At 70.7% G+C, this 115,343-nt stretch carries 87 protein-coding genes, 3 rRNA genes and 2 pseudogenes (1 of these 92 only partly in view); 39 read left to right on the top strand and 53 right to left on the bottom strand.

Annotated features, from left to right (window positions below; translation table 11 throughout):
* Positions 1–44 precede the first annotated feature (44 nt).
* The gene (locus HJD23_RS25875) at positions 45–1,280 is read right to left on the bottom strand and encodes a serine/threonine-protein kinase (protein WP_171134079.1); all 1,236 of its coding nucleotides are present in this window, start codon (positions 1,278–1,280) and stop codon (positions 45–47) included.
* Between the two features lie 122 nt (positions 1,281–1,402).
* Entirely contained in the window at positions 1,403–3,115 is a 1,713-nt protein-coding gene (locus HJD23_RS25870; protein ID WP_171114160.1) for a serine/threonine-protein kinase, read from the bottom strand.
* A 356-nt stretch (positions 3,116–3,471) separates the two neighbouring features.
* On the opposite strand from HJD23_RS25870, the gene HJD23_RS25865 reads away from it, so the two are divergent.
* From HJD23_RS25865 to HJD23_RS25845, 5 genes and pseudogenes are all read left to right on the top strand, one after another.
* Positions 3,472–6,975 carry an FHA domain-containing protein gene (locus tag HJD23_RS25865; RefSeq protein WP_171114161.1) on the top strand — a complete coding sequence of 1,168 codons (3,504 nt, stop codon included), beginning with the start codon at positions 3,472–3,474 and terminating at the stop codon, positions 6,973–6,975.
* A gap of 193 nt (positions 6,976–7,168) precedes the next feature.
* Positions 7,169–8,551: an ABC transporter substrate-binding protein gene (locus tag HJD23_RS25860; protein WP_171114162.1), complete on the top strand. Its 1,383-nt coding sequence runs from the start codon at positions 7,169–7,171 to the stop codon at positions 8,549–8,551.
* 76 nt (positions 8,552–8,627) lie between these two features.
* The gene (locus tag HJD23_RS25855; RefSeq protein ID WP_171114163.1) at positions 8,628–9,908 is read left to right on the top strand and encodes a sugar ABC transporter permease; all 1,281 of its coding nucleotides are present in this window, start codon (positions 8,628–8,630) and stop codon (positions 9,906–9,908) included.
* On the top strand, positions 9,905–10,798 hold the full coding sequence (locus HJD23_RS25850; RefSeq protein WP_171114164.1) for a carbohydrate ABC transporter permease: 894 nt from the start codon (positions 9,905–9,907) through the stop codon (positions 10,796–10,798). The genes HJD23_RS25855 and HJD23_RS25850 overlap by 4 nt, the downstream gene beginning before the upstream one ends.
* A gap of 235 nt (positions 10,799–11,033) precedes the next feature.
* A pseudogene (locus tag HJD23_RS25845) lies at positions 11,034–11,981 on the top strand (glycosyltransferase family A protein); the annotation flags it as partial.
* A gap of 15 nt (positions 11,982–11,996) precedes the next feature.
* On the opposite strand, the gene HJD23_RS25840 reads toward HJD23_RS25845, so the two are convergent.
* On the bottom strand, positions 11,997–12,410 hold the full coding sequence (locus HJD23_RS25840; RefSeq protein ID WP_141314275.1) for an organic hydroperoxide resistance protein: 414 nt from the start codon (positions 12,408–12,410) through the stop codon (positions 11,997–11,999).
* 121 nt (positions 12,411–12,531) lie between these two features.
* On the opposite strand from HJD23_RS25840, the gene HJD23_RS25835 reads away from it, so the two are divergent.
* Positions 12,532–13,044 carry a MarR family transcriptional regulator gene (locus HJD23_RS25835; RefSeq protein ID WP_171114165.1) on the top strand — a complete coding sequence of 171 codons (513 nt, stop codon included), beginning with the start codon at positions 12,532–12,534 and terminating at the stop codon, positions 13,042–13,044.
* Here the strand turns inward: HJD23_RS25835 and HJD23_RS25830 are convergent.
* On the bottom strand, positions 12,953–14,758 hold the full coding sequence (locus HJD23_RS25830) for a glycosyltransferase family 39 protein (protein WP_346770315.1): 1,806 nt from the start codon (positions 14,756–14,758) through the stop codon (positions 12,953–12,955). The two genes, HJD23_RS25835 and HJD23_RS25830, sit on opposite strands and share 92 nt — an antisense overlap.
* A 92-nt stretch (positions 14,759–14,850) precedes the next feature.
* Here HJD23_RS25830 and HJD23_RS25825 point away from each other — a divergent pair, with 92 nt between their 5' ends.
* Both HJD23_RS25825 and galE read left to right on the top strand, forming a co-directional pair.
* Entirely contained in the window at positions 14,851–16,119 is a 1,269-nt protein-coding gene (locus HJD23_RS25825) for a glycosyltransferase family 87 protein (RefSeq protein WP_171114166.1), read from the top strand.
* 58 nt (positions 16,120–16,177) lie between these two features.
* A complete protein-coding gene (gene galE / locus HJD23_RS25820; RefSeq protein ID WP_171114167.1) occupies positions 16,178–17,158 on the top strand; it encodes a UDP-glucose 4-epimerase GalE in 981 nt (326 codons plus the stop codon).
* Between the two features lie 93 nt (positions 17,159–17,251).
* Here galE and HJD23_RS25815 read toward each other — a convergent pair whose 3' ends face one another.
* Positions 17,252–17,890, bottom strand: a complete 639-nt coding sequence (locus tag HJD23_RS25815) for a TetR/AcrR family transcriptional regulator (protein ID WP_171114168.1) — start codon at positions 17,888–17,890, stop codon at positions 17,252–17,254.
* A gap of 174 nt (positions 17,891–18,064) precedes the next feature.
* Between HJD23_RS25815 and HJD23_RS25810 the strand changes: the two genes are divergently transcribed.
* Both HJD23_RS25810 and HJD23_RS25805 read left to right on the top strand, forming a co-directional pair.
* Positions 18,065–18,994 carry an ABC transporter permease gene (locus tag HJD23_RS25810; RefSeq protein WP_171114169.1) on the top strand — a complete coding sequence of 310 codons (930 nt, stop codon included), beginning with the start codon at positions 18,065–18,067 and terminating at the stop codon, positions 18,992–18,994.
* On the top strand, positions 18,987–19,823 hold the full coding sequence (locus HJD23_RS25805; RefSeq protein WP_171114170.1) for an ABC transporter ATP-binding protein: 837 nt from the start codon (positions 18,987–18,989) through the stop codon (positions 19,821–19,823). Before HJD23_RS25810 ends, HJD23_RS25805 begins: the two co-directional genes overlap by 8 nt.
* Positions 19,824–19,918: 95 nt before the next feature.
* Here the strand turns inward: HJD23_RS25805 and HJD23_RS25800 are convergent, their stop codons facing one another.
* Positions 19,919–24,847: an NAD-glutamate dehydrogenase gene (locus HJD23_RS25800; RefSeq protein WP_171114171.1), complete on the bottom strand. Its 4,929-nt coding sequence runs from the start codon at positions 24,845–24,847 to the stop codon at positions 19,919–19,921.
* Positions 24,848–25,498: 651 nt separating this feature from the next.
* Here HJD23_RS25800 and HJD23_RS25795 point away from each other — a divergent pair.
* A complete protein-coding gene (locus HJD23_RS25795; protein WP_171114172.1) occupies positions 25,499–26,065 on the top strand; it encodes a DJ-1/PfpI family protein in 567 nt (188 codons plus the stop codon).
* Between the two features lie 105 nt (positions 26,066–26,170).
* Here HJD23_RS25795 and HJD23_RS25790 read toward each other — a convergent pair whose 3' ends face one another.
* Both HJD23_RS25790 and HJD23_RS25785 read right to left on the bottom strand, forming a co-directional pair.
* Positions 26,171–26,836, bottom strand: a complete 666-nt coding sequence (locus HJD23_RS25790) for an HAD hydrolase-like protein (RefSeq protein ID WP_171114173.1) — start codon at positions 26,834–26,836, stop codon at positions 26,171–26,173.
* 127 nt (positions 26,837–26,963) lie between these two features.
* A complete protein-coding gene (locus HJD23_RS25785) occupies positions 26,964–27,479 on the bottom strand; it encodes a hypothetical protein (RefSeq protein WP_171114174.1) in 516 nt (171 codons plus the stop codon).
* 331 nt (positions 27,480–27,810) lie between these two features.
* On the opposite strand from HJD23_RS25785, the gene HJD23_RS25780 reads away from it, so the two are divergent.
* Positions 27,811–28,308, top strand: a complete 498-nt coding sequence (locus HJD23_RS25780) for an Rv3235 family protein (protein ID WP_171114175.1) — start codon at positions 27,811–27,813, stop codon at positions 28,306–28,308.
* Positions 28,309–28,389: 81 nt separating this feature from the next.
* On the opposite strand, the gene secA is transcribed toward HJD23_RS25780, so the two are convergent.
* Positions 28,390–31,206, bottom strand: coding sequence for a preprotein translocase subunit SecA (gene secA, locus HJD23_RS25775; protein WP_171114176.1), 2,817 nt, complete (start codon positions 31,204–31,206; stop codon positions 28,390–28,392).
* Between the two features lie 279 nt (positions 31,207–31,485).
* Between secA and HJD23_RS25770 the strand changes: the two genes are divergently transcribed.
* Both HJD23_RS25770 and HJD23_RS25765 read left to right on the top strand, forming a co-directional pair.
* Complete coding sequence (locus HJD23_RS25770) at positions 31,486–32,055, top strand: GNAT family N-acetyltransferase (RefSeq protein WP_171114177.1); 570 nt, start codon at positions 31,486–31,488, stop codon at positions 32,053–32,055.
* Positions 32,056–32,108: 53 nt separating this feature from the next.
* On the top strand, positions 32,109–33,281 hold the full coding sequence (locus HJD23_RS25765; protein ID WP_171114178.1) for a crosslink repair DNA glycosylase YcaQ family protein: 1,173 nt from the start codon (positions 32,109–32,111) through the stop codon (positions 33,279–33,281).
* Between the two features lie 7 nt (positions 33,282–33,288).
* Here HJD23_RS25765 and HJD23_RS25760 read toward each other — a convergent pair whose 3' ends face one another.
* The 7 genes from HJD23_RS25760 to mtnA form a co-directional block, all read right to left on the bottom strand.
* Entirely contained in the window at positions 33,289–34,035 is a 747-nt protein-coding gene (locus HJD23_RS25760) for a response regulator transcription factor (RefSeq protein ID WP_171114179.1), read from the bottom strand.
* 206 nt (positions 34,036–34,241) lie between these two features.
* Positions 34,242–34,967 carry a ribosome-associated translation inhibitor RaiA gene (gene raiA, locus HJD23_RS25755; RefSeq protein WP_171114180.1) on the bottom strand — a complete coding sequence of 242 codons (726 nt, stop codon included), beginning with the start codon at positions 34,965–34,967 and terminating at the stop codon, positions 34,242–34,244.
* Positions 34,968–35,246: 279 nt separating this feature from the next.
* A complete protein-coding gene (locus HJD23_RS25750; protein ID WP_171114181.1) occupies positions 35,247–36,116 on the bottom strand; it encodes a ComF family protein in 870 nt (289 codons plus the stop codon).
* A gap of 132 nt (positions 36,117–36,248) precedes the next feature.
* Positions 36,249–38,087 (bottom strand): LpqB family beta-propeller domain-containing protein, encoded by a 1,839-nt coding sequence (locus HJD23_RS25745; protein WP_171114182.1) that lies wholly within the window; start codon positions 38,085–38,087, stop codon positions 36,249–36,251.
* Positions 38,077–40,152 carry an MtrAB system histidine kinase MtrB gene (mtrB, locus tag HJD23_RS25740; RefSeq protein ID WP_171114183.1) on the bottom strand — a complete coding sequence of 692 codons (2,076 nt, stop codon included), beginning with the start codon at positions 40,150–40,152 and terminating at the stop codon, positions 38,077–38,079. The genes HJD23_RS25745 and mtrB overlap by 11 nt, the downstream gene beginning before the upstream one ends.
* Before the next feature lies 1 nt (position 40,153).
* Positions 40,154–40,843 carry a two-component system response regulator MtrA gene (gene mtrA, locus HJD23_RS25735; RefSeq protein WP_015659998.1) on the bottom strand — a complete coding sequence of 230 codons (690 nt, stop codon included), beginning with the start codon at positions 40,841–40,843 and terminating at the stop codon, positions 40,154–40,156.
* Positions 40,844–41,011: 168 nt separating this feature from the next.
* Positions 41,012–42,151, bottom strand: a complete 1,140-nt coding sequence (gene mtnA / locus HJD23_RS25730; RefSeq protein WP_171114184.1) for an S-methyl-5-thioribose-1-phosphate isomerase — start codon at positions 42,149–42,151, stop codon at positions 41,012–41,014.
* A gap of 140 nt (positions 42,152–42,291) precedes the next feature.
* Between mtnA and HJD23_RS25725 the strand changes: the two genes are divergently transcribed.
* The 5 genes from HJD23_RS25725 to HJD23_RS25705 are packed head-to-tail and all read left to right on the top strand — an operon-like array spanning position 42,292 to position 47,941.
* Entirely contained in the window at positions 42,292–43,635 is a 1,344-nt protein-coding gene (locus HJD23_RS25725; RefSeq protein ID WP_171133948.1) for a glycerophosphoryl diester phosphodiesterase membrane domain-containing protein, read from the top strand.
* A 4-nt stretch (positions 43,636–43,639) separates the two neighbouring features.
* Positions 43,640–44,458, top strand: a complete 819-nt coding sequence (locus HJD23_RS25720; RefSeq protein WP_171114185.1) for a DUF4129 domain-containing protein — start codon at positions 43,640–43,642, stop codon at positions 44,456–44,458.
* The gene (locus tag HJD23_RS25715) at positions 44,455–45,642 is read left to right on the top strand and encodes a DUF4350 domain-containing protein (protein ID WP_171114186.1); all 1,188 of its coding nucleotides are present in this window, start codon (positions 44,455–44,457) and stop codon (positions 45,640–45,642) included. The genes HJD23_RS25720 and HJD23_RS25715 overlap by 4 nt, the downstream gene beginning before the upstream one ends.
* Positions 45,642–46,631 (top strand): MoxR family ATPase, encoded by a 990-nt coding sequence (locus HJD23_RS25710; RefSeq protein WP_171118769.1) that lies wholly within the window; start codon positions 45,642–45,644, stop codon positions 46,629–46,631. Before HJD23_RS25715 ends, HJD23_RS25710 begins: the two co-directional genes overlap by 1 nt.
* Positions 46,631–47,941, top strand: a complete 1,311-nt coding sequence (locus HJD23_RS25705; RefSeq protein ID WP_171114187.1) for a DUF58 domain-containing protein — start codon at positions 46,631–46,633, stop codon at positions 47,939–47,941. The genes HJD23_RS25710 and HJD23_RS25705 overlap by 1 nt, the downstream gene beginning before the upstream one ends.
* A gap of 92 nt (positions 47,942–48,033) precedes the next feature.
* On the opposite strand, the gene rrf is transcribed toward HJD23_RS25705, so the two are convergent.
* The 4 genes from rrf to HJD23_RS25685 form a co-directional block, all read right to left on the bottom strand.
* Positions 48,034–48,150 (bottom strand): 5S ribosomal RNA (gene rrf, locus HJD23_RS25700).
* Between the two features lie 85 nt (positions 48,151–48,235).
* Positions 48,236–51,353: ribosomal RNA gene (locus tag HJD23_RS25695) — 23S ribosomal RNA — on the bottom strand.
* A 292-nt stretch (positions 51,354–51,645) separates the two neighbouring features.
* Positions 51,646–53,165 (bottom strand): 16S ribosomal RNA (locus HJD23_RS25690).
* The 16S, 23S and 5S rRNA genes sit together here, the layout of an rRNA operon.
* Positions 53,166–53,703: 538 nt before the next feature.
* Positions 53,704–54,711 carry a stage II sporulation protein M gene (locus HJD23_RS25685; RefSeq protein ID WP_171108481.1) on the bottom strand — a complete coding sequence of 336 codons (1,008 nt, stop codon included), beginning with the start codon at positions 54,709–54,711 and terminating at the stop codon, positions 53,704–53,706.
* A gap of 130 nt (positions 54,712–54,841) precedes the next feature.
* Here HJD23_RS25685 and HJD23_RS25680 point away from each other — a divergent pair, with 130 nt between their 5' ends.
* Complete coding sequence (locus tag HJD23_RS25680; protein WP_171108479.1) at positions 54,842–55,843, top strand: RDD family protein; 1,002 nt, start codon at positions 54,842–54,844, stop codon at positions 55,841–55,843.
* Between the two features lie 130 nt (positions 55,844–55,973).
* Here the strand turns inward: HJD23_RS25680 and HJD23_RS25675 are convergent, their stop codons facing one another.
* From HJD23_RS25675 to HJD23_RS25635, 9 genes and pseudogenes are all read right to left on the bottom strand, one after another.
* Positions 55,974–56,588 carry a hypothetical protein gene (locus tag HJD23_RS25675; RefSeq protein WP_171108477.1) on the bottom strand — a complete coding sequence of 205 codons (615 nt, stop codon included), beginning with the start codon at positions 56,586–56,588 and terminating at the stop codon, positions 55,974–55,976.
* 189 nt (positions 56,589–56,777) lie between these two features.
* Positions 56,778–58,235, bottom strand: coding sequence for an adenosylhomocysteinase (gene ahcY / locus HJD23_RS25670; protein WP_171108476.1), 1,458 nt, complete (start codon positions 58,233–58,235; stop codon positions 56,778–56,780).
* 424 nt (positions 58,236–58,659) lie between these two features.
* The gene (locus tag HJD23_RS25665; protein WP_171108474.1) at positions 58,660–59,637 is read right to left on the bottom strand and encodes a cation diffusion facilitator family transporter; all 978 of its coding nucleotides are present in this window, start codon (positions 59,635–59,637) and stop codon (positions 58,660–58,662) included.
* A 132-nt stretch (positions 59,638–59,769) separates the two neighbouring features.
* Positions 59,770–60,921: a mannose-6-phosphate isomerase, class I gene (manA, locus tag HJD23_RS25660; RefSeq protein ID WP_171108472.1), complete on the bottom strand. Its 1,152-nt coding sequence runs from the start codon at positions 60,919–60,921 to the stop codon at positions 59,770–59,772.
* A 160-nt stretch (positions 60,922–61,081) separates the two neighbouring features.
* Positions 61,082–62,212, bottom strand: coding sequence for an SIS domain-containing protein (locus tag HJD23_RS25655; protein WP_171108470.1), 1,131 nt, complete (start codon positions 62,210–62,212; stop codon positions 61,082–61,084).
* A 232-nt stretch (positions 62,213–62,444) separates the two neighbouring features.
* On the bottom strand, positions 62,445–62,615 hold the full coding sequence (locus HJD23_RS25650; protein WP_086773532.1) for a Trm112 family protein: 171 nt from the start codon (positions 62,613–62,615) through the stop codon (positions 62,445–62,447).
* Between the two features lie 208 nt (positions 62,616–62,823).
* Positions 62,824–64,188 carry a phosphomannomutase/phosphoglucomutase gene (locus tag HJD23_RS25645; protein ID WP_171108468.1) on the bottom strand — a complete coding sequence of 455 codons (1,365 nt, stop codon included), beginning with the start codon at positions 64,186–64,188 and terminating at the stop codon, positions 62,824–62,826.
* A 256-nt stretch (positions 64,189–64,444) separates the two neighbouring features.
* Positions 64,445–64,960 (bottom strand): annotated as a pseudogene (locus tag HJD23_RS25640) (L-lactate permease); the annotation flags it as partial.
* Between the two features lie 135 nt (positions 64,961–65,095).
* Positions 65,096–65,518, bottom strand: a complete 423-nt coding sequence (locus tag HJD23_RS25635; protein WP_053760356.1) for a DUF3499 domain-containing protein — start codon at positions 65,516–65,518, stop codon at positions 65,096–65,098.
* Between the two features lie 294 nt (positions 65,519–65,812).
* On the opposite strand from HJD23_RS25635, the gene HJD23_RS25630 reads away from it, so the two are divergent.
* Positions 65,813–66,262, top strand: coding sequence for a metallopeptidase family protein (locus tag HJD23_RS25630; protein WP_171111420.1), 450 nt, complete (start codon positions 65,813–65,815; stop codon positions 66,260–66,262).
* A 61-nt stretch (positions 66,263–66,323) separates the two neighbouring features.
* Here HJD23_RS25630 and HJD23_RS25625 read toward each other — a convergent pair whose 3' ends face one another.
* From HJD23_RS25625 to HJD23_RS25615, 3 genes are all read right to left on the bottom strand, one after another.
* Positions 66,324–67,784 carry a DUF5719 family protein gene (locus HJD23_RS25625; protein WP_171108466.1) on the bottom strand — a complete coding sequence of 487 codons (1,461 nt, stop codon included), beginning with the start codon at positions 67,782–67,784 and terminating at the stop codon, positions 66,324–66,326.
* Entirely contained in the window at positions 67,781–71,488 is a 3,708-nt protein-coding gene (locus HJD23_RS25620; RefSeq protein WP_171108464.1) for a glycosyltransferase, read from the bottom strand. Before HJD23_RS25620 ends, HJD23_RS25625 begins: the two co-directional genes overlap by 4 nt.
* 163 nt (positions 71,489–71,651) lie before the next feature.
* Positions 71,652–71,915 (bottom strand): WhiB family transcriptional regulator, encoded by a 264-nt coding sequence (locus HJD23_RS25615; RefSeq protein WP_003975777.1) that lies wholly within the window; start codon positions 71,913–71,915, stop codon positions 71,652–71,654.
* Between the two features lie 675 nt (positions 71,916–72,590).
* On the opposite strand from HJD23_RS25615, the gene HJD23_RS25610 reads away from it, so the two are divergent.
* The 4 genes from HJD23_RS25610 to HJD23_RS25595 all read left to right on the top strand — a co-directional run bounded on the left by HJD23_RS25610 (position 72,591) and on the right by HJD23_RS25595 (position 76,492).
* Positions 72,591–73,085 carry a cysteine dioxygenase family protein gene (locus HJD23_RS25610; RefSeq protein ID WP_171108461.1) on the top strand — a complete coding sequence of 165 codons (495 nt, stop codon included), beginning with the start codon at positions 72,591–72,593 and terminating at the stop codon, positions 73,083–73,085.
* Positions 73,086–73,176: 91 nt separating this feature from the next.
* Positions 73,177–74,136 carry a 2-phospho-L-lactate transferase gene (gene cofD / locus HJD23_RS25605; RefSeq protein ID WP_171108459.1) on the top strand — a complete coding sequence of 320 codons (960 nt, stop codon included), beginning with the start codon at positions 73,177–73,179 and terminating at the stop codon, positions 74,134–74,136.
* Positions 74,133–75,428, top strand: coding sequence for a coenzyme F420-0:L-glutamate ligase (locus tag HJD23_RS25600; RefSeq protein ID WP_171108457.1), 1,296 nt, complete (start codon positions 74,133–74,135; stop codon positions 75,426–75,428). The genes cofD and HJD23_RS25600 overlap by 4 nt, the downstream gene beginning before the upstream one ends.
* A 59-nt stretch (positions 75,429–75,487) precedes the next feature.
* Entirely contained in the window at positions 75,488–76,492 is a 1,005-nt protein-coding gene (locus tag HJD23_RS25595) for a DNA-3-methyladenine glycosylase 2 family protein (protein ID WP_171108455.1), read from the top strand.
* A 469-nt stretch (positions 76,493–76,961) separates the two neighbouring features.
* On the opposite strand, the gene HJD23_RS25590 is transcribed toward HJD23_RS25595, so the two are convergent.
* Complete coding sequence (locus tag HJD23_RS25590; RefSeq protein WP_171108453.1) at positions 76,962–78,044, bottom strand: NDP-sugar synthase; 1,083 nt, start codon at positions 78,042–78,044, stop codon at positions 76,962–76,964.
* 163 nt (positions 78,045–78,207) lie between these two features.
* Complete coding sequence (locus HJD23_RS25585; RefSeq protein WP_232107550.1) at positions 78,208–79,596, bottom strand: peptidoglycan recognition protein; 1,389 nt, start codon at positions 79,594–79,596, stop codon at positions 78,208–78,210.
* A 129-nt stretch (positions 79,597–79,725) separates the two neighbouring features.
* Here HJD23_RS25585 and HJD23_RS25580 point away from each other — a divergent pair, with 129 nt between their 5' ends.
* The 4 genes from HJD23_RS25580 to HJD23_RS25565 all read left to right on the top strand — a co-directional run bounded on the left by HJD23_RS25580 (position 79,726) and on the right by HJD23_RS25565 (position 85,661).
* Entirely contained in the window at positions 79,726–80,481 is a 756-nt protein-coding gene (locus HJD23_RS25580; protein ID WP_171108449.1) for a TIGR03089 family protein, read from the top strand.
* A gap of 185 nt (positions 80,482–80,666) precedes the next feature.
* The gene (locus HJD23_RS25575) at positions 80,667–81,914 is read left to right on the top strand and encodes an LCP family protein (RefSeq protein ID WP_171111418.1); all 1,248 of its coding nucleotides are present in this window, start codon (positions 80,667–80,669) and stop codon (positions 81,912–81,914) included.
* Between the two features lie 246 nt (positions 81,915–82,160).
* Entirely contained in the window at positions 82,161–83,897 is a 1,737-nt protein-coding gene (locus HJD23_RS25570) for an LCP family protein (RefSeq protein WP_171108447.1), read from the top strand.
* A gap of 93 nt (positions 83,898–83,990) precedes the next feature.
* Positions 83,991–85,661, top strand: coding sequence for an LCP family protein (locus HJD23_RS25565; protein WP_171108445.1), 1,671 nt, complete (start codon positions 83,991–83,993; stop codon positions 85,659–85,661).
* 43 nt (positions 85,662–85,704) lie between these two features.
* Here HJD23_RS25565 and HJD23_RS25560 read toward each other — a convergent pair whose 3' ends face one another.
* Positions 85,705–86,739 carry a glycosyltransferase family 2 protein gene (locus tag HJD23_RS25560; protein WP_171108444.1) on the bottom strand — a complete coding sequence of 345 codons (1,035 nt, stop codon included), beginning with the start codon at positions 86,737–86,739 and terminating at the stop codon, positions 85,705–85,707.
* A 137-nt stretch (positions 86,740–86,876) separates the two neighbouring features.
* Here HJD23_RS25560 and HJD23_RS25555 point away from each other — a divergent pair, with 137 nt between their 5' ends.
* A complete protein-coding gene (locus HJD23_RS25555) occupies positions 86,877–88,340 on the top strand; it encodes an LCP family protein (protein ID WP_171108442.1) in 1,464 nt (487 codons plus the stop codon).
* A 140-nt stretch (positions 88,341–88,480) separates the two neighbouring features.
* On the opposite strand, the gene HJD23_RS25550 is transcribed toward HJD23_RS25555, so the two are convergent.
* Positions 88,481–89,038 (bottom strand): acyl-CoA thioesterase, encoded by a 558-nt coding sequence (locus HJD23_RS25550; RefSeq protein WP_171108440.1) that lies wholly within the window; start codon positions 89,036–89,038, stop codon positions 88,481–88,483.
* A 119-nt stretch (positions 89,039–89,157) separates the two neighbouring features.
* Here HJD23_RS25550 and HJD23_RS25545 point away from each other — a divergent pair, with 119 nt between their 5' ends.
* The gene (locus HJD23_RS25545; protein ID WP_171108438.1) at positions 89,158–90,456 is read left to right on the top strand and encodes an LCP family protein; all 1,299 of its coding nucleotides are present in this window, start codon (positions 89,158–89,160) and stop codon (positions 90,454–90,456) included.
* Positions 90,449–91,072 (top strand): HAD-IA family hydrolase, encoded by a 624-nt coding sequence (locus tag HJD23_RS25540; protein ID WP_171108436.1) that lies wholly within the window; start codon positions 90,449–90,451, stop codon positions 91,070–91,072. The genes HJD23_RS25545 and HJD23_RS25540 overlap by 8 nt, the downstream gene beginning before the upstream one ends.
* A 211-nt stretch (positions 91,073–91,283) precedes the next feature.
* Here the strand turns inward: HJD23_RS25540 and HJD23_RS25535 are convergent, their stop codons facing one another.
* Positions 91,284–92,441 carry an acyl-CoA dehydrogenase gene (locus HJD23_RS25535; RefSeq protein ID WP_260463482.1) on the bottom strand — a complete coding sequence of 386 codons (1,158 nt, stop codon included), beginning with the start codon at positions 92,439–92,441 and terminating at the stop codon, positions 91,284–91,286.
* 184 nt (positions 92,442–92,625) lie between these two features.
* Between HJD23_RS25535 and HJD23_RS25530 the strand changes: the two genes are divergently transcribed.
* The gene (locus HJD23_RS25530) at positions 92,626–93,969 is read left to right on the top strand and encodes a UDP-glucose/GDP-mannose dehydrogenase family protein (RefSeq protein WP_171108434.1); all 1,344 of its coding nucleotides are present in this window, start codon (positions 92,626–92,628) and stop codon (positions 93,967–93,969) included.
* A gap of 81 nt (positions 93,970–94,050) precedes the next feature.
* Here the strand turns inward: HJD23_RS25530 and HJD23_RS25525 are convergent, their stop codons facing one another.
* On the bottom strand, positions 94,051–94,557 hold the full coding sequence (locus HJD23_RS25525; RefSeq protein WP_171108432.1) for a CGNR zinc finger domain-containing protein: 507 nt from the start codon (positions 94,555–94,557) through the stop codon (positions 94,051–94,053).
* A gap of 100 nt (positions 94,558–94,657) precedes the next feature.
* On the opposite strand from HJD23_RS25525, the gene HJD23_RS25520 reads away from it, so the two are divergent.
* On the top strand, positions 94,658–95,017 hold the full coding sequence (locus HJD23_RS25520) for a VOC family protein (RefSeq protein ID WP_171108430.1): 360 nt from the start codon (positions 94,658–94,660) through the stop codon (positions 95,015–95,017).
* 16 nt (positions 95,018–95,033) lie between these two features.
* The gene (locus tag HJD23_RS25515) at positions 95,034–95,210 is read left to right on the top strand and encodes a hypothetical protein (protein ID WP_171108429.1); all 177 of its coding nucleotides are present in this window, start codon (positions 95,034–95,036) and stop codon (positions 95,208–95,210) included.
* Positions 95,211–95,241: 31 nt separating this feature from the next.
* Here the strand turns inward: HJD23_RS25515 and HJD23_RS25510 are convergent, their stop codons facing one another.
* From HJD23_RS25510 to HJD23_RS25495, 4 genes are all read right to left on the bottom strand, one after another.
* Positions 95,242–96,363 carry a dipeptidase gene (locus tag HJD23_RS25510; RefSeq protein WP_171108427.1) on the bottom strand — a complete coding sequence of 374 codons (1,122 nt, stop codon included), beginning with the start codon at positions 96,361–96,363 and terminating at the stop codon, positions 95,242–95,244.
* A gap of 151 nt (positions 96,364–96,514) precedes the next feature.
* On the bottom strand, positions 96,515–97,702 hold the full coding sequence (locus HJD23_RS25505; RefSeq protein WP_171108425.1) for a dipeptidase: 1,188 nt from the start codon (positions 97,700–97,702) through the stop codon (positions 96,515–96,517).
* Entirely contained in the window at positions 97,699–98,223 is a 525-nt protein-coding gene (gene purE / locus HJD23_RS25500; protein WP_171108423.1) for a 5-(carboxyamino)imidazole ribonucleotide mutase, read from the bottom strand. Before purE ends, HJD23_RS25505 begins: the two co-directional genes overlap by 4 nt.
* Entirely contained in the window at positions 98,220–99,359 is a 1,140-nt protein-coding gene (locus HJD23_RS25495) for a 5-(carboxyamino)imidazole ribonucleotide synthase (RefSeq protein ID WP_171108421.1), read from the bottom strand. Before HJD23_RS25495 ends, purE begins: the two co-directional genes overlap by 4 nt.
* 165 nt (positions 99,360–99,524) lie before the next feature.
* Here HJD23_RS25495 and HJD23_RS25490 point away from each other — a divergent pair, with 165 nt between their 5' ends.
* Positions 99,525–100,028, top strand: coding sequence for a GtrA family protein (locus HJD23_RS25490; RefSeq protein ID WP_171108419.1), 504 nt, complete (start codon positions 99,525–99,527; stop codon positions 100,026–100,028).
* Between the two features lie 27 nt (positions 100,029–100,055).
* Here HJD23_RS25490 and HJD23_RS25485 read toward each other — a convergent pair whose 3' ends face one another.
* Both HJD23_RS25485 and HJD23_RS25480 read right to left on the bottom strand, forming a co-directional pair.
* On the bottom strand, positions 100,056–101,324 hold the full coding sequence (locus HJD23_RS25485) for a HAMP domain-containing histidine kinase (RefSeq protein ID WP_171108418.1): 1,269 nt from the start codon (positions 101,322–101,324) through the stop codon (positions 100,056–100,058).
* Positions 101,325–101,463: 139 nt separating this feature from the next.
* Complete coding sequence (locus HJD23_RS25480) at positions 101,464–102,141, bottom strand: response regulator transcription factor (RefSeq protein WP_141311399.1); 678 nt, start codon at positions 102,139–102,141, stop codon at positions 101,464–101,466.
* A 327-nt stretch (positions 102,142–102,468) separates the two neighbouring features.
* Here HJD23_RS25480 and HJD23_RS25475 point away from each other — a divergent pair, with 327 nt between their 5' ends.
* Positions 102,469–103,962 (top strand): oligopeptide:H+ symporter, encoded by a 1,494-nt coding sequence (locus tag HJD23_RS25475; protein ID WP_171108416.1) that lies wholly within the window; start codon positions 102,469–102,471, stop codon positions 103,960–103,962.
* Positions 103,963–104,048: 86 nt separating this feature from the next.
* Here the strand turns inward: HJD23_RS25475 and HJD23_RS25470 are convergent, their stop codons facing one another.
* The 6 genes from HJD23_RS25470 to HJD23_RS25445 form a co-directional block, all read right to left on the bottom strand.
* On the bottom strand, positions 104,049–105,311 hold the full coding sequence (locus HJD23_RS25470) for a hypothetical protein (protein ID WP_171111413.1): 1,263 nt from the start codon (positions 105,309–105,311) through the stop codon (positions 104,049–104,051).
* Between the two features lie 38 nt (positions 105,312–105,349).
* Entirely contained in the window at positions 105,350–106,396 is a 1,047-nt protein-coding gene (locus HJD23_RS25465; RefSeq protein ID WP_171111411.1) for a hypothetical protein, read from the bottom strand.
* Between the two features lie 2 nt (positions 106,397–106,398).
* Positions 106,399–107,253, bottom strand: coding sequence for a hypothetical protein (locus HJD23_RS25460; RefSeq protein WP_171108414.1), 855 nt, complete (start codon positions 107,251–107,253; stop codon positions 106,399–106,401).
* 65 nt (positions 107,254–107,318) lie between these two features.
* Entirely contained in the window at positions 107,319–108,002 is a 684-nt protein-coding gene (locus HJD23_RS25455) for an LPXTG cell wall anchor domain-containing protein (protein WP_171108412.1), read from the bottom strand.
* Positions 108,003–108,276: 274 nt separating this feature from the next.
* Positions 108,277–108,813 carry an ATP-binding protein gene (locus HJD23_RS25450; protein WP_171108410.1) on the bottom strand — a complete coding sequence of 179 codons (537 nt, stop codon included), beginning with the start codon at positions 108,811–108,813 and terminating at the stop codon, positions 108,277–108,279.
* 193 nt (positions 108,814–109,006) lie between these two features.
* Positions 109,007–109,390 carry an STAS domain-containing protein gene (locus HJD23_RS25445; RefSeq protein ID WP_171108408.1) on the bottom strand — a complete coding sequence of 128 codons (384 nt, stop codon included), beginning with the start codon at positions 109,388–109,390 and terminating at the stop codon, positions 109,007–109,009.
* A 239-nt stretch (positions 109,391–109,629) separates the two neighbouring features.
* Between HJD23_RS25445 and HJD23_RS25440 the strand changes: the two genes are divergently transcribed.
* Positions 109,630–110,580 (top strand): RNA polymerase sigma factor SigF, encoded by a 951-nt coding sequence (locus HJD23_RS25440; RefSeq protein ID WP_171108405.1) that lies wholly within the window; start codon positions 109,630–109,632, stop codon positions 110,578–110,580.
* Between the two features lie 276 nt (positions 110,581–110,856).
* Entirely contained in the window at positions 110,857–112,578 is a 1,722-nt protein-coding gene (locus HJD23_RS25435) for an RICIN domain-containing protein (RefSeq protein ID WP_171108403.1), read from the top strand.
* Between the two features lie 7 nt (positions 112,579–112,585).
* Here HJD23_RS25435 and hutI read toward each other — a convergent pair whose 3' ends face one another.
* The 3 genes in view from hutI to HJD23_RS25420 are tightly spaced (at most 20 nt apart) and all read right to left on the bottom strand, a layout consistent with a single transcriptional unit that may run on beyond the window.
* Positions 112,586–113,761 carry an imidazolonepropionase gene (gene hutI / locus HJD23_RS25430; protein WP_171108401.1) on the bottom strand — a complete coding sequence of 392 codons (1,176 nt, stop codon included), beginning with the start codon at positions 113,759–113,761 and terminating at the stop codon, positions 112,586–112,588.
* 20 nt (positions 113,762–113,781) lie between these two features.
* Complete coding sequence (locus HJD23_RS25425) at positions 113,782–115,122, bottom strand: formimidoylglutamate deiminase (RefSeq protein WP_171111410.1); 1,341 nt, start codon at positions 115,120–115,122, stop codon at positions 113,782–113,784.
* Positions 115,113–115,343, bottom strand: partial view of an allantoate amidohydrolase gene (locus HJD23_RS25420; RefSeq protein WP_171111408.1) — the 3' end only. It continues 972 nt past the right edge of the window; only the last 231 of its 1,203 coding nucleotides appear in the window; its start codon lies beyond the right edge, outside the window; the stop codon is at positions 115,113–115,115. Before HJD23_RS25420 ends, HJD23_RS25425 begins: the two co-directional genes overlap by 10 nt.

Below are 115,343 nucleotides of genomic sequence, written 5' to 3'. Positions count from 1 at the left end.
TGGGTATAGGCCCGGGCGTCCAGGGGGCGGGGCTCCCTGAGTCGTCAGGGTGACGCCGGGGCCGTGTTTTTCGTGTCCTGCGGATTCGCGCCCGTGCCGTCGGCCGACGTGGCCAGCCAGGCGCCGGTGCCCGCGGCCGCGGCGACCGCCACTGCCGCCGCCGCCCGGATCAGGCGGCGGCGTCGAGTGGTCGCCCGGTGCCGGGCGGAGCCGGGGCGGGGGGCTCCCGCGGCCCTGGGTGCCCGTGCCGTCCCCCGCGCACCCCCCGCCAGCTCGTCAGGCGCCGGGACCCTCATCGACGTATGGGTGTCGCGGTTGGAGTCGGGCTTCGCGCCGGGGACCAGCGGCACCGCGCCCCGGCGTTCCCGTGCCGGCGGCTCCGGCTGCCCGGCGGGCGGCGTCTCGGAGGGTTCCTCCGGCTCCGCGTCCGGTTCGTCCACGTCCAGCGGCGGCATTCCCCGCAGTGCCGGAAGCTGTTCCCGCAGCCGCGTCGCCAGCTCGGACGCCCTGAGCCGGGACGCCGGCGCCTTCGCCAGGCACTGCACCAGCAGCTGCCACAGCTCCTCGGGGATACCGGGGAGGGGGACGACCGTCTCCGTGACGTGGCGGCGCAGCACGGCGCCGGGGTGGCCGCCGCCGAACGGGGTGAAGCCGGCGAGCAGCTCGTAGAGCACCGTCGCGAGCGCGTAGATGTCCACCGCGGCCCGGGGCGGGAGACCCTCCACGATCTCCGGCGCGAGGTAGTCCGGCGTACCGATGATCTTCGTGGCGCGGGTGCGGCGCGGGGAGTCGATCAGCTTGGCGATGCCGAAGTCCGTCAGCAGCGCGCGGTGCGAGCCGCCCGGTCCGAGCGGGCCCTGCATGTCCAGCAGGACGTTCTCCGGCTTCACGTCCCGGTGCACCACGCCCGCCGCATGCGCCGCCGCGAGCCCCTCCGCGACGTCCGCCGCGATCGCGACCGCCGCCTCGGGCGCCAGCCGCCGCTCCCGGTCCAGCCGGGTGCGCAGGTCGGTGCCCCGGACCAGGTCCATGACGAGGGCGAGGTCGTTGCCGTCCACGACCAGGTCGCGGACGGAGACGATGTTCGGGTGTTCGAGCCCGAGCAGAGCCGTCCGCTCCTGCACGAAGCGTCCGACGAGCTCCTGGTCGGATGCGAGATCCTCGCGCAGCAGCTTGATGGCGACGGGTCCCTCGGGGCCCTCGCCCAGCCACACCGTGCCGGCGCTGCCCCGCCCCAGGATCTGGTTCGCGGTGTACCGGCTGCCGATCTTCCGTGCCAAGACTGCTCCTACAGACGCGTGTTGTCGCTAAAACTACGCGTCCGGAGAGCCCACGTTCACCGCGGAGGCGGAAATCACCCGCCAGGTGTCGACAAATCAACACACCCGCTCCTGCGGACCGGCTACTGCGTGGACGTACCCGTGCCCCCGGAACCGCCGGAGTCCCCGCCCAGCTCCCCGATCCATCCGGTCACCGTGCCGAGCCAGTCCGTGAGCTGTTCCCAGTAGCCCTTGCCCGTGCCGATCCACTCCTGAAGCGGGCTCAGCTCCCAGATCAGCCACCCGGCCACGAACAGGATGACGATCGTGAACAGGCATCCCTTCAGACAGCCCAGCCCCGGGATCCGCATCGGATTGGCGTTGCGCTGTCGCGGCTGCCGTGGCTCCCGCATCGGCCGCTGCGGCTCGGGCGTGGGCGGCGGGGCGTACCGCTGGGGCTGCTGCTGGCGCTGCGGGGCGTACTGCTGGGGCTGCTGACGCTGTGGGGCGTACTGCTGCGGCTGTTGCTGCGGCGGATAGCCGTACCCCGGCGGCGGTCCCTGCGGCGGTCCCTGCTGAGGACGCTGCTGGGGCCCCGGCTGCTGCTGCGGGCGCGCGACCTGCCGCTGCGGGCGGCGGCGCAGCGGGTCCTGGCTGGGGTCGAGGTACTGGACCTGCGTCTGCTCGTTGCGGTCGCGCGCGGCACGGAGCTGGGTCTGCCAGGGGTGCGGCTGCTCGGGCTGCTGCCCCTGCGGCAGCACCTGGGTCGGGTCGGCACCACCGGGTCCGGTGTTCGGCAGTACGGCGGTGGGGTCGGCGGCACCGGCCGGGCCGCCGGTGTGCGGCAGCACGCTGGTCGCCGCGTTCGGGTCGTACCCGGGGGCGCCGTGCGGCAGCACCTGCGTCGGGTCGGCCGCGCCGGGCGTCCCGGGTACGGGGGCGGGGGCCGGGTCGGGTGCGAGGAGCGCGGCGACGCCCTCGGCGGCGGCGATCTGCGCGGAGTTCGCGTGCACGCCGATGCCCTCGGCGACGACCCGCAGCCCGCGCGCGAGGTTCTCGGCGCTGGGCCGTTCCTCGGGGTTCTTGCGCAGACAGCGCTCTATGACCGTCCACAGCGGTTCGGGGACGGTGGAGGGGCGGCGCGGCTCGGCGCTCAGGTGCTGGTGCAGGACCTCCAGGGCGGAGCCCCCGGAGAACGGCGGACGGCCGGTGACCAGCTCGTACAGCAGGATTCCGGCGCCGTAGATGTCGACGGCGGAGGTCTGCGGGCGGCCCTCGGCGGACTCCGGCGCTACGTACGCGGGCGTGCCGACGAATTCCTGGGTACGCGTGAGGCCGGGTGAGTCGGCGAGGCGGGCGATGCCGAAGTCGGTCAGCAGCGGGTGCATCTGGCCGCCGTGCTGCTGGAGCAGGACGTTCGCGGGCTTCAGGTCGCGGTGGACGACGCCGTCGGCGTGGCTGGCGGCCAGCGCGTCGGCGATCTGCGCGGTGAGCAGGGCGGCGGCGACGGGTGTGAACGGACCGTTCTCGCGCAGGTAGCGGTGCAGGTCGGGGCCGTCGACGAGGTCCATGACGAGGGCCAGCAGGTCGCCCTCGACGACCAGGTCGCGGACCCGGACGATGTTCGGATGGGTGAGCCGGAGCAGGACGGACCGCTCCCGCAGGAACCGCATCACGACATCGGGGTCGCTCGCCAGCTCCTCCTTGAGGACCTTGATCGCGACGGTCTCACCGGGCTGACCGGGCACCGCCGCCTCGGCCCCCGCGGTCTCCCGCTGGCGGGCTCGCCAGACGGTGCCTGTGGCGCCGCGTCCCAGCGGCTCCTCAAGGAGGTACTTGCTCCCTACCGGCCGCACGTCATGGCTCCCTGCTGCTTGCTTGCATGGTCCGACCCACTGTAGTGCCGTGGTGCGAGGGACCGGGGTTCGAAGGAAAGACGCTCGCCTCGGTCTTCAGGTTGCCGAAAGCGGGCGTGACCGATCTCAACCGGTCGCCGATGCCGCCCCGGGCAGGCACTTTTGCGGGCAGAGCCGACCAATCAAGATCACTTGTCCTGGAGCGGCGGGCGCGTTGTCAGTGGCAGGTGCGAGGATGCGTGCAGTACTGGCCGACGTGCTCGTGTGGTGGTGGGGGAAGTCCGCGGTGGGGGACCGCGGGGCGGACTCGGCCCCCTGCCCCGCGGGCGCCCGCGCAGAAGGGACCGCTGACGGCGATGCAGATCCGGCTGACCGTCGTAGACCCGCTGGGCCCGCCTCACGAGGCGCCGGGCCGGGCCGCGAGCCGCGACGTGCTGGTCACGGCGCCCGCCGGCACGGCCCTGTCCGCGGTGGCCTCGGCGCTGGCCGCGGCGGTCTCCGGCGACGCCCCGTCCGGGCCCGCCGTGCTGTACGCCGGTGCGGAGCGACTCGACCCGCAGCGCTGCACCCTGGGCGAGCCGCCGCTGCTCGACGGCGCCGTGCTGTCCGTGGGCGGCCCGGCCGCCCCCGAGCCGCATCCCGAGCTGGACGACGCCCCGGCCCGCCTCGACGTGATCGCCGGGCCCGACGCCGGCGGGGTCCACCTGCTGCACGGCGGCGAGATCCGCGTCGGCCGCTCCGCCGAGGCGGACGTCCCGCTGGACGACCCGGACGTCTCCCGCGTCCACTGCGCGGTCACCCTGAACGCGGACGGCCGTGTCTCGGTCGCCGACCTCAACTCCACGAACGGCACGACGCTCGACGGCACGCGCGTGGGAACCCGCCCGACACGCTTCATGCCGGGGGCGCTGCTGCGGATCGGGGAGTCCACACTGCGGCTGGCGCCGGCTGGCGGGCCGGGGCGGCGGGTGGGGACCGTGCCTGATGGGGAGGGGTGCGTGCGGGTCGGGGCGAGGGACGGGGAGTCGCCTGCGGCCGGAGCTTCGGGTGCGCGGGCGGAGGGACCGGCCGGGAAGACGGGGCGTGCGTACGGGGACACCGGGGGCTGGGGGGTGTCGGAAGACGCGGCTGCCGGCGTCTCGCGTGAAGGAACGGGGCCGACGGGCGCCGCCCCCGCCGACCCGGCGCGTACGGATCACGACGAGCACACGCGAGCGGTGCAGACGGGCACCGCGGCCAAGGAGCACTCGCCCGTCGAGCCGCCCCTCGTGCCCGAGCCCCTCGTGCCCGAGCAGGGCAAGCCACCGCGGATCGAGACCCGCGGAGAGCCCTGCTCGGGGCCCGCGGCGCCGCCCAGTGACGCAACGCACGGTGGACGACTCGGCGTGGGGGCGGCCGACGCCCCCGCGGCAACCCCCAGCCGCCGCAAAGGCACGCCCCTGCGCGGCACCGACGTACCGCAGGGCGTGCGCAGGCGGGGCGGGCTCACGGCGTGGGCGCGGCGGCTGGCCGGTGGGCGCGACGGCGAGCAGGAAGCGGCCGGGCATGGGCGGTACGACGAGGAGTCGGCCGGTGGAGCGGGGGTGCTGCCCGTGCACGCCGACGCGCCGGAGACCTGGCCGGATCCGGCCGCGCTGCTGCTGACCGCGCTGGGCCCCGGGCCCCGGCTGTGGGAGCGCGGGCCGGGGCACCCCGAGGCGCTCACCGTACGGCTCGGTACGGCCGACCGGGCCGCGCCGGACGGTTCCGGACTGCTGCCCGCGGTGCCGGTCACCGCGGATCTGCGGGAGGCCGGTGCCCTGGGCCTGGCCGGTCCGCGCCCCCGCCTGGGCGGGCTGGCGCGCGCTGTGGTGGCCCAGCTCGCCGCGCTGCACTCGCCCGACGCCCTGGAAATCATCCTGATCAGCACGGACCGCGCACGCTCCCTGGAGGAACGCACCGCCGAGTGGGCCTGGCTCGGCTGGCTACCGCATCTGCGCCCGGCCCACGGCCAGGACTGCCGCCTCCTCCTCGCCCACGACCGCGAACAGGCCGCGGCCCGCACCGACGAACTCCTCCGCCGCCTGGACGACCACCACGCGGAGCGGAGCGGCACCAACAGGCAGACCGTCACACCGGCACCGGCGGCGCCGGACCAACGCCACCCCGAGAACACCGGGACCGCGACCCGCACCGCGACCACCCCACCCCGCCGCCCCTCCTGGGCCCGCCCGGACGACGACTCGCCCAGCGACTCCGCACACCCCGCCCCCGCCCCCGGCCCCTATGCCGTCCTCGTCGTCGACGGCGACCCCGGCAGTGCCGGTCTCCGTGAGGCCGTAGCGCGGCTGGCCCTGGAAGGCCCGCAGGCCGGGATCCACGTCGTCTGTCTCGCCGAGACCGCGCCCGCCTCCCCCGCCTCCCCGGTCACCGAGACCTATGAAGCAGCCTGCGCCGCGGCCCCGGCGTTCCGCGCATGCGGAGCCGTCGTCCTGCTCAGCGGCGACGTGGCGACAGCCCTCCGGCTGGTCCGAGTCGCGCGAGTCGGCGGCGGCACCGGCACCGGCACCGTGGCAGGATCTCCCGCCCCCGTGGGCCACGGCACAGTAGGCGCCGTGGACGCCGTCTCCCCCGCCTGGGCCGAGCGCTTCGCCCGCGCCCTGGCCCCCCTCCGCACCGACGCGAGCGCCACCGGCACCCGGCACGCGCGCGTCAGCGCCCCCCTCCCCCAAGCCGCCCGCCTGCTCGACGAGTTGGGCCTCGCCCGCGCCACCCCCGCCTCGCTCATGGCCCGCTGGGCGGACGCCGCCGACGACACCGACGCACTCGGCGGCCGGGCGCACGCCGTCCTCGGGGCCGGCCCGCGTGGACCGGTCGCCGTGGACCTCGTCACCGAGGGACCGCATCTGCTGATCGAGGGGCCGCCCGGCAGCGGACGGACGGAACTGCTGCGGGCCGTCGTCGCCTCGCTCGCCGCCGCCGAGCGGCCGGACCGGCTGAGCCTGGTGCTGATGGACGGCCGGGACAGCGTGGGCGCGGGCAGCGGGCACGGCGACGGTCTGCACCTGTGCATGGACATCCCGCACGTCACCACGCACCTCCTCGCCAACGACCCGGTCCGCATGCGGGAGTTCGCGCAGTCCCTGTCGGCCGAGCTGAAGCGCCGCGCCGAGCTGCTCGGCCGCTCGGACTTCGCCGAGTGGCACACCGGACGTGCGGTGTCGGGCCGTATGGTCAGCCAGCGCTCGGTGCCCACCGCCGGTGCCGGGACCGGTGCCGGGACCGGCGGTGGGGACCTGGACACCCCGCCCAGCGCCACCCTGCGACTGCGCCCGTCCGCCGGCCGCCGCCCGACGGACGACGTGCCGCCGCTGCCCCGCCTCGTCGTGGTCGTCGACGACCTGGACGCCCTGGTGTCGCCCCCGCTGGGCTCCCCGGGCCGACCCGCGGCCGGGTCCGTGATGCGTGCGCTGGAGGCGGTGGCCCGCGAGGGCGAGCGGCTCGGCGTGCACCTGGTGGCCGCCGCCGGTCCAGGCGGTCGTACCGCCGAGACCGAACCCGCCCGGCGGGCCACCCTGCGCGTCACCCTCGACGCACCCGCGCCCGGCCCGGACGAACCGGCGCCCGGCCGGGGGCGTCTGGCTCACCCCGACGGCCGGGTCACGCCGTTCCAGGGCGGCCGGGTGACGGGTCGTATCCCACGCACGGCGACCCTGCGGCCGACCGTCGTCCCGCTGGAGTGGCACCGCATGGGCGACCCGCCCGCCCGCCGCCCGGTCCGCGAACTGGGCAACGGACCCACGGATCTGGCCCTCCTGGCGAGCGCGTTGGAGCGGGCGGCGCGGGAAGTCTCCGCTCCGGAGGTGCCGTCACTGTTGTAGGGCCCCCTGGACAGGTGCACGGGCCGCTAGTCATATGTACGGCCCCTGGGCCCCGCTCCTTGGACAGTCACGACGCGGTCACGATCACCGTCTTGACACGGTTCGCGCTCTTGCCGACCCCACTGACCCGGCGTAGACCAGTCCCACGGGACAGCGCTCGAACGTTCGACGAGAAACGAAGAACGGGGCCGTAATGCACAGCAGCATCAACACCAGCCGCACCCGGACACGCAGGACCGCCCGCGCCGCCGCGGCCGCACTGGCGGGAGCGCTCGCGTTCTCGCTCAGCGCCTGCGGAGGCGACGACAACAGCGGAAACGAAGGCAGCGGCGGTACGGACGAGACCGCCACCACCGTCACCCTCCCCAAGCTGGACGGCGAGACCCTGGAGGTCGCCGCCGTCTGGACCGGCCCGGAGCAGGCCAACTTCAAGAAGGTGCTGGAGGAGTTCGAGAAGCGGACCGGCGCCAAGGTGACCTTTGTGCCCGCGCAGGACCCGATCATCAACTTCCTCGGCTCGAAGATCGCGGGCGGCGCGCCGCCGGACATCGCGATGCTCCCCCAGGTCGGCGCCATCCAGCAGGCCGTGGACAAGGGCTGGGCCAAGCCGATCGGGCCGGAGGCCCAGGAGCAGCTCGGCAAGAACTACTCCCGGGGCTGGCAGGACCTCGGCAAGGTCGACGGCAAGCAGTACGGCGTCTACTACAAGGCCGCCAACAAGTCCCTGATCTGGTACAACACGCAGGTCTTCGAGAACGCGGGCGCCGAGGAGCCCCAGACGTGGGAGGACCTGCTCTCCACCGCGCAGACGATCTACGACTCCGGTGTCACCCCGTTCTCGATCGGCGGCGCCGACGGCTGGACGCTGACCGACTGGTTCGAGAACGTCTACCTCTCGCAGGCGGGCCCGGAGAAGTACGACCAGTTGGCCAAGCACGAGATCAAGTGGACCGACCCGTCCGTCACCGAGGCCCTGACCACGCTCGCGCAGATCTGGGGCAAGCAGGAATACATCGCGGGCGGCGCGAACGGCGCGCTGCAGACCGAGTTCCCGGCCTCCGTGACGCAGACCTTCACCGGCGGCGACCAGCCGAAGGCCGGCATGGTCTTCGAGGGCGACTTCGTGCAGGTCAACATCGCGGAGACGGACGCGGAGGTGGGCACGGACGCCAAGGTGTTCGCGTTCCCGAAGGTCGGCGACACCGAGCCGGTGGTCTCCGGCGGTGACGCGGCGGTGATCCTGGAGGACTCCAAGGCCGCGCAGGCCCTGGCCACGTTCCTCGCCTCGCCGGACGCGGCGACCATCCAGGCGAAGCTCGGCGGCTATCTGTCGCCGAACAAGAACGTGGACCCGACGGCGTACCCGAACGCGGTGCAGCAGGAGATGGCCAAGTCGCTGGTCGCGGCCGGTGACGACTTCCGCTTCGACATGTCCGACCAGGCCCCGCAGGCCTTCGGCGGCACGCCCGGCAAGGGCGAGTGGAAGGCGTTGCAGGACTTCCTGAAGAACCCGAAGGACATCAAGGGCACCCAGGAACAGCTGGAGGCCGACGCGGCCGCGGCGTACGGAAACTGAGCCGGCCATGGCGTCGGCGTCCACGGCAGGGGTCCCGCCGAGGAAGGCCGGGACCCCTCCCCGGAGTCGCAAGAGCGTGACCGGCACCCGCAGGACCGTGGCAGCGCTGTTCCTGCTGCCCGCCCTGGTGCTGCTCGGTGCGCTCGTGGTCTACCCGATCGGGTACTCGGTCGTGCGCAGCTTCTACGACCAGTCCGGCGACGGATTCGCCGGATTCGACAACTACCAGGCCCTGTTCACCGACGACGGCATCCGTACGGCGCTGAAGAACAACATCATCTGGGTGGTGTTCGCGCCGACGGTCGCGACCGCGCTCGGACTGATCTTCGCGGTGCTGACCGAACGGGTGCGCTGGGGCACGGCGTTCAAGCTGGTCGTCTTCATGCCGATGGCGATCTCGATGCTCGCGGCGGGCATCATCTTCCGTCTCGTCTACGACCAGGATCCGGACAAGGGCGTCGCGAACGCGGTGTGGGTGGGTGTGCACGACACGTTCGCCGAGGCGTCGGCGTTCCCGAAGGCGCACCCGGGCCGGGAGTCGCCGCTCACGGCGGATCAAGGCGGCTTCATCACCAAGGAGCCGGTCCGCCTGGGCGAGCCGGTCAGCCTGCCCCTCGTGGGGGTCGCCCCCGACCGGATGCCCGACGACGCCGCGAGGGCCGTGGCGGCGCGGCCCGACCCGGGCAAGGTCACCGGCACCACCTGGCAGGACTTCACGCGCGGCGAGGGCGTCGGCACCCTCGGCGCCCCCGACCCGTCCGAGCTGGGCTATCCCGGCATGAAGATCGAGGCGGTCAAGGACGGCAAGGTCGTCGCCTCGACCACGGCCGCCGACGACGGCACCTTCACCCTCCCGGCCGCCGCCGACGGGGCCCAACTGCGGCTGCCCGCCGACAACTTCAAGGAGCCGTACAACGGCCTGGACTGGCTCGGCCCGTCGCTGGTCACGCCGGCCATCATCGGGTCGTACATCTGGATGTGGGCGGGCTTCGCGATGGTGCTGATCGCCGCCGGGCTGGCGGGGGTGCCCCGTGAGCTGCTGGAGGCGGCGCGGGTCGACGGGGCCAACGAGTGGCAGGTGTTCAGACGGGTCACCGTGCCGCTGCTCGCGCCCGTCCTCGCGGTGGTCACCGTCACGCTGATGATCAACGTGCTGAAGATCTTCGACCTGGTCTTCATCATCGCCCCGGGCTCCTCCCAGGACGACGCGAACGTGCTCGCCCTGGAGCTGTACCGCAAGGGCTTCTCCGAGGACCAGCCGGGCATCGCCAGCGCCATCGCGGTGTTCCTGCTGCTTCTGGTGATCCCGGTGATGTGGTTCAACATCCGCAGGCTCAGGCGGGAGGTGCGGCGATGACCACACACACCGGGAAGCACGCGGAGCCCGTGAAGGGCAGGGCGTCCCTCGGCTCACGTCTCGCCGAGGGCGTCAGCGGCGGTCTGGTCCGCGTCTTCCTGATCGTCGTCGGCCTGTTCTGGCTGGTGCCGACGATCGGGCTGCTGCTCTCCTCGCTGCGCACCCCGGCGGACATGAACGAGAGCGGCTGGTGGACGGTGTTCACCAAGCCCGCCCAACTCACCTTCGACAGCTACGAGAAGCTGCTCAACAACAGCGACATCACCGACTCCCTGGTGAACACGGTCCTGATCACGGTCCCGGCGACCGTGCTGGTCGTGGTCATCGGCTCGCTCGCCGGATACGCCTTCGCGTGGATGGAGTTCCCGGGCCGGGACTGGTGGTTCCTGGGCGTGGTCGGCCTGCTGGTGGTGCCCGTGCAGGTGGCGCTGATCCCGATCGCCGAACTGTTCGGAAACATCGGCCTGTTCGGCTCGATGCTCGGCGTGATCCTCTTCCACGTCGGCTTCGGTCTGCCGTTCGCGGTGTTCCTGCTGCGGAACTTCTTCGCGGAGATCCCGCGCGAGCTGCTGGAGGCGGCCCGGCTGGACGGCGCCGGTGAACTGCGGCTGTTCGCCCGGGTGGTGACGCCGCTCGGCGGGCCCGCGATCGCGAGCCTGGGCATCTTCCAGTTCCTGTGGGTGTGGAACGACATGCTGGTCGCGCTGGTGTTCTCCGACTCCGGCAACCAGCCGATCACGGTGGCGCTGCAGACGCAAGTGAGGCAGTTCGGGAACAACATCGACGTGCTGGCGCCCGGCGCGTTCATCTCGATGGTGATTCCACTCGCCGTGTTCTTCGCGTTCCAGCGGCAGTTCGTGTCCGGTGTGATGGCGGGTGCGGTGAAGTAACGGCAGGGGCAACGACGTCGGGGCGGGCCGGGCAACGGCCCGCCCCTTCGCGTTCAGGGCGAAATCCCTCGCACTGACCCATGGATGCCCCTCAATCCCCCGGCAGCCACTATTTCGCAACCTTCTGGTCATTTCACCGTCACCGAATGCCACTGACCGCCGTTTCACCTACCGGGAGTCCGTATGCGCCGTGCGCCTCCCGCCGAGCACGGATGACGAAAACGGAAAGAGCGCCATGCCCCGTTTCAGCATCATCGTTCCCTCGCACGGGGTCGAGGACCGGCTGGCCCGGGCCCTGGAGTCGGTTCTGGCCCAGTCCTTCGGCGACTTCGAGCTGATCACGGTGTGTGACGAACCGGAGGCCCCCGCGGCGGACATCACCGCCGGGTACGCCGAGCGGGACCGCCGGGTGACCCCGGCCTACTCACCACCCTCGGCCGGTCTGAGCGCGGCCCGCACGACCGGGCTGCGGGCGGCCTCCGGCACCTATCTGCTGTTTCTCGACGGTGACGACGTCCTCGTACCGGGGGCGCTTGCGGCGCTGGACGCCCGGCTGCGGGAGACGGGGCCGGTGGATGTGCTGCACTTCGCGCATGAGCGGGCGTCTGCGCGGGCGTCGAGGGAGCGGCTCGGGGCTCGCCTCATCGCCTGCCCGCCCGCCCCCGCGGGGACGTTCCACCCCGACGCGGCCCCCTGGCTCACGGTGGTGAACCGGCCCGTGTGGAGCGCCGCCTACCGGCGTGGGTTCCTGGCGGTGCACCAACTCGCCTTTCCCTACGGCCACTTCACGGACCTCGGGTGGGGCGGGGTGGTGACGGTGCTGGCGGAGCGGGTGGCGGTGCTGCCGTCGGTGGTCGTACGGCATCTGGTGCGGGCGCCGGGGAGTCTGCTCGACGTTCCCGGTGAGCACCAGTTCGACCTGCTGGACCAGGTCGAGCCGGTGCTGTTCCAGGCCGGTGCCGAGCGGGTGTCGGCGGCGCGGTCGCGGGCGCTGTTCGACCAGCTGTTCGCCGTGGTGGTGGAGGTGGCGGCCGCTGCGCGACGGCTGCCCGCGCGTCGGCGGCGCGCCTTCTTCCGGCAGGCGGGTGTGCTGTACCGGCGTTACCGGCCCGCGGGGCACCGGCCGCCGGGGGTGCGGCAGTGGCTCCTGTGGGCCGGCGCCTACACGGCGTTCCGGGCGCTGGGGTTGCGCGAACGGTTACTCGATGACGAGCTCGACCGGGATGTTGCCGCGGGTGGCGTTGGAGTAGGGGCAGACCTGGTGAGCCTGCTCGACGAGCTTGCGGCCGGTGGCCTGGTCCACGGTGTCGGGCAGCTCGACGCGGAGGGTGACGGCGAGCGCGAAGCCCTCGCCCTGCTTGCCGATGCCGACCTCGGCGGTGACGGCGGCCTCGCTGACGTCGACCTTGGCCTGCCGGCCGACCAGGCCGAGGGCGCTGCCGAAGCAGGCCGCGTATCCGGCGGCGAAGAGCTGCTCGGGGTTGGTGCCCTGGCCGTTGCCGCCCAGCTCCACCGGCGGGGCCAGCTTGAGGTCGATCTTGCCGTCGGAGGAGACGGCGCGACCATCGCGGCCGTGGGTGGCGGTGGCGACGGCGGTGTAGAGCGCGTCCATGGAGAAACCATCCCTCTCGAATCATGTACCGGCGGCCCGTCCGGCCAACCTGACACAGCAAGTAGAGCACACAATTCAATTGCGCACAACTAAATGGTGGGGCACAAGCTACTCTGGGCGTATGACCACCACGCCCACAGCGGACTGGCTCCGGCTCGACCAGCAGATCTGCTTCTCCCTGAACGCGGCCTCGCGCGCCTTCGGAGGGGTCTACCGCGTCCTCCTCAAGGACCTCGGCCTCACCTACCCGCAGTACCTGGTGATGCTCGTGCTGTGGGAGCACGGCGACCTGCCGGTGAAGAAGCTGGGCGAGCAGCTGCGCCTCGACTCCGGCACCCTGTCGCCGCTGCTCAAGCGGCTGGAGGCGGCCGGTCTGGTACGCCGGGAGCGCAGCGTGCGCGACGAGCGCTCGGTGGAGGTTCGGCTGACCGACGAGGGGGTCGCGCTGCGCGAGCGGGCGCTTCAGGTGCCGCGCCGGATCATGGCGGCGACCGGGTTCGACGTCGACGAGATCCGCGAGCTGCGGGCCCGCCTCGACGAGCTCACGACGGCGCTCGACGCGGCGGCGCAGGCGGAAGCGGGGGCGGAAGCGGAGGCGGAAGCAGGGGCGGGGGCGGCGGCGGAGCCGCGGTGAGGCCGGGGGTGCCGGTGGGCGGTACGGAGCGTCCGGCGGGGTCGAGTCTGCTCCTCGTGGCCTCCGACATGTTTCCCGTCGATGCCGAGCCCATGGCGGCCCCCGGCACGCGCCCCGTCGACGCGGGGCTTCCGGGGCCGCCCCGCACGCTCCCCGCCGACGCCGGGCTTCCGGCGCCGCCCCGCACGCCCCTCGCGAGCGCCGTGGTGCCCGCAGCCTTCGCCCTGCGGACGTAGAGCCGAAGCGTCGCACCCCCGCGTACGAACTCCTGCCGGGGCTCGTACGGCACGAACTGCTCCGCCACCACGGTGAGCTTCAGGCGCTCAGCCGGATCCCGGGGGACCCAGCGCGCCCGCCGCGCGTACGGCTCGGCCACCACCCACAGCCGGTCCAGCCCGGCGAGCCTGCGGCGCAGTTCGGCGGTGTCGACCTCCTCCCCGTACAGCGTCCCGGACTCCGGCGCGGGCACCTCGAGCGCGACGTCCCACACGCCCCGGAACGCCTCCGGGTAGGCCAGCGCGGCCCGCCGTCCAATGGCCGGCACGAACAGCACCGGGTCGCCGGGGCTCAGCTCGCGCGCGGCGTCGGCGGAGACGATGGCGAGGTTGTCGGCGCGTACGGAGGCGGTGCGGTCCTGGCGGTACAGGGGGAACTGGTGGGCGAACGCCAGCCCGACCGCGAGGACGCCGGTGACGGTGGCCAGGGGGGAGCGCCCGACGCCCCGCACCAGCCGGTCGGCCCCGGCGGCGGCCAGCAGCGGCGCCCCGGCGAGCGCGTACAGCACGTACCGGTCGTCGTACATCGGCCTGATCTGCGACACCGTGATCAGCGTGAGCGGCGGCACGGCCATGAGGGGCAGGGCGACGCCGACCAGGGACGGGCGCCACCTGGGGGGCGTCGCACGCCCCCGCCCCGGCCACAGAGCGGCGGCGATCAGAATGACGTACGCCCAGAAGACCTCCCCCTCCGCCCCCGTGAACGACCGCAGCAGCCGCTCCACGCTGCCCATGCGGGGCACCGGCAGCCACGCCACCTGCTCGGCCTGTGCCCACGAGACGACGACCAGCGGCGCCAGCACCAGCACCACGCCCGCCGCCGCTCGCGCCCACCGCCCCCATACGGCACGCGGCACGCGCGCGTGGGCCAGTGTCAGCGCGTGGGCGAGGAGCATGAGCACGGCCAGTTCGTGCAGCAGGCAGGTGACGGCGACGACGAGCCCGTACGGCCACCAGGCGGCCCCCGCGACCGCCCGCACCAGCAGCAGTGTCGCCCCGGCCGCGCAGGCGGCGACGAGCGCGTACGAGCGGCCCTCCTGGGCGAAGTGGCCCGCCATGGGCGTCACCGCGTACAGCAGCCCCGCCCAGAGGCCGACGCGTGGCCGGGCCAGCCGTGCACCGAGGGCCGCGACCAGGCCCGCGGTGACGGCGGCCGCGCACACCGAAGGGAAGCGCAGGACGACCTCGTCGGCGCGGAGGGCGAGGACGGGGTGCATGAGCAGGTAGTACAGTCCGTGCACGGCGTCCACGCTGTGCAGCAGCCGCCAGATCTCGGGTAACGAGCGCCGGGCGACCTGGAAGGTGACGGCCTCGTCGCGCCACATCCCGCCCCGGTCGAGGCCCCACAGCCCGATGCCGAGCATGACGAACGCGGGCATCGCGACGACCGCGACGCCGACCCGGCTGGTTCCTTTCGTTTCCGGTTCACCGTTCGCCACAGGGTCAGTTTGTACTATTTTCTGAAGAATGCAGGCGATTGACGGCGTATCGGTGCCGATACGACCCTTCTGCGGCTTACGATCCGCCGGTGATGAGACGTCACCCTCTCGCTGCTCTCGCCACCGCCTGGATCCTCACCCGCGCCCTGATGCTGTGGCTGCTCGCCCACAACTCCCAGCCGCTGCTGGGCCATGGGGCGGTGACGCGCGAGGTGTGGGTCACCTACCACCGCTGGTACGAGGCGCTCACCCAGGGCGCCTTCCCGGCCGACGACCCCCTGTGGCAGTACCCGCCGGGCGCGGGACTCGTACTGCTCTCCCCCGCGCTGCTGCCGGGCCTGACGTACTTCCGGGCGTTCGTCGCCCTCACGCTCGTCGCCGACGCCCTGATGGCCCTGGCGCTGACCCGCGCGGGGACACGCCCCGGCCGCACGCTCCTCGGTGCCACCCTCTGGATCCTCGCGCTCCCCCTGCTGCTGCACATCCCGCTCGCTCGTTACGACGTGCAGGTCACGGCCCTTGCCGTCATCTCCCTATTGACGCTGGGCCGCTCCACGCGCGCGTGCGGTGTGTTCGCGGCACTGGGAGCACTGGTGAAGGTGTGGCCGGCCCTGGTGCTGCTGGGCACGCCGAAGGGGCGGGCCGGCAGGTCGGCGTGGGGGTGGGCGGCGGTGTCCGGGACGGCCGTGCTGCTGCTCCTGTGCGTGTTGTTCAACAATCCCCTCGCCTTCCTGCTCCACCAGGGTGAGCGGGGCGTGCAGATCGAGTCGTTCGGCGGCACTCTGCTCGGCCTCGCGACGCACGCGGGCTGGCCGGGCGAGGTGAAGTACCAGTACGGGGCGATGGAGTTCACCGGCCCGTACGTCTCCGCCGTGGCGACGGCGTCGCTCGCGCTCACGGCCGTCGCCTTCGCCCTCCTCCTGCTGTGGCGGCTGAGGGCGCGGGCGGACGCCTTCGGCGAGGCCGTGCCGTACGACGCGGCCCTCGCCGCGGTGCTGCTGTTCACCGCCACCAGCCGGGTGATCAGCCCGCAGTACATGGTGTGGCTGCTCGGCCTGGCCGCCGTGTGCCTCACCTCCCGGCACACCACCCAACGCCCGGTGGCCGTGCTGCTGGTGACGGCGACGGCGGTCAGCGCGGTCGCGTATCCCGGGCTGTACGCCGAGGTCGTGCACAGCACCTGGACCGGCTGCGCGCTGATGGTCGTACGCAACGGACTGCTGGCGGCGGCGGCCGTCCTGTCGTTCACCCGCCTGTGGCGCACGACGGTGTCCGTGCACCGAACCGGTACCACCTGTGCCGACGGTCGGACGAGGAGCCACAGTCGCGAGGCGGGGGCCCCATCACCTGCTTCACTGTGAGGCGACTTCACTGTGAGGCGAACGGCCCACAGGGCAACGGACGAGGGGACGGCCGAACATGACCTGGCTGATCACCGGCGGCGCGGGATACATCGGGGCGCACGTGGTGCGGGCGATGACCGAGGCGGGCGAGCGGACGGTCGTGTACGACGACCTGTCCACCGGCCTCGCCGAGCGCGTCCCGGACGGCGTCCCCCTGGTGGTCGGCTCGACGCTGGACGGCGGGCTGCTGGGCCGGGTGCTCGCGGATCACCAGGTCACCGGGGTCGTTCACCTGGCGGCGAAGAAGCAGGTCGGCGAGTCCGTGGACCGCCCGCTGCACTACTACCGGGAGAACGTCGAGGGCCTGCGGACCCTGCTCGAAGCGGTCACGACGGCGCGGGTCCCGTCGTTCGTCTTCTCCTCCTCGGCGGCCGTGTACGGCATGCCGGACGTGGACCTGGTCACGGAGCAGACGCCGTGCGTGCCGATGAGCCCGTACGGCGAGACAAAGCTGGCCGGCGAGTGGCTGGTCCGGGCGACGGGCCGGGCCGCCGGCCTGGCCACGGCGTCCCTGCGCTACTTCAACGTGGCGGGCACGGCAAGCCCGGAACTGGCGGACGTGGGCGTCTTCAACCTCATCCCCATGGTCTTCGAGAGACTCACCGAGGGCGCGCCCCCACGTATCTTCGGCGACGACTACCCGACCCCCGACGGCACCTGCATCCGCGACTACATCCACGTGGTCGACCTGGCCGAGGCCCATGTGGCGGTCGCCCGCGCCCTCCGGGCCTCCCCCGGCCGCGACCTCACCCTCAACATCGGCCGCGGCGAGGGCGTCTCGGTCCGCGACATGATCGACCGCATCAACGCGGTCACCGGCCACCACCGCCCCGCGACCGTCACCCCGCGCCGCCCCGGAGACCCCGCCCGCGTCGTCGCCTCCGCCGACCGCATCACCACGGAGCTGGGCTGGAAGGCCCGGTACGACGTCCAGGACATGATCGCGTCGGCCTGGGAGGGGTGGGTGCGCAGGCATCCGGGGGCGGCGCTGGACTAGCGGGCGGCCGCCCGGCCTACTCCCAGCACCCGACCGATGCATCCCTAGTAGCCACACAAACCCCTACAGCCACAGCAACAACCCCTACAGCCCCTACAGCGCCTTGATCGCCGCCGCAGTCGACCGTGCCAAGGACGCCAGGTACTCCTTGGGCAGCTTCGGGCTGCGGATCACCACCGAGCGCCAGTACAGCGGGCCCGAGATGAGGTCGAGGGCGAGGTCGTGGTCGTAGCCCGAGCCGACCTCGCCGCGCTGTTCCGCCGCCGCCACGATCTTGCTGGCGACACCCTCCTGCCCCTCGCGCAACGCCTTCTGGACGGCGTCGGCGATCTCGGGATTACGGGCCGCCTCCGCCTGGAGGTCCGGGAGGATCTGCGAGGCCACGGGGTGGCGCAGCGCGCGGGAGGTCACCTCGTAGAGAAGCCGCAGGTCGGACTCCAGTGAGCCGGTGTCCGGCGCGGGCAGGCCCTGCACGGCGATCGCCGACACGACGTCCAGCACCAGGTGCAGCTTGGAGCGCCAGCGCCGGTACACCGCGGTCTTGCCGACCCCGGCCCGGCGGGCGATGCCCTCGATCGACATCCGTGCGTAGCCGACGGCCGCGAGCTCCTCGAAGACGGCGGCCCGGATGGCTTCCGTCACATCCGCCCGGAGCACAGCCGCCCCCGCGGGGGCCCGGCGGCGCGGGCGCGGCTGGGGCCCGTCGGCGTTCGTCGTCATACGGACCAGCATAGGGCGTTACGACGAAACGGTTGCGTTCCGACGTTCGCAAGGCCTACGCTCACGTTGCGACGATACGGTCCCGTCCCGACGTAAGAAAACGTGAAGAGTCGCGTGAGAAAACGCCGGATGACGCCTTCCCGGGCCGCGCGCCGCACCTCCACCCCCCGACCGAAAGCAGCGGATGTGAGCCAGGTCCTCGACACACCGCCCCCGACGACGGCCCGCACCACCACCCCGGCCGACGACGACCTCGCGGCCCTCGCCGCCCGCCACGGCCTCACGGTCAGCGGCGCCCGCCCCTCACTGCCCCAGTACGTCCGCCGGCTGTGGGCGCGCCGCCACTTCATCGCGGCGTTCTCGACGGCCAAGCTCACCGCCCAGTACAGCCAGGCCAAGCTCGGCCAGGTCTGGCAGGTGATGACCCCGCTGCTGAACGCGGCCGTCTACTACCTGATCTTCGGCGTGCTGCTGCAGACCAAGAAGGGCGTGCCGGACTACGTCCCGTTCCTGGTCACGGGCGTGTTCATCTGGACCTTCACGCAGAGCTCGATCCTGGCCGGCACCCGCGCCATCTCCGGCAACCTCGGCCTCGTCCGCGCCCTGCACTTCCCGCGCGCGGCCCTGCCGATCTCCTTCTGCCTCCAGCAGCTCCAGCAGCTGCTGTTCTCGATGGCCGCCCTGGTCGTCATCCTGCTGATCTTCGGCGTCCCGGCCGCCGCGTCCTGGGTGCTGGCGATCCCGGCCCTGGTCCTGCAGTTCACGTTCAACGCGGGCGTGTCCATGATCATGGCCCGGCTGGGCGCCAAGACGCCGGACATCGCCCAGCTGATGCCGTTCGTGCTGCGCACCTGGATGTACGTCTCCGGCGTGATGTGGAGCATCGACCACCTGCTCAGCCAGCACAACAGCCTGCCCGGCTGGGTCGGTCCGGTGCTCCAGGCCAACCCCGCCGCCGTCTACATCGACCTGATGCGCTTCGCGCTGATCGACAGCTTCCACGCGAGCCAGCTGCCCGACCACGTCTGGATGCTCGCCACGGGCTGGGCCCTGCTCGCCGGCGTCGGCGGCTTCATCTACTTCTGGAAGGCTGAGGAGACGTACGGCCGTGGCTGAGAACCCGAGCGACCCGATCCCCACCGTCATCGCCGACCACGTCGACATCGTCTACCGCGTCAACGGCACCGGCGCCGGACGCGGCACCGCCACCGCCGCCCTCAACCGCATGCTGCGCCGGGGGCACGCCGAGAAGGCGGCCGGCGTCCGCACCGTGCACGCCGTCCGGGACGTGTCCTTCGTCGCGTACAAGGGCGAGGCCATCGGCCTGATCGGCACCAACGGCTCCGGCAAGTCGACCCTGCTCAAAGCCGTCGCCGGTCTGCTCCCCGTGGAGAACGGCCGGATCTACACGGGCGGCCAGCCGTCCCTCCTCGGCGTCAACGCCGCCCTGATGAGCGACCTCACCGGTGAGCGCAACGTCCACCTCGGCGGTCTGGCGATGGGCATGAGCCGCGAGCAGGTCAGGGAGCGCTACCAGGAGATCGTCGACTTCTCCGGCATCAACGAGAAGGGCGACTTCATCACGCTGCCCATGCGGACGTACTCCTCCGGCATGGCCGCCCGGCTGCGCTTCTCCATCGCCGCCGCCAAGGACCACGACGTCCTGCTCATCGACGAGGCCCTCGCCACCGGCGACCGCTCCTTCCAGAAGCGCTCCGAGGCCCGCATCCGCGAGCTGCGCAAACAGGCCGGCACGGTCTTCCTGGTCAGCCACAACAACAAGTCCATCCGCGACACCTGCGACCGGGTGCTGTGGCTGGAACGCGGTCAGCTGCGCATGGACGGGCCCACGGAGGAGGTCATGAAGGAGTACGAGGCCTTCACCGGGGACAACAAGCCGAAGCCCAAGCCCAAGGCGGCGCCGAAGGTGCCTCAGCCGTCCTGACCCACGCCATACGCCGGTGAGGGCGCCCCCGAGCCGTCTCCGGCCCGGGGGCGCCCTCACTGTCGTACTGTCTCGTACTGAGGCTGTACCGAGACTTACGTGTGCGCCCGCAGCAGCGTGCGCATCGTCCGCATCGCCACCGACAGGTTCGCCAGGTCGAACGACTCGGAGCCCTGGATCTCCTCCAACGTCGTCCGCGCCCGCCCCAGCAGCGCCGCGTTCTTCTGCTCCCACACCTTGAACCGCTGCTCCGGCGTCGCCGAGCCGTTGCCCACGGCCAGGACGTCCGACGTGACGGCCGCGTGGGCGGCGTACAGGTCCTCGCGGATCGCCGCGCGGGCCATCGACTGCCAGCGGTCGGTGCGGGGCAGGGCGCTGATGCGGTCCATCAGCTGGGTGATGGTCAGCCGGTCGGCGAGGTCGTAGTAGACCTCGGCGACGTCCATCGGCTCCTTGCCCACGCGGTCGGCGACCGAGACGATGTCGAGCGTCGGGAAGGCGGAGGAGAAACCGGCCACCGGGGTGGCGAGTTCGTCCGGGACGCCGGCGGCGGTCAGCTCGTCGTAGATCTTCTGCCACCACTCCAGGTCAGCGCCGCGCAGCAGCTTGGGCAGCTGCGCCCACACCTGTTCGACGCGCTCGGCGAAGAAGTCGACCGTCTCGGCGAGCTCGAGCGGCTGCGGCCGGTTGTTGAGCAGCCAGCGCGTGCCGCGCTCGACGAGCCGCCGCGAGTGCAGCCGGATGCGGGTCTGGACGGCGGCCTCGACCTTGTTGTCGAGCGCCTCGACCCCGTCCCACACCGGCGCCTGGCGGAAGATCACGCGGGCCGCGGTCTGCGCCCGGACGATCTCCTCCAGCGAGGCCCCGGTCTCCTCGCGCAGCCGGTGCAGATACGTCGTACCGCCCGTGTTGACCGTGTCGTTGACCAGCACGGTCGTGGTGATCTCGCGGCGCAGCGGGTGGCTGTCGATGTGCTCGGGGAACTGCTCGCGCAGCGCGGCCGGGAAGTAGCAGTGCAGCAGCTCGCGCAAGTACGGGTCGTCCGGCAGCGAGGTGTGCAGCAGCTCCTCGGCGACCGTGATCTTCGTGTACGCCAGCAGGACGGCGGTCTCCGGGCTGGTCAGGCCCTGACCCTGGGCGAGCCGCTCGCGGATCTGGCGCTCGGTCGGCAGGAACTCCAGCGCCCGGTCGAGGTGGCCCTCGCGCACCAGATGGCGCAGGAAGCGCTGCTGGGCGTGGAGCATGTCCTTGGACTGGGCGAGGGCGTTGGCGATCGCCGTGTTCTGCGCGTAGTTGTTGCGCAGCACCAGGGCGCCGACCTCGTCGGTCATCTCGGCGAGCAGCTTGTTGCGCTGTTTGACGGTCATGTCGCCGTCCGCGACCAGGCTGTTGAGCAGGATCTTGATGTTCACCTCGTGGTCGGAGGTGTCCACGCCCGCGCTGTTGTCGATGGCGTCGGTGTTGACCTTGCCACCGTGATGCGCGAACTCGATCCGGCCGAGCTGGGTCAGGCCCAGGTTGCCGCCCTCGCCGACGACCTTGACGCGCAGGTCGGAGCCGTCGACGCGGATGGGGTCGTTGGCCTTGTCGCCGACGTCGGCGTGGGACTCGACGGACGACTTGACGTACGTACCGATGCCGCCGTTCCACAGCAGGTCCACCGGCGCCTTGAGGATCGCCCGCATCAGGTCGGCCGGGGTCAGCTTGGCGACCTTGCCCTCGATGCCGAGGGCGGCGCGGATGTGCGCGTTGACCGGGATGGCCTTGGCCGTGCGGGGGAAGACGCCGCCGCCCGCCGACAGCAGGTCCGTGTTGTAGTCGGCCCAGGACGAGCGCGACAGCTCGAACAGGCGGCGGCGCTCCGCGTACGAGGTCGCCGCGTCCGGGTCCGGGTCGATGAAGATGTGCCGGTGGTCGAAGGCGGCGACCAGCCGGATGTGCTCGCTGAGCAGCATGCCGTTGCCGAACACGTCACCCGACATGTCACCGATGCCGACGACCGTGAAGTCCTCGGTCTGGGTGTCGACGCCGAGCTCCCTGAAGTGCCGCTTGACCGACTCCCAGGCGCCGCGCGCGGTGATGCCCATGCCCTTGTGGTCGTAGCCCGCGCTGCCGCCGGAGGCGAAGGCGTCGCCGAGCCAGAAGTTGTACGACTCGGCCACCTCGTTGGCGATGTCCGAGAACGTCGCCGTGCCCTTGTCGGCGGCGACCACGAGGTATGTGTCGTCCTCGTCGTGCCGGACGACGTCCGGCGGCGGGACGACCTCGCCCGCGACCATGTTGTCGGTGATGTCGAGCAGCGCCGAGATGAACGTCTTGTAGCTGGCGATGCCCTCCGCCAGCCACGCGTCCCGGTCCACGGACGGGTCCGGCAGCTGCTTGGCGACGAAGCCGCCCTTGGCGCCGACCGGCACGATGACGGTGTTCTTCACCATCTGCGCCTTGACCAGGCCGAGGATCTCGGTGCGGAAGTCCTCGCGGCGGTCCGACCAGCGCAGGCCACCGCGGGCGACCTTGCCGAAGCGCAGGTGCACGCCCTCGACGCGCGGCGAGTACACCCAGATCTCGAACGCCGGGCGCGGTGCCGGCAGGTCCGGGATGGCCTGCGGGTCGAACTTCATCGACACGTACGCGTGCGGCTTGCCGCCCCGCGCCTCCTGGAAGAAGTTCGTGCGCAGGGTGGCCTTGATGACGGTGAGGAAGGACCGCAGGATCCGGTCCTCGTCGAGGCTCGCGACCTGGTCGAGGGCGGCGTCCAGCTCCTCCAGCAGGGCGTCCACGATCTCGCGTCCGGCGCGCTGCCGGTCGGGCGACATCCGCGCTTCGAACAGGGAGACGAGCAGCCGGGTGGTGTGGACGTTGTTGCGGAGGGTGTCCTCCATGTAGTCCTGGCTGAAGGTGGACCCGGCCTGACGCAGGTACTTCGCGTAAGCCCGCAGCACCATCGCCTGCCGCCAGGTCAGCCCGGCGCTCAGCACGAGCGCGTTGAAGCCGTCGTTCTCCGCCTTGCCGGTCCAGCTGGCGGCGAACGCCTCCTGGAACCGCTCACGGGCGTCGTCGCCGAGGTAGTCGGTGCCGAACTGCGCCTTGGGCATACGCAGGCCGAAGTCGTAGATCCAGGCGACGCTGCGGTCGGCGCAGCGCAGTTCGTACGGCCGCTCGTCCATCACCTCGACGCCGAGCCGGTTGAGCACCGGCAGCACGCGGGACAGGGAGACGGCCTCGCCCTTGCGGTAGATCTTGAAGCGGCGCTCGTCGGGGCCGGCGCCCACCGGCTCGTACAGGCTGAGCGCGAAGTCGTTGTCCTGGTCGAGCCGTTCGAGATGGCCCAGGTCGGCGACCGCCGCGCGGGGGGTGTGGTCGGCCTTGTAGCCCTCGGGGAAGGCGTTGTGGTAGCTGCGCAGCATCTCGGCGGCGCGCTCCTCGCCGACCTCGGCGTTGAGCGCCTCGGCGAATCCGTCCATCCAGGAGCGGGCGGCCTCGACCAGGCGGGCCTCGATACGCTCCTTGTCGGAGTCGGACAACTGCGGCAGCTCGGTGCCCTGCGGGACACGCACCACGAAGTGCAGCCGGGAGAGGATCGACTCGGTGTTCCAGGCGGTGAAGTCGACGCTGGTGCCGCCCAGTTCCTCCTTCAGGATGTCGATGATCCTGAGCCGGACGCCGGTGGTGTAGCGGTCGCGCGGGAGGTAGACGAGGGCCGAGTAGTAGCGGCCGTACTCGTCCTGGCGCAGGTAGAGCCGCAGCCGGCGCCGCTCCTGCAGATACAGCACGGAGGTGACGATGGCCTGCAGTTCGTCGACCGGGGTCTGGAACAGCTCGTCGCGCGGGTACGTCTCCAGGATCTGCAGCAGGTCGCGCCCGTCGTGGCTGTTGGGCGAGAACCCGGCGCGGGCCAGCACCTCGTCGACCTTGCGGCGGATGACTGGAACCCGGCGGACGGACTCGGTGTAGGCGGCGGAGGAGAACAGGCCCAGGAAGCGCCGCTCCCCCACGACGTTGCCCTGCTCGTCGAACTTCTTGACCCCGATGTAGTCCAGGTACGACGGCCGGTGCACGGTCGCCCGGCTGTTCGCCTTGGTCAGCACCAGGAGCTTGTGCTCCCGGGCCTTGGCGCGGGCGTCGGCGGGCAGCCGCTCGAAGGAGGGGCTGACCGGGTGGCTCTCGCCGGCCTCGTGGTGCGGGTCCGCGCGCAGTATGCCGAGCCCGGTGCCGGGAACGGCGGCGAGGGAGTCGTCGTCGCGCAGCTCGTACTCGCGGTAGCCGAGGAACGTGAAGTGATCGGCGGCCAGCCAGCGCAGCAGCTCGCGGGCCTCCTCGATCTCCTGCTGCGGCAGATCGCCGGCGACGGGCTCCTCGGGCAGGCCGTCGGCCATGCGCAGCGCCCCGTCCCGCATCTTGCCCCAGTCCTCGACGGCCTCGCGGACGTCGGACAGGACGCGCAGCAGATCGGCGGTGATCTGCTTCAGGTCCGAGCGGTCGGTCTCGCGGTCGATCTCGACGTGGATCCAGGACTCGACGTGCGCGTCGTGCGGAAGGTCACCGGTGGGCGGGGTGGTGAGCACCTCGATGAGCTTGCCGGTGACATCGCGGCGCACCACCATCTGCGGGTGGATGACGACGTGGATGCCGCGGCCCTGCCGGGTCAGCTCGTTGGTGACGGAGTCGACCAGGAACGGCATGTCGTCGGTGACGACCTCGACGACGGAGTGGCTGCACGTCCAGCCGTTCTCCTCGACCGTCGGGGTGTGCACCCGGACGTTCGCCGTGCCCTGGGGGCGGTTCTCGGCCAGTCGGTAGTGCGAGTAGGCGGCTCCGAAGACGTCGACCGGGTCGCGGTCGGTGAGGTCTTCCGGGGCGGTGTGCAGGTAGTAGCGCTGGAGGAACGCGAGCACGGCGGCCTGGTCCGGGGTGCCGTGTTCCGTCGTCCCAGTCGGTAGGTGCCCCCCGACCGGGCTGTTCTCAGCTACCCGGGCGGCCCGATCGAGCAGCTCGGCCTTTGCTTCGTCCAGCTTGGTCTGCATTGTCCTCTGGCTCCTGTCGCGCGCCGTTGCGTGACGTAGAAGGAAGTACTGTCTCCGGCCTTCCGACGCGACGCCGTGACGCGGTGTCCGGTCCGTATCGACGCTATGCCGCAAGGTGAGATGAGCGGGGGGTTATCGGCCATATCCCACACGCCCGGGGAATGTGACGCTGCTCTCGACGGCGTCCGCTCCCGGGGTGTGCGCGGCACCGCGGAACCCTCGAAAGCCCCGCCCCGCCCGCGAAGATCAGCGACTGCCGCCCGGACACGGATGTCTCCCATGCTCCCCGGGCGCAGGGCAGGGACACCGAGGCCCCCGCGAACTATCGCGCTGATCACGCCACAAGGCTATCGCTCCTTACGGGGGGCCCGTCATGAGCCGTATGTGTACAAATCCAGGGGTGGAACTTTGACAGTCTGCACAGGGGCGGGGAAGCGGGAAGCGGCGTATCCGGCTCGTGTCCGACACAGCGGCATCCTGCGGGCACAGCGGCATCCTGCGAAGCCGGGTTGCGCACCCGCCCCTCGGCACCCACGCCGCTCGTCTCGTCCGGAAAACCGGCGCGTCCCCTAGGCAAGGCGGCACCCCCGAGGCACGTTGGCAGTGGAACCCAACGCACTCACAAAGCCACCGCGAAGGGGAGCAACCCCCATGACCGCCAAAATCCTCATCCTCACGGGCGACGCGGCCGAGTCCCTCGAAGTCCTCTACCCCTACCAGCGCCTTCGCGAGGAGGGCTACGAGGTCCACATCGCCGCCCCCACCCGCAAGAAGCTCCAGTTCGTCGTCCACGACTTCGAGCCCGGTTTCGACACCTACACCGAGAAGCCCGGCTACACCTGGCCGGCCGACCTCGCCTTCTCGGAGGTCGACCCCGGCCAGTACGCCGCCGTGGTCATCCCCGGCGGCCGCGCCCCGGAGTACCTCCGCAACGACCCCGAACTCCGCAAGATCCTCAAGTCCTTCTTCGACTCCGACAAACCCGTGGCCCAGATCTGCCACGGCCCCCTCCTCACCGCCGCGATCGACAGCCTCCGCGGTCGCCGCGTCACCGCGTACCCCGCGCTGGAACTCGACATGCAGGCGGCCGGCGCCACCTTCAAGGACACCGAGGCGGTCGTCGACGGCACCCTGGTCTCGTCCCGGGCCTGGCCGGACCACCCCGCGTGGATGCGCGAGTTCCTGAACGTGCTCCGCGCCAAGGCCCCGGTGACCTGACGCCACGTCCCCTCAGGTCCCGGGGGCGTCACGCCAAGCGCGCTGCGCGCCGCCCCCGGGACCCCTGAACCCCGCAACCCAGGCGACGGCACCGCCCCGAACCACTCAGGCGGCTATCTCCTCCGCCAGAGCGACCGCCTCCCCCAGCGAATCCACCACCGGCACCCCAGCCTCCTCCAGGCTGCTCCGCCCGTGCGATCCGCCGGTGTAGAGCACGGCCTTCGCTCCCACATGCAGCGCCGCCACCGCGTCATCCGCGGCGTCGCCGATCACCACCGTGCGGGACGGATCCACCCCGGCCAGCGCGGCCAGATGCCGCACCATGTGCTCGGCCTTGCTGCCGCCGGACGGCCCGGTCCGCCCGTCGACCCGTATGAAGTGCGGCTCGATCCCGAACCCGCGCACCAGCGGGACGAGCTCGTCATGCACGTACATGCTCAGAATCGACTGACTGCGCCCGCCCGCCACCCAGTCCATGAGCAGCTGCTCCGCCCCCTGGGTCAGCCCGCACCGCACGCGGTGCTCGGCGTAGTACCGATGGAAGGTCTCATCCATGACGAGCCACTCGGCATCGGTCGGCAGCCGCCCCATCAGCCGCTCGTAGAACTTCGGCACCGGCACGCAGTACAGCGCCCGATACTGCTCCAGCGTGATCGGTTCCAGCCCCAGCTCGGCGAAGGCCGCGTTCGTCGCCCCGATGATCGCGTCATTGTCGTGGAACAGCGTGCCGTTCCAGTCCCACACAATGTGCGAAGCTCCCTGCATCCCCATGCCCAAAAACGTTACCCGCCCTCACTGACAATCAAGAGATCCCCAGGTCAGCGGGGTACGACAACACAGCGCGAAGGCCCCGTGCGGACACGGCGCTCAGCCGGTGCGGACACAACGCTCAGGCCCGTCAGTCCCCCAGCCCCACCAGATTCGGAATCTCCTGCTTCGCGTACCACAGCAGTTCGTGATCCTCGGCCCCGTCCACGACGAACTGCGCGTCGTCGTCCCCGGCGTCCGCCGCCCGCAGGGCCTCCGCCGCGGCAGCCACGTCCGCCTCCGCCTCCGCCGAGTCGACATGCACCGACGCCACCTTGGCCAACGCCACCGCCCCGGCGACCCGCACCTCCCCCAGCGCCGCCGGATCCAGCCCCCGCCCGGGCTCGGCGCTCGCCTGCCCGTCGGGTACGTCGACGGCGATCACGACCCGCCGCCGGGGCGCCCCGGGGTCCGCCGCGAGCAGCCGCAGCGAGGCCAGCGCGGCCCGGCTCAGCGCCGCGTACTCCAGCTCCTCGACGTCGTCGGAGAGGTACCACTCGCGCAACGCGGGCGTGACGGCGTACGCGACGAGCGGCCCGGCCCCCACCTCGCCCGTCTTGTACGCCTCGGCGAGACCGGGGAGGGTCAGGGGGACGTAGACGCGCATGGCTGGCCGCTTTCATGTTCATCGTCGGAGGGCTCCGCAAGCCCGCGTGAGGGTCTTCAGGATACGTGCGAGGGTCCGGCGAGGGTCCCCTTTCGAGTCCCTCCCCGCACCCCGGGGGGCGTCCACCCCAGGCCGGAAATTCACCCGGTCCGCCCCCGCGTTCATGGGCTTTCACCTCCACCAATCACCCGGATAGGTGAAGTTTCCCGGCCCCTCAAGCCCCGCGCCCGTCGGCTTGCCGCCCCGCGAACCGGCCCCGTACAAGATCCCCAACAGGAAGTTACCGCCCGGTACGAACCAGGTGACCGGGCCCATCGAAACGGGGCTCCCCATGAACAAGGTCATGACCAGGACCGCCCAGCACCACGCCACCTCCCGTCCCCCGACCCGCCGCGACACCCGCCGCCCGGGCGGCAGCCCACCTCGCCCCCGGGGCACCGTCCCCACCCGTACGACGCCCTCCGCCACGCGACCCGCCGGCGTCCCGCAACTCCGCCCCACCGACCTCTTCGCCGACCGCCTGCTCCTCGTCCTCAGCGGCCAGCGCCCCGTCCACGCCATGCTCCGCCACACCGCAGGACCCGCCTACGACGAACTGGCCCGCCTCGCCGAAGACGGCCCCCTGCGCGCCCGCGGCCCCCGCCCCGTCATCCGCGACATCGGCTACTTCGAACCCCGCCCCGGCGCCATCGAGGCCTTCGCCCGCATCGGCACCGGCAACCGCCTGCGCGCCATGGCCTTCCGCCTGGAACTGGGCCGCGACCACCGCTGGCGCTGCACTGCGGTGGAACTCGGCGGCCCGCGCCCACGCACCACGGACGACAACTGATCCCACGCCGAAGGGCCGGACACCCTGAGGTGACCCGGCCCTTCGTTCCGTCCGGCTACGGCGCCACAGGCGCCCGCGCCGTCACTTCTTCCGGCGCCGCCCGCTCTTGGCCTGCTTGCGGCGCTCCGCGCGCGTGAGTCCGTCGGCCGCCGAGCGCACCGGCTCGCCGTCCTCGCTGAACTCGCCCTCGATGGTGCCGCCCTCACCGTCCACGGTCGGCGCGGTGAAGTGGAGGTTCCGCCGCTGCGGGGCCTCCAGGCCCTTGGCGCGGATCTCCGGGCGGGGCCCCGCCTGCGCGGGCACCGCGTCCTGCTTCTCCAGGCTCGGCCTGGCTTCCTCGACGGGGACCTCGACCTCCTCGACCTGCTGCTCGACCTGGACCTCCAGGTTGAACAGGTAGCCGACGGACTCCTCCTTGATGCCCTCCATCATGGCGGTGAACATGTCGAAGCCCTCGCGCTGGTACTCGACCAGCGGGTCCTTCTGCGCCATCGCGCGCAGGCCGATGCCCTCCTGGAGGTAGTCCATCTCGTAGAGGTGCTCGCGCCACTTGCGGTCCAGGACCGACAGCACGACCCGGCGCTCCAGCTCACGCATGATCTCGGAGCCGAGCTGCGCCTCACGCGCCTCGTACTGCTCGTGGATGTCGTCCTTGATGGACTCGGCGATGAAGTCGGCGGTGAGCCCGGCACGGTCGCCGGCCGCCTCCTCCAGCTCCTCGACGGTGATCTTCACCGGGTAGAGCTGCTTGAAAGCGCCCCACAGCCGGTCCAGGTCCCACTCCTCGGCGAAGCCCTCGGCGGTCTCCGCGGCGACGTAGGCGTCGATCGTGTCGTCCATGAAGTGCTGGACCTGCTCGTGCAGGTCCTCGCCCTCCAGGACGCGGCGCCGCTCGCCGTAGATGACCTCGCGCTGCCGGTTGAGGACCTCGTCGTACTTCAGGACGTTCTTACGGGTCTCGAAGTTCTGCTGCTCCACCTGCGACTGGGCGGACGCGATCGCGCGCGTGACCATCTTGTTCTCGATCGGCACATCGTCCGGGACGTTCGCCATCGACATCACGCGCTCGACCATCTGCGCCTTGAACAGCCGCATCAGGTCGTCACCGAGGGAGAGGTAGAAGCGGGACTCGCCCGGGTCGCCCTGACGGCCGGAACGACCGCGCAGCTGGTTGTCGATACGACGGGACTCGTGCCGCTCGGTGCCCAGCACGTACAGCCCGCCGAGGTCCTTGACCTCTTCGAACTCGGCCCGCACCGCCTTCTCGGCCCGCTCCAGAGCGGCGGGAAGCGCGGCAGCCCACTCCTCGATGTGCTCCTCGGGGTCGAGGCCGCGCTGGCGCAGCTCCGCTTCGGCGAGGTCGTCGGGGTTGCCGCCGAGCTTGATGTCCGTACCACGACCGGCCATGTTGGTCGCCACGGTCACGGCGCCCTTGCGGCCGGCCTGGGCGACGATCTGCGCCTCACGGTCGTGCTGCTTGGCGTTGAGCACCTCGTGCTGGATGCCGCGCTTGCTGAGCTGCTGCGAGAGGTACTCGGACTTCTCGACCGAGGTGGTGCCGACCAGGATCGGCTGGCCCTTCTCGTGCTTCTCGGCGATGTCGTCGACGACCGCGTCGAACTTGGCGACCTCGGTGCGGTAGATCAGGTCCGACTGGTCCTTGCGGATCATCGGCCGGTTGGTCGGGATCGGGACCACGCCGAGCTTGTAGATCTGGTGGAACTCGGCGGCCTCGGTCATCGCCGTACCGGTCATGCCGGAGAGCTTCTTGTAGAGGCGGAAGAAGTTCTGCAGGGTGATCGTGGCGAGCGTCTGGTTCTCGTCCTTGATCGGCACCCCTTCCTTCGCCTCGATCGCCTGGTGCATGCCCTCGTTGTAGCGGCGGCCGGCGAGGATACGGCCGGTGTGCTCGTCGACGATCATGACTTCGCCGTCGATGACGACGTAGTCCTTGTCCTTCTTGAAGAGCTCCTTGGCCTTGATGGCGTTGTTCAGGTAGCCCACCAGCGGCGTGTTCACCGACTCGTAGAGGTTGTCGATGCCCAGCCAGTCCTCGACCTTGCTGACGCCGCTCTCGTGGATGGCGACCGTGCGCTTCTTCTCGTCGACGTCGTAGTCGCCGGTCTCCTCGATGCCCTTGAGCGGCTGGCCGGCCTCACCCCGCTTGAGGCGGGTGACCAGCTTGGCGAAGTCGCCGTACCACTTGGTGGCCTGGTCGGCCGGGCCGGAGATGATCAGCGGCGTACGGGCCTCGTCGATGAGGATGGAGTCGACCTCGTCGACGATGGCGAAGTTGTGGCCGCGCTGGACCAGTTCGTCCTTCGACCACGCCATGTTGTCGCGCAGGTAGTCGAAGCCGAACTCGTTGTTCGTGCCGTACGTGATGTCGCACGCGTACTGCTCGCGGCGCTGGGCCGGCGTCATGTTGGCCAGGATGCAGCCGACGCTCAGGCCCAGGAACTTGTGAATGCGGCCCATCATCTCGGAGTCGCGCTCGGCCAGGTAGTCGTTGACCGTGATGATGTGCACGCCGTCTCCGGAGAGGGCGTTCAGATACGCGGGCAGGGTGCCGACGAGGGTCTTTCCCTCACCGGTCTTCATCTCGGCGACGTAGCCGAGGTGCAGGGCGGCGCCACCCATCATCTGGACGTCGTAGTGCCGCTGGCCGAGGACGCGCTTGGCGGCCTCACGCACCGTGGCGAACGCCTCGGGGAGCAGGTCGTCCAGGCTCTCACCGTCGGCGTAGCGCTGCTTGTACTCATCGGTGAGGGCCCGCAGCTCGGCGTCGGAGAGGTCGACGAAGTCCTCTTCGATGGAGTTGACCTGGTCCGCGATGCGGTGCAGCTTGCGCAGGATCTTGCCTTCGCCTGCACGCATGATCTTCGAGAGGACGGACACGGGGGTTGGTCTCCTTGCCGGTCGGGCCTGGGACGGTCGGTTTCCTTCTGACGTACTGAGCAACGGCCATCGTATGCGAGGACCCGGCCGCGCCGGGAGGCCTGCCGTGACGACGACCGCACACTGCCGCTCGCCTGATGCACATTCTCTTCAAAGGGGACAACGGACGGGGCCCGCGGATGGTGCCGCACACGGTCGATGAATTGCGCGAAGTGTGAACACGCCATCACGGACGGCAAAGGAATGGCGCCTGCGACGCGCCCTGAGCAGAATCGGCCGATGGAACCCGTCACGCTCACCACGGACCGCCTCGTCCTGCGCGCGGTCGGCCCGCACGACACCGATGCCGTGTACGCCGCCGCCCAGGACCCCGACATCCAGCGCTGGACCACGATCCCCTCCCCGTACCTGCGCGAACACGCCGAGAGCTTCACGGAGCACCTCGTCCCGGAGGGCTGGGCCAACGCCTCGATGTTCACCTTCGGCGTCTTCCTCCCCGCGGGGGAACTGGCGGGCATGCTGGGGCTCACCATGCGGTCCCTGGCCATGGCCGAGGTCGGCTTCTGGGCCACCAAGGAGCACCGCGGCAACGGCTACATCACCGAGGCCGCCCTCACCGCCTCCCGCTGGGCCTTCACCCAGCTGTCCGTCGACCGGGTCGAATGGCGCGCGGAAGTGGGCAACAGCGCCTCCCGCGCGGTGGCGGAACGCGCCGGCTTCACCATGGAGGGCACCCTGCGCTCCGCGCTCAACAACAAGGGGGTACGCCGGGACTGCTGGGTGGGTTCGCTCCTGCCGTCGGACCTGGGCCTGCCGTCGACGGCGCCCTACCTCCCGGCGAAGCGATAGCAAAACCGCAGCTCAGCCCGCATTGTCAGTGCCACCCCTTATCGTGCGGCAGCATGACGACGCCGCGCCCCACCACGGATCTGACCGCAGACGAAGCCCGCCGTATCGCCCTTCGCGCCCAGGGCTTCCTGGGCACGCCCCAGCGCAGGGCCGGCGTCCGCGGCATACTCCGCCATCTGGGCGCGATCCAGCTCGACACCATCTCGGTCCTCGCCCGCTCCCACGAGCTCGTCCCGTACGCCCGCCTGGGCGCGGTGGGCCGCACAGCAGTCGCGGACGCCTACTGGAAGGACACCCACGCCTTCGAGTACTGGTCGCACGCCGCGTGCATCCTCCCCATCGAGGAGTGGCCCCACTTCGCCTTCCGCCGCCGCGCCTACCGCGACCGCCCGCACTGGAACCACGAACTCCCCGACGGCACCTACGACCAGGTCATCAAGCAGCTCCGCACCGAGGGCCCTCTGACGGCCACGGAACTGGGCGGCGCCAAGCGCACCAGCGAGTGGTGGGACTGGTCCGGCACGAAGGTCGCCGTCGAACGCGCCCTGATGTACGGCGAGGTGGTCTGCGTGGAGCGCCGCGGCTGGAAGCGGGTCTACGACCTCGCCGAACGCGCCGTCCCCGAACCTCTGCTGCACGACGAACTCGACGACACCGAATGCCTGCGCCGCCTGGTCCGCCTGGCCGGCCAGTCCCTCGGCGTCGGCACGCGCGCGGACATCGCCGACTACCACCGCCTCAAGGGCGAGCAGGTAGACGCGGTGATCACCGACTCGGGCCTGGTCCCGGTCACCGTCGAGGGCTGGGGCAAGCCGGCCTGGGCGGACCCGGCGGCCCTGGAGACACCTGCGCGCGGCCGCCACCGCACCACACTGCTGTCCCCCTTCGACTCCCTGATCTGGGAGCGGGCCCGCACCGAGCGCATCTTCGGCTTCACCCACCGCCTGGAGGCCTACGTCCCCAAGCAGAAGCGGGTGTACGGCTACTTCGCGATGCCCGTCCTGTCCGGCGGCCACCTCGTGGGCCGCGTCGACCCGGCCCGCGAGGGCCGCACCCTGGTGGCCAAGCAGGTCACCCTGGACGGCCCGAAGGCGGTCCCGGCGGTGGCCCAGGCTCTGATAGAGGCGGCGAGCTGGGTGGACTGCACGAACGTGCGTGTGGAGCGGGTGGACGCGCCGGACCTGCGCGAGCCCCTCACCAGCGAGCTCGCCCGCGCACTGGCCTGACCGGGGATCAGCGGATCTCGAGGATCTTCTCCCGCATCGCGTAGACCACCGCCTCCATCCTGGAGTGCAGCTGCAGCTTCTCCAGGATGTTGCGCACATGGTTCTTCACGGTGTTCTCGGAGATGAACAACTCCTTGGCGATGTCCCGGTTGTTCATCCCCGTGGCGACCAGCTTGAGCACTTCCAGCTCCCGGTCGGTCAGCCGCGGCGCGGGCACCAGCCGCCGCTCGTCCGTCCGCTGGATCATCGACTTGAACTCGGTGAGCAGTTTCGACGCCATGGACGGGCTGATCTGCGACTGCCCGTCGGCCACCGCGCGAATCGCCGTGGCCACCTCGTCCGTGGAGATCTCCTTGAGGAGATATCCGGTCGCTCCCGCCTTGATGGCGTCGTAGAGGTCGGCTTCCTCGTCGCTGATCGTCAGCATGATGATCTTGGCGCTGGGCGCCACCTCCTTGATGGAGGTACACGCCTCGATCCCGCCCCGCTTGGGCATCCGTACGTCCATCAGGACGATGTCGGGCAGCAGGTCGGCGGCCTTCTCCACGGCCTCGGCCCCGTCGCCTGCCTCCCCGACAACCTGGATGTCCTCCTCGGCCGCGAGCACGATCTCCAGGCCACGGCGGAAGAGGGCGTGGTCGTCCACCACCAGGACACGAATCGGTTCCTGGCGTGAAGAGCCCTCGTCCGGGCCCATGCCGACGACGCCGTCGTCGGCGTCCCCGTCATGCATCGGTCCGAAGCTGTCCGCCATCGTTCCTCCCCCTGAAGGCTGTGGCCTGTGGTCCTGTGCCATCGCCAACCCAAGGCAACGGCCCACCGGTTGAGCCGTTGCGGCCATGATTTCATGCCCGGACGACACTCCGGTGACGAAGCGGTGGGTGAAGTGGTCGCACACGGGTGCCCCTGGGAGCGCACACGCACTCCAGGGGCACCCGGATCAGCTGTCGTCCGGAACAGTCAGCCGCCCAGCGGACCGCCCGCCTCAGGAGAGGGCGCCTGAGTGACCATCGTGTCCGTCCTGAGGTGGATCACGCCGTAGTCGTACGCGTGCCGCCGGTAGACGACACTCGGTTCCTTCGTCTCGGAGTCGACGAACAGGTAGAAGTCGTGCCCGACCAGTTCCATCTCGTAGAGCGCCTGGTCGAGGGTCATGGGTGCTGCGACGTGGGTCTTCTCGCGGACCACGAGGGGGCCGTCGCCCTGTACTTCCAGCGAGCCGATCTTCTTCGTGGGCACTTCCTCGGGCTCGTCCGCCTGGAAGGTGTTGCGGTTGCCGTTGAGTGTCGCGGCGCCCGGAACGTGGTCGGGAACCTCGGCTGCCGTCAACCGGCGCACGCCCCGGCGCGTGTGACGCTTGTCGTGCTGCCTGCGCAGCCGGGCCTCCAGCTTCTCCGCGGCCAGGTCGAGTGCCGCATACGGATCGCTGGCCGCTGCCTCCGCCCGGATCACCGGACCGCGGGAGCGGAGCGTGATCTCCACCCGGTCACAACGGTCGGCCTGTCGGGGGTTGGGCTCCTTGGACACCTCGACGTCGAGGCTGATCACCTTGCCATCGAGCTTCTGGATCTTGTCCAGCTTCAGCTTCTCGGCCACGTGCTTGCGGAACCGCTCGGGCACCTCGGTCTTGCGGCCCTTGACGACGATGTCCACGCAGAACTCCGTTCCCGGATCGCTCCGCTTCACAGGCGGAGCATCTCCCTTGTGCACCAGGTCCCGGTGAACCCCGGAACCTCGGACTCAGCGACGTCCACCTCCTCCCCCATGGGCAAGATCTCCACCCGGCCGGCCCGGGTGATTGCGGAAAACCCGCAGCACGGCATTCGGATAAGCGAGGTGTGGCCTGCGGCTTTCCCTCACAACCGAACATATCTCGCCCGGACGGATGTCGTCACCCTCTACTGCCGCGTACCTCCGTTCCAGCGAATTGACCCTCTCACTACCTGCAACGACGCTCCTTCGCAGTCAGTTCCGGTTTATTTCGAAAGAATCCGGCGGCGCCGCGATCACCGCAGCGCAGATCACGTCGCGGGCACTGTTCGCCTTTCCCGGCACGGCCCCCTCACGGTCCGTGCTGCCTTCCCTTGATCCCGTCATCCGTTCCCCTGTCCTTTCCCCATTGACTCCCACGTACACGGTTGTCACCACATCTCCGCGTGTCGCAAATGCCGCACCCCCGTAACCAGCCGTTTCCTCCGCCAACGCCACCCGGACGGCCCGCGCCGCCTCGGTCAGGGACGCGCCCGTCGTCATCAGGTCGTCCACCAGCACCACCGGACCCGCCCGCAACAGCCCGTCACCACCGGCGGCCACCGACAGGGCGCCCGCGAGGTTCTCCAGCCGCTGCCGGGCGTCGAGCCCCGCCTGGTCGGCGACCGGCCGCCGCTGCCGCAGCACCGCGAGCACGCGCGCCGGCGTCCCCGTACGGCGCAACTCGGCCGCCGCCGCGAGCGCGATCCGCCGGGCCGGATCATGCCCGCGCGCCCGCACAGCCCCACGCCCCGACGGCACGGGAACGAGCAGCAGCGGCCCATCGAGCGACCCGGACAGCCCCGCCCGCACAGCTCCGGCGAGCGCCACGCCGAGCGGCCGGGCAAGCGGCAGCGCACCCCTCTCCTTGTGCGCCAGCAGCACGGCCCGCACCTCGTCCGCGTACGGCGCCGCCGCGTACACGACCGGCAGTCCCCGTGGCTCCGGCACCGGTCGCACCCGGCGTGGTACGGCCCCACTCAAGGCGGCACGGCACTCCGGGCAGAGCACCGTGCGAGGCCGACCGCAGCCTCCGCACTCGGCCGGCAGCACCAGGTCGGTGAGGTCCTGCCACCACCCCCGCATGCCCACCACTGTGCCAACGCCCGCCGCACCCCACCACCCCTGTGGACAACCACCTGTGGATAACTCCACGCAGGCCCACGACAAGCGGAAACGTGCGGAAGAACCGACCCCCGCCCGGGGACGGACCGACCCTCAGCCCGGATAAACCGGCGCCGACCCGTTCTTCACCACCGTCTGCCACTGGGCCCCGTCCGGCAGCCGCACGATCCCGTCCACCGAGTACGCCACCAGCGGCAACCGGTCGTCCTCGGATGCGGCGATCTCCTTCACCCCGGTGAGCGCGTCGGGCGCCGGAACTCCCGGCATGGATCCGTCGACCTGGACGTACCGCATCTGCTGCACGCCCCCCTCCTCGCGGCCGACCACCACGAGCCGGGCGTCGCCGGCCCAGGACATGGTGGTGACCTCCTCCAACTGCGGTGCGGCGGAGCGCAGTTCGAGAACCGAGACCTGCGGTTTCCCGGTCACCCGGTCCCTGTCGCCCCGATCGATCCGCCCGACCTGCAGGGACTGCTTGCCGTCCTTCTCCACGATCAGCGCGATCCGTACGCCGTCGGCCGCGACCCGCACGGACTGGATCCGCCCGTCCAGCCGCGGAATCTGCACCTTCAGCGGCTCCTCCTTGCCCTCCGGGAGCACGAGCAGCCGCGGGTCGTCCGGGTTGCGGTCGGCCACCCACAGGTCGCCCCGCGCGTCCCAACTGGGCGTGGTCAGCCGGTCCTTCTCCGTCCGGCCGGTGCTGTGCACCACCGGCTCCCCGAGCGAGCCGCCCGACGCGAGCGACCCGACATACAACGCCTTGCCGTCCAGGGCGACCCCGGCCGCGGTGTGCTCGTCCCGCGACACCGCCGCCGAGCGCAACGCCCGTATGCCCTGGCCCAGTTCTCCCGGCACCGTTTCGGCCACCGCGCTCCGGCTGCCGGCCGGAATCCGTACGAGCCGGTTCTCACCGTCGACGAAGTACAGATAGTCGGCGTGCCTGGCCGACCCGCGCGCAGCGACGGCCGCCGCCCCGTCCTCGTTCAGCACGCACAGCTGTGCACCACCCGCCTGCAGTTCGACCTCGTCGACCGCGGGCGAGAGGTTCTGCAGGGTGAACAGCAACTGGGCGGCCATCTCGTTGCACTTGGCCGGTCCGATCCGGGCGGCCTTGTCGTTCAACGGCACGGTCAGCCGGTTCTGGTCGTCGGGCGTCAGCTCGCTGACGCCCTTCTGCAGCGCCGTACCGCTGGGGAAGCTCGACCTGACCGCGGGCCCCAGCCAGGTCGTCGGCCCGTTGAGCAGGGAGCGCACCATCTGCGTCATCGGGCCCACGCGCCGACGCACATACACGGGGTCGGCGACCGCCGCGGGCTGCGAGGACGCACCCACCGCGGAGTCCAGGGCGAAGTAGTACTTGTTGACGGACATGTAGTTGCGCTGGAAGTCCGACTGGCCCATGACGACGCCCTGCGGCAGCCCGTCGATGCGCCACTGCCTGCTCTTCTCGTCCCGTGTGAGGTGCAGCTGCCTGCTGTAGGAGCCCTCGGTCGGCGTGTACGACTGCTGCGCGTCCACCAGGGCGACCTTGGTGCCCGTCAGTGTGAACGAGAAGTCGAGCCCGTCCTCGCGGGTCCCCGCGGAGTCGGCCTGGGTGGCCGGCCCGTCCGCGAGCACCGTGGTGGACAGCTCCGGCTGCCACGCCTTCGCGGCCGCCGCCGTCAGATACTGCTTCGCCGTCGCGTAATGCGGATCATCGCTGGTCAGCGCCTCCAGAAAGCCCTGCACGATCTCCGACGGCGGTGCGTCCTCACGCGGCGGCATGGGGAAGACCCGCACCTGGGTGTCCTGGCGAGGCGTCGACTCCACGCCGCGCAGGTCCCCGCTGTCGGGCATCGAGGCACACCCCGCCAGCAGTACGACGCCACACGCGACGTACGCCACCGCGCGCCCCGACGTACGCCGGGCGCCCCCCTCGCGGTCAGCGACCACGAACAGCCTCCCCTTGGTCGTTCGACTCCTCCGGCCCGGCGTCCGTGGCACCGGACGGGGCCGTACTGCGCGCCGCCTCCGCGACCGGCTGCTCACCCTGCCGTCGCCCCGGCCCTGCGGGCCGAGGCACCACGCGCGCGCCATTGCCGGGCAGCGCCGTCGGATCGGCCGTCGGAGCCACGGCGGCCAACCGGGATGCGATCGGGTCCCGCGCGGGTACCTGACCGCCGCCCGTCGGCTGGGCCGGCACGGTCGCGGTCTTCTCCCCGCCGCCGCGCGGCAGCCCGGCGTCGTTGAGGCCGCGGTTGCGCCGCGAGTCCTTGGGCTCCAGCGGTATCGGCGAGCCCCTGAGCGGCTCGTCCGCGGTCCGCGGCAACGTCAGCCGGAACTGCGAGCCACCGCCCGGCTCACCCCACGCCTGCAGCCAGCCGCCGTGCAGCCGCGCGTCCTCCAGGGCGATGGACAACCCCAGGCCCGTACCGCCGGTCGTACGCGCGCGTGCCGGGTCGGCCCGCCAGAAACGGTTGAAGACGCGGGTCGCCTCCCCCGGCTTGAGCCCGACGCCGTAGTCGCGCACCGCGACCGCGACCGCCCCGCCCGCCGCGGCGAGCTTGACCACGACGTCCTTGCCCTCGCCGTGCTCCACGGCGTTGACGACGAGGTTGCGCAGCACCCGCTCCACCCGCCGGGCGTCCGCCTCGGCGACGACGGGCTGCTGGTCGCCCACGATCCGTATGTGCGTCCCCTTGCGCTCGGCGAGCGGCTCGGCACCGCTGACCACGCGCCGCACGACCTCCCTGAGGTCTATCGGCTCGGCCTCCAGCGCCGCCGCCCCCGCGTCAAAGCGGCTGATCTCCAGCAGGTCGGACAGCAGTGACTCGAACCGGTCCAGCTGGTCGGCGAGCAGCTCCGCCGACCGCGCGGTCACCGGGTCGAAGTCCTCCCGCGCCTCATGGATGACGTCGGCGGCCATCCGTACGGTCGTCAGCGGCGTACGCAGCTCGTGCGACACGTCCGACACGAACCGCCGCTGCATCCGCGACAGGTCCTCCAGCTGGTTGATCTTCAGCTGCAGGTTCTGCGCCATCTTGTTGAAGGCCTCGCCGAGCCGCGCGATGTCGTCCTCGCCGGTGACCTTCATCCGCTCCTGCAGCCGCCCCGCGGACAGCCGCTCGGCGATCCCGGCCGCCATCCGCACCGGCGTCACGACCTGCCGCACCACCAGCCAGGCGATGGCCCCGAGGAGTACGACGACGAAGAGACCGGCCGTCGCGAGCGTGCCCTTGACCAGGCTCAGCGACTTCTCCTCCTGGGTGAGCGGGAAGAGGTAGTACAGCTGGTAGGGGTCACCGTTGGGGTCGTTGACCTCCTTGCCGATCACCAGGGCCGGCTGGGAGTCCTTGTCGCCGCTGTAGATGATGCGGGTGTAGCTCTGCGCGGCCGTCGTACTGCTGTTGACCCGCGCGCGCAGATCCTCCGGCACGCTCTCGTTGGGGTCGACGCCACCGGAGGCACGCGGGCCGCGACCACCGCCGCTGTTGTCACCCGCGGGCAGCGTCACCACGTCGAAGGCGCCCTGTCCACCGCTGGACAGCGAGGAGACCAGGTCGCTCATCCACTGGATGACGTTCTGCGAGGACCGCCCGTCCACCGCCGTCGGATCGTCCGCGGTCCGGCTCGCCGCCTCGTCGGCCCGCTGCTTGGCCACCGCGAACCCGCCCGTGGCCTGGCTCTGCGACGCCTTCACCTTCGCGTCCAGCAGGCCGTTGCGCACCTGGCCGATGACCACGAAGCCGAGCAGCAGCACGACACCAAGCGACATCAGCAGGGTGGTGACGACGACCTTGAGCTGGATGTTGCGCCGCCACAGCCGCATGACGGGCAGTAGCGGACGCCGTACCCAGCGCATGAACAGCCGAAGGACCGGGCTGCCCTGGACTCCGCCCTGGAGCAGCCCGCTCTCCAGGAATCGTCCCCAGCGGGAGCCCGCCGCCTTCCGGCCGACAGGCCGCCCCGCGCGGGCCCCGGACGTGCCGGGCGCCGAAGCAGCACTGTCCCCGGGCATGTCAGCTCGGCCCGGCCTTGTAACCGACACCGCGGACGGTCACCACGATCTCCGGCCGCTCGGGGTCCTTCTCGACCTTCGAGCGCAGCCGCTGCACATGGACGTTGACCAGCCGGGTGTCCGCCGCGTGCCGGTAGCCCCACACCTGCTCCAGGAGCACCTCTCGGGTGAACACCTGCCACGGCTTGCGGGCCAGCGCCACCAGCAGGTCGAACTCCAGCGGCGTCAGCGCGATCGACTGACCGTCCCGCTTCACGGAGTGCCCCGCCACGTCGATGACCAGGTCACCGATGGCGAGCTGCTCCGGTGCGGGCTCCTCCGACCGGCGCAGCCGCGCCCGGATCCGGGCCACGAGTTCCTTGGGCTTGAACGGCTTGACGATGTAGTCGTCGGCTCCGGACTCGAGCCCCACGACGACGTCGACGGTGTCGCTCTTCGCGGTGAGCATCACGATCGGCACCCCGGACTCCGCCCGGATCAGCCGGCACACCTCGATGCCGTCCCGCCCGGGCAGCATCAGGTCGAGCAGTACCAGATCGGGCTTGGTCTCCCGGAACGCGGCCAGCGCCTTGTCGCCGTCGGCTACGAAAGACGGCTCAAAACCTTCACCACGCAGCACAATGCCGAGCATCTCGGCCAGTGCGGTGTCGTCGTCGACGACGAGGACTCGTCCCTTCATAAACGACATCATCCCATTCTCATAACAGTGAAGGTGGCGCAGGTGAGCAGGGTCACTGGCCAGTGACGATAGTCGTATGGGGTCACTACTGTCTGCCCATGATCGGATGTCACGGCCCTCCCCCCGCAGAACTCCGCAGGTCGAGGAGCCCAAACCCGTGGATCAGGCCGACATCTTGCCTCAGCCGATCGCCACGCCCCGCGACCTGTCGCACATCTCCGCCAGCGCCTCAGCAGTCACGGGCGACACCACACCCTCCTCGGTGACGATTGCCGTGACCAGCTCCGGCGGCGTCACGTCGAACGCCGGGTTGTACGCCTGCGTCCCCAACGGCGCCACCGGAACCCCACCGCCCGCGCCCGTCACCGGCACGTTGGGCGCCGCCACCTCGGTCACCTCGTACCCCGCCCGCTGCTCGACCTCGATGGACGCCCCGTTGGGTGTCTCCGGGTCGACCGTCGTCACCGGCGCCACCACGATGAACGGCACATGGTGATACCGCGCCAGCACGGCGAGCGGATAGCTCCCCACCTTGTTCGCCACCGAACCGTCGGCCGCAATGCGGTCGGCCCCGATCAGCACCGCGTCCACCTCCCCCGCAGCGAACAGCGAACCCGCCGCGTTGTCGGTGAGCAGGGTGTACGCCATACCGCTGCGGGCCGCCTCGTACGCCGTGAGCCGAGCCCCCTGCAACAAGGGACGCGTCTCATCCACCCACAGCCGCCGCAGCCGCCCCGCCCGGTGCCCCGCGAGCGCCACGGCGAACGCCGTGCCCTCCCCGCCCGACACCAGCGACCCGGTGTTGCAGTGCGTGAGGATCCGGTGCCCGCCGCCCGGCAGCAACTCGTCCAGCAGCGCCAGCCCGTGCTCCGCCATCCGGGCACTGGCCTCGGCGTCCTCCCGGTGCAGCTGCCGCGCCGCCGCCAACGCCGCCTCGGCGGCCTGCTCGGCACCGGCACCCCGGGCGAGCGCGGCATCGTACGCGGAGCGGGCCCGGCGCACGCCGACGGAGAGGTTCACCGCGGTGGGCCGAGCGCCCGCCAGCGCGACCGCGGCCTCCTCCACATCGAAGCCGCGCGCGGCGGCGAGCGCGACGCCGTACGCGCCCGCGATGCCGAGCAGCGGCGCCCCACGCACGGCGAGCGAGCGGATCGCCTCCACCAGCGCGGGGGCGTCCGTACAGACCAGTTCCACCTCCTCGGCGGGCAGCCTCGTCTGATCGAGAAGGACCACGACCGGCCCTTCCGGTGGTTCGTCCCAGCGGATCGCCGGAATACCGGTCGACTTGTCCTCGCCGGATTGCGCGTACTGATCAGCCATGCGGTCAGTCTGCCCGCTGTACGACGGACAATTGAAGGTGTGCCGCTCATACCGCGGCCGGTCCCTGGATGAACAGCCCATGGCACGATGGCTGCCAACCTGCCGCCGCAACAGCGGACGGGCACCGTGAAGGAGCGATGATGAACGACACTCCGGGCTGGGCCTCGCCCGGATCCGCCCCGTCCAACGGGCAGGAGCCCGGCACGTCCGGCCCTCCCGAGCCGGCCGACCGGCCCGCCCCCGCGCAGCCCTCGCAGCCCGCGGACCAGCCAGGCCCCCAGGCGCCGGACCCCGGCGCGAAGTGGTCCAAGGAACAGCCGCCACCCGCGCAGTGGTCCGCCCCGACCGGCCCGCCGAGCCCCGGCCAGGCTCCCCCGCCCCCACCGCCCGGCCCCGGCTGGGGCGGCACCCAGCCCCCCGGCGGGTACGGCAACTGGCAGGGCCCCGGCGGCGGCTACGGCGGTTGGGGCGGCCAGTGGGGCGGCCCACCGCCCGCGGCCAAGCCCGGCGTGATCCCGCTGCGCCCGCTCGGCGTCGGCGAGATCCTCGACGGTGCCGTCTCCACCATGCGCACCTACTGGCGCACCGTGCTCGGCATCGCCCTCACCGTCGCGGTCGTCACGGAGATCATCGTCATCCTGCTCCAGGGCCTCGTCCTGAACGAGCAGACCAGCGCAGAGGCCCTCGAAGACCCCAGCGCCACCCTCGGCGAGCTCACCCGCGCCCTGGGCGACGCACTGCTCAGCTCCGGGGTCATCTTCCTGATCTCCCTGATCGGCACCGTCGCGGCGACCGCGCTGCTCACCATGGTCATCAGCCGTGCCGTCCTCGGTAAGCCGATTTCCACTCGTGAGGCCTGGCGCGACGCCCGCCCGCGCGTACTGAAGCTGTTCGGCCTGATCTTCCTGCTGCTCCTCATCGCCCTCGGCGTCGCCTTCGTCGGCGCCGTGCCCGGCATCCTCGTGACCCTGGCGGGCGGAGGCGCCGCCGGCGCCGCCCTCACCGTCCTGGGCAGCCTGTGCACCGGCGTCGTCGCCCTGTGGCTGATGGTCCGCTTCTCCCTGGCCTCCCCGGCGCTGATGCTGGAAAAGCAGGGCATCGTGAAGGCGATGAGCCGCTCCGCCAAGCTGGTCCGCGGCGCCTGGTGGCGCGTCTTCGGCATCCAGCTGCTCGCCACGATCATCGCCAACATCGTCGCGGCGATCGTCGTCATCCCCTTCACGTTCCTCGCCGCGGCCCTCAGCGGCGACGGCGTCGGCGGGTTCCTCGACGGCACCGGCGACCTCGGCTGGACATTCCTGATCATCAGCGGGATCGGCGCGGTGATCGGTTCCATGATCACGTTCCCGATCACGGCCGGTGTCACCGTGCTCCTCTACATCGACCAGCGCATCCGCCGCGAGGCCCTCGACCTCGAACTGGCCCGCGCCGCCGGTGTCCAGGGCTACGGCCCCGCCACCACCGACTCCATGCCCGGGAGCTGATGCGGTGAACCTGGCCGGGGGAGTCCTCACAGCCGCGCCACCGCTGCCGAACGCCGGTGAAGCCGCCGTGCGCGCCTGGCTGCGCGTCGGCGGCCTGACCGTACGGCCGCCGCACCGCACGGGCGGCACGTCCCTGCTGTCGCTGCCCGCCTCCGACGACGTACCGCCGTTGACGATCCCCCGCGACCCCGCGCGGGAGGCGGCCCGCCGCGAGCTGTCCAAGCGCATGTACCACGAGGACGACCCCGGCCTGTTCCAACGCGCCCTCGACGCCTTCTGGGAGTGGCTAGGCAAACTGCTCCGCCTCGCGTCCGACGCGACCCCCGGAGGCACCCTCGGCCTCGTCGTCGTGATCGTCGCCGTCCTCGCGGTCCTGGGCGCCCTGTGGTGGCGCCTGGGCACCCCACGCCGCCAACCGGTCTCCTCCGCCGCCCTGTTCGACGACCGCCCCCGCACCGCCGCCGAACACCGCGCCGCCGCCGAGGCCCACGCCGCCCAGAGCCACTGGAACCAGGCCCTCCAGGAACGCATGCGCGCCATCGTCCGCTCATTGGAGGAACGCGCACTCCTCGACGCCCGACCCGGCCGCACCGCCGACGAGGCAGCCGCCGAAGCGGGCCGCGCCCTGCCCTCCCACGCGGACCGACTGCGCGCCGCCGCCCGGGACTTCGACGACGTGACATACGGCGGCCGCGCGGCGACCGAATCGTCGTACCGCCGCATCGCCGAACTCGACCGCGACCTGGAACGCACCAAACCACAGCTCACCAGCAGCAGCGTCCACAGCGCGGACCACAACACCCGCCAGGGAGCCGCCGGATGACCCCCGAGGCCACGCTCCCCAGCACCTCGGCCTCCCGCACCCCACGCCAGGTGTGGACCCGCGCGCGAGGCATCGCGCTCGCCCTCGTCCTGCTGCTGGCCGGAGCGATCGTGATCGCCCTGGTCCGCTCCGACGCCCAGCACGGCAGCCTCGACCCGCGCTCCACCGCTCCCCAGGGCAGCCGCGCCGTCGCCGAACTCCTCGCCGACCGCGGCGTGTCCACCCGCGTGGTCACCACCCTGGAGGAAGCGCGGGCAGCAGCCGCCCCCGACACGACCCTCCTGGTCGCCGTCCCCGACTTGTTGACGGACCGTCAAAAGAGCCTGCTGCGCTCCACGGCGGCCGCTTCCGGCGGACGGACGATCCTCGTCGCCGCCGGCAGCTCCTCCGTCGAGCAGCTCGCCCCCGGCGTCCACGCGGACCCCGCCACCAGCCTCCAGTCGACGCTCGAGCCCAACTGCGACTTCCCCGCCGCCCTGCGCGCGGGCGCAGCCGACACCGGCGGCCTCCGCTACACCACCACCCACCTCGGCGCCGACGAGTGCTACCCCAGCCAGCGCCTGGCCAGCCTGATCCGCGTCCCGGAGGCAACCGGCGGCGACACCGTCGTCCTCGGCGCGCCCGACATCCTCTACAACGACCGCCTCGACAAGCAGGGCAACGCCTCGCTCGCCCTGCAACTCCTCGGCTCCCGCCCCCATCTGGTCTGGTACCTCCCCTCACTGTCCGACGCCACCACACCGGACGACGAGCGCAGCTTCTTCGACCTGATCCCCTCCGGCTGGCTCTGGGGCACCCTGCAGCTCTTCATCGCCGCAGCCCTCGCCGCCCTGTGGAGGGCACGCCGACTCGGCCCCCTCGTGCCCGAAAAACTCCCCGTGGCGATCCGAGCCTCCGAAACCGTCGAAGGCCGCGCCCGCCTCTACCGCAAAGCGGCCGCCCGTGACCGCGCGGCCACCGCTCTTCGCTCCACCACCCGCACTCGCCTCGCCCCCCTCGTAGGCGTCCCCGTCGCCCAGGCGCACACGCCCGAAGCCCTGCTTCCCGCCCTGTCCACCCACCTCCGCGGCGACGGACAGTCCCTGCACACCCTCCTCTTCGGCCCGCCGCCCAGCGACGACGCAGCCCTCATCGCACTCGCCGACCACCTCGACGCCCTCGAAAGAGAGGTACGCCGTCCATGATGGACCCGACCACTGACAACGCCGGGCAGACCGGGGACCCGGGCAACGCCCGAGCCGCCCTGGAGGCCCTGCGCGCCGAGATCGCCAAGGCCGTGGTCGGCCAGGATCCCGCCGTGACCGGCCTTGTCGTCGCCCTCCTCTGCCGCGGACACGTTCTCCTCGAAGGAGTCCCCGGAGTCGCCAAAACGCTGCTCGTCCGCGCCCTCGCCTCCGCACTGGAACTCGACACCAAGCGCGTCCAGTTCACCCCCGACCTCATGCCGAGCGACGTGACCGGCTCTCTGGTCTACGACGCCCGCACCGCCGAGTTCTCCTTCCAGCCCGGCCCGGTCTTCACCAACCTCCTCCTCGCCGACGAGATCAACCGAACGCCCCCGAAGACCCAGTCCTCCCTCCTCGAAGCCATGGAGGAACGCCAGGTAACGGTCGACGGCATCCCGCGCCCCCTCCCCGAGCCGTTCCTGGTCGCCGCGACCCAGAACCCGGTCGAGTACGAAGGCACGTACCCCCTCCCCGAAGCCCAGCTGGACCGTTTCCTTCTCAAACTGACCATCCCTCTCCCCTCCCGCCAGGACGAGATCGACGTCCTCACCCGCCACGCCGAGGGCTTCAACCCGCGCGACCTGCGCGCCGCCGGCGTACGCCCCGTAGCGGGCCGGGCCGTCCTGGACGCCGCTCGCGCGGCCGTCGCCAAGACCACCGTCTCCCCTGACATCACGGCCTATGTCGTCGACATCTGCCGAGCGACCCGCGAATCGCCGTCCCTCACCCTGGGCGTGTCCCCCCGCGGAGCCACCGCCCTCCTCGCCACCTCGCGCGCGTGGGCATGGCTCACCGGCCGCGACTACGTCACCCCCGACGACGTGAAGGCCCTGGCACTCCCCACCCTCCGCCACCGAGTCCAACTCCGCCCGGAGGCCGAAATGGAGGGCGTGACGGCCGACTCCGTCATCAACGCCATCCTCGCCCACGTCCCCGTCCCGCGCTGATGGCACTCACCGGACGCGCCGCACTCCTCGCGGCCCTCGGCTCCCTCCCCGTCGGCCTGTGGGACCCCAGCTGGACAGGCATCCTGGCCGTGAACAGCCCCCTGGCCATCGCCTGCGCCTGCGACTTCGCCCTCGCGGCGCCGGTGCGACACCTGGGTCTGACCCGCTCCGGCGACACCTCCGTCCGCCTGGGCGAAACGGCCGACGTCACCCTGACCATCACCAACCCGTCCCGGCGCCCCCTGCGCGCCCATCTCCGCGACGCGTGGCCCCCCAGCAGCTGGCAGCCGGGCACAGAGGTCATGGCCTCGCGTCACCGCCTGACGGTCCCCGCAGGCGAACGCCGCCGCATCACGACCCGCCTACGCCCCACACGCCGAGGCGACCGCCAAGCCGACCGCGTGACGATCCGCTCCTACGGCCCCATGGGTCTGTTCGCCCGCCAAGGCACCCACAAGGTCCCGTGGACCGTACGCGTCCTGCCCCCCTTCACCAGCCGCAAGCACCTCCCGTCCAAGCTCGCCCGTCTCCGCGAACTCGACGGCCGCACGAGCGTCCTGCAACGAGGCGAGGGCACGGAATTCGACAGCCTGCGCGAGTACGTCCCCGGCGACGACACCCGCTCCATCGACTGGCGCGCCACAGCCCGCCAGTCCTCGGTCGCCGTACGAACCTGGCGCCCTGAGCGCGACCGCCACATCCTCCTGGTCCTCGATACCGGCCGCACCTCAGCCGGCCGAGTGGGCGACGCCCCACGCCTCGACGCCGCCATGGACGCGGCCTTGCTCCTGGCCGCCCTGGCCTCCCGCGCCGGCGACCGCGTCGACCTGCTCGCCTACGACCGCCGGGTACGCGCCCTCGTCCAGGGCCGCACCGCCGGCGACGTATTGCCCTCTTTGGTCAACGCCATGGCGACCGTCGAACCGGAACTCATCGAAACAGACGCCCGTGGCCTCACCGCCACAGCGCTCCGAACGGCCCCCCGCCGCTCCCTGATCGTCCTGCTCACCACCCTCGACGCGGCTCCGGTGGAAGAGGGCCTGCTGCCCGTCCTCCCCCAGCTCACACAGCGCCACACAGTCCTCGTGGCATCAGTGGCGGACCCCCATATCGCCCGCATGGCAACATCCCGCGGAAACACGGAGTCGGTCTACGACGCCGCAGCCGCCGCCCAGGCCCAATCGGAACGCCATCGCACCGCCGAACAACTCCGCCGACACGGGGTTACGGTCGTGGACGCGACCCCCGATGAATTGGCGCCGACGCTGGCGGACGCGTATCTGGCCCTCAAGACGACGGGACGTCTGTGATCCGAAGGGGTCTCTGGGGCCCTAGGGGCCCTGAGGCCCTTGAAACGCAGAAAGCCCCCGCATCATCCGATGCGGGGGCTTTCCCAAAAATTGTTCGGCGGCGTCCTACTCTCCCACAGGGTCCCCCCTGCAGTACCATCGGCGCTGTAAGGCTTAGCTTCCGGGTTCGGAATGTAACCGGGCGTTTCCCTCACGCTATGACCACCGAAACACTATGAAACTGTCCAGCCGGACCACCCTCACGGGGCGGGACTGTTCGTGGTTTCAGAACCAACACAGTGGACGCGAGCAACTGAGGACAAGCCCTCGGCCTATTAGTACCGGTCAACTCCACACGTTACCGTGCTTCCATATCCGGCCTATCAACCCAGTCGTCTACTGGGAGCCTTACCCTCTTAAAGAGGTGGGAGTCCTCATCTCGAAGCAGGCTTCCCGCTTAGATGCTTTCAGCGGTTATCCCTCCCGAACGTAGCCAACCAGCCATGCCCTTGGCAGAACAACTGGCACACCAGAGGTTCGTCCGTCCCGGTCCTCTCGTACTAGGGACAGCCCTTCTCAAGACTCCTACGCGCACAGCGGATAGGGACCGAACTGTCTCACGACGTTCTAAACCCAGCTCGCGTACCGCTTTAATGGGCGAACAGCCCAACCCTTGGGACCGACTCCAGCCCCAGGATGCGACGAGCCGACATCGAGGTGCCAAACCATCCCGTCGATATGGACTCTTGGGGAAGATCAGCCTGTTATCCCCGGGGTACCTTTTATCCGTTGAGCGACGGCGCTTCCACAAGCCACCGCCGGATCACTAGTCCCGACTTTCGTCCCTGCTCGACCCGTCGGTCTCACAGTCAAGCTCCCTTGTGCACTTACACTCAACACCTGATTGCCAACCAGGCTGAGGGAACCTTTGGGCGCCTCCGTTACCCTTTAGGAGGCAACCGCCCCAGTTAAACTACCCATCAGACACTGTCCCTGATCCGGATCACGGACCCAGGTTAGACATCCAGCACGACCAGACTGGTATTTCAACGACGACTCCCACCATACTGGCGTATGGCTTTCACAGTCTCCCAGCTATCCTACACAAGCCGAACCGAACACCAATATCAAACTGTAGTAAAGGTCCGGGGTCTTTCCGTCCTGCTGCGCGAAACGAGCATCTTTACTCGTAGTGCAATTTCACCGGGCCTATGGTTGAGACAGTCGAGAAGTCGTTACGCCATTCGTGCAGGTCGGAACTTACCCGACAAGGAATTTCGCTACCTTAGGATGGTTATAGTTACCACCGCCGTTTACTGGCGCTTAAGTTCTCAGCTTCGCCCCACCGAAATGGAGCTAACCGGTCCCCTTAACGTTCCAGCACCGGGCAGGCGTCAGTCCGTATACATCGCCTTACGGCTTCGCACGGACCTGTGTTTTTAGTAAACAGTCGCTTCTCGCTGGTCTCTGCGGCCCCCCAGCTCAAGCAGCAAGTGCTCTCACCGGATGTGGCCCCCCTTCTCCCGAAGTTACGGGGGCATTTTGCCGAGTTCCTTAACCATAGTTCACCCGAACGCCTCGGTATTCTCTACCTGACCACCTGAGTCGGTTTAGGGTACGGGCCGCCATGAAACTCGCTAGAGGCTTTTCTCGACAGCATAGGATCATCCACTTCACCACAATCGGCTCGGCATCAGGTCTCAGCCACAAGTGCGACGGATTTACCTATCGCACGGCCTACACCCTTACCCCGGGACAACCACCGCCCGGGATGGACTACCTTCCTGCGTCACCCCATCACTCACCTACTACCAGCTCGGGTCACCGGCTCCACCACTCCGTGCTTGTCCGAAGACGCACACGACGGCTTCACGGGCTTAGCATCACTGGATTCAATGTTTGACGCTTCACAGCGGGTACCGGAATATCAACCGGTTATCCATCGACTACGCCTGTCGGCCTCGCCTTAGGTCCCGACTTACCCTGGGCAGATCAGCTTGACCCAGGAACCCTTAGTCAATCGGCGCAAACGTTTCTCACGTTTGTATCGCTACTCATGCCTGCATTCTCACTCGTCAACCGTCCACAACTACCTTCCGGTGCTGCTTCACCCGGCAGACGACGCTCCCCTACCCATCCATACGGTCGTTGGACCTCATGTATGAATGACACGACTTCGGCGGTACGCTTGAGCCCCGCTACATTGTCGGCGCGGAATCACTTGACCAGTGAGCTATTACGCACTCTTTCAAGGGTGGCTGCTTCTAAGCCAACCTCCTGGTTGTCTGTGCGACTCCACATCCTTTCCCACTTAGCGTACGCTTAGGGGCCTTAGTCGATGCTCTGGGCTGTTTCCCTCTCGACCATGGAGCTTATCCCCCACAGTCTCACTGCCGCGCTCTCACTTACCGGCATTCGGAGTTTGGCTAAGGTCAGTAACCCGGTAGGGCCCATCGCCTATCCAGTGCTCTACCTCCGGCAAGAAACACACGACGCTGCACCTAAATGCATTTCGGGAGAACCAGCTATCACGGAGTTTGATTGGCCTTTCACCCCTAACCACAGGTCATCCCCCAGGTTTTCAACCCTGGTGGGTTCGGTCCTCCACGAAGTCTTACCTCCGCTTCAACCTGCCCATGGCTAGATCACTCCGCTTCGGGTCTTGAGCGTGCTACTAAAACGCCCTGTTCGGACTCGCTTTCGCTACGGCTACCCCACCCGGGTTAACCTCGCAACACACCGCAAACTCGCAGGCTCATTCTTCAAAAGGCACGCAGTCACGACACACAAGCAAGCTTGCATGCGACGCTCCCACGGCTTGTAGGCACACGGTTTCAGGTACTATTTCACTCCCCTCCCGGGGTACTTTTCACCATTCCCTCACGGTACTATCCGCTATCGGTCACCAGGGAATATTTAGGCTTAGCGGGTGGTCCCGCCAGATTCACACGGGATTTCTCGGGCCCCGTGCTACTTGGGTGTCTCTCAAACGAGCCGCTGACGTTTCGACTACGGGGGTCTTACCCTCTACGCCGGACCTTTCGCATGTCCTTCGCCTACATCAACGGTTTCTGACTCGTCCCACGGCCGGCAGACCGTGGAAGAGAGATCCCACAACCCCGCATGCGCAACCCCTGCCGGGTCTCACACGCATACGGTTTGGCCTCATCCAGTTTCGCTCGCCACTACTCCCGGAATCACGGTTGTTTTCTCTTCCTGCGGGTACTGAGATGTTTCACTTCCCCGCGTTCCCTCCACACTGCCTATGTGTTCAGCAGCGGGTGACAGCCCATGACGACTGCCGGGTTTCCCCATTCGGAAACCCCCGGATCAAAGCCTGGTTGACGACTCCCCGGGGACTATCGCGGCCTCCCACGTCCTTCATCGGTTCCTGGTGCCAAGGCATCCACCGTGCGCCCTTAAAAACTTGGCCACAGATGCTCGCGTCCACTGTGCAGTTCTCAAACAACGACCAACCACCCATACCCCGGTAACAACCCGGAGTTCACTGGGGCCGGCATCCCGAGGATTCATTCCCTCAGACACCCAACAGCGTGCCCGACCAGACCCCGTCCGAAGATCACGCGTTCCACGCTCGCGAGCAGTACTAGCAGCCTCCGACCCAGAACCTGGCCGAGTAGTCAACGTTCCACCCATGAGCAACCAGCAGGACACTCGCCTGCGTTGTGGCTCTGGCTGCCTTGCGGCAGCTAGATGCTCCTTAGAAAGGAGGTGATCCAGCCGCACCTTCCGGTACGGCTACCTTGTTACGACTTCGTCCCAATCGCCAGTCCCACCTTCGACAGCTCCCTCCCCACAAGGGGGTTGGGCCACCGGCTTCGGGTGTTACCGACTTTCGTGACGTGACGGGCGGTGTGTACAAGGCCCGGGAACGTATTCACCGCAGCAATGCTGATCTGCGATTACTAGCGACTCCGACTTCATGGGGTCGAGTTGCAGACCCCAATCCGAACTGAGACCGGCTTTTTGAGATTCGCTCCACCTCGCGGTATCGCAGCTCATTGTACCGGCCATTGTAGCACGTGTGCAGCCCAAGACATAAGGGGCATGATGACTTGACGTCGTCCCCACCTTCCTCCGAGTTGACCCCGGCGGTCTCCCGTGAGTCCCCAACCTCCGAAGAGTTGCTGGCAACACGGGACAAGGGTTGCGCTCGTTGCGGGACTTAACCCAACATCTCACGACACGAGCTGACGACAGCCATGCACCACCTGTACACCGACCACAAGGGGGCGACCGTCTCCGGCCGTTTCCGGTGTATGTCAAGCCTTGGTAAGGTTCTTCGCGTTGCGTCGAATTAAGCCACATGCTCCGCCGCTTGTGCGGGCCCCCGTCAATTCCTTTGAGTTTTAGCCTTGCGGCCGTACTCCCCAGGCGGGGCACTTAATGCGTTAGCTGCGGCACGGACAACGTGGAATGTTGCCCACACCTAGTGCCCACCGTTTACGGCGTGGACTACCAGGGTATCTAATCCTGTTCGCCCCACGCTTTCGCTCCTCAGCGTCAGTATCGGCCCAGAGATCCGCCTTCGCCACCGGTGTTCCTCCTGATATCTGCGCATTTCACCGCTACACCAGGAATTCCGATCTCCCCTACCGAACTCTAGCCTGCCCGTATCGACTGCAGACCCGGGGTTAAGCCCGGGCACAACCGACGCGACAAGCCGCCTACGAGCTCTTTACGCCCAATAATTCCGGACAACGCTTGCGCCCTACGTATTACCGCGGCTGCTGGCACGTAGTTAGCCGGCGCTTCTTCTGCAGGTACCGTCACTTGCGCTTCTTCCCTGCTGAAAGAGGTTTACAACCCGAAGGCCGTCATCCCTCACGCGGCGTCGCTGCATCAGGCTTGCGCCCATTGTGCAATATTCCCCACTGCTGCCTCCGTAGGAGTCTGGGCCGTGTCTCAGTCCCAGTGTGGCCGGTCGCCCTCTCAGGCCGGCTACCCGTCGTCGCCTTGGTGAGCCGTTACCTCACCAACAAGCTGATAGGCCGCGGGCTCATCCTGCACCGCCGGAGCTTTCCAACCCCCACCATGCGGCAGGGACTCGTATCCGGTATTAGACCCCGTTTCCAGGGCTTGTCCCAGAGTGCAGGGCAGATTGCCCACGTGTTACTCACCCGTTCGCCACTAATCCCCGGCCGAAGCCGGTTCATCGTTCGACTTGCATGTGTTAAGCACGCCGCCAGCGTTCGTCCTGAGCCAGGATCAAACTCTCCGTGAATGCTTTTCACGGGAGCGGAACAGTCAGAGGAATGATCCGACCGTTCACAGCGTCCTCGCTGTATTTTTTCAAAGGAACCTCGCCACCAGGAAACTTCCCGGTGTCGGGGTATCAACATATCTGGCGTTGACTTTTGGCACGCTGTTGAGTTCTCAAGGAACGGACGCTTCCTTCGTACTCACCCGAGATACTCTCTCGCGGCTTTCCTCCGGGCGCTTCCCTTCGGTGTTTCCGACTCTATCAGATCTTTTCTCGATCCGATTTCCTCGGTGCTTTCCAGGTTCCCGCTTTCGCGTTTCCCTTTCCGGCGGTTCCGACTTTATCAAAGGTTTCAGGTCGGGCTAACCGACCATCCATTCCGATTCATCGGGGGAGCTTCTGCGGAGCAGATGTTCCGAGAAGCAAGTAGGTTCTCAAGGTGCCGACCGGATGAGCTCCAGTCCAGGCAACTGTTTGAATCTACCTCCCCACGTGCTCCGTGTCAACGGCTCCTGTGGGGCGAAGAGGAGACTAGCAGTCCGGCAGGCCTGTCCGCACATCACGCGGCGGTCGGCACCGTGGCGCTGCGCTCGGACGCTTCCACGTCCCCCGTCTCGCCGCCACGGGCGGCACGCCGTCCGAGCACGTAGACGTACGCGAGGAAGGCGAGCTCGGCGGCGATGCCAATGCCGATGCGGGCCCAGGTCGGCAGGCCCGACGGGGTGACGAAGCCTTCGATCGCGCCGGCGATGAACAGGACCAGGGCAAGACCGATCGCCATGCCGAGGGCGGCTCGGCCCTCTTCGGCGAGGGCCTTCCTGCGCGTGCGCGGGCCTGGGTCGATCACCGTCCAGCCGAGGCGCAGTCCTGTGCCGGCGGCTACGAAGACCGCTGTCAGCTCCAGCAGCCCGTGCGGGAGGACGAGGCCCAGGAAGGTGTCGAGGCGGCCCGCCGAGGACATCAGGCCGAAGCCGATGCCCAGGTTGAGCATGTTCTGGAAGAGGATCCAGAGGACAGGGAGGCCCAGGAAGACACCGAAGACCAGGCACATGGCGGCGGCCTGGGCGTTGTTCGTCCAGACGCGGGCTGCGAAGGATGCCGCGGGGTGGGTGGAGTAGTAGCTCTCGTACTCGCCACCGGGGCGGGTGAGCTCGCGCAGTTCGCTGGGCGCGGCGATGGTGGCCTGGACTTCCGGGTGAGTACCGATCCACCAGCCGAGGAGCGCCGCGACGAGAGTCGACAGGAGTGCGGTGGGAACCCACCAGTGGCGCGATCGGTAGACGGCGGCGGGGAAGCCATAGGCAAGGAAGCGGGTGACATCGCGCCAGGACGCGCGTCGGGTGCCTGTCACCGCACTACGCGCGCGTGCCACCAGTTGACTGAGGCGCCCGGTCAGCTGGGGATCAGGCGCGCTGGACTGGATCAGGGAAAGATGAGTCGCAGTGCGCTGGTAGAGCGCGACGAGTTCGTCGGTCTCGGCGCCGGTGAGGCGGCGCTGGCGCCGGAGCAGGTCCTCCAGGCGGTCCCATTCCGCTCGGTGGGCGGAGATGAAGACGTCGAGGTCCATCGGTTTGCCTGCTCCTCGGCTGCTCGTCGGCGGGCCCGTCGTGAGTATCAGCTTGTCGTACTGCGATGCTCGGTGCCCTCAGCTTGGCAGACTGGCCGTTCTCGGGGCAGGCCAGGGGAAGGACGGCGGCGTGAGTGAGCTGGTGACGGGCGAGGCGGTGGCGCTGGAGTTGCGCCCTGCGAGGCTGCCCAGCAGGGCGCTGGCCGTCCTGCTCGATCTGATCGTGGCCTTTGCCGCGTACATGATCGTGACCATGGTGCTGGTGATCTCCACGGCCTCCTTGGACGAGGCTGCGCAGATCGCGATCTCCATCGCAACGTTTCTGCTGGTTCTGGTGGGCGCGCCGATCGCCGTGGAGACGCTCAGTCATGGGCGGTCGCTGGGAAAGATGGCGTTCGGGTTGCGGGTGGTGCGTGACGACGGCGGGCCGATCCGCTTCCGCCATGCGCTGGTGCGGGGGGCCATCGGCGTAGTCGAGATCCTGCTGACGCTGGGGGTTATCGCCTGTATCGCGTCGCTCGTGTCGGAGCGTGGGCGCCGGCTCGGGGATGTGTTCGCGGGAACTCTGGTCGTGCGGGAACGGGTTCCCGCCGCCCGCGCGCGTTTCGTGCCTCCGCCACCGCCCTGGCTGGCCGGGCGTTTCTCGGGACTCGATCTGTCGGCGGTCCCTGACGGGCTGTGGCTGGCCATACGGCAGTACCTGACGCGCATGCAGCAGCTCGACCCCCAGGTCGGCGGGGCCATGGCGGAACGGCTCGCCGCCGACCTCGCGGAGCGGACGGGTACTCCGGTACCGCAGGGGATACCGCCGGCCGCCTATCTGGCGGCGGTGGTGCAGGAGCGGCAGGCGCGGGAGATTCGGAGGGCCTACGCCGACGGGGCCGCGGCAGGTGGCCCTGGCCGCGATGGGCAGCACGGGCAGTACGGGCGTAGTACGGCACCTGGTGCGCACTCCCCTGTCCCTGCTCCGCCACCTGCCGAGCACTTCCCGGCGCCAGCACAGCCCGGACATGAAACAGCGCAGCCCGGACGCCGTCCCGAAGGCCCGGCGCAGCCGCCGCCCGGGCCGCAGCAGGACGGGCAGTCGCCCGACAGGGATCGTCCCGCGACCGGGTTCGTGCCACCCGCGTAAGCCCGTCGCGGTCGCAGGGCCCGCGGCCTCAATGCCGCGTCTGCCCGGCCTCAATCCGGCCTCAATGCCCGCTCTGCTTCGGCAAGGCCCCCCACTCAAAGAAGAGCTCTGCTTCGGCAAAGGCCCCCACTCAAGGAAATACAGACGGCGGCGAGTCCAGATCCTCCAGCTCGATGCCGGGGGCCGCGAGCACCACGTCTCCGGCGATGTGCAGGAGGTGCTGCTCACCCGTGTCCAGGGCTGTGACCTGGTATTCGTCCACGGTCAGGGGGCCGTTGTCAGTGCCGTGTGCTTCTCTTTTCAGCAGCGCCCAGGACTGGTCCACGGTGCGCGGGGCGAGGACCGGGTCTGTGAAGGCGACGAGGCGTACGCGGGTTGCGGAGCCGGAAGGGGTGAGGCGCAGCAGACGGGTGGTGGCGATGAGGAACGCGGGGGAGGTGCCGGTGAAGGCGTGGGCGCGCACATTGCCTTCCGTGGCATCGGTGCCGGTGGGGTCGGTACGGACCCAGGTGACGCCGTCGAGGGCGGCGCCGCGCACCTGCCAGCCCGCCGCGTGGAGTTCGAGACGGATGGGGCGGCCGAGCTCGTCGAGGGCGAGGTCGACGGAGCCGCGGTGATCGCCCGAGGGGGTGGTCAGCTGGGAGACGTAGCGCCAGCCGGATGGGCCGGGGGCGCAGTGGAAGTGCTCTTCTGCAAGGAGGGTGTGATCGTGCGGATCGTGGAGCGAATAGCGGCCGCGGGGCATGAGGGTCCTGGGGTGTGACGGGCTGGTCCGGTTCGCCGCGACAAGTCGGTGACAGCTGGGTCGGTGACAGCTGGTCCGCACCAAAGAGGCAGGCCCCCGACACGGGGGTGCGGGGGCCTGCCTCGGAGGACCTGCTGCTGAGCCGCATGTCAGTGCACGGGCGCGCGGCTCAGCGGGCCGGCTGCGGACTCAGTAGCGGTAGTGGTCCGGCTTGAACGGGCCCTCGACCTTGACGCCGATGTACTCGGCCTGCTCGGGGCGGAGCGTGGTCAGCTTCACGCCGAGCGCGTCGAGGTGGAGACGGGCGACCTTCTCGTCCAGGTGCTTGGGCAGCACGTAGACGTCGGTCGGGTACTCGTCGGGCTTGGTGAACAGCTCGATCTGGGCCAGGGTCTGGTCCGCGAAGGAGTTGGACATCACGAACGACGGGTGACCGGTGGCGTTGCCCAGATTCAGCAGGCGGCCCTCGGAAAGGACGATGATCTTCTTGCCGTCCGGGAAGGTCCAGGTGTGCACCTGCGGCTTGATCTCGTCCTTGACAATGCCGGGGACCTTGGCGAGGCCGGCCATGTCGATCTCGTTGTCGAAGTGGCCGATGTTGCCCACGATCGCCTGGTGCTTCATCTTGGCCATGTCCGAGGCCATGATGATGTCCTTGTTGCCGGTCGTGGTGATGAAGATGTCGGCCTTGTCGACGACCTCGTCGAGGGTCGTGACCTGGTAGCCGTCCATCGCGGCCTGGAGGGCGCAGATCGGGTCGATCTCGGTGACGATCACGCGGGCGCCCTGCCCGCGCAGGGACTCCGCGCAGCCCTTGCCCACGTCGCCGTAGCCGCAGACGACCGCGGTCTTGCCGCCGATCAGGGTGTCGGTGGCGCGGTTGATGCCGTCGACCAGGGAGTGGCGGCAGCCGTACTTGTTGTCGAACTTCGACTTGGTGACGGCGTCGTTGACGTTGATCGCCGGGAACAGGAGGGTGCCTTCGCGCTGCATCTCGTACAGGCGGTGGACGCCGGTCGTGGTCTCCTCGGTCACGCCGCGGATCTCGGACGCGAGCTGGGTCCACTTCTGCGGGGTCTCGCTCACGGTGCGGGTGAGCAGTTCGAGGATGACGCGGTGCTCCTCGGACTCGGCGGTGTCGGGCGAGGGGACCTTGCCGTCCTTCTCGTACTCGACGCCCTTGTGCACCAGGAGGGTGGCGTCACCGCCGTCGTCCAGGATCATGTTCGGGCCGCCGGTGGGGGTGTTCGGCCAGGTCAGAGCCTGCTCCGTGCACCACCAGTACTCCTGAAGGGTCTCGCCCTTCCAGGCGAAGACCGGGATGCCCTGCGGGTTGTCGGGCGTGCCGTTCGGGCCGACGGCGATGGCGGCGGCCGCGTGGTCCTGGGTGGAGAAGATGTTGCAGGACGCCCAGCGGACCTGCGCACCCAGCGCGACCAGGGTCTCGATGAGCACGGCGGTCTGCACGGTCATGTGCAGGGAGCCGGTGATACGGGCGCCCTTGAGAGGCTGCGCCTCGGCGTACTCCTTGCGGATCGCCATCAGGCCCGGCATCTCGTGCTCGGCGAGGGTGATCTCCTTGCGGCCGAACTCGGCCAGGGAGAGGTCGGCGACCTTGAAGTCCTGTCGGTTCTCGACAGTGGTCATTGCGGGCTGCTCCTCGGGGGTTGGGTCGAGGTGGGTTCGGCTGATCTGCGCGGCGGCGGACACAAGGGTGCCCGAACAGCACACAGGCATGCCCGCGTGCGCGCAGCGCAGTCCGTCGGAGGCCCTCTCTCCCTCGGCCGGTCCGCGAGGACCGCCCGACCGCCATCAGCAGCGACGTCTGACTCCGTCCCAAGCTACACCGGGCGGCCCAGCCGTCCCCAGCCCACCTACGAACAATTCACGCCGATCACGGCAACAGGTCACTGTCGGCAAGGGGCCGCCGTCACGGCGGCGGCAGCGCAGAGAAGAAGGGAATGGATATGTATCGACATAGCATGCTCCTCCCGCCGCAGCGCCGTCCCAACCAGCCGGGGGCCCGCCGAACATTCGGCAGGCCCCCGGGGGCGTGACAACGCGGAAGAGGTCAGTGGCCGGTGGTGTGGCTCGGGCCGCCCGGCGACGCCTCCCGGTCCGGGCCCTTGGCTGCTTCGGCCTCGCTGTAGATGTCCGGCTCCAGGTAGATGACGCGGGCGATCGGGACGGACTCGCGGACGCGGGCCTCGGCGGCGTCGATGGCGGAGGCGATCTCGGTGGCCGTGCCGTCGTGGCGGACGGCGATCTTGGCGGCGACCAGGAGCTCCTCGGGGCCGAGGTGGAGCGTGCGCATGTGGATGATGCCGGTGACGTTGTCGCCGTCGACGATCGAGGCCTCGATCTTCTTGACCTCCTCGACGCCGGCCGCCTCGCCGAGCAGCAGCGACTTGGTCTCGACGGCCAGGACGAGCGCGATCAGGATGAGCAGGACACCGATGCACAGGGTGCCGATGCCGTCCCAGACGCTGTCGCCGGTGAGCAGGGCCAGGCCGACGCCGCCGAGGGCGAGGATCAGGCCGACGAGCGCGCCGAGGTCCTCCAGGAGGACGACCGGCAGCTCGGGTGCCTTGGCGTGGCGGACGAACTCCTTCCAGGACTTCCGGCCGCGCAGGACGTTGGACTCCTTGATGGCCGTCCGGAAGGAGAACGTCTCGGCGATGATCGCGAAGACGAGGACGCCGACCGGCCAGTACCAGTGCTCGATCTCGTGCGGGTGCTTGATCTTCTCGTAGCCCTCGTAGATGGCGAACATGCCACCGACCGAGAACAGGACGATCGAGACGAGGAAGGCGTAGATGTAGCGCTCGCGCCCGTAGCCGAACGGGTGTTGCGGGGTCGCCTCGCGCTGGGCCTTCCTGCCGCCGAGGAGCAGCAGGCCCTGGTTGCCGGAGTCGGCCACCGAGTGCACCGACTCGGCCAGCATCGAGGACGAGCCGCTGAAGAGGAACGCCACGAACTTCGCTACCGCGATCGCGAGGTTGGCGACCAGTGCCGCAACGATCGCTTTGGTGCCACCTGACGCGCTCATGAGTTCGCGTGGTCCCTTCGTACGCCGTCCACCAGGGCTTTGCCCGCTCGCGGGCTTTGCCGGTCCTTTGCCGGTGGGCCATTGTTGCAGCCCGGTCCGACAACGGTGCGCCAGGTCACCGAACCCGCTGGATCAGGCCACGACGGTCGCGCGGAAGAGCGTTCCGGTACCGGACACTTCGGCCTTTTCGCCTGCCGGTACGAAGACGGACTGGCCGGGCCGCAGCTCGTGCTCGCCCGTGCGGACCGAGCCCGCCGTGCAGAGCAGGATCTGCGGGGTCGCGCGGGTGAGGTCGTGAGTGGTGCCGCCCTCGGGCAGGACGTACCGGGACAGCCGGAACTCGTCGATGGGCGTCTCGTAGACCTCCTCGCCGTCCGGGGACGCCTCGGGGCGCAGTACGCCGGGGTCGCTCGGCTGGAAGCGGACGATGCGCAGGAGTTCGGGGACGTCGACATGCTTGGGGGTCAGGCCGCAGCGCAGGACGTTGTCGGAGTTGGCCATGATCTCCACGCCGAGGCCGTTGAGGTAGGCGTGCGGGATGCCGGCGCCGAGGTAGAGGGCCTCGCCGGGCTGGAGTCGGACGTGGTGGAGCAGCATCGCAGCGATCACGCCGGGGTCGCCCGGGTAGTGGTGGGCGAGGTCGGCGTACGCGGTGTAGGCGCCGCCGAGACGCGCGCACGCGGCCGTGGCCTCGGCGACCGTACGGGCCATCTCCTCGGGGTCCGCGGTGAGGACGGCGGTGAGGACCTCGCGCAGCGCCGCGTCCTCGGGGTGGGCGCGCAGCAGATCGACGTACGGCTTGAGGGAGTCGACGCCGAGGCCGTCGAGCAGGTCGGCGGCCTGGCGCGGGTCGCGGAAGCCGCACAGGCCGTCGAACTCGGTGAGCGCGCAGATCAGTTCCGGCTTGTGGTTGGCGTCCTTGTAGTTGCGGTGCGGGGCGTCCACGGGGACGCCGCGCCGCTCCTCCTCCTCGTAACCCTCCTGCGCCTGCTCCAGGTTGGGGTGCACCTGGAGGGAGAGCGGGGCGCCCGCGGCGAGGATCTTGAGGAGGAAGGGGAGGCTCGGGCCGAACTTGGTCACGGCGGCCGCGCCGAGCTCCTTCTCGGGGGCGGCCGCGATGACGTCGACGAGCGTGCCGCGGTCGGTGTGCGAGGGTGCGCCCGGGTGGGCACCCATCCACATCTCCGCCTGCGGTTCGCCGGTCGGCTCGACGCCGAGCAGTTGCGGGATCGCGGTGGTGGAACCCCAGGCGTAGGGGCGGATGGTGTTGTCGAGGCGGTCCATGCGGTTCTCTCTGCCGGTTCTGTGCGGACGTGCGTACGGCGTGTGTACGGCGTGCGTACGGCTGTGTACGGCTGTGTACGACCTTCGTACGACGTCGGTCTTCTTCGCGTACGGGCGCCGGTTCTCCTCGCGTACGAAGGTCGCGGCGCACTGGGCCAGATCAGGCCCTCGATGCGAGCGCCAGGTAAACGGCGGCGAAATCCGTGATGGCGATCAGTTCCGCGAGCGTCTCCAGTTCACCGCCGGGGTCGGGTTCCAGTTCGCTGATCGGCGTGTCGTGGCTGAGGGCCAGGTCACGGGCGGCGGGGGCGGCGGTGAGGCCGCCGATCGGGCGGTCGCGAAGCAGCACCACGCGTGCGTGCAGGGCCGGCGGCTCCTCCACGCGGTCGCGGAAGAAGTCGTCGGGGTTGGCCCTGGCGGCGAGCGGCCCGGCGAGCAGGGCGCTGTGTGCGGCGAGCGCCTCGGGGAGTTCGGCCACGACGGCGGGCTGGCCGGACAGTTCGGCGAGCGCGGCGGCGAAACGGCGGCCCGCTGGGCCGGCCGAGGTGCCCTCCGTCCAGATCACCGGTAGCGCGTCGGCGAGTTCGGCGGCCAGGGTCTTGGCGGGATTGCTGTACGTCGCGATGGCCGGCCCGCAGCGTTCGGCGATGTGGTCGAGGCGGTCCGCGACCTTCTCCAGCGCGTCCGGTGCGGCGGTGAGCAGGCCGATGCGGTCCAGCAGCGCGAGCAGCGGGGTGAGCAGCGCCCACAGCACGCCGGGGGCGGACGCGGCGAGGGGTTCGTCCTGCTCGTACGGGGCGGTCGCCATCGGTACGAACAGGCCGTGCGCGGCGCCCGAGACGGCATCGGCGATCGGGGTGCCGGCCGGGGCGACGGCGGCGACCGCGCAGCCGCGGCGGTAGGCCTGCTCGGCGAGCAGGGACAGGCCCGGTTCGGTGCCGTCCGGGGTGGTGATCAGCAGCAGGTCGACCGAGCCGGCCCAGCCGGGAAGCTCCCAGCGCAGGGCGCCTGCGGCGGGGGCGACGCCGGTGGGGGCGAGGCGGGTGACCGGGCTGCCGGGGCCGGCCAGTGTGCCGAGGAGGTCGGCGGCGTGGGTGGCGGCGGCGCCGGGGCCGGCGATGAGGACGGCGCGGGGGCGGCCGTCGGGTTTCAGCTCGCCGACTCCGGCCTCGGTGGCGTGCCGGGCGGCGGTGCGGACGCGGGCACCGGCCTCGGCGGCGCCGCGCAGCAGGCCACGCTGGTCGGCCTCGGCGAGGCCATCCGGGGAGTCGAGCAGCGATTCGTCGAGCATGAGCGGCAGCCTCCGGACGCCGGGTCGTCGGTTGTGCGGGCGGCGGTCCCGTCCTGGCGGGCCCAATCCGCGCGGGCGGCAGGTCCGTCTGGCGGGCCCGATCCGCGCGGGCGGCAGGTCCGTCTGGCGGGCCCGATCCGCGCGGGCGGCAGGTCCGTCTGGCGGGCCTGATCGGCGCGGGCGGCGGGTCCTGTCTGGCGGGCCTGATCCGCGCGGGCGCGTCTACAGGCCGTTACGCCGGGCGGCGGGCCTCGTCGACGAGGAGGACGGGGATGCCGTCACGGATGGGGTACGCCAGGCCGCAGTCCTGGCCGGTGCAGATCAGCTCGGTGTCCTGCTCCTTGAGGGGGGCGTGGCAGGCCGGGCAGGCGAGGATCTCCAGGAGGCCGGCTTCGAGCGGCATGGTGGGTCCCTTCGGGGCGGGTGTGTGGACCGGTGCGGGTACGTGTGGTGGTGTGGATGTGCCTGGTCAGCGTACCGCCGTGAGGGCGGGGTGTGCGGGGGTTGGGGGCGGCACGCGGGGCCCGGATCGAGTGGGGGTGGCTGAGGGCCCGGGCCGTCGGCGGGCCCCCAGCTGTCACCCCGCTCCACTCACCCCCGGGTAGGCCCGCTCACCCCCGGATAATCGCCAGCACCTCGTCGCGCACCTTCGCCATCGTCGCCTCGTCGCGCGCCTCCGCGTTCAGGCGCAGCAGCGGCTCGGTGTTGGACGGGCGGACGTTGAACCACCAGTCGTCGGCCGTGACCGTGAGGCCGTCGAGTTCGTCGAGGGTGATGCCCTCGCGGCCCTCGTACGCCGACTTGAGGGCGGCGATGCGGTCCTGCTGGTCGTCGACGGTGGAGTTGATCTCGCCGGAGCCGGCGTAGCGGTCGTACTGGGCGACCAGGGAAGAGAGGGGGCCCTCCTGGCCGCCGAGGGCCGCCAGGACGTGGAGGGCGGCCAGCATGCCGGTGTCGGCGTTCCAGAAGTCGCGGAAGTAGTAGTGCGCGGAGTGCTCACCGCCGAAGATCGCGCCGGTGCGGGCCATCTCGGCCTTGATGAAGGAGTGGCCCACGCGGGTGCGGATCGGTGTGCCGCCGTTCTCCTTCACGACCTCCGGGACCGTCCACGACGTGATCAGATTGTGGATGACGACGCCCTCGCCGCCGTGCTTGGCCAGCTCGCGTGAGGCGACCAGGGCGGTGATCGCGGACGGCGAGACCGGGTCGCCGTTCTCGTCGACGACGAAGCAGCGGTCGGCGTCGCCGTCGAAGGCGATGCCGAGGTCGGCGCCCTCGGTGCGCACGCGCTGCTGGAGGTCGACGATGTTGGCCGGGTCCAGCGGGTTCGCCTCGTGGTTGGGGAACGTGCCGTCCAGTTCGAAGTACATCGGCACGAGGTCCAGGGGCAGGCCCGCGAAGACCGTGGGGACCGTGTGGCCGCCCATGCCGTTGCCCGCGTCGACGACGACCTTCAGGGGGCGGATGGAGGTCAGGTCGACGAGCGAGCGCAGGTGGGCCGCGTAGTCCTCCAACGTGTCACGCTGCGTGATCGTTCCCTGCTTCGCCGCCGGCTCGGGAGCGCCCGACTCGCTCCACCGCTCGACGAGTTCGCGGATCTCGGCGAGGCCGGTGTCCTGGCCTACCGGGGCGGCGCCCGCGCGGCACATCTTGATGCCGTTGTACTTGGCCGGGTTGTGCGAGGCCGTGAACATGGCGCCCGGCAGGTTCAGCACGCCCGAGGCGTAGTACAGCTGGTCGGTGGAGCAGAGGCCGATCTCGGTGACGTCGACGCCGCGTGCCGCCGCCCCGCGCGCGAAGGCGCGTGACAGCCCGGGCGACGAGGGCCGCATGTCGTGCCCGATCACGATCGCGTCGGCACGGGTCACCTGGGCGAAGGCCGCCCCGAAGAGCTCGGCCAGCGGCTCGTCCCACTGGTCGGGGACGACTCCGCGGACGTCGTACGCCTTCACGATCTGCGACAGATCAGCAGCCACGGCCAACCCTCCTGAAAGTCCTATCGGTGCCCCCAAACTACCCGCCCCCGCCGACAACGACCTGTGCTGACCGAAACTGGACTCCCAGCCGTAACCCTCAGGTCAGGGCAGCACCTTGCGCAGCAGGTCCCCCTCGCGGCCCGCGAGCCCGACGGCGGCGCAGGCGATGGTGAGGTTCTGCGGAAGATCATCTTGCAGAGGACACCGCCGGCGTGGGCCGAGGTGTCCGACCCGGACACGGCGACGCCGAACCACCCAGGGCGCCCGCGCCCGCCAGGGCGGCGGCGATGTCGGCCAGTTGGGCGGAGAGGTGGTTCGAGGCGGCGAACTGCGCGATGGCGAAAGCGATTGCGCACACCACGGCGGGCACCCAGGTCTCGCTCCCGCACCCGTCACCCGACCACCACCCCTCAACGACGCGCTTCGCGTGGCCCCTTCAGCTGGCGCCGCCCGTCCACGAGGCCGATCGGCGCGAGCGTCACCGCCAGCGTGCCCATGGCGCCGAACGCCACCGGCGCGGTGTTGGCGACCAGCGCGACGATCGCGGCCCATACCGGTTCGAAGCCGAGGGCGACGAGCATCACCGGCCGGTGCGGACGGTCATCCGGTACACCCCAGGGGACGGTGTTTCGGGCTCGGCGCTGGAGATCGTCCGGTCCAGCGGCATGCCGTACGCGAGTCAGGCGACGACAACGGCCGCCAGCAGGCCCGTGAGGCCCGCCAGACGGGCCTTCATGCGCACGCCGCCGAGCAGGGCCAGGACGATCACGAGGCGAGCGCATCCCCGGATTCCGCCCCGCGGAAAGCGATTTCTCTTCGGTGCGCGCGATGGTCGTGTCCGCGACAAGCCAGAGTCAATGGGCGTGCAGCATTCAACGAAACCGGGAGGAGGAATCGAGCCAGGCGCTCAGTTGTCGGGGGAACGCAGAACCCGCAGGTGGCCGCGGCGCGCGACCTCCATCGGGTCCGCCGCGCGGCCACCGCCACCGGCCTGCGCCGCGCGCTCCTGGGGCCGGGCGGCCTCACGCACCGCGTTGGCGAGCGCTTCCAGATCGTCGCCGCTGGGGCGGGCCGGAGCCGAGCCGTCGAGGAGCCGGACGACCTCCCAGCCGCGGGGGGCGGTGAGACGCTCGGAGTGCTCGGCACACAGGTCGTAACAGTGGGGTTCCGCGTAGGTGGCGAGCGGGCCGAGGACCGCGGTCGAGTCGGCGTAGACGTACGTCAGCGTCGCTACGGCGGGACGGCCGCAAGCGGTGCGCGAACAGCGACGTACAGGGCTCACGACGTTGGACGGTACCGCACTCTTGAGCGGGCCGCGACGACTCTCCACCAGGTCACTCCACCGTGTCGGGCTGTGAATCGTCCCACACGTCTCTTCCGACACACGCGGCTGACCTGCGCGGATGCGCCTGTCCGGTGTCTCGTACAACCACGAAAACGGTCAACACCGCACACAAACACCATCAATTGCCTCGTGATCGCCGGTCTCGGAGGGATACGGAATCGAGCCCAACCTTGGCTGGAATGGTCATCCTGCGACATGCCGTACGGCGGCGGGCGAAGGTCCGGAATGCCGCGTGGAGGCCGGGCACGCGCCTCGCGCGAGGACTACGCTTCACCAGTGATGGACAACCGAGTACCGCCCCGCGCCGCAGGCCCCGGGCCCCGCCGCCGTGATCGTCACGGCCGGGGCATGCGCGGCCCGATCGCGCCCCCTCAGGTGCCGCTCGCGGCGAGCCGTGCCGAGGCGTTCGCGGATCTGGTGCAGGACTCCGTGGAGCGCCTGGAGCGGCGGTGGCCGCAGCTTGCCGACATCGATTTCCTCGTCCTGGAAGTGCCGAGGCTGGACGGGCCAGGGCGGGCGTGGAACGACGAGGCGGTACCGCTCGGCGGCACCATTCCGGCACGTGAGGGGCGTCCCGCGCGCGTGGTCGTCTACCGGCGTCCCGTCGAGATCCGCACCAAGGGGCGCGACGAGCGGGCGGCCCTGGTGCACGAGGTCGTCGTCGAACAGGTCGCCGAACTGCTCGGTCTGACGCCGGAGACAGTGGATCCGCGGTACGGGGAGGACTGAGCGGACCGGCGAGGACTGAGCCGACGTTCGCGGCGACGCCCGTCGGCTCCTGTCGCGCCGCCTACTTCTGCAGCACCGACAGATCCTGCTCCGCCTCCGGCACGGCCACCGTTCCCCGGTCGTCGGGCAGGGTCTGGATCGTAAAGGCCGGGACGCCGTCCTGCGACGCGATGAGGGTCCGGGACGCGTAGACCGGGCCGCCCGACACCGGCTCCACCGTGAGCGCGTACGTGCCCTTCAGGCCGCTCGGCACCGGCACCTCGACGTCCTGTGTCGTGCCCGCCTTGACCGAGTACGTCTTCGACACCGCCGTGCCACCCTCGGTGCCCGCCGACGCCGTGACCTTGACCTGCGCCGCCTCCCCCGGGGCGGCCAGCGACAGGGTCACGCCCTTCTCGGTGTTGCCGGCCGACGACGCGCGCGTGTCCACCGCTCGGGCCGCGGGGATGAACGCCGTCTCCTGGGAGTCGCCCTTGCCCCGCACCACCTGCACGGCGGCGACCACCGGCGCCGCCCGGTCCGTGGGCGTCAGCACCAGCGATCCGGGCTCGCCCCGCGTGACGTCCCCCAGGTCGATCGCGGTCGTCACGCCCGGCTTCACGTGCAGCGTCTCGTGCCCGGCCGGCGTGATCAGGCCGGTCGGCGAGGCCAGCCGCACCTTGAGGTCCGCGTCGGCGTCGCCCGGCGTGAACGCGACCAGGCGCACCGCCGTCGCGTCCTTCGGGATGCCCGGCACCACCAGGCTCCCCGCCGGCTCAGCGGCCGCCTCCAGCCAGTCGCCGCCCGCCTTGTCGTCCAGCGCCTGCACCGCGGCGCCGACCCGACCGCTGCGGACGTTGACGTGGACCGTGAGGTCGGTCTCCTTGGCGCCCGTCAGCGTCGACAGCAGGATCGGCTCGCTGGACCGGGGCGCGACCGTGATGCCCTCGCCCACCGTGGACTCCAGCGCCCCGTCCTTGCCGTACAGCTCGATGTCCACCACGGCGGCGGAGTCGTCCGGGTTGGTCAGGTGCACGTAGTCGGTCCGCCCGTCGGACGTGCTGGCCCCGGGGAACCAGAACTCGGTGTCCGGCGCCGAACAGTTGACCCCCAGCAGCCCCCGCCCCGCACCGGCGGTGACCTCGGTCGTCTCCTGCACGGTCCACCCCGGCGCGAACTTGCCCTCCGCCGTGCCCATCAGCGCGGGCGCCTCACCCCCCGAACTCTCCCCGGACACCGGCGAGCCGGGCTCCTTGGGCTCCAGCACGGGCTTCCCGTCCTTGCCGCCCCCGGCCGACTTCAGCTCGCCCTTCCCCTCGTTTCCCGTCCCCTCGGTGACCGGTGTGAAGGACGAGTACGTCGTCTCGGCGAGGTCGGACGTACTGGGCGCGGGGCAGACCAGGCTCGTGCGCTCCACCGGCAACTGGGCCGCCGCCTTGGCGGTGTCCGTGCCGGTCGCCTCCGGGGCGGACAGCACGGCGAACCCGGTGACGGCGGCCAGCGCGGCGACGCCGGCGATCAGGGACACGGTGGTGCGGTTCACTGCTGACTCCCGTCGGGGCGCTCACTGCCGCTGCCATGCGGGCCTTGTTGCTGTGTGGGGTCGTACGTCGCGTCATAGCCCTGCGGGTACTGGTCGTACGTCTGCTCGTAGGCGCCCTGCTGGGCCGAACCTCCGTACGCGTACGGGTCGTACTGCCCGCCCTGGTAGGGGTCCGCCTGGTACTGGTCGTTCTGGTACGGCTGCCCGTACCCGCCCGCCGCGTACTGCTGACCGGCGCCCTGGTACTGCTCCCCGCCGTACGTCCCGTACTCGGCGCCCGCGTAGCTCGCGGTGTCCCTCCCCCAGGCTCGAACGTCCTCGCCCGGGGGCACCCCCATGTCGTAAGGCTGCTGCTGCGGCACTGACACCGGGGTCTCCTCCTGCGGAGGAGACGGGAACTCCTCGCCCCGGGCTGCCTCTTCGGCCTCGGCCTGGGCCCGCAGGCGGCGGGCTCGGCGGCCCTCGCCTGCGACGGCCTGGGCGGGGATCGCGGGCTCCTCGGGGAGGTCGTCGTCGACGTCGCGACGGCGCCCGGGCAGGGCGAGCACGACGAGGACGACGGCGAGGAAGCCCTGCGCCCACAGCCAGGCGGTGTGGCCGATCGGGTCGTCGTAGGTGACGTCCAGCGTGCCGCCGCCGGTGGGGAGTTCGAAGCCCTGGGCCCAGCCGTCGACGGTGGTCCGGGTGAGCGGCTTGCCGTCGAGGGTGGCGGTCCAGCCGTCGGACGCGGTGTCCGCGAGGCGCAGGATCCGGCCGTCGGCGCCGTCCGGGACCTTGGTGTGGATCTCGACGGGTCCGGCGGCGACCGGCTGGGGGTCGCCCGAGCCGGAGGCCGGGACGATGACCGCGCGCGCGACCTGGCGGTCGACCCGCCACAGGGCGCTGCCGTCCTGCTGGCTGAGCCGGCTCAGGCCGGGTGTGGCGTCCAGGACGCGGCTGACTTCGCGGGGCGCGCCCTTGTGCACGAGGACGTAGCGCACGGCGAAGTCGCCGAGCTGGTCGGCCTGGTCGGCGCCGGAACCGGCGACGAGGTTGGCGACGACCTTGTCGAGCGCGGCATTGCCGCCGTCGGCCGCGGCGAGTTCGGCGTCGCCGAGGCGGGCGCCGGAGCCGCGGACCAGGGTGTAGCCGACGTGGGCGGTGGAGTCGCTGTCGAGGACGAGGGTGCGGGCCTGGTCGCGGGTGCTGCTCTCCTCGGCGACGAACGCGGGCACCTGCACCGGGTCGCGCCGCTCCACGGGGCCGTCGGCGCCGCGGATCATCCAGCCGGCGGCAATGAGCAGCGGGCCCGCGGCCGAGGCGAAGGCGATCAGCGCGGCGACCGGCTGGCGCCAGCCGAAGCTCTGCTCGGCCACACGCGCGCGTGCCCCCTCGGCGCCCATCACGGCGGCCGTGAGGAGCGCGATGCCGTAGACGAGGGTCGCGGGACCCGCCCAGGCGGAGCTGTTGGACAGCACCGCGAAGACGAGGCCCACGAGGGCGGCCGTCCAGGCCGTCCAGATTCCCGACTGACGCTCGTGGCGCATCAGGGCGGCCAGCGCGGCCAGCACGATGCCGAACAGCATCAGGCCGCTGACCGTGCCGGGCCCTCCCGGGCTGGCGCCGAGCAGGTCGAGGGCGGAGGCGGCCGAGTCGCCGTACTCCAGACCGGCTTCGCGGAAGAAGCCGAACGGCAGCAGGGACAGCGACCAGGGGGCGAGGAGCAGCAGGGGTGTGCCCAGCTGGGTCAGGAAGCGCAGGCCGTAGGCGGTGATGTCGCCGCGGCGTACGGCGAGCAGGCCGATGCCGAGGACCAGTGCGACGGGCCACACGATCGGCGTGAAGGCGGTGGTGACCGTCAGCAGCAGGGCGTACGCCCAGGTGGCGCGCCAACTGCCGCGCGCGCCCGAGGGGTTCGCGAGGCCGCTCGCCGCGACGGCCGCGCGCGCGAGGAGCGGCAGCAGCACGGCGAGGACGGCGGTGCCGAGCCGGCCGCCGGCGAGGGCGCCGGTGGCGGCGGGCAGGAAGGCGTAGACGACGGCCGCCCAGGCGCGCAGTAGCCGGGACTCGACGAGCGGGCGGGAGGCGAAGTACGCGGTGAACCCGGCCAGCGGCACCGAGCAGACCAGCAGCACCGTGACCACGAGGCCGGTGGAGCCGAACAGCGCCGAGGCCAGCATCGCCACCAGCGCGAGGTACGGCGGCGCGGCCGCGTTCCCGCCGGCGCCCACCGGGTGCCAGGAGTCGAGGTACCGCGACCACAGCTCACCGGAGTCGGCGGGGGCGGGCAGCAGGGCGCCGCCCGCGAGGGAGCCGCCGCCCAAAAGTTCGCGGCAGGCGACCAGTGAGACGAACAGCAGCACCAGGAAGAGCATCGGGCCGGGGTTGCGGGCGATGCGCTTCAGGCGGGCGAACTGCTCGATCTCCAGGAAGTCCGCGTCGTCACCGCCGGGCCCGGACTCGACCGCGCCGCCGTGCCGTCCGGCGCCGGAGGTGACCTCCGGGTCGGAGCGGCCGACGACGCTGCCCGCCGCCTGTTCGACGGTGGCCCGCACGGTGGCGCCGGGCGGCGGGAACAGGGGCCGCAACTCGCTCTTGTCGACCACCGGTCGGCCTCGCCGTCGGCGGCCCGCGACGATCCGCTCGGGCCGCAGCAGCACGCCCAGCAGACCCCGGATCTCGTCGACCGCCTGGCCCGGCACCTTGCCGACCAGATAGGCGACGGTCCGCAACAGCGTGCCGAGAACCAGCCGCAGCAGCACCCAGGGCAGGGTGGCCGTGCGGGCGTTGACGAGCAGGGTGTAGGCGGCGCCGGCCTTGTCGACCTTGTGGGGGGAGGCGGCGGTGCGGCCCGCGCAGTCGACGGTGCGGCGCTCCCGGGAGGCCGCCTCGGCGTGTCGTACGACCGCCTCGGGGGCGACGAGGACGCGGTGCCCGGCGGCGTGGGCGCGCCAGCACAGGTCGACGTCGTCACGCATCAGGGGCAGGCGCCGGTCGAATCCGCCGAGCTGTTCGAAGACATCGCGGCGGATCAGCATGCCGGCGGTGGACACGGACAGCACGGGCCGGACGTGATCGTGCTGGCCCTGGTCCTGTTCGCGGCGGTCCAGGCCGGTCCAGCGGCGGCCGGAGTTGGCGATGGTGACGCCGACTTCGAGCAGCTGCCTGCGGTCGTACCAGCCGCGCAGCTTGGGGCCGACCACCGCCACGTCGTCACGGCCCAGTTCGAGTTCGTTCTCCACGACCCGCAGCAGCTCTGCCAGGGCGTCGGGTTCGGGGGCGCAGTCGTCGTGCAGCAGCCACAGCCACTGCACCGGCTCTCCGTGCGGCAGCTCGGGCATGTCGTACGCGTCGTCGCGCCAGCTGCGCGTGACGGGGTCCCAGCCGCTCGGCCGCCTCAGGTACGGCAGGTCCTCCGGGGTGAGGACGGGCGCCGTGCGGTTGACCTCCTCGACGGCCTGGCCGAAGCCGGTGCGCCGGGCGAGGTGCAGCACGCGGTCGGGGCCGAGTGCCTCGGTGACGAGCTGGGCGGAGTCGTCGGCGCTGCCGGTGTCGGCGGCCATGACGTACTGAACCGGCCGCTCCTGGCCGAGCAGCCCGGCGAGCGCGTCGGGCAGCCAGCGGGCGCCGTCGTGGGAGACGAGGACCGCGGTCACCACATGACGCGGGAACTCTGGTGTGGCAGCGGCATCGTGCTGGGCTGCCGTGTGGCTGTGCACGGACATCGAGGTACGGGCCCCGGTTCGGTGGACTGTGGTGGACACCTGTGCCGTACGGGGACGGCGGGGTGTCTCGGACGAGCGACCACACTATCGGCTGCCCATGACGACGGCCCGCCGCCTGTGGATAACCCACCGGCGACGGGCCGTTCGCCCCGTATGTATTCGATCAGACGGCCGCCTTCTTCAGGCGACGGCGCTCCCGCTCGGACAGCCCGCCCCAGATACCGAATCTCTCGTCGTTGGCCAGGGCGTACTCAAGGCATTCGGAGCGGACCTCGCAGGCGAGACAGACCTTCTTGGCCTCGCGGGTCGAGCCGCCCTTCTCGGGGAAGAAGGACTCGGGGTCGGTCTGGGCGCACAGCGCGCGCTCCTGCCAGCCGAGTTCCTCGTCCGCGTCGTCGACCAGCAGTTGCTGCACCAGCTCGGTCATGTGCGCCCCTCGTCTGTCTTTCGCGTCCCCGTGATGTAGCCGTTACCGATTCCGGCTGAACGACACGAGTGAAATTACAAGTGTGCTGCTCCGGGCGAGTCAAGCCGAGATCTGCTATTGGGCCCCTTATTCACTCTGCGGAACCAAGGCCGTGCGGAAAGTGTTCAAATCGCCATAAACCTTGACACGCGGTCGGGGCCCGAGGGGCCACCGGCCTCGCACAGGCCCTGCACGAACCCTGTACGAGGAAGGACGTCCACTGGCTCAATCTCGTTCCGACGCGCGCACCGAAGCGAACCGGATCACAGTCGGGTCACAGGATCGCAACGCGGCTTGCGCGCCCGGTTGTGCGCCATGTGTCCCGGTAAACGACTGAGCAAACCTTTCACCTGAGCGATGAACCGGAAGAGGTGAAACATGTCCCACATATCGGGCGTCGGGTTGACAGTGAGGGTGTGAACCGGTGTTCTTGTGGGCATGCTCGCGAACTTGGCGCCCACCTCGACCCGCATCGCCGGGTCCCTCGGTGCTGCCCACGCTCGCTGCAGCTGTTGTTGCTGTTCCAGCTGTTGAGCCCTCCCCATCGCTCCGGCTGTGCCCCGAGTCGCCATGACTCGGCCGTCTTCTTCGTTGCTTCCGCGTCTCCGCTCTCCCGCCGAGGAACCACCGCACCCCATGAACAGCGACAGCGACCTCCAGATCGCCGGCGACATCCTCGAAGTCCCGCACCTGCTCCAGGCCCCGCGCGAGCACCCGGCCACCGTCGCCGAGTTCGTCGGCCTGGCCCGCTCCATCGCCGCCGACCGCTCCCAGTGGGAGCACCTCGTCCAGTACGACGCCACCAGCCGCTGGTACCACCGGCTGCGCACCGGCCCCGGCTACGAGGTCTGGCTGCTGTCCTGGGTGCCCGGCCAGGGCAGCGGCCTGCACGACCACGGCCCGTCCTCCGGCGTCCTCACCGTCCTGGACGGCACCCTCACCGAGCGGACGCGGCGGGGCACGCGCGCGTTGGAGCCCGGCGCGCAGCGGGTGTTCGCGCCGGGCTATGTGCACGAGGTGGTGAACGACGCCCTCGAAGCGGCGGTGAGTCTGCACATCTACTACCCGGGCCTCACGCAGATGCCCATGCACACCACCCCGCACTGCGAGGCGCGTGCCGTGACTGCCTGACGCGTTGCCGTAGCCGCCTGCAACACTTTCCCACCCGTCACCCGACCACCACCCCTCAACGAGTCAGCCTGGCGGCTGACACACTGTTTCAATGCGCATTGTGGTTCTGGCAGGCGGCATCGGTGGTGCCCGGTTCCTGCGCGGTCTGAAGCGGGCCGTGCCGGACGCGGACATCACCGTCATCGGCAACACCGGTGACGACATCCACCTCTTCGGGCTGAAGGTCTGCCCGGACCTCGACACGGTGATGTACACGCTCGGCGGCGGCATCAACGAGGAGCAGGGCTGGGGAAGGGCCGACGAGACCTTCCACCTCAAGGAGGAACTCGCGGCGTACGGCGTGGGGCCGGAGTGGTTCGGCCTCGGCGACCGGGACTTCGCCACGCACATCGTGCGGACCCAGATGATCGGCGCGGGCTACCCGCTGAGCGCGGTCACCGAAGCCCTGTGCGACCGCTGGCAGCCGGGCGTCCGCCTCATCCCGATGACGGACGACCGCGTCGAGACGCACGTGGCCGTCGAGCTGGACGGCGAGCGCAAGGCGATCCACTTCCAGGAGTACTGGGTACGGCTGCGGGCCTCGGTCCCCGCCGAGGCGGTCGTACCGGTCGGCGCCGAGCAGGCCAAGCCCGCGCCCGGCGTGCTGGAGGCGATCGCGCAGGCCGACGTCATCCTCTTCCCCCCGTCCAACCCGGTCGTCTCGGTCGGCACGATCCTCGCCGTGCCCGGCATCCGGGAGGCGATCGCCGACGCCGGGGTGCCGGTGGTCGGCCTCTCCCCCATCGTCGGGGACGCGCCGGTGCGCGGCATGGCCGACAAGGTGCTCGCGGCGGTCGGCGTGGAGGCCACGGCCGCGGCGGTCGCCGAGCACTACGGCTCCGGGCTGCTCGACGGCTGGCTGGTGGACACCGTGGACGCGAGCGCGGTGGAGCGGGTCGAGGGGGCGGGCATCCGCTGCCGGGCCGTACCCCTGCTGATGACCGACGAGCAGGCGGCCGCGCAGATGGCCCGGGACGCGCTGGCGCTGGCCGAGGAGGTGCGAGCCGCATGACCGGCTACCGCGTCTGGGCGATCCCCGGCCTGCCCGAGGTGGCACCCGGGGACGACCTCGCCAAGCTGATCGCCGCCGCCGAACCGGGCCTGGCCGACGGGGACGTACTCCTCGTCACCTCGAAGATCGTCTCCAAGGCGGAGGGCCGGATCGTCCAGGCGGACGACCGGGAGGCCGCGATCGACGCCGAGACGGTACGGGTGGTGGCCCGGCGCGGGCCCCTGCGCATCGTCGAGAACCGGCAGGGCCTGATCATGGCGGCCGCAGGCGTCGACGCATCCAACACCCCCAGCGGAACAGTGCTGTTGCTGCCGGAGGACCCGGACGCGTCCGCACGCACGATCCGAAACGGACTGCGCGACACCCTGGGCGTCGACGTCGGCGTGATCGTCACGGACACCTTCGGACGCCCCTGGCGCTCGGGGCTCACGGATGTGGCGATCGGCGCCGCCGGCATACGCGTACTCGACGATCTGCGCGGGGGCACGGACGCGTACGGCAATCCGCTCAGCGCCACCGTGGTCGCCACCGCCGACGAGCTTGCCGCCGCGGGCGACCTGGTCAAGGGCAAGGCGGCCGGACTGCCGGTCGCGGTCGTACGCGGCCTGCCGCACACGGTGGCCGAGGAGGACGGGGAAGGAGCGCGGGCATTGGTCCGGGGCGCACGTGACGACATGTTCCGGCTCGGCACGTCGGAGGCGGTACGCGAGGCGGTGACCCAGCGGCGTACGGTCCGGTCCTTCACGGACGAGCCCGTGGACCCCGGCGCGGTACGCCGAGCCGTGGCCGCGGCCGTGACGGCACCGGCGCCGCACCACACGACGCCGTGGCGTTTCGTCCTGCTGGAGTCGCCCGAGGCGCGGACCGAGCTGCTGGACGCGATGCGGGACGCCTGGATCGCGGACCTGCGCCAGGACGGCAAGACGGAGGAATCCATCGCCAAGCGCATACGCCGCGGGGACGTACTGCGCAACGCCCCGTACCTCGTGGTCCCCTGCCTGGTCATGGACGGCTCCCACACCTACGGGGACCCGCGACGGGACGGGGCCGAGCGGGAGATGTTCGTGGTCGCCGCCGGGGCGGGCGTACAGAACTTCCTGGTGGCGCTGGCCGGGGAGCGGCTGGGCTCGGCGTGGGTGTCGTCGACGATGTTCTGCCGGGACGTGGTGCGCGAGGTACTGCGGCTGCCGGCGGACTGGGACCCCATGGGCGCGGTGGCGGTCGGCCACCCGGCGGAGGAACCGCGGCCGCGGCCGGAGCGGGACGCGGGAACGTTCATCGAGGTGCGGTGACCAAGCCACCCCGACGCCTACCCTCATAGAGCAACCCCTCTACCCCCGGGATCACATTCGTGGCAGGACGTTTCGCTCCCCGCCCCACCCGCACGACGGTGCGCGGTGGGGAGGTCGGCGTGCCCGCGGGCGTGCCGCGGCAGGTGGCGCGGACGGCGGGACGGATCCGGACGTGGGTGCCGGACGGGCCGCTGGACCTCGGGCTGGTGCTGGGGCCGTTGCGGCGGGGCCCCGGGGATCCGACCTTCCGGACCACCCCGGACGGTTCGGTGTGGCGCGCGTGCCTCACGCCCGCCGGACCGGGAACGCTGCGGGTGTCGGCGCAGGGCACACAGGTGCGGGGCGAGGCATGGGGCCCCGGCGCGGACTGGCTCCTCGACCAGCTCCCCGACCTGCTCGGCGCCTCGGACGACCCCTCCCTCTTCGCCCCCCGGCATCGCATCGTCGCGCTGGCCCGGCATCGGCGGCCCGGCTTGCGGCTGACGCGGAGCGGGCTGGTCCTTGAGTCCCTGATTCCGTCGATCCTGGAGCAGAAGGTCACGACCGATGAGGCGTATCGGGCGTGGCGGTTGCTCGTACGGAAGTTCGGCGAACCGGCGCCGGGGCCGGTGCCCGGGCAGATGTATGTCATGCCACCACCGCGGACCTGGGCGCTGATCCCCTCGTGGGAATGGCACCGGGCCGGGGTCGACGACAAGCGGGCCTCCACGATCCTGCGAGCGGTACGGGTCGCTGCGCGGCTGGAGCAGACGGTGGGGATGCAACCCCCGGCCGCGCGGGCCCGGTTGGAGCTCGTGCCGGGGGTGGGGCCGTGGACGTCGGCGGAAACCGTGCAGCGGAGCCACGGGGCACCGGACGAGGTGACGGTAGGGGATCTGCATCTGCCGGGCATCGTGGGCTGGGCGCTGGCCGGGGACCGGGATGCGGACGACTCCGTGATGCTGTCCCTGCTGGAGCCCTATGCCGGGCAACGCCATCGCGCGGCTCGCCTGATCCTGCTGAGCGGAAGGGTGCCGCCGAGAAGGGCACCGCGGATGCCTCGGGGAGACATCGGGCGCTTGTAGGCGCCCCGGCGCTGCGCGAGCCGCAAGGCACCGCACGCACACCGGCGCCCGGCGCTGCAGCTGAGGCCGGGCGTCGCGCAGCCCGGCGCAACGGGGTGCCGCTGCGCCCACCCGTGCCTCCCCAGGCGGCACGACTGCCCGCAGCTACGCGCGCTGCGGCCGAGCCGGGGAACGTCACGCAACCCGGCGCTACCCGGCCGGCCGCCGCTACGCACGCACACGGCGAGCGCCCCGCGCGCGCCACGGCGATGGCCGCACTCGCGGACGCACGGAAGGGGCCGTGTCGGGGGGTGTCCGCCCGCAGCGGTTGGCGCGTCAACACGGGTACCTCTGTGAGAGACCGAGTCGCGCCGTTCCGAGGACGGACACCCCCCGACGCGGCCCCGACCCACACCCCGCACCGTAGGCGCGACAGCACCCCCCACCGAACAGCCACAGGCCGCCGCCGGCACGGCCCAGGCACCCACCCCTACTGATCCGACGAGAACCGCACCGCACCCCCCGGAATCCGCGCATCGCACCACACCCGCGCGCCCTCCCGGAGTTCGTTGTCGGGGCCGACCACCGCCCCGTCGCCGATGACCGTGCCGGTGAGTATGGAGCGCTGCCCGATGCGCGCCCGGGTGCCGATGAGGGAGTCGGTGATGACGGCGCCGGGCTCGATCACCGCACCCGGCAGGATCGTGCTGCCGAACACCCGCGCACCCTCCGCCACGAACGCCCCCTCGCCCACCACCGTGCCGCCGGCCAGTTTCGCGTCCGACGCCACCGTCGCCGTAGGCAGGACAAGCCGGTCACCACAACGCCCCGGCACCGCCGGAGAAGGCGCCCGGCCCAGCACCAGGTCCGCCGAGCCGCGCACGAACGCCGCCGGCGTGCCCAGATCCAGCCAGTACGTGGAGTCGACCATCCCCTGCAGATGCGCCCCCGCCGACAGCAGGTCCGGGAAGGTCTCGCGTTCCACCGACACGGGCCTGCCCCCCGGAATCGTGTCGATGACCGAGCGCCGGAAGACGTACGCCCCCGCGTTGATCTGGTCGGTGACGATCTCCTCCGGCGTCTGCGGCTTCTCCAGGAACGCCGTCACCCGCCCCGTCTCGTCCGTGGGCACCAGCCCGTACGCCCGAGGGTCCGTCACCTGCGTCAGATGCAGGGAGACATCAGCCCCCGTCGTCTCGTGCGTCCGCACCAACGCCCTGATGTCCAGCCCCGTCAGGATGTCCCCGTTGAAGACGAGTACCGGATCGTCGGGACCGGAGTGCAGCCGCGACGCCACGTTCCGGATCGCCCCGCCCGTGCCGAGCGGCTCATCCTCCGTGACGTACTCGATGTGCAGCCCCAGCGACGAGCCGTCCCCGAAGTACGGCTCGAAGACCTCCGCCAGATAGGACGTGGCGAGCACGATGTGCTCCACGCCCGCCGCCCTCGCCCGCGCCAGCTGATGCGTGAGGAACGGCACCCCCGCCGCCCTGACCATGGGCTTGGGCGTGTGCACCGTGAGCGGGCGCAGCCGAGTGCCCTTGCCGCCGACCAGGAGGATCGCTTCTGTCACCTGTCGTCTCTGCTTCCTGCCAGGACCGGCCGAACTGTTTTTCGGCCGGCCAGTGTATGCAGACCGTTGTCCGGTGCCTTCGACGGCCGTACGCCTCACCGAAAGCCCCCCACACGTCCGCCGATTGCGCCCCGCCGCACACCCCCGCCGCACCCCTGACCTCTCAGGGCCGCCCCTGGAGGCGTGACGCTTCCGACCGGACGGATCCGAGCTTGCCGTACAGGAGCTGTCCTGGGCAGTCCGTCAGGAAACCGTCCTTGTGGCCGGAGATCACATTCAGTCGTACGTTCGTATCCTTTTTGTAGAGGTTGCCACCCCCGGACTTCAGATATGTCGTGCCCCCCGGATCGCCCCCGAAGAGGCCCAGCTTCCAGGCCGTCAACTGCCCGACGGCCGTGACCGATGTCGTGGGCGGCGCGGTGGAGTCGAACGTGCCGAGAACGGCGATCCCTATGCTGTCGTGGTTGAAACCGAGAGTGTGCGCCCCCATGACCGGTTCCGCCACACCCCCGGCGCGCCCCTCGTAGATGTTTCCGCACTTGTCGACGAGGAAGTTGTAGCCGATGTCCCGCCAGCCCATGCTCACCACGTGGTAGCGGTAAATACTGCGGATGACGGACGGCGCCTCTGCGCAGGTGTAGTTGTTCCCGGTGGCGGTGTGGTGCACGAACGCCACCTTGACCTGCTTCGTGTAGAGGAACTCCTTCTCGCGCAGATTCTCGTCGGCGCCCCAGCCGCGCCGGGTGGTGATGCCCGGGCGCGGGCCGATGTACGGCTTGTCCAGCTGCTCCGCCGTCATCTCGGGGGCCCGCAGCACGAACAGCTCGTCCTCGGTGTCCGCCCGGTCCAGGGCCGGGATATCGGTGGCGCCGATCGGCGCCAGCAGGGCGTTGACCTCCGAGGCGGCGGCCGTCTCGGCGCTGAGGGGACCGGTGAGCGGGGGATCGTCGTCGGCACCGCGGGCGGCGCCCGCGCCGGTGTCCGCCCGGCCGGGGTCCACGAGTTCGAGGCGGAGTCCGGAGGGAAGCGGGGCAGGCGTACGTGAGGAGGCCTCGGGCAGGACCCGTACCTCCACGCCGTCGGAGTCCCCCACCCACAACGGCGCCGTGGCGCCACGGAGGCGGCCGGAGGAGTGTTCGGGGGTGCCCGGGTCGGGGCCGTGGTCGGCGTTGTGGGTGTCGACGTCCTGCCAGCCGGACCAGGCGCCGGTACCGGCCGCGCGGGTACGGACCTGGACGCGGCCGTGGAGTTCGGTGTCCGGGTCGTCCCAGACGACGCCGACGAGCGAGAACCGCCGTACGTCCTGGCGGGGCAGGCCCTGCGCGCCGGGCGCGCCCGCGGCTCGCTCATCGGACAGGGGGACCAGCGGAAGCGACTGGGTGCTTCCGGGGATACCGGGCTGGGCGGACGGGTCGGCGGCCGTCGTCCCGGCCCCGGCGCTCGCTGCCGGTAACGCGGTCGCCGCGGTCGCCGTGGTCGCGGTCAGGGTCAGCGGTAGGGCGAGGGCGGCGGCGCAGGTCAGGCCGATGGAGGAAGCAAGGAATCCACGCATGTTCCCGATACTGGACATAACCATACAAGTATGTCTATCGGGGAATTGACGCGCCGTCGGGGCGGATTCGCCCGAACCGGTGGCCCCGCCACTCGATGCGCGCCCGGCCGCGCGCGTACGCTTGCGCGGGTGAACGCCACCGATCGCACCCCTGCCGACCTGCTGCGTTCCGCGCTCGCCGCGGACCCCGCGCGCCCCCTGGTCACGTTCTACGACGACGCCACCGGAGAACGGGTCGAATTGTCCGTGGCCACCTTCGCCAATTGGGTGGCCAAGACCGCGAACCTGATCCAGGACGGACTGTCGGCCGAGCCCGGCGACCGGGTCGCGCTGCTGCTGCCCGCGCACTGGCAGACGGCGGTGTGGCTGCTGGCCTGTTCGTCGGTGGGGGTGCTCGCGGACATGGACGGCGAACCGGCGCGGGCGGACTTCGTGGTGGCCGGCCCCGGCCGGTTCGAGGACGGGCTCGCCTGCCGCGGCGAGCGGTACGCGCTGTCGCTGGCACCGCTGGGGCGGCGCTTCCCGTCGCCGCCGGAGGGATACGCCGACTACGCCGTGGACGTGCCCAGTCACGGCGATCGGTTCGCGCCGTACGCGCCGGTGGACCCGGAGGCGCCCGCGCTGATCGTGGCCGGGGCGGAGTACACCGGGGCCGAGGTCGTGGAGCGGGCGGCGGCCGACGCGCCCGGGCTGGATCTGACGGGGCCCGGCTCGCGGATCCTGTCCGCACTGCCGTACGACACCTGGGAGGGCCTCAGCGCCGGGCTGTACGCGCCGCTCGCCATCGGGGGATCCGTGGTGCTGTGCCGGAACCTGGACCGGCTGGACGGGGAGTCCCTGGCCAAGCGGATCGAGGCCGAGCGCGTCACGGCGACGGCCCGTTAGCGGGCGTCGCCAGCAGACGGCACCAGCAGGCGGCACCGGCAGACAGCACCAGCAGGCGGCACCAGCAGAAGTCACCCGTTCAGCCCACCCCCGCCCGCGCCCCCACCCCATCCGCGTCATGGTCGTAAGAGCAGTCTCACAAGACTCCATGAGGGGTGGATTCCGTCGTGAGGGACACCGCAGGCATGCCATCCGGGGGTCCGGACGACAAAACGCCGGCGGTGGTTCCCGGGCCGGGCGGCGGGGCGTCGGCGACCGGCGACGGCCTCATACGACGGCGCCGGCGGCGCTGGATACGGGGCGGCACGGCGGGGGTCGCGGGACTCGTCGCGGGTGCGCTGGCCGCCGGGTGGATCGTGTACGCCAAGCTCGACGGGAACATCACGCCCGACGAGGCCGCGGCCGCCGAGCTCGCGCGCTACGAGCGGGAGCGGCCCACCGCGCTGGTGCGGGGCGCGCAGAACATCCTGCTCATCGGCTCGGACTCACGGGCCGGGGAGGGCAACCGCAAGTACGGGCGGGACTCCGGGACCGAGCGGTCCGACACCACCATCCTGCTGCATCTGTCGGCCGGGCGCCGCAGCGCCACCGCCGTCTCGATCCCCCGTGACCTGATGGTGGACGTCCCGAGCTGCCGGCGCCCGGACGGCAGCCGCACCGATCCGGAGTTCGCGATGTTCAACCACGCCTTCGAGACGGGCGGTTCGGCCTGCACGATCCGTACCGTCGAGCGGATGACGGACATCCGGATCGACCATCATGCGGTCGTCGACTTCAGCGGGTTCAAGAAGCTGGTCGACGCGGTCGGCGGCGTACGGATCTGCGTGGCCGAGCCGATCGTCGACGAGGAGGCGAAGCTGCGGCTGCCCGCGGGCCCCGTGACGCTCGACGGCGAGCAGGCCCTCGGCTACGTCCGCGCCCGCAAGTCCCTCGGCGACGGCAGCGACACCGACCGGATGGAGCGCCAGCAGCAATTCCTCGCGGCGCTGGTGCAGAAGCTGCGCAGCGGCGACGTACTGCTGAATCCCGTGAAGCTGTACCCCGTCCTGGACGCGGCCACGTCGTCACTCATCACGGACCCGGGGCTGGCAAGTCTGCGTGGTTTGTACGACCTTGTCCGTGGGCTGCGCGACATTCCCACGGAACGTGTGCAGTTCCTGACCGTGCCGCGGGAGTCGTATGCCCGCAATGCCAATCGCGACCAGTTGATGGAACCGGAAGCCCAACGGCTCTTCGAGCGGTTGCGCACCGACGCACCGGTGCAGGTCTCGCGGAAGCCCCTGCCGGATTTCCGTGAAAGCGCCTACGAGGGCAGCGGGGGTGCGGATTCGCAGTCGTTCGGTTACGGGGAGTACGCCGATTCCATCCTGTCCCCCGTTTCCCCCGCGCCCACGTTCAGCGGGAAGACCGCCGCCGACGACGGCTGCCGGTAAAGCGCGCACCAAGTCGGCGAACTTTCGTTCAAGGAAATGGGCGGATTGCCCAGTTGTAGGGACGTGGAATTTGTCACCGCCGTCGCTCGACGCTGAACTGGCCGGATAGTGTGAGCGCTTCGGTGCACCCGGCCCCCGGCCACGCAGTCCTTTTCCGGGGTCGCGCACTGTGTACGTGGTTTGTACGAGACCGAGCGCCTCGAGGGGGAAGGCGCCGCGTGGCCCCGACGGAGGATTCAGACAACCGTGGACGCGCAAGGCCGTGGGCGGGCGGAGAACATCGACCCCGCAGACCAGTGGGTACTCAATCCGAACACCGGCGAATACGAACTGCGACTGAGCCCTTCCGCACCGCAGTCGACGGTTCCCGGCCCGCGCCGAGCAGGCTCCCGCGCCTCCGGGGGCGGACCCCGCGCCCGTACGTCGGGCCCCGGCCGTGAGAAGCAGGACGCCCCGGGCCGTGAGGTCCCGGCCCAGCGCAGGCGCCGCGGTGCGCCCGCCGAACCCCCGCCGGGACGACGCAGCCGCCGGCCCGCGAAGAAGTCGAAGGCCAAGAAGGCCGTGCTGTGGACCGGCGGCACCATGGCCTTCGTCCTGCTCGCGGCGGCGGGTGCCGGATACCTCTATATCAACCACCTCAACGACAACATCACCTCCTCCTCCGCAGACGGCGCCAGCACCGGTGGCTTCCAGAAGGACAAGGCCATCAACATCTTGTTGATCGGCACCGACAAGCGCACCGGCGCGGGCAACGAGTCCTACGGCGACGCCGGCAGCCCCGGCCACGCGGACACCACGATCCTGCTGCACGTCTCCAAGGACCGCTCCAACGCGACCGCGCTCAGCATCCCGCGCGACCTGATCGTGGACATCCCGGACTGCCCGACCACACTGGAGGACGGCAGCCAGAAGATCATCCCGGGCTCGCAGGGCGTCCGCTTCAACACCAGCCTCGGCCAGGACGGCCGTACGCCGTCGTGCACCATGCGCACGGTGACCGAGCTGACCGGGATCACGCCGGACAACTTCATGGTCGCCGACTTCAACGCGGTCAAGACGCTGACCACCGCGGTCGACGGCGTCGAGGTGTGTCTGGCCAAGGACATCAACGACCCGGACTCCAAGCTCAACCTGCCGGCCGGCCCGCACACCATCGAGGGCGAGCAGGCGCTGGCCTTCGTCCGCACCCGGCACTCCGTCGGCACCGGCGGCGATCTGAGCCGGATCAACCTCCAGCAGCAGTTCCTCAGCGCGCTGATGCGCAAGCTGAAGTCCAACGACACGCTCACCAACCCGTCGAAGATGCTGAAGCTGGCCGAGGCGGGCACCAAGGCGCTGACCGTCGACTCCGAGCTGGACAGCATCGGCAAGCTCAAGGACCTCGGTCTGGAGCTGGGCAAGCTCAACACCAAGAACCTGACGTTCACCACGGTGCCGGTCGTCGACAACCCGGCCGAGACGGTCAAGGCGACCGTCGTGGTCAACGAGGCGAAAGCACCCGAGGTCTTCGAGGCCATCAAGAACGACGTCTCCTTCACCGAGGTAAAACAGCAGAAGGCCAAGGAGAAGTCCGCGGTGGCCGCCCGGCTCAAGGGCACCAAGGCCGACCCGTCCGAGGTGCGGGTGCGGATCCTGAACGGCGGCGCCCCGGCGGGCAGCGCCCAGGAGACCCTCAACTGGCTGCAGAACGACGAGGGTGTGACGAAGTCCGAGAACGCGGGCAACGCGGACGAGGAACTGAGCAAGACCACCCTGGAGTACGCGCCCGAGCAGGCCGACCAGGCCCGCAGGCTGGCCGACATCATGGGCCTGCCCGGGTCCGCGATGAAGCCCGGGGAGAGCGTGGAGAACTCCCAGGGCCTGCCCACGATGACGCTGACACTGGGCAAGGACTTCAAGGGTGCGGGCGTCTCCCTCACCGCTCCGACGAAGGCGCCGGACGTCGAGAAGTCCACGGCGGACAAGGTCGTGTGCGTCGAGTAGTGAATTGGGGGGTAACCCATCGGGTCCCTCAAGCGTCTGACTTGTCGCGGGGCGGCCCCGTGGGTGAAGGCGCAGGGGTGGGAGGGCAGGCAAGTGGCGCAGAGCGGTGTGCGCGAGGACGCGCCGGCGGTGAAGGACAAGGACACGACGTCGCTCGCCACGCGACCCGAGGAGGCCAGGGACACTGCGGGCCGCCACGTGCGGCACGGTGGCGGTGGGCGGCGCGGGGGGCGCCGCGGCACCGCACGGCGGCCGCGCAGACGACGTGTGCTGCGCTGGTCGGCGACGGTGTTGTCGGTAGTGATACTGGGGACCGCGGGCGCGGGCTATCTCTACTACCGGCACCTCAACGACAACCTGGAGACCGGCCGGCGCAGCGGCGGTGACTCCAAGGCCGAGAAGCCGCAGCCGAACGCGGCCGGGCAGACGCCGCTGAACATCCTGCTGATCGGCTCCGACAGCCGGAACACGGCGCAGAACCTGGAACTCGGCGGCTCCAAGAGCAGCGTCGGCAGCAAGCCGCTGGCGGACGTGCAGATGCTGGTCCACGTCTCCGCGGACCGCAAGAGCGCGTCGGTGGTGAGCATTCCGCGTGACACCCGGGTCGACATACCCGCGTGCACGGACCCGGAGACCGGCGAGACGTACCCGGCGACCAACCGGATCATCAACGAGTCCCTCGCCCGCGGCGGCGCCGGCTGCACGCTGACCACCTGGGAACACCTCACCGGGGTCTACATCGACCACTGGATGATGATCGACTTCGCGGGTGTGGTGAGCATGGCCGACGCGGTCGGCGGCGTCGAGGTCTGTGTGAAGCAGAACGTGTGGGACCGCCCGCTGCCCGGCGTGCCCGGCGGCTCCGGCCTGAAGCTGAAGGAGGGCAAGCACAAGGTGCAGGGCAAGGAGGCGTTGCAGTGGCTGCGCACCCGGCACGCCTTCTACAGCGACGTGGGCCGGGCCAAGGCCCAGCACATGTACATGAACTCGATGATCCGCACCCTGAAGCAGCAGAACGCCTTCACGGACGCCCGGCGGCTGATGAACCTCGCCGAGACGGCCACGAAGGCGCTGAAGGTGTCCGAGGAGATCGGCGGGGTCAAGCAACTGTACGACCTCGCCATGCAGCTGAAGACGGTGCCGACGAACCGCATCACCATGACGACCATGCCGACGGACACCGACCCGCAGAACGCCAACCATCTGGTACCGGTCGGGGCGGACGCGGAGAAGATCTGGGCGATGATCCGGGACGACGTGGCCTTCGACAAGAACGGCAAGCCGTCCACGAAGAAGCCAGCGGGCACCGACGAGAACAAGGAGAACGCGTCCGGCGACCCCGCCGCCGACGACGCCGAGATCGGTGTCCTGGTGCAGAACGCCACCCGGTCCGACGCCGAGGGCGCGGTCGACGGACGGGCGAGCGCGGTCGCCGGGGTGCTGGTGGAGAAGGGCTTCGCGCGGGCGGCTGCGGACACTACGAGCGGACTGTCCGTGGAGAAGACGGTCGTCCGCTACCCGAGCGCCGAACTGGAGGGCGACGCCCAGCGGGTCGCCAAGTCCCTTGGCATACCGCTGAGTTCGGTGCAGAAGTCGACCGATGTCACCGGGGTCACGCTGGTCGTGGGTGCCGACTGGCGCACCGGGACGACGTACCCGAAGCAGACGCCGCCGGAGGCCGGGGACGTGCCGGAGTCGGCGGGCGCGATCAACGGGTCGGACAGCAGCCAGTGCATGGACGTGTACGCGCCCTACCGCTGGTAGGACGCGGCAGGGGCGTGCCCGGCGGCACGCCCCTGAAGGAGTCTCACGCGGTGGCGGAGTCCCGCACCGCCGGCCGCCGGGACGCGATGACCCGCCTCGCCAGGGACCTGGGGCTGGTCAGGAAGCCGTACCCCCACGACATGTGCATCGTGGCGAGGGCGACGGGGATCTGCAGCCGGGCCTTCAGGGGCAGACCCTTGCCCGCCGGTACGGAGCCGAGGGCGATCGCCGCCAGATAGCCGCCGGGGATCAGGAACCCCCAGGGCGTCAGCGCGGCGCCCACGACCAGCCCGGCCGCGATCGCGCACACGGCGGTCGGCGGGGCGAGGTAGCGCAGGTTGATGGACCCGGCGTGGTAGCGGGCGACGACGTGCCGCCAACGGCCGTAGTCCTTGTACTGCTTGGCCAGCGCCTTCACGCTGGGCCGCGGCCGGTACGACACCTTCAGCTCGGGCGAGAACCAGATCAGCCCGCCCGCCTCGCGGATCCGGAAGTTCAGCTCCCAGTCCTGGGCGCGGATGAACTCCTCGTTGTACCCGCCCTGTTGTTCGAGAGCCGCGCGGCGGAAGACGCCGAGGTACACCGTCTCGGCGGGTCCCGCCTGACCCCCGGTGTGGAACGCGGCGTTCCCGACGCCGATCTTCGAGGTCATCGCGGCGGCGACGGCGTGCTCCCAGTCGTTCTCGCCCTCGGCGTGCATGATGCCGCCGACGTTCTGCGCGCCGGTCTCCTCCAGGAGCCGTACGGCGGTCGCGATGTAGTTCGGGGAGAGCATGCCGTGGCCGTCGACGCGGACCACGATCGGATGCCGGGAGGCCTTGATCGCGGCGTTCAGCGCGGCGGGCGTCCGGCCGGTCGGGTTGGGCACCGTGTGCACCCGGGGGTCCTCGGCGACCAGCGCGGCGGCGATCTCGTCCGTGCGGTCCGTGGACGGGCCGAGGGCGATCACGACCTCCATCTCGCCGGCGTACTCCTGGGCGAGGATCGCGTGGACGGCGCCGCGCAGATGCCGCTCCTCGTTGAGGACGGGCATGATCACGGACACGGCGGGGAACTGCACGTCGGGATTGGCGTTCATAGGGCCCTCACGTTACCGCGAACGGGCGACAGCGAGACGCCCGCCCGGGGCGGTGCACCGGTCCACAGATCGTATGGGCCTACGGTGCTCATGATCCCACGTACGACCGCAGCGCCCGCTCCAGCGGAGGTTTTCCCATGCCCGCCTCGCCGCCTCGGTCCCCTGCCCGGCCGCAGCGCCGCCCGCAGCCCCGCCCCGCGGTGCGTCCGCCCGTACGGCGGAAGAGGCCGCGTTGGGCCATGCGGGCGATCACCACGCTGTCCGTGGTGATCCTCGCCTCGGCCGGGATCGGGCACGCGGTGGTCAGCAGTCTGGACGCGGGCATCTCCCGGGTCGATCCGTTCCGGGACATGAAGAACCGGCCGCGCGCCGGGCACGGCATGAACCTCCTGCTGGTCGGCACCGACGGCCGGGACAAGATCTCCGAGGCCGAGCGGCGCAAGTACCGCCTCGGCGGGGCGCCCTGCCACTGCACGGACACGATCATGATCGTGCACATCTCGGAGGACCGGGAGCGGGCCAGCGTGGTGAGCCTGCCGCGCGACTCCTACGCCGAACTGCCCGCGCACATCGACCACACCACGGGCAAGCGGCACGCGGCGCATCCGGCCAAGCTGAACGCGGCGTACTCGGAGGGCGGGCCGCAGCTGACCGTGCGGACGGTCGAGCACATGACGCGGGTGAAGATCGACCACTATCTGGAGATCGACTTCACCAGCTTCATGCGGACGGTGGACGTGCTGGGCGGCGTGAAGATCTGCACGGCCCGCCCGCTGAAGGACTCCCACAGCGGCCTGGACCTCCCCGCCGGCACCCACCGGCTCTCGGGCGGCCAGGCCCTGCAGTACGTCCGCGCCCGGTACGTCGACGGGGCGTCCGACCTCGGCCGGATGCAGCGCCAGCAGCACTTCCTGGCCGCGCTGATCGCCCAGTCGACGTCGTCCGGGGTGCTGCTGAACCCGATGAAGTTCCGGGACGTGACGCGGGCGGTGCTGGGCTCCGTCCGCGCGGACAAGGGCTTCGGCACGGACGAACTGCTGGACCTGGCCCGGGCGATGCGCAACTTCTCCCCGTCCTCCTCGGAGTTCGCGACGGTCCCCATCGGCCGGATGGGATACGCCGTGAAGGGCATCGGCTCGACACTGAAGTGGGACCCCGTCAGGTCCGGCCGTCTCTTCCAGGCCCTCCGCGACGACAAGCCGCTGGCCGCAGGCCGTCCCAGGGACACGTCGGTGCGTGTCGAGGTGGCACCCCAGCAGATCCGCGTCCAGGTGCAGAACGGCACGAAGACCCCCGGCCTCGGCCGCCGCGCGGACGCCGCCCTGGCGGCCACGGGCTTCCGCACCACCCGCCGGCCGACGAACGCCACGACCCAGTCCGTACGCCGGACGGTCGTCGCCTACGACCCCCGCTGGGACCGCTCCGCGAGGTCCCTCGCGGCGGCCCTGCCCGGCAGCGAGCTGCGGCCGGTCAAGGGGCAGGGGGCGACACTGAAGGTGATCGTGGGGACGGACTACCGGCAGGTACGGAAGGTGAAGGCGACGGATGTGCGGGAGGGGGAGTTCGGGGTGGTGCGGGGGGACGAGGTGAGGTGCTCGTAGCGCCGCGTCGGTCGACGAAGCCCTCCACGCCCGTAAGCCCGCGTCGGCTCTCGAAAGACGCCGCGCTCATGGGACTGCGCCGGCTTCGACGACCTCCGCACACGCCAACGCAGACCAGCCCCCGCACTCGTCAGCCCCGGTCAGTCCTCGAACCCCTCCGCCGCCCGCTTCTCCCGCAGTTCCATGATCGCCCGGCGGCGGGCCAGCCGGTGGGTGCGGCGGATCTGGGCCTCCTGGTAGCGGCGCTTGTCGCGCTCCGTCTCCGGTATGACCGGCGGGACTTGGCGGGGCTTGCCGTCGGCGTCGACCGCGGCGAAGACCAGGTAGGCGGAGCCGACCTGGGTGGGCGGGGTGGACTCGTTCCAGCGTTCGGCCAGGACCCGGACGCCGACCTCCATCGAGGTCCGGCCGGTCCAGTTGACCTGCGCCTTGACGTGGACCAGGTCACCGACGCGGACCGGCTCCAGGAACGCCATCTCGTCCATGGAGGCGGTGACGGCGGGACCGCCGCTGTGCCGGCCGGCCACCGCGCCCGCCGCGTCGTCGACCAGCTTCATGATCACACCGCCGTGCACGGTGCCCAGCAGGTTCGTGTCGCTGTGGGTCATGATGTGGCTGAGAGTGGTCCGGGACGCGGAGGTGGGCTTACCCGGGATGTCCGGGGTCTCCGGCTCCGGGGCGCTGGCCTGGTCTGTCATGGCCTCCACCTTATGCCGAGGTGGAGGCCGTGGAATTTGTGTCAGCTTGGCAACAGCCGCGCTGTGATTTTCCGCCGAACCTTGTAAGGCACACAGTCGCGCCCTGCACACTGGGGCGCATGAATGACTGGCCCCAGGGATGGTCCGACGACAACCGCGGCACCAGGTACGGACGCGGCAGCGCAGGCGCGCAGCCCGAAGGCGCCCGCGTGATGCGCCAGGTGCGCCGCGGCCAGGCGGTGCCGCCCGGCGGCGGCCAGGCGGCACCGCCGTACGGAGTCCCGCAGCAGCCGTCGTACGTCGACGGACAGGGGTACGACGGTTACGACAGCGGTTACAACACCGGACAGGTCTATGGCACTCCGGGCGGCCGGGGTCCCGGCGGACCCGGCGACGGGTACGGCGACGGCTATGGCGGGCGTGCGCCGCGGCCCGCGCCGAACTGGCGGCGCCGTATCAAGGTGACGTCGATCACGGTGGTGACCGTGCTGGTCGTCTCGCTCGTCGGCACGTACTTCTGGGCCGACTCCAAGCTCAACCGCGAGGTCGACCTGTCGAAGGTGATCGACCGGCCGGAGGCGGGCGAGGGCACGAACTACCTCATCGTCGGCTCCGACAGCCGTGAGGGCATGACCGACGAGCAGAAGAAGGAACTGCACACCGGGTCCGCCGAGGGCAAGCGCACGGACTCGATGATGATCCTGCACACCGGGAGCAACGGCTCGACGCTGGTCTCGCTGCCGCGCGACTCGGACGTGGAGATACCGACGTTCGTCGGCTCCGAGTCCGGCAAGACGTACCAGGGCACGGGCCGGCATGTGAAGCTGAACGCGGCGTATGCCGAGGACGGGCCCGAACTGCTGGTCCGTACCGTCGAGTTCAACACCGGACTGCACATCGACCACTACGTCGAGATCGGTTTCGCCGGTTTCGCGAACATCGTGGACGCGGTCGGCGGTGTCGAGATGGACATCCCGCAGGACATCAAGGACTCCAAGTCGGGCGCCGACCTGAAGAAGGGCAAGCAGGTCCTCGACGGCGAGCAGGCCCTCGCCTTCGTGCGCACCCGGTACGCGCTGGCCGGCTCCGACCTGGACCGTACGAAGAACCAGCAGAAGTTCCTCTCCGCGCTCGCCGGCCAGGTGGCCACGCCGAGCACGGTCCTCAACCCGTTCAAGCTGTACCCGACCATGGGTGCCGGTCTGGACTCCCTCATCGTCGACAAGGACATGGGCCTGTTCGACCTGGCCGACATGTTCTGGGCGATGAAGGGCGTCAGCGGCGGCGACGGCACGTCGATGAACATGCCCCTGGCGGGCAACGCCCCCAACGGCAACCTCCAGTGGGACACGGCCAGGGTGAAGACGCTGGTCGAGCAGCTGAAGAACGACGAGAAGGTCACGGTCTCGGGTGACTGAGCCCGGGGAGCGGCGGCCCTTCGACGCGGTGCTCTGCGATGTCGACAACGTGATCCGGTTCTACGACGCCTCCCGCGTGACGGCCCTGGAGCGGGCCGCCGGGCTGGCCGAGGGCATCACGATGAAGGTGGCTTTCGCGCCCGAGACCGACCTGCCGCTGATGCTGGGCCGGATCGGCATGCCGGAGTGGGTCGAGGCGATCGTGGCCGGCTTCGCCGGACTGACGCCGGAGCCGGTGGCGTACGAACTGGCGAGCGCCTTGGCCGAGGCGCCCTTCCACGCCGACGAGACGGTGGTGTCGCTGCTGCGCCAGGCCCGCGAGCTGATGCCGCTGATCCTGGTCAGCAACGCCTCCGTGACCCTGGAGGCCGACCTCGACTCGCTCGGTCTGTCCGAGCTCGCCGACCACGTCGTCAGCAGCGCCCGGGTCGGGCTGGTCAAGCCGGATCCGCGGATCTACCGCATCGCCGCCGACCTGGCGGACGTAGTCCTCGACCGGTGCCTGTTCGTGGACGACACCCTGGAGAACATTCAGGCGGCGGCCGCGCTCGGTATGGCGACCGTCCACTTCCGCGCACCGGCCGACCTGGAACGGGCCCTGGCGCCGCTGCTCTGAACGACGCCGGGTCCGTCGGCGGAGGCACGTGGGAGGTTGAACGAGCCGTTTCCGCCACGGATGACCTTCCGCCTCTGATCACGACCGCATGGCCGCCATGTCAATGCTCGCGTTGCACCGCGCGCGACAGGTCTCCTGACAGTTGAGCAGAACGACGTCAGCCCCCGCCTCGTGCCGGGAGCTGACGCGTCGAACGACGGATGGCTGCGGACTACGGCAGGTTCCGCGCCATCACGATGCGCTGCACCTGGTTCGTGCCCTCGTAGATCTGCGTGATCTTGGCGTCCCGCATCATCCGTTCCACCGGATAGTCACGCGTGTACCCGTAGCCGCCGAGGAGCTGGACCGCGTCCGTGGTGACCTCCATGGCCACGTCCGACGCGAAGCACTTGGCGGCGGCGCCCAGGTAGGTGAGGTCGGCGTCGCCGCGTTCGGAGGCCGCGGCTGCCTGGTAGGTCAGGGCGCGGGCGGCCGAGATCTTCATGGCCATGTCGGCGAGCATGAACTGGATACCCTGGAAGTCGGCGATCGGCTTGCCGAACTGCTTGCGCTCCTGGACGTAGCCCTTCGCGTAGTCCAACGCCCCCTGCGCGATGCCGAGGGCCTGCGCGGCGATGGTGATGCGGGTGTGGTCCAGGGTCTTCATCGCCGTGGCGAAGCCGGTGCCCTCCTCGCCGATCATGCGGTCGGCGGGGATGCGGACGTTGTCCAGGTAGACCTCGCGGGTCGGGGAGCCCTTGATGCCGAGCTTCTTCTCGGGGGCGCCGAAGGAGACGCCCTCGTCCGACTTCTCGACGACGAAGGCCGAGATGCCCTTCGAGCGCTTCGACGGATCCGTGACCGCCATGACCGTGTAGTACTCGGAGACGCCCGCGTTGGTGATCCAGCGCTTCACGCCGTTGAGGACGTAGTGGTCGCCGTCGCGGACCGCGCGCGTCTTCATGCCGGCCGCGTCGGAGCCCGCCTCGGGCTCGGAGAGGCAGTACGAGAACATCCCGTCGCCCTTGGCGAGCGGTGTCATGTACTTCTTCTTCAGGTCCTCGGAGCCGGAGAGGATCACCGGGAGCGAGCCCAGCTTGTTCACCGCGGGGATGAGGGAGGACGAGGCACACACGCGCGCCACCTCCTCGATGACGATCACCGTGGCCAGCGCGTCCGCACCCGCGCCGCCGTACGACTCGGGCACGTGCACCGCGTGCAGGTCGTTGGCGACCAGCGCGTCCAGCGCCTCCTGCGGGAAGCGGGCCTCCTCGTCCACCGCGGCGGCGAACGGCGCGATCTTCGCCTCGGCCAGCGCACGAACGGTGTCGCGGAGCATCTCGTGCTCCTCGGACGGGCGGTACAGGTCGAAGTCAGCCGATCCGGCCAAGGTCTCTCACGCTCCAAGGAAGACGCTGTGATGCTGCTGGCGCTAATTACCGTTAAGTAACCCAAATTTTAGAGGTCCGCCCACGCCAAGGGGTACGTGAGCTTGACGACAGCGGGAAAGTTGCCCGTCGGGACCGACGGCTATGCTCGGCCCCGCACTACAGACGCTACCCAGTGGAGTCCCCATGGCCCTCAGGATCACCGTGATCGGTACCGGTTATCTCGGCGCGACCCACGCCGCGGCCATGGCCGAACTCGGGTTCGAGGTGCTGGGGCTCGACGTCGTCCCGGAGAAGATCGAGATGCTCCGGCGGGGCGAGGTCCCGATGTACGAGCCGGGCCTTGAGGAGCTGCTGCGCAAGCATGTCGCCGGGATCGAGGGGTCCAGCGGGCGGCTGCGGTTCACCACGGACTACGCCGAGGTGGCGGCGTTCGGCGATGTGCACTTCGTCTGTGTGAACACCCCGCAGAAGCACGGCGAGTACGCCTGCGACATGAGTTACGTCGACTCCGCGTTCGCCTCCCTCGCCCCGCATCTGACCGGTCCCGCGCTGGTCGTCGGCAAGTCGACCGTGCCCGTCGGCTCCGCCGACCGCCTCGCCGCCTACCTCGCCGAGCACGCGCCCGCCGGCGCGGACGCCGAACTGGCCTGGAACCCGGAGTTCCTGCGCGAGGGCTTCGCCGTGCAGGACACCCTCCACCCCGACCGGATCGTGGTCGGCGTGCGCAGTGACCGGGCCGAGAAGCTGCTGCGCGAGGTGTACACGACTCCGGTCGCCGACGGGTCGCCGTTCGTGGTGACCGACTTCCCGACCGCCGAGCTGGTGAAGACCTCGGCGAACTCCTTCCTCGCCACCAAGATCTCCTTCATCAACGCGATGGCGGAGGTGTGCGAGGCCGCGGGCGGCGATGTGGTGAAGCTGGCGGAGGCGATCGGGTACGACGACCGGATCGGCAAGAAGTTCCTGCGGGCCGGGATCGGCTTCGGCGGCGGCTGTCTGCCGAAGGACATCCGGGCGTTCATGGCGCGCGCCGGTGAGCTGGGCGCCGACCAGGCGCTGACCTTCCTGCGCGAGATCGACTCGATCAACATGCGGCGGCGCGGGCAGATGGTGGAGATGGCGCGGGAGGCGCTCGGCGGCGGGTCCTTCCTGGGCAAGCGGGTGGCCGTGCTCGGCGCCGCGTTCAAGCCCGACTCCGACGACGTCCGCGACTCGCCCGCCCTGAACGTCGCCGGGCAGATCCACCTCCAGGGCGGCCAGGTGACGGTGTACGACCCGAAGGGCATGGACAACGCCCGGCGGCTCTTCCCGACGCTGGGGTACGCCGACTCCGCGCGGGCGGCGGTGCGGGGCGCCGACGTCGTACTGCACCTGACGGAGTGGCGGGAGTTCCGTGAGCTGGATCCGGGCGCGCTGGGCGAGGTCGTGAAGTCCCGCGTCATCCTGGACGGCCGCAACGCGCTCGAACCGGAGCTGTGGCGGCGGGCCGGGTGGACGTACCGCGCGATGGGCCGTCCCACCGCATAGTTGTCGGGGCGACGCCGGTTCGGCCGAGGCTCAGTCGGCCGAACCGGCGTCTTCACGCATTCTGCACCACCGGCGCGGCCGTCAGGCGCCCTTCGCCCGGTACCGCCGCATCTTCGCCCGCGCCCCGCACACCGACATCGAGCACCAGCGGCCACGTCCGGCCGGGCTGCGGTCGTAGTACGCCCAGTGGCAGTCGGGCAGCTCGCAGGCCTTGAGCCGCTCCCACGTGCCCTCCGTGAGCGCCTGGGCCACCGCCGCCGCCACCCGTGACAGCAGCGGGCCCTCCTCGACCGGCGTGAGGCGCGCGGAGCCGTCCCGCTCGTCGACGGCCACGCACAGCGGCGCGCGCGCCAGCAGTTCGCCCAGCGGTGTCACCGCGCGGTGCGGCGGGTGCCCGGCGTGCGCGAGGCAGGCGGCGCGCAGGGACTCGCGCAGTTCGCGTACGTCCGCCAGGTCCCGTTCGCCGATCCCGAAGGGCGCCCGGCCCTCGGCCGTGTCGAGAGCGTCCGTGCCCGACTCCAGGTCGACGGTGTTGACCAGGGCCTCCACCAGGGCGAGGGCGCCGGGCGCGGGCAATCTCTCACTCATGCTTGCGACGTTACCGCCAGTGCGGGAGCATGGGGTAACCGTTACCGGTTGAGTCCATCTACCGGTAACCCGGTCCGCAGGTAACCCCAAAGGAGTGATCATGGCTCTCGCGAAACTCGGCGTCGTCGTCCTGGACTGTCCCGACCCCCGTGCGCTGGCCGGTTTCTACGCCGAGGTGCTCGGCGGCACCGTCGAAGGGGACGGCGAGTGGGTGGACCTCGAGGTCCCCGGCGGCCGGCGACTGGCCTTCCAGGCCGCCCCCGGATTCGTACCGCCGAAGTGGCCGTCCGCGGACGACTCGCAGCAGTTCCATCTGGACCTCACGGTCGAGGACCTGGACGCGGCCGAGGCGGGCGTGCTGGCGCTGGGCGCGCGGGCGTTGGACGCCGAGGACCGGTCACGCAGCTGGCGTGTGTACGCCGACCCGGCGGGGCACCCGTTCTGTCTGTGCGCCTGCTGAGCCGGGAGGCATCGCCATGGCACCCGTGGCACGTTTCCGCAACGTCGTCCTCGACTGCCCCGACCCGCGTGCGCTCGCCCGCTTCTACGCCGAGATCGTGGGCGGCATCCCGGACGACACGCGCAAGGACTTCCGGGTGTACGCCGATCCGGCGGGGCATCCGTTCTGCCTCTGCCGGATCGAGCACGACTGACTTCAAAGACATCCAGACATCCCTCTCCTGATCAGCCGTCGAGTTCGGCGATCCGTGCCGTCGACGGCTCGCGGCGCTCCTGGGCCGCCCGGGCGGTGGCGTCCGCCGTGCGCAGCACGCGCTGCACGTTTCCCCAGGTCAGCAGCGCCAGGTCGGGCTCCGACCAGCCGCGTCGCAGCAGTTCGGCGACGAGGTGCGGGTAGCAGGACGCGTCGGTCAGCTCCTGCGGATGGGCGCAGCCGGCGTCGTAGGTGCCGGACAGGCCCACGCAGCCGGGCCCGGCGACGGTGCGGACGTGGTCGAGGTGGTCGGCGACGTCCCGGACCGTCGGCCCGGTCTGCTCCGCCGTCAGCGGCACCAGGCACAGCCCCCTCCCCTTACCCAGCCCGGCCAGCAGGTCGTCGGGGAGGTTGGCGGGGTGGGGGCGCAGGGCGCGGGCGCCGGAGCGGGTGCACAGGACGGGCGCCTTGGAGGCGGCGAGGACGCGTTCGATGGTCCGCTCGGACGCGCCGGAGAGGTCGGCGAGCACACCGAGGCGGTTCATCTCGCGCACCACCTCCTCGCCGAACCGGGTCAGCCCGGCCTCGCTCGCCCAGGAGGTGCCGGCGAGGGTGAGGACGCGCAGGCCGAGGGCGTGCAGGACGCGCAGCAGGCTCACGGAGTCGTCGAGCGCGGCGGCGGTGGCCGGGCCGAGCAGCACGGCGGTGCGGCCGCAGTTGCGGGCGTCGATGACCTGCCCGGCGGTACGCGCCAGGCGCAGGCCCTCGGGGTGGTTGCCGATCACTGTGCGGACCAGGTCCAGCTGCTCCAGGGTCGCCGCGACGGCCCGGTCGGCGGCCAGCCCCTCGGGCAGGTGCAGCGAGCAGAACAGCGCGCCGACATGGCCCTGCCGCATCCGCGGGACGTCCGTGTCGACGGCGATCTCCCCCAGCTCCAGGTCGTACCAGGGCAGATGCCGCAACGCCCACGGCAGCCCGCTGTAGCCGTCGGCGACGGGGTGGGCGGCGAGCAGGGCGTGCGCCCGTTCCAGCAGGTCGGCGTCCGGATCGTCCACGAGGGCGTACGGATCCGCCGGTAACGGGGGATCCAGGGACAGGGCGTCGAGCTCGCCGACCTCAGCGGGGGTGTGCAGGTCGTTGTGGAGATCGGCCATGGCGGGCTCCGTACGTGCGGGCGATCGCTGTACGGTCACCGTCGCACGGGCCGCCGGAGGGCTCCTGGTGAGCGGGGCGTTCGGGGTAGCGACGGTTCCGTGGCCCGGGGGCACCCGTTCTCGCCCACACCGACCACCCCGCCCTCTCCGGTCACCCGTCGAGGGACTCGATGGTGGCGTTGGACGGTGCGCGCGTGGTGCGAAGGTCGCGGGCCACGTCCTCCGCCGCGCCCAGCACCCGCACCGCGTTCTGCCAGGTCAGCTTGGCCAGGTCGGACCTGGACCAGCCGCGGTCGAGCAGCTCGGCGATCAGGTTGGGGTAACCGGACACGTCGTTCAGGCCCTCGGGGGTGAACGCGGTGCCGTCGTAGTCGCCGCCGATGCCGAGGTGGTCGATGCCGGCCACCTCGCGCATGTGGTCGAGGTGGTCGGCGACGGTCGCCACCGTCGCGACCGGGCGCGGGTTGCGCTCCTCGAAGGCCCGGTGCACCTTCATCGCCTCGGCGGTGGTGTCGAGGTGGTGGAAGCCGTGCGCGCGCATGTTGTCGTCCGCCTCGGCCGTCCAGTCGACGGCGGCCTGGAGCACGAACTTCGGTACGAACGTCACCATGGCGACGCCCCCGTTGGCGGGCAGGCGTTCCAGGACGTCGTCGGGGATGTTGCGCGGGTGGTCGCAGATCGCGCGGGCGGAGGAGTGCGAGAAGATCACCGGCGCGGCGGTGGTGTCCAGCGCGTCCCGCATGGTCGTGGCGGCCACGTGCGAGAGGTCCACCAGCATGCCCTCGCGGTTCATCTCCCGCACCACCTCACGGCCGAACGCCGACAGGCCGCCGACGTTCGGTTCGTCCGTCGCCGAGTCCGCCCACGCGATGTTGTCGTTGTGGGTGAGGGTCATGTAACGGACGCCGAGCGCGTACAACGCCCTGAGCGTGGCGAGGGAGTTGGCGATGGAGTGGCCGCCTTCGGCGCCCATGAGGGAGGCGATACGACCCTCCGCGCGCGCCGCCTCCATGTCGGCGGCCGTCAGGGCGGGCGCCAGGTCGCCCGGGTACCGGGCGAGCAACTGCCGTACGCAGTCGATCTGTTCCAGCGTCGCGGGCACCGCGTCGGGCAGGTCCGAGCGGACGTACACCGACCAGTACTGCGCCCCGACCCCGCCCTCGCGCAGCCGAGGGAGGTCGGTGTGCAGGTGGGCGCCCTGGGGTGCGGCGATGTCCCGGGCGTCGAGGTCGTAGCGGACCTGCTCGCGCAGCGCCCAGGGCAGGTCGTTGTGCCCGTCGGCCACCGGGAACTCGCGCAGCAGTTCCCGGGCCGCCTCCAGCGAGCTCACCGCGGTCACTTCCCGAAGCCGAAGCCGCTGCCCGCGCCCTCGACCTTGGCGCGCAGCCGTTTGCCCTTCTCGGTGGCCTGGTCGTTCAGCTCCTGCTGGAAGTCCCGCATCCGGCCGAGGAGTTCCTCGTCGTGGGCGGCGAGGATACGGGCCGCGAGCAGTCCGGCGTTGCGGGCACCGGCGACCGAGACCGTGGCGACCGGCACACCGGCCGGCATCTGCACGATGGACAGCAGCGAGTCCATGCCGTCGAGATACTTCAGCGGCACCGGGACGCCGATCACCGGCAGCGGGGTCACGGACGCGAGCATGCCGGGCAGATGGGCGGCGCCGCCCGCGCCCGCGATGATCACCTTCAGTCCCCGGTCCGCGGCCTGCTCGCCGTACGTGATCATCTCGCGCGGCATCCGGTGCGCCGAGACGACGTCGACCTCGTAGGCGATCTCGAACTCGTCGAGCGCCTGGGCGGCGGCCTCCATGACGGGCCAGTCGGAGTCCGACCCCATGACGATCCCTACGACCGGGCTCATTCCGTAATCGTCCCTCTCAGGTAGCCGGCAGCGTGACGGGCGCGCTCCAGCACGTCGTCGAGGTCGTCGCCGTAGGTGTTGACGTGGCCGACCTTGCGGCCGGGCTTCACGTCCTTGCCGTACATGTGGATCTTCAGCTGGGGGTCGCGGGCCATGCAGTGCAGGTACGCGGAGTACATGTCGGGGTAGTCGCCGCCGAGGACGTTGACCATGACCGTCCACTTCGCGCGCGGGCGCGGGTCGCCGAGCGGGAGGTCCAGGACGGCCCGGACGTGGTTGGCGAACTGGGAGGTGATCGCGCCGTCCTGGGTCCAGTGGCCCGAGTTGTGCGGGCGCATCGCCAGCTCGTTGACCAGGATGCGGCCGTCGCGGGTCTGGAACAGCTCGACGGCGAGGTGGCCGACGACGCCGAGTTCCTTGGCGATGCGCAGGGCCATCTCCTCGGCCTGGAGGGCGAGGGCCTCGTCCAGGTCGGGGGCGGGCGCGATGACGGTGTCGCAGACGCCGTCCACCTGGCGGGACTCGACCACCGGGTACGCGACGGCCTGGCCGTGCGGGGAGCGGACGACGTTCGCCGCGAGCTCCCGTACGAAGTCGACCTTCTCCTCGGCGAGTACGGGCACACCGGCGCGGAACGGTTCGGCGGCCTCCTCGACCGACTTCACCACCCACACGCCCTTGCCGTCGTAGCCACCGCGGACGGTCTTCAGGACGACGGGGAAGCCTTCACCCTCGGCGGCGAAGGCGGCCACATCGGCCGGGTCGCTCACGATGCGGTGGCGCGGGCACGGCACGCCGATCGCGTCGAGCTTCGCGCGCATCACGCCCTTGTCCTGGGCGTGCACCAGCGCGTCGGGCCCCGGGCGCACGGGGATGCCGTCCGCCTCCAGGGCGCGTAGGTGCTCGGTGGGTACGTGCTCGTGATCGAAGGTGATCACGTCGCAACCACGTGCGAAGGCGCGCAGCGTCTCCAGGTCGCGATAGTCGCCGATCACGACATCGCTGACCACCTGCGCCGCGGAATCCTGCGGAGTGTCACTGAGAAGCTTGAACCTGATGCCCAACGGGATACCCGCCTCGTGCGTCATACGCGCGAGCTGGCCCCCGCCGACCATGCCGACTACCGGGAACGTCACGCCCCCAGGGTATCGGCCACGCCAGGTCGGCCGGTTTCCACCTCTTTCGACGCCGTGACGACGGCCGTGACCACGGCCGGTCACGTCATACACAGGCGATCACAGAAGTGCGGTGGTTAGCATGGCGGAGTTGACGACACCGACCGACTGGGGGCCTGTACGACCATGGGACATGGTTCCTCAGGGCTGCGTAGGCTCGTGCGGGAGGTAGCAAGGTTCGGTGCGGTGGGTGGCGCCGGTCTCCTCGTCAACCTCCTCGTGTTCAACCTGGTACGGCAGGTGACCGACCTCCCGGTGGTGCGCGCCAGTGTGATCGCGACGGTGGTGGCGATCGCCTTCAATTACCTGGGTTTCCGCTACTTCGCCTACCGCGACCGCGACAAGAGCGGCCGGACGAAGGAGCTGACGCTGTTCCTGCTGTTCAGCGCGGCCGGCCTGGTGATCGAGAACGGTGTGCTGTACGCCGCGACGTACGGTTTCGGCTGGGACAGCCCGCTGCAGAGCAACATCTTCAAGTTCCTCGGCATCGGCGTCGCGACGCTGTTCCGGTTCTGGTCCTACCGGACCTGGGTGTTCCGGGCGCTGCCCGCCCGGGAGGCCGTGGCGAGCGCGGAATCGTTCCTGGAGACCTCGGAGCCGGTACGGCCGCCGCAGCGGGCCCGGGTGTGACGCCGGGGCCGCACCCCGCCCCCAGGACTACCGGACCGTCCGCTCGTCCTCCGACGACTTCTTCACCGGCGTACGCGACAGGAACAGCCCGAAGACCGGCGGGTTGGCCTGGAGCATCTCCAGGCGGCCCCCGTCGGCCTCCGCCAGGTCGCGGGCGACGGCCAGGCCGATGCCGGTGGAGTTGCGGCCGCTGATCGCGCGCTCGAAGATCCGGGCGCCGAGGTCGGCCGGGACTCCGGGGCCCTCGTCGGTGACCTCGATGACCGCCTGGTTGCCGGTGACGCGGGTGCGCAGGGCGACGGTGCCGCCGCCGTGCATCAGGGAGTTCTCGATCAGCGCGGCCAGCACCTGGGCGACCGCGCCGGGCGTGCCCACCGCCTCCAGATGCCGCTTGCCGGAGCTGACGATCGCGCGGCCGGCCTGCCGATAGGCCGGCCGCCACTCGGCGAGCTGCTGCTGGATCACCTGGTCGAGATCGAAGGTGACCGCGGAGCCGGTGCGCGGGTCGCGGCTGTTGGTCAGCAGCCGTTCGACGACGTCCGTGAGGCGTTCCACCTGCGTGAGCGCGATGGTCGCCTCCTCCTTCACGGTGGCCGGATCGTCGGTGAGGGTGATCTCCTCCAGCCGCATGGACAGCGCGGTGAGCGGGGTGCGCAGCTGGTGGGAGGCGTCGGCGGCGAGGCGGCGCTCGGCGGTGAGCATGCGGCCGATGCGTTCGGCGGAGGCGTCCAGGACGTCGGCGACGCGGTCCAGCTCCGGGACGCCGTACCGCTTGTGGCGGGGCCGTGGGTCGCCGGAGCCGAGGCGTTCGGCGGTCTCGGCGAGGTCGGTGAGCGGTGAGGCGAGACGGTTGGCCTGGCGCAGCGCGAGCAGGACGGCCGCGACGACCGCCATCAGCGCCACCGCGCCGATGATCAGCAGCGTCCGGCCGACCTCACGGGTCACCAAGGAGCGCGGCTCCTGGACGGTGACCGTCTCGCCCTCCTCGCCCCGCCGGGTCGACTCGATGACGTCGCCGGACGGCTTCTGGCCGATCTCGATCGGCGGCCGGCCGGGGATGTGGACCACGGCGTACCGGTCGTCGCCGACCTGGTCGACGAGTATCTCGGAGGTGATCTCCTCGTCGCCGAGGATCCGGCTGTCGACGATGCCGGCCAGCCGTACCGCCTCGGACTCGACCCGCTCCTGGGCGCTGTTGGTGATCGTCCGGGTCTCCACCACGACGAGGGAGACGCCGAAGACGGCGATCACGACGAGCACCACGGCGAGCGTGGACTGGATCAGTCGGCGGCGCATGTCCTCTTACCCGTGTATTACCCACGTCTCACCCGGCCGGGGCCCGGCGGGGCGCCTAGGGGGCGTCTTGTGGATCATCTCGGCGTCGCGGGCCGGAAGGTACCGCTTCTCATGGCCGAGCTGATCCACAAGACGCCCCCTAACTCTTCTCGAAGCGGAAGCCCACGCCGCGGACGGTCGCGATGTACCGGGGGTTCGCCGCGTCGTCGCCCAGCTTCTTGCGCAGCCAGGAGATGTGCATGTCGAGGGTCTTGGTGGACGACCACCAGGTGGTGTCCCAGACCTCGCGCATCAGCTGGTCGCGGGTGACCACCCGCCCGGCGTCCCGCACCAGGACCCGCAGCAGGTCGAACTCCTTGGCGGTGAGCTGAAGCTCCTCGTCGCCCATCCAGGCGCGGTGCGACTCCACGTCGATCCGCACCCCGTGCGTGGCGGGCGGCTGCTGGGGCTCGGCGGCACCGCGCCGCAGCAGGGCCCGGACCCGGGCGAGCAGCTCGGCCAGGCGGAACGGCTTGGTGACGTAGTCGTCGGCGCCGGCGTCCAGACCGACCACGGTGTCCACCTCGTCGGCGCGCGCGGTCAGGATGAGGATGGGCACGGTGTGGCCTTCGGCACGCAGTCGGCGGGCCACCTCCAGGCCGTCCATACCGGGCAGCCCGAGGTCCAGCACGACCAGGTCGACGCCGCCCTGGATGCCCGCGTCGAGCGCGGTGGGGCCGTCCTCACGCACCTCGACCTCGTAACCCTCCCGGCGCAGGGCGCGCGCCAGCGGCTCCGAGATGGAGGCGTCGTCCTCGGCGAGCAGTACACGGGTCATGAGGTGATGGTAGTCCGCCTGTGGCCGGAGCCGGAGGGCTATGCGCAGGCCCGGATTCTTACCCTGGGGTGCTTTGGTATGAACCTGGGTCTGCGGCGTGGGAGTGTGTTGAGACCTTCGAAAGGGCGAGTGCGGTTCCCGCAACACCTGTGATCCCGGTCTCAAGTCCTTCCATTTCCGGCAGTGTCCTGCCGTATGGTGATTGGACGCCTGTAGCAACCAAGGGGACCTTTGGCTGACGTCTTGACGCCGAAGGTCACTTTTGTGTGCGGGCCGGCTCCGGCCGGCCTTGACAGGAATGCGCGTCCCGACCAGCAAGGATCGACCATGGCGTCCAGCCTGACGAAGGACTCGGTCTCTCCGGGCACCCCCGGTTCCGAGAAGACCTTCTTCGGCCACCCCCGCGGACTGGCCACTCTCTTCATGACCGAGATGTGGGAGCGCTTCTCCTACTACGGCATGAGGGCACTGCTCCCCCTCTACCTGGTCGCTCCCGCCGGGCTCGGCCTGAACGCCGGTACGGCGATCGCCATCTACTCCGTCTACGTCTCGACGGTGTACCTGCTCGCCATGCCGGGCGGCTGGTTCGGTGACCGCGTCTGGGGTCCCCGCAAGACGGTCGCCGTCGCGGGCGCGATCATCATGGCCGGCCACCTCGTGCTGGCCCTGCCCAGCTCGGGCACGTTCTACTTCGGTCTGCTGCTGGTGGCCATCGGCTCCGGCCTGCTGAAGTCCAACATCTCGACGATGGTCGGCCACCTCTACGACGGACCGAACGACCCGCGTCGCGACGGCGGCTTCACGGTCTTCTACATGGGCATCAACCTGGGTGCCTTCGCCGCGCCGCTGGCCATCGGCACCGTCGGCCAGCAGGTGAACTGGCACCTCGGCTTCGCGCTCGCCGCGCTCGGCATGGCGCTGGGCCTCGCCCAGTTCCTGCTCGGCAGCCGCCACCTGTCCGACCGCTCCAGCGTCGTCCCGAAGCCGCTGAGCACTCAGGAGCGCAACGCCACGCTGCGCAAGGCGATGATCTGGCTGCTGATCGCGGTGGTCTTCTACGCCATCGTCGTCGGCACCGGCACCTACACCCTGAACTGGGTGATGGTCCCGCTGATGATCATCGGTCTGGTCGTCCCGATCACCGTCCTGGCGCGCATCAAGCGCGACAAGGAGCTGACCGGCGCCGAACAGTCCCGGGTCTCCGGCTACATCTGGTTCTTCGTCGCCGCGGCCCTGTTCTGGATGATCTACGACCAGGGCGGCTCCACCCTGTCGATCTTCGCCGACGAGCACGTCGACACGCAGGTCTTCGGCTGGGAGTTCCCGGTCTCCTGGTTCCAGTCGGTCAACCCGGTCATGGTGATGGCCCTGGCCCCGGTCTTCGCCACGGTGTGGCTGGCGCTGGCCCGCAGCCGCAAGGAGCCGAGCACGATCGCCAAGTTCGCGGGCGGTCTGGTCCTCGTCGGCATCTCGTTCTTCGTCTTCCTGCTGCCCCTGGTGGCGGCCGACGGTGGCAAGGTCTCGCCGTGGTGGATCGTGCTGATCTACTTCTGCCAGACGACCGGTGAGCTGATGCTGTCCCCGGTGGGTCTGTCGGTGACCACGAAGATGGCCCCGGCGAAGTACGCCTCGCAGATGATGGGTGTCTGGTTCCTCGCGGTCACCGCGGGCGACGCCGTCACCGGTCTGCTCTCCACCTACGGCGTCGACCTGAACAAGACCGGCGTCGTGGCCGCGGAGGCCGGCCTCGCGGTCCTCGCGGGCGTGGCGGTCTTCATGTACCGCAAGCGCGTCAAGGAGCTCATGGGCGACGTGCGCTAGCGCTGCGCTGGCTGAGCCGACGGGGCCGCTGGGATCCATGTGGGTTTCAGCGGCCCCGTCGCTTTCCGCGACCGGCCCGAGGCGGGTTACCGGGCCCTCCTTCCAGGCATGAACGTGAAGACGGCGCCGCCCAGCAGGACCGCCGTGCCGGCCACCAGGCCCAGGGCCTTGAGGGTGCCCTGGTCGTCGGCGCCGGTTTCGGCGAGGCCGCCGTCCGGGGTCGTACCGCCGGAGGACGATCCGCCGCCCGAGGACGAGCCTCCTGACGCTCCGCCCTGCTGTTCCGTCGTGTCGAGGGTCAGCGAGACCTCGGTCTTCGCCGGGGTGCACGTCGTGGTCGTGCCCAGGGCCTCGATCGTCAGCACGCCCGGCGACAGGGTCGACTCACCGCTCGCGCCCGGCTTGTAGGTGCCGGTCAGGTCGGGGATCTCGATCGGGTCGCCCGCCTTGATCTCCTCGGCGTTGGTGGGACCCTCGACATGGACCGTGCCCGTGTCGGCACCGCCCAGCACCACCTCCATCGACGGCTTGACCGAGTCCTTCGGGATGGTGGCGGGGCTGTCCATCACCGACTTCTTGAACTTCACGGTGAGATCGAAACTCCCGCCGTTCCTGCGGGCGTTGATCTGCACCGGCGAGGTGGCGTTCTTGTCCCCGATGGGCGTCTTGCACTCGTAGGGGACCTGGACCTCCTTGCCGGTGAAGTCGGTCTGCCCGGTCCCGGACGCCGTGGGGCTGGGGGTGTCTGTCGGAGTACTCGTTGGTGAGGGCGTCGGCGTCGGGGTCGGCGTCGGGGACCCGCTGCCCGTGGGGTCGGGCGTCGGGCTCCCCGTACCCGATCCCCCGTCCTCCGGCGTGACATTGATGGTCGCCGCCGACTTCACCGCTTCCTCCGGAGCGCACTTCGTGTCCGTCGACAGGGCGTTGATGGCGTACGCGTCGGGCGTGAGCGTCACCGCGCCGGGCGTCGTCAGTTTCAGCGTGCCTTTCATGGCGGACAGCACCATGGCGCCGCCCTTGGGAATCGGTGGGTTCTCCCGCGGCCCCTGCATCGCGATGTCCGCGACCTGGGCGCCGGCCGCCTTCAGCGTGCCGCTCGGCTGCACCGAGTTCGCGGGCAGATCGACGATGTCGGGATTCTTCGAGGCCGCCTGCACGAACGTCCAGACCACCTCCACCTCGTCGCCCACCTTCGCGGTCGCCGGCGCGCTGATCTCCACCGTCGTGGTGCCCTGCACCGGCGGCAGCCCGGAGATGGCGGGCGGGATGCACTCCGTCTGGTACGACACCTCGGCGGCCTGCGCGGGCACCGCGGCCAGGCCGAGCAGCAGCCCGGCGCCGCCCACCAGCATCACGAGGCCGGCCGGTGTGACTCTCCTTCGCGTTCTCACGTGGGTCCCTTTCTGAGCGGAGTCGTACGACTCGGCGGGCTGTCGTCGTGCGGTGCGGAGAGCCGACCGGCCGTGCCCGGATCGGCGTCCGGGGTGAACCACGGCAGGGTCGAGTTCGAGGGGGCGGGTGCCGACCGGCGGGGGCTCACAGAGCGGACGGACAGGCGTCGGTGGCGGACGCCGCCCGGCCGGGGCGGTCGTACCCGGTCCACCACGGCCATCCCGGCGCGGAACACCGCCGCGGGCACCACCAGGCACACCAGGACCCAGAACAGCGTCACGCCCCAGGGCCGCCCCACGGCCCACGGCTGCTCGGCGAGGACCTTCCCGCCGTACTTCAGCGAGACGGTGTAGTCCCCGTGCGCCCCCGCCGCCAGCTCGACCGGCAGCCGGATCTGCGCCCTGCGGCCGGGTTCGATCGTGCCGCGCCACTGGCGTTCCTCCCACTCGGGCGCGAACACGCCGTGCGAGGTGCCGATCTGGAAGACGGGGTTCTTGATCGCCGAGGTGCCGACGTTGCCGACGGTGAAGACGAGGGTGCGGGCGGGCGGTGCGCCGAACCAGGTCAGCAGCCCGCTGGAGCCGTCCAGCCGGGTGTCGTCGAGCACCGACAGGCGTCCGCCGGCCGGCTCGGCGGGCAGCGGTTCGACGGCGTGCCCGGCGACCTGGAAGACGGCGTCGGCCTGTGCCTTCGGGCCGGTGACGGTGGCGACGTGCACCACGCACGGGCACGGCACGGGCGGCTCGGCGACCGGCAGCTCCTTGCGGAACCGGCCCTCGGCGTCGGTGGTGACGGCCCGTCCGTCCGCGTTGGCACAGGAGTTGGTGCCACCGATCACGCCCCGGGACGGCACGGACTGCCCGCAGATCAGGATCATCAGCAGCGCCCGCTCCCGCCACCCGCTCCCGGTCACCGTGACCGAACCGCCGGTCCCCGCCTGCGCCGTGGACAGCTGCACGCTCGGCCCGTCGGCGGCGACGGCGGGCGCGGGCACGACAGGCAGGAGCAGCAGCGCCGCGAACGCCGAGACCACAAACCGCATCCTCACGTCGCCGCTCCCGTCAACTCGGCCTGTTCCCGCGCGGGTTCGCGAGGGGGTTCGGGCGTCGTGGGGCGCCTTCGTCGTCGCAGAACCGCCAGAGCCGCCGTGCCGACGGCGAGGGCGCCGCCCGCCGCCACCCCGCCCCACGGCACGAACCACGCCGACGCCCGCGCGGTGTCCCGCGCCCCGCCCGCCGCGGTCACCGTCAGCCGTACGTCGACCGCGTCCAGCGCGGGCCGGTCGGGCCAGGGTTCGGTGAGCTGGAGGCGGCGGCCCGGGGGGAGTTCGACGGGGAGGGTGCGCGGGGCGCGGTCGAGGAGGGTGCCGAAGACACCGTCGGCGTGCACGGAGAGGGTGGGGACGAGGTCGGTGGTGCCGCGGTTGACGAGGTCGTACGTGATGCGGTCGCCGCGTACGGCGACCTTCTCGACGGTGAGTGCGGACAGTTCGGGGCCGCCGATCCGGAGCAGCAGGGCGACGGTCGTGGACCTGCCGTCGCCGTCCCGTACGACGATCGACCCCGGCCGGTCGCCGGGCGCGGCCCGCTCGGGCACGGCCACGGTGAACGGGATGTCGGCGCGGGTGCGGGCGGGCACCCGTATCTCGGCGTCGGCGAAGGTGACCGGGACGCCGGTGCCGGTCAGCCGTACGTCGACCGGGTGCCGTGTGCGGTTCGTCACGGACACCGTGTCCCGCAGAGCCGTGCCGGGCGCGCCCTCGGCGTAGAAGGAGGGGCGGCCGCCACCGGCGGGCGCGACGGACCAGTCCTCGCCCGCCGCGGTCGCCGCCGGGGCGGCGCACAGCAGGGCGAGGAGCGAGAGGCATACGGCACGGGCGGCACGGGTGGGATACGACATCGGCGGCTCCAGCGGTCGTACTCCGGGTGGTCGGCGACAAACAGCTGCCGCCTGCTTGCGCAGGCTCAGCGGCGTACCCGCACCGGCTGGTTCCGTCGCGTCAGCCACAGCGCGCCCGCCGCGCCCGCCAGCAGGACCGTTCCACCGAGGGTGCCGAGGGCGATGGCGGAGTCCTCGGGGCCGGTCTGCGGGAGCTGCCCGCCGGAGTCGCCGCCGCCCTGGGGTGCTCCCCCGCCGACCGACGCGGTGACGTCGAGCGTGAGGGACGGCCCGGGGTCGTTGCTCGGGGTGCAGGTCGTCGTCGTACCGAGGGCCTTGATGGTGAGCACGCCCGCCGTGAAGGTGACCTTGCCGGTCTTCTTCGGGGTGTAGGTGCCCGACAGGTCGTTGATCTTGATGGGGGTGTCGGCGGGGATCGCGGTCTGGTTGGCGGGGCCGGTGACGGTCATCGTGCCGCTGTCGGCGCCGCCCAGCTCGATCGTGGCGCTCGGGTTCATCGCGCCCTTGCCGAGTTCGACCGGGCTGGAGGAGACGCCCTTCTGCCAGGACATGGTGATCTTGTAGGTGGAGCCGCTTCGGACGCCCTTGATGTCGATCGGCGAGACGGCGCTCTTGTCGCCGATCGGCGTCTTGCACTGGTAGTTGACGTCGACGACCTCGGCGTGGGCCGCGGGAGCGGCCATCAGTACAGCCGCGCCGGCCAGGGCGGCGGCCGACGTGAGCGCGACGGTTCGCTTCTGGTACGACACGGTCCCCTCATTCCTGACGGCACATCAGATTGGCCGTCAAGGTACGCCGGGGACCTTGAGGACGGAAGAGAGAGGTCGTGTTGGAAATGTGGCGGCGCTAGGGCGTGTTTCGAAAGTAGCGTCGTCCGCCCGGAGGGCGAGGCCCGCGGCGTCTGGTGCGGTGCATCGCAAGGCGGAGGGTCGCCCGCGTACTGGGCGTACGCGGGCGACCCCGACAACGCAGCGAGGCGCCGTGCCAGGCGTCGCGGGCCAGACGGGACTTTCGAAACACGCCCTAGGCGGGCGCCCCCAACTCCGCCCACACCTTCTTGCCGGCCACCCCAGGATTCCGTACAACCCCCCAGTCCAGACAAAGCCGCTGCACGATGAACATCCCGTGCCCCCCGGGCCGCCCCGCCCGATGCGGCGTCCGCGGCGCCGGCTGCCCCGCCCCCCGGTCGGAGACCTCGATCCGGATCACCTTGTTGTCGCAGGTGATGAACATCTCGTCCGGCCCCTCCGCATGGAGACACGCGTTGGTGACCAACTCGGACACCACGAGCAGCACATCCTCGGCGGCGGCCCGCTGATCCGCGGTCGCGGCCGGGAGCCAGCCCCACGCGTACAGCGCCTGGCGGGCGAAGTCGCGGGCCAGCGGCACGACACCGCTCTCGCCGTCGAAGGCCAGCCTGCGGACCTGCCGCGCCCCCGACGACACGGCCGTGTCCCCTTCGGACGCCCCGGTCCCTGGAACGCCCCCCTCGGACCCCCCGGAAGCGCCGCTGGGCTCTGGGCCGCGGTCGCCCGGCGAGTAGGGCCGGGTGGTGCTCATCAGCGCTTCACCTCACCGATTCACCAGTTCACGATTCAAGAGTTCAGTTACGAATAGGTCGGTGCTCAGTACTCAGTGTCCGCGCCCTCGGTCACGATTGCCGCCGACATGTTCAGGATGTCTCCTGCCCGACCCGTCCAGGGGAACACCCCCTACTTCGGCACGGCCCGGCACTGCGGACATCCCGGCGCGCTCAGTCGGCCTCGTCCTCGCCGGACAGGGCCGCCTCGACCGTGTCGTGCACGGTGAAGACCGCCTCCGCGCCTGTGATCTCGAACACACGAGCCACCACGGGCTGCATCCCCGCGAGGTGCACCCCGCCCCCGGCGTCCTCCGCCTTCAGGCGGGCGCCGAGCAGCACATTGAGTCCCGTGGAGTCGCAGAACTCCAGCCGCGAGCAGTCCACGACCAGACGGCTGAATCCCTTGGCGAGACATGCGTCGAGTGGTTCGCGCAACAACTCGGCGGTGTGGTGATCCAGCTCACCCGCCGGAGTCACGACGGCACTAGAGCCCTCTTCGCGCACCTCCACCAGAAGCCGGCCCGACTGTGCGCTGCCGACCGTCCCGTGGTCCATGCCGTCTCTCTCTCCCGAGGTCGTGGCTGCTGACTGTCGCCCTCGAACACTACGCCTTCCATACGCCCTTCGACAGCCGAACATCCGCCCAGAAACGGACATATGCCCACAGAACGCACTTGCGATCGACTTGCGAAAGCGGGTAGGGCTAGTAGGGACACGTAACCAACACGGCCGGCTTCGGAGGCGCCGCACACCGCAGTGCACGTACTGGCTTCGGCAGCCTTATGCCGAGAACGATGGAGGACATCATGTCACCCCGGCTCGACGCATCGCATACCCGGACGGCGACGTCGACACCCACTTCGGAACATCTGGATCCCATCGCGCAGGACAGCGAGACGTTCGCGGCCCAGGAGGACGCCCTCGGCGTCCCGGACGACGTACTGGCCGGACTTCCGGAGATCCCCCCGTACGACGAGGTCGGTCCCGTCGATGCGCGGGCCCTGTCCAAGACCCTCTTCGAGCGGCTGGAATCGCTCGAGGAAGGCACGCACGAATACTCCTACGTGCGCAACACGCTCGTCGAACTCAACCTCGCCCTGGTCAAGTTCGCCGCCTCCCGCTTCCGCTCCCGCAGCGAGCCGATGGAGGACATCATCCAGGTCGGCACCATCGGCCTCATCAAGGCGATCGACCGTTTCGAACTCAGCCGTGGCGTCGAGTTCCCCACCTTCGCCATGCCAACCATCATCGGCGAGATCAAGCGATTCTTTCGTGACACCTCGTGGTCCGTGCGCGTCCCGCGCCGCCTGCAGGAGCTCCGGCTCGACCTGGCCAAGGCCGGCGACGAGCTGGCCCAGCAGCTCGACCGCGCGCCCACGGTGGCGGAACTGGCGGAGCGGCTCGGCCTGTCCCACGACGAGGTCGTCGAGGGCATGGCCGCGTCCAACGCCTACACCGCCTCCTCGCTGGACGCGCAGCCCGAGGAGGACGACAGCGAGGGCGCCCTCGCGGACCGGATCGGCTACGAGGACCACGGGATCGAGGGCATCGAGTACGTCGAGTCCCTCAAGCCCCTGATCGCCGAACTCCCGCACCGGGACCGGAAGATCCTCTCCCTCCGCTTCGTCGCCAACATGACCCAGTCGGAGATCGGCGACGAGCTGGGCATCTCGCAGATGCATGTGTCGCGGCTGCTGTCGCGGACGTTGGGGCGGTTGCGCAAGGGGTTGACGGTCGAGGAGTGACGCCGGTCGAAGAGTGACCGGTCGAGGTGTGACGCCGGTCCACAAAGGCTTCCCGTCCGGCGCCCGTTGGGCGCCGGACGAGCCTTTTCCGCGCTGGGACACGCTTGCCGCGTCGGCCCCCCATGACCCTGGACCCTCTATTTACCCTGGACCCCCCATTACCCTGAGTAACACCTTTCCTCGCAGGCCCCTCTCCACCACTATGGTCACCCTCCAAACCGGCCGGTACGTCAGGGACTTGGCCGGGCTCCGGCGGGGACGCGAGGAGGCGGGTGGATGGCTCGGCCCGAGGGGACCGGCAACGACGCGGTGGACGGCCTGCATTCCGGCTCGTCGGACGCACGGCTGACCGAACTGCTGCGCGCCGACACCGCCGTCGCCTACCCGGCGCTGAAGGAACTGCGCGCCCGCCACCGCGCGTCGGTCCTCACGTACGCCCGGCTGTGCACGACCGGCGACTCGGCGGCCCGCCAGCTGGCGGCCCAGGCGTTCACCCTGGCGGCCCGGGAGACGGCACGCGGCATCGACCCGGCTGTTCCATGGCGGCACCAACTCCTGCTGCTGGCGGGCCGGGTGGCCGCGACCTGGGCCGAGGGCGACCGCTCGGCGGCGCTCGACGCGGGCCTGCTCCTGGTCCTCAACACGGCCGGCCCCGACGGACCCGTACCGCCCATGCTCGCCGCGTACCGGACGCTGCCGGCTCGCAGCCGTGGTCTCATCTGGTACGGCGTCGTGGAGCAGGAGAGCGTCGAGCGGACCGCCGTACTGCTGGGCGTCACCCGCGAGGACGTGACCTACGGGACCGAACCGGCGCTGGGCGCGCTCGGCAGGTCCCTGCTGCGGGCCCGGCTGGCCGCCTCCGACGACCCGGACTGCCAGGACTTCCAGCGGCTGATCGAGGAGTCGGTACGACCGGACTCGCCCCGGCACAGCCCCGACCTGGTGGCCCACATGGCGCGCTGCCCGCACTGCACCACCGCGTACGAGGAACTGACCGTCCTGCGCGACGCCCCGCGCACCGCGCTGGCCGAGGGACTGACGCCGTGGGCCGGCGCGGCGTACGCGGCGCGGATCAGCGGCGGAGCGGGCGCGGAAGGCCGTACGGCGTGGGAGCGATCCGGCGAACCGGGGGCGTCGGGCCGTGCCGCGCGGGGCTGGTCCGGCGAACCCGGCGTGGGAGGCCATACCGCGCGCGGCTGGTCCGGCGAACCCGGCGTGGGAGGCCATACCGCGCGCGGCTGGTCCGGCGAACCCGGCGCGGAAGGCCGTACCGCACGCGAGCGGAGCTGGCCGCCGTCCCGGCGGGTCGCGCTGGCCTCGGCGGGACTGGGCGTGGCACTCACTCCGCTGCTGTTCTTTCTGCTGTCCCCGGGCGACTCGCCCGCCGAGAACGCCTCGAACCGGATCACCGCCGCGCCGCCGCCCGCGGTGACGGTGACCGCGACGGTGCCGGCGCCCCCGGCATCCCCGTCGCCCTCGAAGACCTCCAAGTCGCCCTCCCCGACGGCGAGTCCGTCGCCGTCGCGCACGACCCGGCCGCCGAAGCCGTCCCCCACCCCGCCGCCGCCTCCGGCCACGCACCCGCCGGGCAGCGCCTACGCGCAGGTCGTGAACGTCGCCTCGGGGCTGTGCCTGGACATCCGGGACGGGGTCCTGGACAAGGGGGTGGACGTGGTCACGGCGCCCTGTTCGCCGGCCGCCACCCAGCGCTGGCGGGTCGACTCCCAACGGGGCGTGCTCCAGTCGGCGGCCGACCCGGACTACTGCCTGGACAGCCGTGGCTCCACGGACCGCGGCGTGGGCATCTGGACCTGCTCGTCCGTGGAGGGGAGGAACGCGCAGAACCTGAAGTTCGTGGTCGACGACGCCGGGCTGATCCGGCCCGCGATCGCCGTGGAGACGGCGGTGACGCCGGACGGCGGGGACGGGCTGGAGTTCCGGTCGCTGGACGACTCGAACGGGGACCCGGACCAGCGATGGCGGGCGGGGGCCGCCTGACCGGGGGTCAGCTGACGCGCACGCCGCGCCGCCACACCTCGGTCACCAGCGGCACCCCCGGGCGGTACGCGAGATGGACGTGGCTGGGGGCGTCGAGGAGAGCCAGGTCGGCGTAGGCGCCGGGGCTGAGGCGGCCGATGTCGTCGCGGCGCAGGGCGCGGGCGCCGCCCGCCGTGGCGGACCAGAGGGCCTCGTCGGGGGTCATGCGCATGTCCCGTACGGCGAGGGCGATGCAGAACGGGACGGACGACGTGAAGGACGAGCCCGGGTTGCAGTCCGTCGACAGGGCCACGGTGACGCCCGCGTCGAGGAGGCGGCGGGCGTCCGGCCACTCGGCGCGGGTGGAGAACTCGGCGCCGGGGAGCAGCGTGGCGACGGTGTCGCTGTTGGCGAGCGCGTCGACGTCCTCGTCCGTGAGGTGGGTGCAGTGGTCGGCGGAGGCCGCGTCCAGCTCGACGGCGAGTTGCACACCGGGGCCGTACGTCAGCTGGTTGGCGTGGATGCGCGGGTGCAGGCCCTTGGCCTTGCCCGCGGTGAGGATCGCGCGCGCCTGGTCGCCGTCGAAGGCGCCCTTCTCGCAGAAGACGTCGATCCAACGGGCGTACGGCGCACAGGCGTCCAGCATCGCGCCGGTGACCAGGGCGACGTACGCCGCCGGATCCTCGGCGTAGTCCGGGGAGACGATGTGGGCGCCGAGGTAGGTGACCTCGTCGGTGTGGGCGGCGGCGATGCGCAGGGCCCGGGCCTCGTCCTCGACGGTGAGGCCGTAGCCGGACTTGGTCTCGAAGGTCGTGGTGCCCTGGCGGAGGGCTTCGGCGAGGTAACGGGTGAGGCCGGCTTCGAGTTGGGCGTCCGTCGCGGCGCGGGTGGCGGCGACCGTGGTCCGGATGCCGCCCGCGCTGTAGGCCCGGCCGGACATCCGGGCGTTGAACTCCTCGGTGCGGTCGCCCGCGAAGACGAGGTGGGAGTGGGAGTCCACGAAGCCCGGGATCACCGCGCGGCCGCCGGCGTCGACCCGATTGTCAGTGGCGGGTGCTTTGCTTGATTCACCGGTCCACGCGACGCGGTCGCGGTCGATGACGACGGCCGCGTCCCGGATCAGACCGAGGGGAGAACTGTCACCGAAGGAGGGATCGTTGGTGACCAGCGTGGCGATGTTGGTGATGACGGTGCTGCTGCTCATGGCGTCCTCATGGGTGGTGGTCAGGCTCGCAGGGCATCGACGGCCCGCGCGAGGGCTTGCGGCACATCCGGTACGAGGACATGGGCTCCGTCGCGTACGACATGCCGCCCGCCGACGATCGTGTGCCGTACGTCCGCTGCCGTCGCGGCGAATACGGCCGTCTCGGCGCCGAGCCTGGGCAGCGGCCCCGCAGTCCTGACCGAGTCGAGCGCGATCGTCGTGAGGTCGGCGAGCGCGCCGGGCTCGATGCTGCCCGCGTCGTCCCAGCCCAGGGCCGCATGTCCGTCCGCCGAAGCCGCGCGCAGCAGTGCCGCGGCCGTCCAGTGGCCGCGGGTGCGGCTGCGCAGCCGCTCGTTCAGCTCCATCGCGCGTGCCTCTTCGAGCAGGTCGATGACGGCGTGGCTGTCGGAGCCGAGGGAGAGGGGGGAACCTTCGTTCTGGAGGGCGGCGGCGGGTCCGATGCCGTCGGCGAGGTCCCGTTCGGTCGTCGGGCACATGCAGGTGCCGGTTCCGCTGCCGCCGATGAGGGAGATGTCCTCGGCGGTGAGGTGGGTGTTGTGGACGCCGGTGGTGCGCGGTCCGAGCACGCCGTGCAGGGCGAGGAGCTGCGTCGGGGTGCAGCCGTGGACGTCCCGGCAGGCGTCGTTCTCGGCGGTCTGCTCCGACAGGTGCACATGCAGCGGGGCCCGCCGTTCCCCGGCCCACTGCGCCACGGTCGCCAACTGGTCGGCGGGCACGGCCCGTACGGAGTGGATCGCCGCCCCGATCCGTGCGTGATCCCGTTCCTTGAGAACTGAACAGCGTTCGGCCCATTCCTGAGCCGTCCGGTCGGAGAACCGGAGCTGGTGGCTGTTGGGCGGCTGTCCGAAGCCGGCGGAGAGGTAGCAGGTGTCGAGGAGGGTGATGCGGATTCCGGCTTCGGCGGCCGCCGCGATGAGGGCCTCCCCCATGGCGTTGGGGTCGGCGTAGGGGGTGCCGCCGGGGGCGTGGTGGACGTAGTGGAACTCGCCGACGGCCGTGATGCCGGCGAGGGCCATCTCGGCGTAGGCCGCCCTGGCCAGCGCGTGGTAGGTGTCCGGGGTGAGCCGGTCGGCGGTGGCGTACATGACCTCGCGCCAGGTCCAGAAGGTGCCGGAGCCGACCTGCACGGTGCCGCGCAGGGCCCGGTGGAAGGCGTGGCTGTGGGCGTTGGCGAGGCCGGGGAGGGTGAGGCCGCGGAGGATCTCGGCGCCCGGGGGCGGGGTGTCGGTGTTCCGGTGAACAGCGGTGATCCGGCCGTCCTCGGTGTCGACGGCGACTCCCGGCTCGACGTGGGTGCCGAGCCAGGCGTGCTCCAGCCAGTACGTCCGTGTCACGCGCAGGCCAGCCCTTCCAGTACGTCGGCGAGTGCGGTCACTCCGGCCACGCAGTCGTCCTCGGCCGCGAACTCGGCCGGGGAGTGCGAGACGCCGGTGGGGTTGCGTACGAACAGCATGGCGGTCGGGACGGTCCCGGACAGGATCCCGGCGTCGTGTCCGGCGCCGGTGCCCAGGACGGGGACCTTGAGGTCGGTGTCCTTGCCCAGGATGCGGGCCAGTTCGTC

This window comes from Streptomyces sp. Z423-1, assembly GCF_013009255.1.
Lineage (GTDB): Bacteria > Actinomycetota > Actinomycetes > Streptomycetales > Streptomycetaceae > Streptomyces > Streptomyces gossypiisoli.
Note: the sequence above shows the minus strand (reverse complement) of the source record. Positions and strands in the feature narration are given on the sequence as shown.

Bases quoted from the DNA above. Each gene is read 5' to 3' on its own strand.
- HJD23_RS25865 (WP_171114161.1), top strand. From the start codon at position 3,472: ATGCAGATCCGGCTGACCGTCGTAGACCCGCTGGGCCCGCCTCACGAG.
- HJD23_RS25860 (WP_171114162.1), top strand. From the start codon at position 7,169: ATGCACAGCAGCATCAACACCAGCCGCACCCGGACACGCAGGACCGCC.
- HJD23_RS25850 (WP_171114164.1), top strand. From the start codon at position 9,905: ATGACCACACACACCGGGAAGCACGCGGAGCCCGTGAAGGGCAGGGCG.
- HJD23_RS25840 (WP_141314275.1), bottom strand. From the start codon at position 12,410: ATGGACGCGCTCTACACCGCCGTCGCCACCGCCACCCACGGCCGCGAT.
- HJD23_RS25835 (WP_171114165.1), top strand. From the start codon at position 12,532: ATGACCACCACGCCCACAGCGGACTGGCTCCGGCTCGACCAGCAGATC.
- HJD23_RS25825 (WP_171114166.1), top strand. From the start codon at position 14,851: ATGAGACGTCACCCTCTCGCTGCTCTCGCCACCGCCTGGATCCTCACC.
- galE (WP_171114167.1), top strand. From the start codon at position 16,178: ATGACCTGGCTGATCACCGGCGGCGCGGGATACATCGGGGCGCACGTG.
- HJD23_RS25815 (WP_171114168.1), bottom strand. From the start codon at position 17,890: ATGCTGGTCCGTATGACGACGAACGCCGACGGGCCCCAGCCGCGCCCG.
- HJD23_RS25800 (WP_171114171.1), bottom strand. From the start codon at position 24,847: ATGCAGACCAAGCTGGACGAAGCAAAGGCCGAGCTGCTCGATCGGGCC.
- HJD23_RS25795 (WP_171114172.1), top strand. From the start codon at position 25,499: ATGACCGCCAAAATCCTCATCCTCACGGGCGACGCGGCCGAGTCCCTC.
- HJD23_RS25790 (WP_171114173.1), bottom strand. From the start codon at position 26,836: ATGGGGATGCAGGGAGCTTCGCACATTGTGTGGGACTGGAACGGCACG.
- HJD23_RS25785 (WP_171114174.1), bottom strand. From the start codon at position 27,479: ATGCGCGTCTACGTCCCCCTGACCCTCCCCGGTCTCGCCGAGGCGTAC.
- HJD23_RS25780 (WP_171114175.1), top strand. From the start codon at position 27,811: ATGAACAAGGTCATGACCAGGACCGCCCAGCACCACGCCACCTCCCGT.
- HJD23_RS25770 (WP_171114177.1), top strand. From the start codon at position 31,486: ATGGAACCCGTCACGCTCACCACGGACCGCCTCGTCCTGCGCGCGGTC.
- HJD23_RS25765 (WP_171114178.1), top strand. From the start codon at position 32,109: ATGACGACGCCGCGCCCCACCACGGATCTGACCGCAGACGAAGCCCGC.
- HJD23_RS25760 (WP_171114179.1), bottom strand. From the start codon at position 34,035: ATGGCGGACAGCTTCGGACCGATGCATGACGGGGACGCCGACGACGGC.
- HJD23_RS25750 (WP_171114181.1), bottom strand. From the start codon at position 36,116: ATGCGGGGGTGGTGGCAGGACCTCACCGACCTGGTGCTGCCGGCCGAG.
- mtrB (WP_171114183.1), bottom strand. From the start codon at position 40,152: ATGCCCGGGGACAGTGCTGCTTCGGCGCCCGGCACGTCCGGGGCCCGC.
- mtrA (WP_015659998.1), bottom strand. From the start codon at position 40,843: ATGATGTCGTTTATGAAGGGACGAGTCCTCGTCGTCGACGACGACACC.
- mtnA (WP_171114184.1), bottom strand. From the start codon at position 42,151: ATGGCTGATCAGTACGCGCAATCCGGCGAGGACAAGTCGACCGGTATT.
- HJD23_RS25725 (WP_171133948.1), top strand. From the start codon at position 42,292: ATGAACGACACTCCGGGCTGGGCCTCGCCCGGATCCGCCCCGTCCAAC.
- HJD23_RS25715 (WP_171114186.1), top strand. From the start codon at position 44,455: ATGACCCCCGAGGCCACGCTCCCCAGCACCTCGGCCTCCCGCACCCCA.
- HJD23_RS25710 (WP_171118769.1), top strand. From the start codon at position 45,642: ATGGACCCGACCACTGACAACGCCGGGCAGACCGGGGACCCGGGCAAC.
- HJD23_RS25705 (WP_171114187.1), top strand. From the start codon at position 46,631: ATGGCACTCACCGGACGCGCCGCACTCCTCGCGGCCCTCGGCTCCCTC.
- HJD23_RS25685 (WP_171108481.1), bottom strand. From the start codon at position 54,711: ATGGACCTCGACGTCTTCATCTCCGCCCACCGAGCGGAATGGGACCGC.
- HJD23_RS25675 (WP_171108477.1), bottom strand. From the start codon at position 56,588: ATGCCCCGCGGCCGCTATTCGCTCCACGATCCGCACGATCACACCCTC.
- ahcY (WP_171108476.1), bottom strand. From the start codon at position 58,235: ATGACCACTGTCGAGAACCGACAGGACTTCAAGGTCGCCGACCTCTCC.
- HJD23_RS25665 (WP_171108474.1), bottom strand. From the start codon at position 59,637: ATGAGCGCGTCAGGTGGCACCAAAGCGATCGTTGCGGCACTGGTCGCC.
- manA (WP_171108472.1), bottom strand. From the start codon at position 60,921: ATGGACCGCCTCGACAACACCATCCGCCCCTACGCCTGGGGTTCCACC.
- HJD23_RS25655 (WP_171108470.1), bottom strand. From the start codon at position 62,212: ATGCTCGACGAATCGCTGCTCGACTCCCCGGATGGCCTCGCCGAGGCC.
- HJD23_RS25650 (WP_086773532.1), bottom strand. From the start codon at position 62,615: ATGCCGCTCGAAGCCGGCCTCCTGGAGATCCTCGCCTGCCCGGCCTGC.
- HJD23_RS25630 (WP_171111420.1), top strand. From the start codon at position 65,813: ATGGACAACCGAGTACCGCCCCGCGCCGCAGGCCCCGGGCCCCGCCGC.
- HJD23_RS25620 (WP_171108464.1), bottom strand. From the start codon at position 71,488: ATGTCCGTGCACAGCCACACGGCAGCCCAGCACGATGCCGCTGCCACA.
- HJD23_RS25615 (WP_003975777.1), bottom strand. From the start codon at position 71,915: ATGACCGAGCTGGTGCAGCAACTGCTGGTCGACGACGCGGACGAGGAA.
- HJD23_RS25610 (WP_171108461.1), top strand. From the start codon at position 72,591: ATGAACAGCGACAGCGACCTCCAGATCGCCGGCGACATCCTCGAAGTC.
- cofD (WP_171108459.1), top strand. From the start codon at position 73,177: ATGCGCATTGTGGTTCTGGCAGGCGGCATCGGTGGTGCCCGGTTCCTG.
- HJD23_RS25600 (WP_171108457.1), top strand. From the start codon at position 74,133: ATGACCGGCTACCGCGTCTGGGCGATCCCCGGCCTGCCCGAGGTGGCA.
- HJD23_RS25585 (WP_232107550.1), bottom strand. From the start codon at position 79,596: ATGCGTGGATTCCTTGCTTCCTCCATCGGCCTGACCTGCGCCGCCGCC.
- HJD23_RS25575 (WP_171111418.1), top strand. From the start codon at position 80,667: ATGCCATCCGGGGGTCCGGACGACAAAACGCCGGCGGTGGTTCCCGGG.
- HJD23_RS25560 (WP_171108444.1), bottom strand. From the start codon at position 86,739: ATGAACGCCAATCCCGACGTGCAGTTCCCCGCCGTGTCCGTGATCATG.
- HJD23_RS25555 (WP_171108442.1), top strand. From the start codon at position 86,877: ATGCCCGCCTCGCCGCCTCGGTCCCCTGCCCGGCCGCAGCGCCGCCCG.
- HJD23_RS25550 (WP_171108440.1), bottom strand. From the start codon at position 89,038: ATGACAGACCAGGCCAGCGCCCCGGAGCCGGAGACCCCGGACATCCCG.
- HJD23_RS25545 (WP_171108438.1), top strand. From the start codon at position 89,158: ATGAATGACTGGCCCCAGGGATGGTCCGACGACAACCGCGGCACCAGG.
- HJD23_RS25530 (WP_171108434.1), top strand. From the start codon at position 92,626: ATGGCCCTCAGGATCACCGTGATCGGTACCGGTTATCTCGGCGCGACC.
- HJD23_RS25525 (WP_171108432.1), bottom strand. From the start codon at position 94,557: ATGAGTGAGAGATTGCCCGCGCCCGGCGCCCTCGCCCTGGTGGAGGCC.
- HJD23_RS25520 (WP_171108430.1), top strand. From the start codon at position 94,658: ATGGCTCTCGCGAAACTCGGCGTCGTCGTCCTGGACTGTCCCGACCCC.
- HJD23_RS25515 (WP_171108429.1), top strand. From the start codon at position 95,034: ATGGCACCCGTGGCACGTTTCCGCAACGTCGTCCTCGACTGCCCCGAC.
- HJD23_RS25510 (WP_171108427.1), bottom strand. From the start codon at position 96,363: ATGGCCGATCTCCACAACGACCTGCACACCCCCGCTGAGGTCGGCGAG.
- purE (WP_171108423.1), bottom strand. From the start codon at position 98,223: ATGAGCCCGGTCGTAGGGATCGTCATGGGGTCGGACTCCGACTGGCCC.
- HJD23_RS25490 (WP_171108419.1), top strand. From the start codon at position 99,525: ATGGGACATGGTTCCTCAGGGCTGCGTAGGCTCGTGCGGGAGGTAGCA.
- HJD23_RS25485 (WP_171108418.1), bottom strand. From the start codon at position 101,324: ATGCGCCGCCGACTGATCCAGTCCACGCTCGCCGTGGTGCTCGTCGTG.
- HJD23_RS25480 (WP_141311399.1), bottom strand. From the start codon at position 102,141: ATGACCCGTGTACTGCTCGCCGAGGACGACGCCTCCATCTCGGAGCCG.
- HJD23_RS25475 (WP_171108416.1), top strand. From the start codon at position 102,469: ATGGCGTCCAGCCTGACGAAGGACTCGGTCTCTCCGGGCACCCCCGGT.
- HJD23_RS25465 (WP_171111411.1), bottom strand. From the start codon at position 106,396: ATGCGGTTTGTGGTCTCGGCGTTCGCGGCGCTGCTGCTCCTGCCTGTC.
- HJD23_RS25460 (WP_171108414.1), bottom strand. From the start codon at position 107,253: ATGTCGTATCCCACCCGTGCCGCCCGTGCCGTATGCCTCTCGCTCCTC.
- HJD23_RS25450 (WP_171108410.1), bottom strand. From the start codon at position 108,813: ATGAGCACCACCCGGCCCTACTCGCCGGGCGACCGCGGCCCAGAGCCC.
- HJD23_RS25445 (WP_171108408.1), bottom strand. From the start codon at position 109,390: ATGGACCACGGGACGGTCGGCAGCGCACAGTCGGGCCGGCTTCTGGTG.
- HJD23_RS25440 (WP_171108405.1), top strand. From the start codon at position 109,630: ATGGAGGACATCATGTCACCCCGGCTCGACGCATCGCATACCCGGACG.
- HJD23_RS25435 (WP_171108403.1), top strand. From the start codon at position 110,857: ATGGCTCGGCCCGAGGGGACCGGCAACGACGCGGTGGACGGCCTGCAT.
- hutI (WP_171108401.1), bottom strand. From the start codon at position 113,761: ATGAGCAGCAGCACCGTCATCACCAACATCGCCACGCTGGTCACCAAC.